This window comes from Azospirillum canadense, assembly GCF_025961225.1.
Lineage (GTDB): Bacteria > Pseudomonadota > Alphaproteobacteria > Azospirillales > Azospirillaceae > Azospirillum > Azospirillum canadense.
Map to the genome: position 1 here is coordinate 1,772,634 of NZ_JAOQNG010000001.1, position 111,823 is coordinate 1,884,456.

The following is a 111,823-nucleotide window of genomic DNA, read 5'->3' on the forward strand; positions in this document are numbered from 1 at the left end:
TCTGGCACGGGCAAGTCGGTGATGCTGAAATGCATCCTCGGCCTGCTGCAACCCGATTCGGGCTCCATCCGGGTGGATGGGGCGGAGACGACGAAGCTTCGCGCCCGCGACCGGGAGAAGCTGCTGCATAAATTCGGCATGCTGTTCCAGGGCGCCGCCCTCTTCGACAGCCTGAAGGTATGGGAGAACGTCGCCTTCGGCCTGATCCAGGGCGAGCATATGCCGCGCGTCAAGGCCAAGGAGATCGCCATCGCCAAGATGGGCGCCGTCGGGCTGGGGCCCGAGGTGGGCGAGTTGTTCCCGTCGGAGCTGTCGGGCGGCATGCAGAAGCGCGTCGGCCTCGCCCGCGCCATCGCCGACGAGCCGGAGATCATCTTCTTCGACGAGCCCACGACCGGCCTCGACCCGATCATGGCCGACGTGATCAACGAACTGATCGTGAAGTGCGTGAAGGACCTGGGCGCCACGGCGGTCACCATCACCCACGACATGGCGTCGGCCCGCAAGATCGCCGACCGGGTCGCGATGATCTACCAGGGCCGCATCATCTGGACCGGGCACGCCCAGGACATCGACCATTCCGGCAACCCCTACGTGGACCAGTTCGTCCACGGCAAGGCCGACGGCCCGATCAAGATGCAGGTGCGGGCACTCTGACGCGGCGGTTTGCCGCCGGTGGAAGCGATTTCTTAATCCTATTGGACAAAAACACTTTGCGCAGTGCGGCTGATTCCGCTGCGAACCGGAGATCATAAATGGCTGAAGTCACCACCAACGGGCTGGCGTTCGCGTCCTTCATGCTGAGCGCCAAGATTCTGGAGACGCTGCAGGCGAAGGGTTTGCTGACCAACGAAGATGTGGTGAAGACCATCCAGGCCGCCCACACGCAGCTGGTCAGCAACGACAACCCGCTGGCGAGCGAGGCCGCCGTCGCCCTGGCGCATTTCTTCGCGCCCGCGCCGAAGGGCTGAGAGGCCGGCGGGGCCGCTGCGTCGCCGGGATTACCCGCGCGACGCCGCCTTCGCCATGGCCTCCCGCAGGTCCGGCAGCAGCACCGCGCCCAGCATGGCGATCATCGGCAGGAGCGCGTAGTCGCCGGCCGCCGCCGCTTCGATCAACTCGGCGCGGGTCAGCCGTTCCAGGCGCATCTCCTCCAGGTCGCCGGAATCCGGCTCCCGGACCTTTCGGGCGTTTCGGGCGTGGAACATGTGGCAGGTGCAGCCCCGCTGGTTGCCCTGCACCACATAGGAACCGAGCGCGGTCCAGTCCGGCGCCTCGTAACCCGTTTCCTCCAGCAGCTCGCGTTTCGCGGCGACCAGCGGATCCTCGCCGGGGGAGATCATGCCGGCCGGGAAGGTCTGGCTGACGCGGCGCGGGCCGTGCTTGTACTGGCGCAGCATCAGGGCGCGGCCCTGTTCGTCCTCGGCGAACATCAGGACGAAGTCATGCTGCTCGATCTGGTAGTAGTTCTCCACCCGGCGCCCGTCCGGAAGCACCACCGTCTGGGCGTGCACGCGCAGGAAATGGCCGGCGTCCAGGAGCGTTCGGCTGTCCAGGACGGTCCAGGGAATCAGGTCGTCGTTCATTCAGACTGGGCTCCATAGGGCGGCTGCGTGTAACCGGCCGGGGACAGGGTGAAGATCTCGCAGCCGGTCTCGGTGATGCCGACCTGGTGCTCGAACTGGGCGGACAGGGAGCGGTCGCGGGTCACCGTGGTCCAGCCGTCGGACAGGATCTTCACGTCGGGCTTGCCGGCGTTGAGCATCGGCTCGATCGTGAAGACCATGCCGGGCTGGAGCAGGACGCCGGTACCCGGCTTGCCGAAATGGTCGACGTGCGGCGCGTCGTGGAAGACGCGGCCGATGCCATGGCCGCCGAAGTCGCGCACCACGCCATAGCGGTGGGATTCGGCCAGCGTTTGGATGGCGTGGCCGATGTCGCCCAGGTGGTTGCCGGGCTTGGCCTGCGCGATGCCGGCCATCATCGCCTTGTGGGTGATGTCGACCAGCTTGCGCGCCTTCACGCCGATCTTGTCGCCGACGAAGAACATGCGGCTGGTGTCGCCGTACCAGCCATCGAGGATCACCGTGACGTCAATGTTCACGATGTCTCCGTCGAGCAGCGCCTTGTCGTCGCTGGGGATGCCGTGGTTGACCACGTGGTTGGGCGAAATGCAGCTCGCCGCCGGGAAGCCGTGATAGCCGAGCGTCGCGGGAATGGCGCCGTTGTCCCGCATGAAGGCCTCGATCAGCCGGTCGAGATGCCCGGTGCTGACGCCCGGCACCACATGCGGCGTGATGTGGTCGAGCGTCGCTGCGGCCAGCCGCCCGGCCTTCCGCAACGCCTCGAACTCCTCCGCCCCGTGCAAGGGAATGCGCCGTCCGTCCTTGTCCGCCACCGCGTCACCTGCCTTCGTCATCGTTATGTCCGTTCAAACCTCGGGGCCAGAACCTACCACCGCAGCCGCCCAAGAAAAGCCCCAGGATTTTTATCGCTTCAGCCATAGGATTTATGACAGCAGCTTGCTATATGTGGGGCGCCGTCGGAACCCGCTGCACCAAAGCCTGTTAGACCCTTGGCCAAGCCCTCCACCCGCTACGCCTGCCAGTCTTGCGGCGCGACCTTCCCGAAATGGGCGGGGCGTTGCGACGCGTGCGGCGAATGGAACACCCTCGTCGAGGAAACGGCTCCGGAAAGCGCGCCGAAGGGTCTGGGCACCGCGCGCGGCCGCCGGCTGGATTTCGTCGGGTTGGCCGGCACGAGCGCCGCCCCGCCCCGCCGCCTGAGCCACATCGAGGAGTTCGACCGCGTCTGCGGCGGCGGCCTCGTCCCCGGATCGGCCATCCTGATCGGCGGCGACCCGGGCATCGGCAAGTCGACCCTGCTGCTTCAAGTGATGGCGCGACTGTCGCAGGAAAACCGCTGCGCCTACGTTTCGGGCGAGGAGGCGGTGGACCAGGTGCGGCTGCGCGCCCTGCGGCTCGGCTGCGCGGCGGCGCCGGTGCAACTCGCCTCGGCGACCAGCGTGCGCGACATCGTGGCCTCGATGGACAGCGCCGACGGGCCGGACGTGATCGTCATCGACTCCATCCAGACCATGTATGTGGACAACCTGGACAGCGCCCCCGGCACGGTGGCGCAGGTTCGGGCGAGCGCGCAGGAGCTGATCCGCGCGGCCAAGCGGCGCGGCGTGGTGGTGCTGCTGGTCGGCCACGTCACCAAGGAAGGCATGATCGCCGGTCCCCGCGTGCTGGAGCACATGGTGGACACGGTGCTGTATTTCGAAGGCGAGCGCGGACACCAGTTCCGCATCCTGCGCGCCGTGAAGAACCGATTCGGCGCCACCGACGAAATCGGCGTCTTTGAGATGACCGACGGCGGCCTGGGCGAGGTCGCGAATCCCTCCGCCCTGTTCCTGGCGGAGCGGCGGGGCGACGTGTCGGGCGCCGCCGTCTTCGCCGGCATGGAGGGCACGCGCCCGGTGCTGGTGGAGGTGCAGGCGCTGGTCGCCCCCTCCCCGCTCGGCACGCCGCGGCGCGCCGTGGTAGGCTGGGATTCGGCGCGGCTCGCCATGGTCTTGGCGGTGCTGGAGGCGCGCTGCGGCGTGCAGATCGGCGCCAACGACGTCTACCTGAACGTGGCCGGCGGCCTGCGGATCACCGAGCCGGCCGCCGACCTCGCGGTCGCCGCGGCGCTGGTGTCCTCCCTGACGGGGGAACCGGTGCCGGCCGACGCGGTGGTGTTCGGCGAGATCGGCCTGTCCGGCGAGGTGCGCGCGGTCGGCCAGAGCGACACGCGGCTGAAGGAAGCCGCGAAGCTGGGATTTTCCACGGCGATCTTTCCGGCGCGCCGGAACGGCCAGAAGGGCGGTCGGGGCGACGGCACTCTGAAAAGCGTCGAATTGCAGCAGCTCAGCGAGTTGATGCCGCTGTTCCAGGCCGGAGGCGGGCGACCGCCGCGCAGTCGGGATTAAGGGGGCGGGATTAAGGGGGCGGGATTGAACGGTGGCGATTAAGACACGGCCGATTAGGGCTCTGTAGAGGATTGGGCCCTACAGATGGTGAGCCCACAGTCGACGCCCGGAACCGGGCTTTTGAGAGAGCACGAGGCGTAGCGGAGTCCATGGATAACTTCCCGATCAACCCGGCGGACCTGGCGGTCATCGTCGTGCTTCTGCTGTCGGCGCTGCTGGCCTTCACCCGCGGCATGGTGGCCGAGGTGCTGTCGGTCGCCGCCTGGGCCGGCGCGGCACTGGTGACGCTGAACGCCCTGCCCTACGCCCTGCCGATCGCCCAGCGCTACATCCATGTTGAGATGGCGGCCTACGCCGCGTCTGCGGTGGCGCTGTTCGTGATCAGCCTTGTGTTTTTCACAATCCTCGGCCGGGCGGCCTCGCGCGGGGTGCAGAACTCGGGCCTTTCGGCGCTCGACCGCTCGCTGGGCTTCGTTTTCGGGCTGCTGAAGGGCGCCATCCTCGCATCCGTCGCATATCTGTTCTTCGCCTGGCTTGTGCCGAACCCGGCCGAGCATCCAGCGTGGCTGCAGACCGCCAAGACGCGGCCCTTGCTGGTGACTGGGGCCGGCATGATCTATGAGGTCATGCCGGAGAACCTCCGCAAGGACGGACTCGGCCAGATGGACGTGGCGCGCGAGCGCGCGCGCCAGGCCATCGAAGCGAAAGAGGCGCTCGACCGCCTGTCGACACCGGTTCCCGGTGCGACCAAGACCGGTGGTGCGTCCCAACCCGATACCGGCTATAAGGACCGCGACCGCGGTGACCTTGAGCGATTGATCCAGAACGCGCGCTGAAAGGCGCCCGTCAAGACGCCCCCGACCGGGCTGAGTGAGACCGACGCCTGTGCATGACGAGGATTCCCCGATGCTGACCACGCATCCGTTCGACGACGACAAGCTGCGCGAAGAGTGCGGCGTGTTCGGCATCCGCAGCCACACCCAAGCGGCGGCCATCACGGCGCTGGGCCTGCACGCGCTGCAGCACCGCGGACAGGAGGCCTGCGGCATCGTCAGCTACGACGGGGACCGCTTCCACCTGCAGCACGCGCTGGGGCTGGTCGGCGACCATTTCTCGTCCGAGTCGGTGATTGCCAAGCTGAAGGGCCTTCAGGCCATCGGCCACGTCCGCTATGCCACCACGGGCGACACCACGATCCGCAACGTCCAGCCGCTCTACGCCGACTTCGAGTTCGGCGGCTTCGCGCTGGCCCACAACGGCAACCTGACCAACGCGCACACGCTGCGCCGCCAGCTGGTCCGCCGCGGCTGCCTGTTCCAGTCGACCACCGACACCGAAACCATCGTACACCTGATGGCCATCGCCCGCGGCGGCTCGCCGGTCGACCGGCTGATCGAGGCGGTGCGGCAGGTCGAGGGCGCCTTCTCGCTGGTGGCGCTGACCCCGAACGAGGTGATCGGCGTACGCGACCCGCTGGGCGTCCGCCCGCTGGTGCTCGGCAAGCTCGGCGACACGCACATCCTGACCAGCGAGACCTGCGCGCTGGACATCGTCGGCGCCGAGTACGTGCGCGACGTCGAGCCGGGCGAGATGATCGTGCTGAACGACCAGGGCGTGCAGAGCCTGCGTCCGTTCCAGCCGCAGGGCCGCCGCTTCTGCATCTTCGAATACATCTACTTCGCGCGGCCGGACAGCGTGATGGAGGGCTCCTCCGTCTACAACGCCCGCCAGCGGATCGGCGCGGAACTGGCCCGCGAATCGGGCATCGAAGCCGACGTGGTCGTGCCGGTGCCGGACAGCGGCGTGCCCGCGGCGCTGGGCTACGCGACGCAGAGCGGCGTGCCGTTCGAGTTGGGCATCATCCGCAACCATTACGTCGGCCGCACCTTTATCGAGCCGACCGACCAGATCCGCCACCTCGGCGTGAAGCTGAAGCACAACGCCAACCGCGCCATGATCGAGGGCAAGCGGGTGGTGCTGGTGGACGACAGCATCGTGCGCGGCACGACGTCGAAGAAGATCGTAGAGATGGTGCGCGCCGCCGGCGCCAAGGAGGTGCACATGCGCATCTCCAGCCCGCCGACCTCGCACCCCTGCTTCTACGGCATCGACACGCCGGAGCAGGGCAAGCTGCTGGCCCACCGCATGTCGGTCGAGGAGATGCGGGACTTCATCCAGGCCGACAGCCTGGCCTTCATCTCGCTGGACGGCCTCTACCGCGCCATGGGCGAAGAGAAGCGCGATTCGAACAATCTGCGCTACTGCGACGCCTGCTTCACCGGCGAGTACCCGATCCCACTGACCGACGCGGTGGACAACCCGCCAGTCGAGGCGAACGTCCGCATCCGCGCGTAACGCCGCAATCGTCCCGCAAGGCCGGCCGCTCCCATCGGGACGGCCGGCCTGTTTCGCATCCACCCTCAGCCTGTCGAGCCGCCCCATGTCCCGTCTGAATGGTCGCATCGCCCTCATCACCGGCGCATCGCGCGGCATCGGCGCCGCCGTCGCCAAGCGCTTCGCCGCCGAGGGGGCCCACGTCATCCTGACCGCCCGCACCGTCGGCGGGCTGGAGGAAACGGACGAGGCGATCTACAAGGCCACGGGGCGCCACGCCACCCTGGCGCCGCTGGACCTGCGGCAGTTCGACAAGATCGACCAGCTGCTGGGCTACTCCATCTTCGAGCGGTTCGGGAAGCTCGACATCCTCGTCGGCAACGCCGGCGTGCTGGAGGCGCTGGGCCCGGTCGCCCATTACGATCCCAAGCTGTGGGAGCGCGTGATGGACGTGAACGTCACGGCCAACTACCGCCTGATCCGCTCCTTCGACCGGCTGCTGCGCGCGTCGGACGCCGGCCGCGCCATCTTCGTGACGTCGGGCGCCGCCTCCGCGCCCTACCCGTACTGGAGCCCCTACGGCGCCAGCAAGGCGGCGCTGGAGATGATGGTGAAGACCTACGCGATGGAAATCGCGTCCTCCAACCTGCGCGTCAACCTGATCGACCCCGGCATCGTCGCGACGAAGCTGCGCATGCAGGCCTTCCCCGGCGAGGACCAGACCAAGCTGACGCAGCCCGACGACGTGGCCGGCCGGTTCGTGGATCTGGCCGAAGCGGGTTGGACGGGGAATGGGGAAGTGGTTTCGGCTTAGTACTACAGCGGGGATTATCCGAAGGTGAGTTTGAGCGGCGCCGACTGTTAAGCGTGGATCAGTAGGGAGGGTCCACGGATGACGACCATTGCTGAAGCGGAACGATGGGCGAGCGCGCTGGAGCATCTGGTGGAGCAGCTTGCGCCCCGCTTTCGTCGCCTGGAGGCGCGTCAGCGGGCACTGACGTATTTGCGCGGTCTTCTGGCCCCTCTGGAGCGCAAGAACGGCTGGCATCTGGCGGAAGCCGCCGGCGATCGCACGCCGGACGCCCTGCACGACTTCCTTGGTCGCGCCCGCTGGGACGCCGAGGCGGTGCGCGATGACCTGCAAGCTTATGTGGTTGAGCACCTGGGGGATGCCGACGCTGTCCTGGTGCTCGACGAGACCGGTTTTCTCAAGAAGGGCACCCGCTCGGTCGGCGTCAAACGCCAGTACTGCGGCACCGCCGGGCGTACCGAGAACTGTCAGGTCGCCGTGTTCCTGAGCTATGCCAGCCGCCGCGGCCGGGCGTTGATTGATCGCGCGCTGTACTTGCCGGAGGAGTGGACGGCGGATGCCGAACGCCGGCGTCTGGCCGGGGTGCCGGAGGAGGTGGGCTTTGCCACCAAACCGAAGCAGGGCCGGGCGATGCTGGAGCGCGCCGTTGCGGCGGGGGTGCCCTGCGCCTGGGTGACGGCCGACAGCGTGTACGGCGGCGACTACGCGCTGCGGCTGTGGTTGGAACGGCAACCGATTGGCTATGTCCTGGCGGTCACCAGCAAACAACGGGCGCCGCTCGGTTTTGATACGGTCAAGGAGCGGGCCGTCGCCCGCGTAGGGGCTTGCGACTGGCAGCGACTGAGCGCCGGCGATGGGGCCAAGGGCCCGCGGCTCTACGACTGGGCGTACAAGAGCTATCCGTCACTGCGCGCGGGCTGGAGCCGTGGCCTGCTGGTGCGCCGCTCGATCGCGGAACCGGACAAGCTGACCTACTATTTGACCTTTGCGCCGGAGGGCACGCCGTTGCTGACACTGGTGCGGATCGCGGGCACACGCTGGACGGTGGAGGCGTGTTTCGAAGCCGCCAAGGGCGAGGTGGGGCTGGACCAGTACGAGGTGCGCACCTGGACGGCGTGGCACCGCCACGTCACGCTGGCCATGTTCGCCTTGGCCTTTCTCACCGTCGCCCGAGCGGCGGCTATCGGGGGGCGAGGAGCGCGTCGATCTGTCGGCCGATTTGCTGCCCCTCACCGTGCCGGAAATCCGCCGCCTGCTTGCATCCTGGATCGGCCTGCCGCGGCCCGAACCCACCGTCGTTATCGCTTGGTCCGTCTGGCGGCGCCAACACCAGCAACGCGCACGCCAGTTCCATTGGAGGCGCCGTACCCAAACCGGTAAATCCCCGCTGTAGTATTAGGGGATGAGTGGTTGCGTTGATGCCCCCACCCCAACCCTCCCCCGCTGGGCGGGGGAGGGAACTGCCGCCGGACTTTAGCTAAGGTCCTGTCTCCCTCCCCCGCCCAGCGGGGGAGGGTCGGGGTGGGGCCCCGACTGGAGCGGCAGCGAAACCCGACACTGGCTTCCATGGCGCGGATGTTGGGTTTCGGCTGCGCCTGCATCCAACCTACGACAGGACATGAAAAAGGGGCGGTGTATGTGCACCGCCCCTTTTTCTTTGATCTCACCCGATCAATCGTCGGCGTACGGGTTCTTCTGCTTGCGCAGCAGCAGGCGCACGGGCACGCCGGGCAGTTCGAACGTCTCGCGCAGGTGCCCGATCAGATAGCGCTGGTAGCTCTCCGGCAAGTCCAGCGGCTTGTTCACGAAAAGCGCCACGGTCGGCGGGCGGGTCTTCACCTGCGTGGCGTAGCGGATCTTCACGCGGCGGCCCTCGACCAGGGGCGGCGGATGGTGCTCCAGCACGCCTTCAATCCAGCGGTTCAGCTGGGCTGTCGGGATGCGGCGGTTCCACTGGGCGTAGGTCGACAGGATCGAGTCGAGCAGCGTGTCCAGCTTCTTGCCCTGAAGGGCGGAGATGGTCACGACCTCCACGCCCTTGATCTGGGCGAGCGTCGCCTGGAGCTTGTCCTCCACCTGGCGCAGTGCCATGGCGCGGTCGTCGACGGCGTCCCACTTGTTCAACGCGATGACCAGGGCGCGGCCTTCCTCCACCACCATGCGGGCGATGGTCAGATCCTGCTTGTCCAGAATCTGGTTGGCATCGACGACCAGCAGCACGACCTGCGCCATGCGGATGACCCGCAGCGCGTCGGCCACCGCCAGCTTTTCGACCTTCGCGTCCACGCGGGCGCGCTTGCGCATGCCGGCCGTGTCCACCAGACGGAACTTGCGGCCGCGCCACTCCCAGTCGACGCTGATGGCGTCGCGGGTCATGCCGGCTTCCGGACCGGTCAGCACGCGCTCCTCACCGATCAGGCTATTCAGCAGAGTCGACTTGCCGACGTTGGGCCGACCGACAATGGCGATCTGGATGGGCTTCGCCAGATCCTCGGCGGGCTCCGGCTGGTCGCCGATGGGAAGCTCGCTGGCTTCTGTCGGAGCGGCCTCGGCGAACTCGTCCTCCTCCTCGTCCTCCTTGGGGGCGAAGGGCAGCAGAGCCTGAACGAGGTCAGCCATGCCCTCGCCATGCTCCGCCGACAGCGGGATCGGCTCGCCGAGGCCAAGCTCGAACGCCTCGTAGAGGCCGGGCATGCCGGCCTTGCCTTCCGCCTTGTTGGCGACCAGCAGGACCGGCGTCTTGCCCTTGCGCAGCAGCGATGCGAAATGCCGATCCAGCGGCGTGATGCCGGCGCGGGCGTCCACGATGAACAGCGCCACGTCGGCGCGGTTCAGCGCGCGTTCGGTCTGGCGGCGCATGCGCGCCTCCAGGCTGTCGTCGGTGACGTCCTCCAGGCCCGCGGTGTCGACCACGGTGAAGGACAGGCCGCCCATACGGGCGGGTGCCGAGCGCCAGTCGCGCGTCACGCCCGGCGTGTCGTCGACCAACGCCAGCTTCTTGCCGGCCAGACGGTTGAACAGGGTCGACTTGCCGACGTTCGGCCGGCCGACGAGAGCCACGGTAAAGGACATCGGGCCGGAGGCCTCACTCACACAGGAAAAAGAAAGGCGGTCAACGGTACGCGACCAGCGTACCGTTGTCGCCCAGAACATATAGGGTGTTGTTCGCGACGATTGGAGGCAAGTAGCTGCCGGACTGGAGCGAATAACGGGTGACGATCTGCCCGTCGCCGGGCGACAGGGCCAGCATCTGGCCGTGCGATCCGGTGACGTACAGCTTGCCGCCGGCCACGACCGGACCGGACCAGGTGATCGGGCCCTTCTTGTCCTCCATGTCCTTGAACCGGTCGAGCGGCGTCACCCAGCGGATGCGCCCGGCCTGCCGGGACATCGCCACCACTTCGGAATCGTTGGTGACGACGTACAGGTAATCGCCGGCCAGCCACGGCGTCTGCGTCCCCCCGATCTCCGCCTCCCAGACCCGGACGCCGATGCGCTCGTCGATCGCCACCGTGCGGCCGGAATGGCCGATGGCGTAGACGATGCCGCGGTCGATGACCGGAAGGCCGCGGATGTCGGCGAGGCTGCTGAGCGCGCCGGCGCGGCGGATGGCCGCCAGGCTCTCCTGCCAGGCGACGCGGCCGTTCTCCGGGCGGAGGCCGTACAGCTCGCCCGAGGAATAGGGGGCCACAACCAGGGTCGACGTCGCCGCCGGGCTGACGGCCCCCAGCAGGCCGGCGGTTTCCAGGATGCCCTGGTGCGTCCACTGGACGGCGCCGTCGGTCGCCGACAGGGCGGCCAGCTGGTTGTCGAGCGTCAGCACATAGACGCGCCCGCCGTCCACCGTCGGCGCGCCGCGGACCGGGCCGGGCACGCGCTTGCGCCAGATGACGTTGCCGTTGGCGGGATCGAGCGCCAGAACCTCGGCGAAGCCCGTCGCGGCGAAGACCCGGCCGTCGGCGTAGGCCACGCCGCCGCCGCTGGCGCCGCCGCGCTCGTTCTCCGGCTTGGTGTCGACGCGCCACAGCTGGCGGCCGCCCTTCTCGTCCAGGGCCGCGACGTGGGAGTCCGCGTCCATGGCGAAGATCTTGCCGTCGGCGACCACCGGGGTGGACAGCAGCATACGCGAGCTGCTGGAGCCCGAGCCGATGTCGCCACGCCACGCCTCGGCCGGGTTCGCCGACAGGGCGAGATGGCCCAGGTTGTGGTCCGGCGTGCCGCCCGCCTGCGCCCAGGCCGCGTTGGCGACGGCCGGCGGCAGGGTCACCGCGGTGTCGGCGATGCGCGGGTCCACTTCCAGCTTGCGCTCGCGGGTCAGCACGGCAACGCGCTGGCCCGGCAAGGGCGGCTCGGGCGTCTTGCCGAACCAATCGTTCATGGTGTCGCAGCCGGCGAGCAGCACGGCGAGCAACGGGGTGGACAGCAGCGCCGCGCGCGTCAGAGCGCGGGCCTTTTCTTTCTTGGCCTTGGGGGTGCGGGTCATCAGGACTTGCCGTAGAGGGTGGCGAGATCCGCGGCGCGCGAGCGGACGCCCGCCGGAGCCTGAGAGTCGTCGGCCAGTTGCTGGAAAAGGGTGCGCGCCTTGTCCTTGTCGCCGGCGCGGCCAGCCAGGATGCCGCTCATCTCCCGCGCGGAGAAGCGCCACGGGCTGGAATCGGCGGTCAGCGGCTGGAGGCGCGCCTGAAGCTGCGCCGGATCGCCGCTGCCCAGCTGGTGCATCACCGACAGCAGGGACGCGAGATCGCGGTAGGCGCCGCTGACGGCGCCGTTGGCGGCCAGCTTGTCGTAGACCTCCACCGCCTCGGCGGTCTTGCCCTCGCGGGTCAGGAGGGCGGCGGCGTTCAGCTGGGCCAGCGCCGCCATGCCCGGATCGGCCTTCCCGGCGAAGGCGGCCAGCGCCTCCACGCCCTTCTCCGGCCCCTGCCCCGTCTGGGACAGCGCCGCGGCCAGCGCCGCCGTCTCCTTTTGGTGCTGCGACTGCTGCCAGCTGCGCCATGCGGTGTAGCCGCCGGTGCCGGCGACGATCACCAGGGCGCCGGCAAGCATGATCCCGCCATAGCGCTTGAACAGGCGCTCCATGCGGTCTCGGCGCAAATCCTCGTCGACTTCGCGGAAAATATCGCTCATGGCCCTACAGCGGCGTCCGACGGCGTGACGGCCGTCCTTGCGTGTGTCGTTGACCCGCACGCGAATGCGGCGGGCAATTCCTTGTGCGTCACAGGGCCGGATAGCATTGGCCGGCGCACGCGGTCAAGGCGCAAGGCTGCCTTTTGGGCAATCTGTCCTCCCCCGTGGGGGAGGACGCCGCTTCCCGTCAGGCCGGGTCGCGCCATTTGATCGAGCAGCCCATGCTGGGGATCTGGTCGGCCGGCCCCTGCCCCGTGTCGGCGATTCGGACCATGGCGTGGTACAGCTCGCGCGGGGTGTCCGGCAGGAGGTGGGTCTTCGAGGCGTCAAGCCGCCCGCGGTATTGCAGGCAGAGGTCGGCGTTGAAGCCGAAGAAATCCGGCGTGCAGACCGCCCCGTAGGCCCGCGCGACCTCTTGGCGGTCGTCGAGCAGATAGGGAAACGGGAAGCCGTTTTCCTGCGCGAAGCGCTTCATGTTGTCGAAGCCGTCCTCGGGATAGCGGTCGGTGTCGTTGGACATGATGGCGACGGCGTTGATCCCGTGCGGTTTCAGCGCGTTGGCCTCGTCGACGATTCGCCCGATCACGGCTTTCACGTAGGGGCAGTGGTTGCAGATGAACATCACCAGCGTCCCCTTCGGGCCGCGCAGGTCGGCGAGGCTGTAGGTCTTGCCGTCGGTTCCCTTGAGGCTGAAGTCCACCGCGTTCCAGCCGAACTCGCACACCGGGGTTTCCGCCATCGTCGATTCCTCTTCCTGGGCTCTGGTTCCTGGGGCTCTGATTCCCGTCACCGCCGGACGGCCGTATAAGAGGTGAGGCGAAAGCCGGAATCGGAAAGGCCGCGGGGGCACGTTCGTCGCACCCTCTCGCGGCCTTCCGCAGTCGTCGTTTCCAACCCCAAACGCTTTAAAAAGGTCCCCGCCGATCCGCTTGCCGCGATCAGGAGGCCATCGCCGCCGCGGCGATCACCGCCTGCGTGCGGTTCTTCACGCCCAGAGACTTGAAGATCGCCGTGACATGGATCTTCACCGTGCCTTCCGACAGGCCCAGCTCGTAGGCGATCTGCTTGTTCGACTTGCCGGCGCGCAGGCAGTCGAGAACCTCGCGCTGGCGTTGGGTCAGGCCGTAGCCCGAGTTGCGGTCCACGCCGTCCATGCTGCGGCGGCGCGGGGACTGCTCGGTCGCCACGGCGGCGGCCAGCGCGTTCGGCGGGACGTAGATGCCGCCGGAGAAGACGAGGTTCAGCGCGCCCATCATCACCTTGACGCTGCTGGACTTCGGGATGTAGCCCGTCGCCCCGTGATCGAGCGCGCCGCGAATGTCGCTCAGCTGCTCCGACGCGGAAATCACCACGACGGGAACGCCCGGCTGCAGCGCCTGCACGTCGCGCAGGCCGTCGAAGCCCGGCCAGCTCGGCATATGCAGATCCATCAGGACGATATCAAAGCTGCCGCCGGTGCGGCACTGTTCCACCACCTCGTTGAAGGTGCCGGCCTCGATGAAGGTGGCGTCCGTGTGAAGCTGCTCCAGCAGTCGACGCAGGCCTTCACGAAAAAGGAGATGGTCATCACCAATCAGAATTCTCATGGTCCCCGTCCACCCTGTTTTGCTGCCGAATTCTTTTGGAGCCGCTTGCCCCTCCTGTCCGGGTCACCCCCACGGTGACCGGACCATTCCCCACCTAGATGGCTTACATGACAGCTACCACATTCGGGCGAGTACCAACATACCGACAACGGCCATAGGTCATTTGCGGTTGTGAAACGACCTTCGACACGGGTCGGCATCCGGAACAAAGGAGGAACTACGCTAAAGGTCATAGAACCCAGCCGGAAAGTAATGCCGTGGCGTTCGACAGCGGCGGGTCAACCCGGGAACCCAGGGACCGGCGGCCTGTTTCCGGATGTGCGAAGCGCACGACCCGATTGCAGCCTAAAATAGTTAAGATTGTCCAAACGGGAAAAATTGGCGCCAACGGGGTTCATCCGGTCGGGGCCTAGACCACAACCCCGCCGAACAACGGCCTCATGCCCTTTTTAGCGAGCTCGTCACGAAAGTATTATCGCTCCGAGGGGCCAGGTCGCCATTCAGATGTGCTTGACGATCTTGAGTGATCGTCTATCGTTTGATTTACGCAGCACAGACCTAATTTATAAAATCATAGATACAGTGTCAAGTTTTTTTCCAGCTTTGAAAGACATATCCAAGATATTCGATGCAGTGTTTAACCGAAGTCGTTCGTGTTTCAACCAACCTCAACAGGCGGCGACAATGCCCGTTAAGGGCCTGCCGTGGATGCCTCCTCCAAACAGAGCTGACCCATGCACATGAACCATGAGTACGCCCAAGAGAAAGCATCGCACTCGACCCGCAACGCGGTGACCCCCATGCACGTCTGCCTGATCCTCGACAATAATTCCCTGACCGATACCGTCGTGCAGGCACTGGACAAGGCAGGCCGTCATCGCGTGACCGTCTTCCACGACATCACGGAACTGACGCAGAGCACGCTGACCCCCGACGCGATCCTGATCGGGCTTCAGCAATTCACCGCCCTGCGCGAGAACGAACCGATGGTGTACCTGCGCCTGTCGCGCCGGTCACGGATCGTCGTGGTGCTGTCGTCGCGGGAACTGCTCGATGCCGCCCACATCCTCGCCTTCGCTGACGCCTGGGTGTTCGAGGACATCAACGTCGACCGCATCAACGAGCTTCTGGACCTTGGACTGGAGGGGCATTGCCTGATGCCCAAGCAGTTCCTGTCCCGGCTCGGCGTCGACGAGATCAGGCTGACGCTCCTGCCGCGCCTGTCGGAACCGGAGTTCGAAACCTTGCGCCTTCTCGGCCAGGGCCTGAACAACCGGACGATCGCGAACCAGCTCGACTTGTCCGAGGCGGTGATCAAGTCGATGGTGCGCAGCGTGCTGTCCAAGCTGCACTTCCGCAACAGAACGGAAGCCGGCGTCTTCGCCGCGCGCCAGCAAAGCGCGCTCCAGTCCGCGCGCGAAGGCATGGTGCCGCACCACATGCACGCCGCCCAGGCCCATCGTCCCGGTGCCTGATCTCCCGACGGCCCCTGCCCTTCTCTCTGCATCCCGGCCACCGCGCCGGGATATTCTTGCTTCATCGCCCGCCCGGCGGAGCGGCCCCGGCCGTTCCACGGTCCATGCACAACGAAGCGGCCCACCGCGCAGCGCGTCCTGTGGAAGAACCACGTTGGACGCGCTGCGCGGTGGGCCGCTTCGTCGTCATGCTTTACGCGTGCGGGAGGCTGGTGGAAACGGCCACCGACCGGCTGCGCGCTGGCACAGCCGGTCCGGTTGGCCCCGAGCTGCTGCCCGAGGTTACTGGTTCGCGGCCGCCGCGACGGCCCCGGCGCCGGCCAATTCGCCGCCGATGCCGTTGTTGAGCGCCCAGATGGCCGCCTGCGTGCGGTTCGACGCGTTGATCTTGCGGAGCAGGCTCTTCAAGTGAACCTTCACCGTCGCCTCGGTGATGTTCAGGTGGTTGGCGATCATCTTGTTGCTGTCGCCATTCAGCAGGCAGCGCAGGATCTGCACCTCGCGCTGCGACAGGCCCTTGCGCGACACCGGCATGTCGGTGCCGTTGCCGTTGACGCGGCCGGAGATGAGCAGAGCCGCCAGGTGCGTCGGGAACACCTTCTCGCCCATCATCACGAGACGCAGGGACTGGGCCAGCGCGTCGGACGACAGATCCTTCATCAAGTAACCGTCGGCCCCGGCTTCGAGCGCGTTGGCGAGGCGCCGGGTGCACAGGTCGCTGGTCAGGATGACCATGCGCGCGTCCGGAAGCTGCGCCCGCAGGCGGCGCATGCCTTCCGCTTCCTCTTCGCCGCCGTTCACGAGGTCGAGCAGAATCAGCTGGGGACGCAATCCGTTCTCGACCGTGTTCAGCGCTTCACGCAGGTTGCCGGCCTCGGCGACGATCTGGAACGGTGAGTCGTCCAAAAGCCGCTTCAAGCCCTCGCGGAACAGCTTGTTGGAGTCGATCAGAAAAGCACGCACTGGTTCCATTGGTCAGCTCCCGCGAATTTTGGAAAGTTGCTCAGACTCCTTGGGCAATCTTGTAGGCTACCAGTTACCCAGGGTTTCCTCACTCCGTGCCCCCTGATGGCATCGACGTGCCGATATTTTGGATGACCTTACCCCTGTGTCGTGCAGAACGGTACCACTCTGTGGTGTTAAAAGAAGAACGCATTAGGCATATGCGCAAAGCTACTTTCGAATCATGGGTGACACGTTCACTTTAAAAGTAACCGACCTATCTGTTCGAAAGTATATTTTTAGCGATCTCTACTACTATTTTGCGGAGGTACGCGCGTCGGGGAAGAGCGCATCGATTTTTGTGTGCAAATCAGTTGCGCACCCGTTTGCGCGGACAGTGAAGGATTGGCTTTGCCGGGGGTGTTCCTCGCCCGTAACCCGGACGGTGGGTACCAACCAACGGTGAGGGTTTAGCCCCAAGGTCATAGGACCCTGCTTCAGGGCCTTGACGCCGCCCGCCCGGCGGTGGCCGTCTGCACCGGACGAACGCGCGGCGCTGGGCCGGTGCGACAGGGCACGGGTCGGCCGGGTGCATGACGAAGTGGCACATGATCGAGGCGGTGGTCGCCGGCTACCTGCTTCTGCTGGCGCGCAGCGCCTGGAAGCAGGGCGAGTTCCGGCAGTTCCTGCGCAGCCTGCTGATCGTCGCCGTCCTGTGCGCGGCCATCGCCGGCGCGGTAATGCTCGCCGTGGCGCTCGATTCGTAGGCGGAGCCCAAAACGGTAAAGGGCCCTTCCCGCTGCTCGCGGGAAAGGCCCTTCCGTCCCCCTGGAGAGGAGTTGACGCTTAGATCTGGCCGCGCTCGTGCGCCTGACGCATCAGGACATACTGGCGCATCATCTGGTTCCGGAACCGGTAGCGTGTCCAGCCCGGCTCGACGACCGGGGCCAGGATCCCGCCGTAGTCCTCGCGGCACAGCCGCTCCAGGATCTCCAGGGCTTCTTTCGACGGCTCGGCGCCGTTCGGACCGGCGAGGTCCTTCGGATCGAAGGTCCCGTAGGAGTCGGCCTGGCACAGCGCGCAGCCCAGCAGCACGTCCTCCAGCTCGGCGCGCCGCTCCGCCGCCAACGCGCGGGCGTAGGAGTCGACGATGCCGCGTTCGGCCTCCTGCAGGCAGCGGGTGACCGCGTAGGCCAGGTCCTCGCGCTCCACCTGCGTCAACCCGCGGCTGACCGCGCTGCGGGCCGCGTGAAGGCCGAGCAGCTGGGCGTAGTAGGGAAGCCCGCGGACGAACTCGCAGACGCGGTCCACCACGTCCGGCGCGAAGGTGATGCCGGCGTTCTCGGCGCCGGCGTTGATCAGCCGGCTGATCTCCACGTCGGTCATCAGCGGCAGATGCACCGGCACCAGCGAACGCTGGATGGAAGGATGCTTGCCGAGCAGCTGGTCCAGGTTCTCAGCCACGCCGACCACCAGCAGCGTCACGGGGATCGAGCTGTCGGTCAGGTTCTTGAACAGTTCCGCCAGCTTGTTCCGGAAATCCTCGTCGGTGACGCGGTCGTACTCGTCGAGGATCAGGAGGACGTGCGTCGCGTGGATGCCCGACAGCACCTCGTTCAGCTCCGTCACGCTGAAGCCGCCCTCCGGCAGCAACTCGTTGAAGCTGGTGAAGCTGCGCCGCGAGGCGAATGGATTGTCGATGCCCGAGCGGTAGTAGGTCGAGGGGATTTTCTTCAGGAAGTGCCGGAAGATGTCCTCGAAGCTGAGTTCCGCGCTGCAGGTCAGCTTCAGCGACAGATAGCCCGCCTGGCCGGCGATCTTCTCGATCGCGTTGGCGACGGAGGTCTTGCCGCGGCCGCGGTCGCCGAACAGGATGACGTGCGCCCGCTCCTCCTCGATGGCGGAGATGATGCGCTTCAGCGTGTCGGTGCGGCCGATGAACAGCGAGTTCAGCTGCTGCTTGGGCCGCGTCGGCGTGAAGGCTTCGCGCAGGAGTCCGTTCAGTTCGGGCGTCAGCCCCTTCAGCATGGCCGGCGAGCCGACCGCGCCGGGAGCCCGCAGCCCGCCGTTCACCGTCATGGTGAAGCGCGGGAGTTCTGGGTCGCCCGGCGACGCGGCCGGGCTCGGCCGGTGACTGCCCAGCGGCGCGTAAGCCTGCCCGCTGGGTGGCTGGTACGGGCGTCCGCGCGGGTCGCCGCCGGGATCGCCCCGGAACGCGTCCGGGCCCCGCATGCCGTCACCCGGAGCACCCACCGGCCGCAGGTGCGAGGCCGGACGGGCCATTTGCGGCGTCATGGAAGGCGCTTGCCCCGGATTGCCACCCGTGCCGCCCGGTCCGGTTGGTCCACCGCCCGTGATGCCGCCACCCATGGACACCCGGTCATCCGCATTGGCGATCGCCCGCCGCTTCCGAAAGAAGTTCCGCATCCGTCCCGATTCCCGAACAGTCCGCGTTGTCATCACCGGCCGGCCCCCCGGCCGGTGTCGTCGCGCCGCGGTCAACCGGCCGGCGACGCGTTTCTCGTGCGCCGTCCCGACCCCGCCGAGGTGGACGGATGCGGGACACGCTCTCCGGATGTAGGTGATGCAGTGCGAAGAGAGGCTTGGGATTTCGGGTTATATACCGAGGAGAACCAACCCTTTCGGCGACTCCCTTCGGTGACGGGACGCGCCGGCGGCGATCGTTACGGGGCGCCGCACCCCGACCGACAGCGGATTCAGAAGCCCAGGACACGCCCCACGACGGTCCAGACGAAGAGAGACCCGAACAGGGCCGACAGACCGGCAAGCTCACGCAGGAAAACCAGGATCGACATGGCCTTTTCCCTCCTGTTTCGAACGGCCTCGGCTGATGCCGTGCTTGATGCCTTCATTGATGAAGAGAGGGATACAGGAACAAAGGCCGAACATCAAGCGCCAAGTTCACGCTTCGTTCCGGAGCGGAGAATTCCCATCTGTGCAGTGACGGTTCCGCCAGTCTCCAGTCCGGTTGTCCGGGCCGGTTGGCCGGTCCGGTTTTCCGGGCTGGCTTCCCCCTGCGGAATGCCACGGAATTTCGATCGAATGCGTCGGGTTTGCCTGAAGCGCGGCGCGGAACGTATGATGCAATGGGAGCGTTCGCCGACAGGCGGGCGCTTTCCGCCGCGGCCAGTTCGATAAACTCGGTTCGACTCACTGTGTCGCGGAACGTCCCAGGGAATGAACGGATAGCAGATGGACAGCGCCAACCAGCAGACCGGCACGGGAAGCACGGAGACGGGCAGCATAGGCTCCGGCAACGGACCGGCCTGCGACGTCGAGCCCCCGCGTTCGTCGCACCGCATGCCGGCGCTGGTGCTCGGCGCGCTCGGTGTGGTGTACGGGGACATCGGCACCAGCCCGCTCTACACTCTGCGCGAGGCCTTCACCCACACCGGCCTGCCGCTCGACGAGCCGACGATTCTCGGCATCCTGTCGCTGGCCTTCTGGGCGCTGGTGATCGTCGTGACGCTGAAATACGTCATGCTGGTGATGCGCGCGGACAACCGCGGCGAAGGCGGCGTGATGGCGCTCGGCACGCTGGCCCACCGCGGGCTGGGCTCCACCCTTGGGAGCCGGGCGGTGGTCGCCCTGGCCATTCTCGGCATGGCCCTGTTCTACGGCGACAGCCTGATCACGCCGGCCATATCGGTGCTCAGCGCGGTCGAAGGGCTGAAGGTGGTGACCCCGGCGCTGGAATCCTTCGTGGTGCCGATCACGCTGGTCGTGCTGATCGTGCTGTTCGTGTTCCAGCGGCAGGGGACCGGGCGAGTCGGCATCTTCTTCGGCCCGGTCATGGCCGTGTGGTTCGCGACGCTGGGGGTGCTCGGCGCCATCCAGCTGGTCCAGGCGCCGGACGTGCTGCGCGCGCTCAACCCGCTGCACGGGGTCGAGCTGTTCTTCCTGCACGGCTGGGTGGCTTTCGTCACGCTGGGTGCGGTCGTCCTGGCGGTCACCGGGGCGGAGGCGCTGTACGCCGACATGGGGCATTTCGGGCGCGCGCCGATTCGGCTCGCCTGGCTCTATTTCGTGCTGCCGGCCCTGCTGCTGAACTACTTCGGGCAGGGCGCTATGCTGCTGCACCATCCGGAGACGCTGGAGAACCCCTTCTTTCACCTGGCCCCGGAGTGGGCCCAGTTGCCGCTGGTCGTGCTGTCCACCGCGGCGACCGTCATCGCCAGCCAAGCGGTGATCTCCGGCGCCTTCTCCCTGACGCGGCAGGCGGTGCAGCTGGGCTACCTGCCCCGCCGCGAGATCCGCCACACATCGGAGCATGAGGTCGGGCAGGTCTACATACCGCGCAACAACTGGCTGCTGCTGGTCGGCGTGGTGATCCTGGTGGTCGGCTTCGGGTCGAGCAGCAACCTCGCCGCCGCCTACGGCGTGTCGGTGACCGGGGCGATGGCGATCGACACGATCCTCGCCGCGGTGGTGGCGTGGCGCCTGTGGCGCTGGAACCCGGTGGTGGTGGTGGTGGCCTTCTCTGCCTTCCTCGTCATCGACCTCGGGCTGTTCGGGGCGACGCTGCTGAAGGTTCCGGAAGGCGGCTGGTTCCCGCTGGTCATCGCGGCGGCGGTCTATCTGCTGATGACCACGTGGCGCCGCGGCCGCGCCATCCTGGCCGACCGGCTGTACGCCGACGCGCTTCCCATGGACCTGTTCCTGCAGCGCGTCTCGCCGCAGTCGCCGCAGCGGGTCGCCGGCACGGCCGTCTTCATGACCGGCAACCCCGACGTCGTTCCCCACGCGCTTCTGCACAACATCAAGCACAACAAGGTGCTGCACGAGCGCGTGGTGGTCCTGACCGTGATCATCGAGGAGCTGCCCCGCGTCAGCCCGCAGAAGGCCGTGTATGTGGAGAAGCTGGGCAAGGGCTTCTTCCGGGTCATCCTGCGCTACGGCTACCTGGAGCAGCCGCACATCCCCCGCGCGTTGGAGCTTTGCCGACGCTATGGGCTGCATCTGGACATGATGGAGACATCCTTCTTCCTCGGCCGGGAGACCCTGATCCCATCCAAGACCGCCGGCCTGCCCTCCTGGCGGGAGCCGTTCTTCATCCTGCTGTCGAAGACCGCCCTGTCGGCGACGGAGTTCTTCTGCATCCCGCCGGGCCGCGTGGTCGAGCTGGGCACCCAGGTGGAGATCTAAGACACTCCCGCTGCGGGAAAATGCCAGCCGATCGTTAACCACCGATTGACGAACGGTGGAATAGAACCCCTCAAGCGTTTCGCGCTACACTCGAAGACAACCGCAAACCTTGGGGGAGGGCGAGCGCCCATGTCCGATCCCATCACCGCCCTGGTCATCGACGACGAGGAACTGAGCCGGGCCATCGTGGCCGGATACCTGTCGCGCATGGGCTACCGGACGCTGGGCGTCGGCACGGCGGAGGAGGCTTGGCGGCTGCTCGCCGACCTGCGGGAGGTGGTGCATGTCGTGCTGCTCGACCGGCAGCTGCCGGGCATGGGCGGGATGGACCTGTTCGCGCGGATGAAGGCCGATCCGGACCTGTCCGCGATCCCGGTCATCATGCAGACCATTTCCGATCGCAGCGCGGAGATCGCGGAGGCCATCCAGGCCGGTGTCTTCTACTATCTGGTGAAGCCCTACCCCGGCGAGCTGCTGCAATCGGTCGCCGCCGCCGCCGTGGACCAACTGACCCGGCTGAAGCGGCTCCAGGGCGACGTGCGGTCGCGCACCGACGCCATGGCGTTGATGCGCGACCGCACCTTCCGCTTCCGCACGCCGCAGGAGGCCCACAACCTCGCCATTGCCGTCGCCTCCATGGTGCCGAACGCGCGCGGTCTGGCCTTCGGGCTGGTCGAGCTTCTGCTGAACGCCGTCGAGCACGGCAACCTCGCGATCGGCTATGCGGCGAAGGGCGAACTGAAGCTGGGCAACATGCTGGCCCGCGAGATCGAGGAGCGGCTGGCCCACCCCGAGCACGCCGGCAAGGCGGCCACCCTGCGCGTCCAGCGGGACGAGCGGAAGGCCGTCTTCACCGTGTCCGACGAAGGGCGGGGCTTCGACTGGTCCCGGTACCTGGCCATCGACGCCCTCCAGTCGACGGCGACCCACGGACGCGGCATCGCGCTCGCGCGCATGGTCGCCTTCCATGAGCTGTCCTACGTCGGCTGCGGGAACACCGTGGTCGCCACAGTCGACCTCGCGCGGCTACCCTGACCCCAGTAACGCCGTGGGGGGCGGTGTGCCCCGCGTCAACCACAGGGCGGTGAGATCGTCGGCCAGCGGGCGGGGCATGACGGCGAAGTAGCGGTCCAGCAGACCCGCGAGTGCGCCCGCCCCCGGTGCGCCGTTGCCCTGCGGGCCGCACTGCCGGACAAGGTCGAGGATGCCGGGATAGCCGAACGGGCGGCCTTCCCAGTCGCGCGCTTCGAACAGGGCATCGCTGAACAGGAAAAGGAAGGCCCCCGGCGGAAACTCGACGCTGCGGTTCCGGTAGCTGGCCTTCATCGAGACGCCGAGCGGCAGCCCCACACTCTCGCCCACCCGCAGCGGGCAATCGGGAACGCCGATGATCGGCTTCGGCGCGCCGGCCGTCGCGTAGGTCAGCCGGTCGGCGGCGGTGTCCACCACGGCGTAGAGCATGGCGGCGAACTGCGATTCCGGCAGAAGGCCGACCAGCAGCCGGTTGATGGCGCCCAGCATCTCGGCCGGGTCGTCGCCCGGCAGGTCGATCTTCTCCAAGAGCGCGTGCAGGCGGAAGGTGTTCAGCGCCGCCGCGACCCCATGCCCGGTGAAGTCGCAGAGGAACACCGCAAACCGGTCGTCGTCCAACGGCCGGGCGCCCCAGATGTCACCGCCCAGCTCCGAGCTGGATTCGAAATGGCTGTCGAGCCGCACGCCGTAGCGCCGCTCGATGCCCGTCCGCAGCCCGTCGTCGGGCAGCAGGCCGAGTTGCATGTCACGGGCGAGTTGCATGCGCTGCACCGCCCCGGTGTGGAAGGTCTGCAGGCTGCGGATCACCTCCTGCAGAGAGCGGTTGAGCAGGCGGTTCTCTAGGTGTCCGCGCAGCCGCGCCGCCAGCTCGGCGCCGGTCAGCGGGCGGATGATCAGGTCCGTGGCGCCGGCCGCCATCAGCGCCCGCCGCTCCGCCATCGACGCGAAGCGCCCCAGGACGAGGACAGGAAGCTCGTTCCGCCCGACCACCGCCCGCAGGGTTTCGATCAGCCCGCTATCGGCGCGCAGCAGGGCGCGGTCGATGATCACGAGGTCGGGCGGCTCCGCCTCCACCGCGGCCAGCAGGCCGCCCGCGTCCGCCGCGACGTCCACGTAGCGCACGCCCATGCCCGCCAGGACGCGGCGCACCGCCGCGCCGATCCCGCGCCGCGGGTGCCCGACCAGGACGCGCTGCCCACCGCCGGCCCGCGATGCGGCCGGCAGGGGATGGGCCAGGGAATCCATGGTGCCGTCCGCCACCGGGCGATCAGAAGTCGCAGTGGATGATCGTGTGGAACTCCGATATCTCGATCATCTCCCGGACCTGGCCGCGCGGGTGCTTCAGCGTCAGCCGCACGTTGGCGCGGTTGGCCGTGTTGTTGGCCAGGACCAGCAGCCCCAGCCCCGCCGAGTCGATGAAGTCCAGGCTGTCCAGGCCCAGCACGCAGGCGGTGATGCCGTCCTTCTCGATGCCGTCGATGATCTTGCGGAAATCGTCGTTGGCTTCGAAGGTCAACTGGCCCCGCAGGTCGATCTCCCGGACGCCGCCCAGGTTGCGGACGGTGTAGTTCATGTCCCACCCATCGGTTTGGCTGTCGCCGTTTCAGATGTTTCCGAATGCGCCGCCCCGGCGGGCGGTTCTCTTCTTGGTCTTTAATCGGGGGCCGTCAGGCGGACCGCACGCCGTTCAGAAGGGCGTCCACCTCGGCGCGCAGGGCCTGCGCCGGCTCGCGCAGGTCCTTGGCCGCCCACAGCACCTGGAAGGCGGAACCGTAGGAGGCCGCGCTGGCCTGCGTCAGGGAGACGACGCTGCGCGCGGCGGTCGTCGTGTCCTCGCTGACCGAACTGGCGTTGCGCGAGATCTCCTCCGTCGCAGCGCGCTGCTGCTCCACCGCGGTGGCGATGGTGCCGGACACCGCGCGCATGCGCTCGATGATGCCGCCGATCGATTCGATGACGCTGACGGCCGACCCGGTGGCGCCCTGGACCGCACCAATCTGCTCGACGATGTCCTCGGTCGCCTTGGCGGTCTGGCTGGCCAGGTTCTTCACCTCGTTGGCGACCACCGCAAACCCCTTCCCCGCTTCGCCCGCCCGCGCCGCCTCAATGGTGGCGTTCAGCGCCAGCAGGTTGGTCTGGCTGGCGATGGCGGTGATCAGCTTCACCACCTCCCCGATCCGCTCCGCGGCGCTGGCGAGCCCCTGCACCATGCCGTTGGCGCGCTGCGCCTCGCTCACCGCCTCCGCCGCGATGGAGGAGGAGCTGACCACCTGCTCCCCGATCTCGCGGATCGAGCTGGACAGCTGCTGCGCCGCCGTGGCGACCTGCTGGATGTTGTTGCGGGACCGCTCCGATGAGTGGGCGACCTCCAGCGTCCGACGGGAGGTGCGGTTGACGCCCTTGCCCATGTCCTCCGCCGTGTTCTGGATCTTGTCGGCACCGGCCATCACGGCGGCCAGCGTCTGCTCCGCCGTGCTCTCGAAGGATTGCAGCAGCGCCTCGATGCGCTGGGCGCGTTCGATCTGGGCGTGGGTGGCCGCCTCCTGCTCCGCCTTCAGGCGCGCGGACTGCTGCAGGCTGTCCTTGAAGGCGACGACGGCGCGCGCGATGGCGCCGATTTCGTCGGCCCGGCCGGTGGCCGGCACCTCCACCGCGTAGTCGTGGTCCGCAAGCCGGCCGAGCACCCCGTTCAGACGGGCCACCGGCGACAGCAGCCGCCGCACCAGGACGATGGAGGCCAGGCAGACCAGCAGGGCCACGCCGCCCGCGGTCACCGCAATGGCGCCGACCAGCGGGTTCACCATGGCGAAGAAGTCGCTTTTCTTCAGGCCGACGACGAGAACGCCGATGACCTCCCCCTTGGCGTTGCGGATCGGGTCGTAGGCGGTGAAGTAGGGTTCTCCCAGCACCTCATTCTCGCCGCGGTAGGGCCTGCCGTCGCGCAGGACCGAGTCGAAAACCGGCCCTGGCCCCAGCCGGCTGCCGACGGCGCGGCCCCCGTCTGCCTTCCGCACGTTCGTCGCGACGCGCGTGTCGCCCATCAGGATGGAGGCCACGCCCCCACCGCCGATCCGGGCGATGGTGTCCACCGGCGCGAAATTGTCGTTCAGGACCGTGGACCCCGCGTACAGCTTGCCGTCCTGGACGCGGAAGTCCGTCCCCAGATGGCCCAGCACCTCCCAGGCGATGGCCATGTTGGCCTCCTGCCGCCGGGACGCCTGGTCGACCATCTCGGACTGGATGAGGTGGAGCGACACGACGACGGTGCAGCCGGCCAGCAGCAGCAGCCCGCCGAGACTCAGCGCGACCACCTTGGCTGTAATCGACATGCGGGCAATCAGGCCGTTCATTCGTGTACTCCACTATACCGCTGGCAAGCAGTCTATCAGAGCGCACGAAATGTGATCAATTATACACGCGTCCGGACATATAGCCGCAGGCTACGGGTCACAAACAACCAAATCACGGCCCGATTCGCGTCAATGAAGACCGCGGGTCCGGCCCGTCACGGATTTGCGCCGCACACGCGCGCTACGAAGTTGTCGATGTCGCCGTTGAGCGTCACCGCCCGCCGCGCCAGTTCCCCGGCCGACGACAGGACCTGACTGGCCGCCGCGCTGGCGTCCTGCGCGCCGGTCGACACCTGCGTCACCGCGCTGGCTACGGTGCGCACGCCCGCCGATGCCTCGCGGATGGCGCGGCTGATCTCGCCGATGGCGGCGCTCTGCTCCTCGGCGGCGCCGGCGATTCCCACCGCGATCTCGTCGATGTCGTGGATCATGCCGCCGACATGCTGGATCACGTCGGCGGTGTCGCGCGTGACCGACTGCACCTGGGTGATCTGGGCGGTGATCTCCTCGGTCGCCTTGGCCGTCTGGTTGGCGAGGTTCTTCACCTCGGTCGCGACCACGGCGAAGCCCTTCCCCGCCTCCCCGGCCCGCGCGGCCTCGATGGTGGCGTTCAGCGCCAGCAGGTTGGTCTGGCTGGCGATCTCCGTAATCAGGTTGACCACGGCGCCGATCTGGTCCGCCGCGGCGAGGAGGGAGCGGATCGTCGCGTCGGCCTCCTTCACCTTGTCAACGGAGTTGCGCGCCAGCTCCGCCGTACGGGCGACACCCTGGGCGACCTCGCCGATGGCGCCGGAGACCTCTCCGGTGGCCGCCGCCACGCCGTCCACGTTGGACGACACCTGCCCGGCGGCCGACGCCGCGGAGAAAGACTGCTCGCTGGTCGCCGCCGCAACGTCGGTCATGGAGGTGGACGCGGCCTCAAGCTCGGCGGCGCTGGCCGACAGGCTCTGCGCCACCTCCTTGATGTTGGCGCCGATGCGCGTCGCGCTTTCCATGAACTCCCGGCTCTTGCGGTCCATGGCCTCCAGCCCGTCGTTGATCTGACGGGAATAGGCGCCGAACTCCCCGACCATGCCGGTCATGACGATGCGCCTGTAATACTGCCCCTCCGCCGCGTGTTGCATCGCGGCGTTCGCCTCCTTGCCGAAGGATTCCACCCGGTCGAGCAGGCGGTTGATGGTCCGCAGCATGTCGGCGACCGGGCTTTGCCCATAGACGTGGAGGATGCGCGGCTGCAGGTCGCCCCGCTCCGCCGCGGCCAGCACAGCGCAGGCCTTGTGGATCGACCGGTTGGTCTGGGTGAGCCAGCGGAACGCCGCCGCGCAAGGGACCAGCGCCAGCGCGCCCAGAACCGTCACGGCGCCGCCGCCCGTGGCGACCCCCGCCAGGATCTGCCCCACGGACAGCAGCGCGACCAGGGCGACGGCGATCCGCGCCTTAGAGACTGAGGACAAATTCGTCATAGGTCGTGCCTTTGTCGCGCAGGATGGAACCCAGCAGGGAGGCCGCGGCCGCAATGCCCGCGGTGCGGTCGGCGTGCTTGGCCTCCTCCGCCCGGAGAAGGCCGTACAGCCCGTCCGCCGCCTGCACCGCGGACCGCGGGGGAAGGCGCCGGCTGGAATGGAAACCCGCGATGCGCTGCCCGGCGTCGAACACCGGCGTCACATGCGCGAAGACCCAGTAATGGTCGCCGTTCTTCGAACGGTTGATGACGTAGGCGAATATTTCCCCGCCGCTTTGGATCCGGTCCCACAGCAGCTTGTAGACGCAGCGCGGCATGTCCGGATGGCGCACGATGTTGTGCGGCCGGCCCAGCAGTTCCGCCTCCGCATACCCGCTGATCCGAAGAAATACGTCGTTGGCGTATGTGATGACGCCCTTCAGGTCTGTCTTGGAGACGATGATCTCGTCCTGGTGGAACGTGCGTTCCCGACCGCTCAACGAAACACCGGTGGTCGCCATCACCGCCTGCCTTTCCGAAGCCGAGGATATGGCATGGGGCGCCATGCGCTTGGTACTACCTGTCGCTCGGATCACACATAGCGTAGGTCGTAGACTAATTGTCTCGAATTCAGACGATTTGCCTCTGCGACAAAGTGTTCCACACGTTTCACGCGTGTGACGCACATGCGCTTCGGCCGCCGGGCTTACAACGTAAGATTCAAACGTACACGATTTTTTACGGAACTTGATGGGTTCGCCACCCGTTCTGCCGCTGAACAAAGAAGCGGTGGAGGTCGTCCGATGACACACAGAGTGCTGATTACCGGGGGTGCCGGCTTCATCGGGTCCCATCTGGCCGATGAGCTGCTGGCCCTGGGGCACCGTGTCCGTGTGTTGGATTCCCTTGAAGAACAGGTCCATGGCGAACAGGGGCGCCGCCCAGACTACCTCTCCCCCGACGTCGAGCTGATGGTCGGCGATGTGCGCGACCACGACGCGGTCGCCGCCTCCCTGAAGGGCGTGGACTCCGTTGTGCACTTGGCCGCGCGCGTCGGCGTCGGGCAGAGCATGTACCAGGTCGGTGACTATGTCGGCGTCAACGACCTCGGCACGGCCATCCTGCTTCAGGCGCTGATCGAGAAGCCGGTCGAACGCCTCGTGGTCGCCTCCAGCATGAGCATCTACGGTGAAGGCCTCTACCTGGACGCCCAGGGGCGCCCGGTCGACGTCAGCGCCCGCTCCGTGGAACAGCTGAAGGCCGGCCGGTGGGAACCGGACGCCCCGAACGGTGGCGCCCTCATCCCGGTCGCGACCCCAGAGACGCACCGCCCGGGCCTCGCCTCCGTGTACGCACTGAACAAGTACATGCAGGAGCGCCTCTGCCTGATCATCGGCGAGGCGTACAACATCCCGGCCACCGCGCTGCGCTTCTGGAACGCGTACGGCACGCGGCAGGCGCTGTCGAACCCCTACACCGGTGTCCTGGCGATCTTCGCGTCGCGCCTGCTGAACGGCAAGGCGCCGATGATCTTCGAGGACGGCCTGCAACGCCGCGACTTCGTCCATGTGGACGACGTGGTGCAGTCGATCCGCCTCGGCCTCTCGCACGAGAAGGCGCCGGGCAAGGTCTTCAACGTCGGCAGCGGCGTCGCCCGGTCCGTGCAGGACGTGGCGGCGGCGCTGGCCGTCGCGGTCGGCCGGCCGGACATCCAGCCGGAGATCACCGGCCGCTGCCGCGTCGGCGACATCCGCCACTGCTTCCCCGACATCTCCCTGATCCGCGACACGCTGGGCTTCGAGCCGCGGGTCGAGCTGGCCGACGGCCTCGCCGAACTGGCGGAGTGGCTGAGCCGGCAGGTCGCCGAGGACCGCGTGGAGCAGGCAAGCCGCGAACTGGCCTGCCGGGGGCTCTCGGCATGACGGCGGCGCATAGGACGAAGCGGGGATCATCGAGAGGCGACTGCGTCCTGATCACCGGCGGCGCCGGCTTCATCGGCTGCAATCTCGCGCACCGGCTGGCGTCGGACGGGCACAAGGTGCTGATCCTCGACAACCTGTCGCGGGCGGGGGTGGAACAGAACCTCGCCTGGCTCCAGGCCACGCACGGCGACCGCGTCGAGGCGATCGTCGCCGACATCCGCCACAAGGAGACGGTGGAGACCGCCGTGGCCCGCGCCCGGCAGGTCTATCACCTTGCCGCCCAGGTCGCGGTGACCACCAGCCTGGTCGAGCCGGTGCACGACTTCACCGTCAACGCCGCCGGCACGCTGAACCTGCTGGAGGCTGTGCGGGCGCAGGCCGAGCCGCCGTCGCTGGTCTTCACCTCCACCAACAAGGTCTATGGCAAGCTGGCCGGCGTGAACTTCGCCGCCCACGGCGACCGCTATGGTCCGAAGGAGGCTCTGCTGGCCGGCCGCGGCGTGGGGGAGGAGCAGCCGCTGGACTTCGCCAGCCCCTACGGCTGCTCCAAGGGGGCGGCCGACCAGTATGTGCTGGACTACGCCCGCACCTTCGGCCTGCCCATGGCCGTGTTCCGGATGAGCTGCATCTACGGCCCGCACCAGTTTGGGACGGAGGACCAGGGCTGGGTCGCGCACTTCATCAAGCGCGCGCTGGCGGGCGAGACGATCACGCTCTACGGCGACGGGCGGCAGGTGCGCGACATCCTGTTCGTCGACGACCTCGTGGAGGCGCTGATCCTGGCGCAGGACCGCATCGGGTCGTTGCAGGGCGACGCCTTCAACATCGGCGGCGGCACGGAAAACACGGTCAGCCTGTTGGAACTGCTGGACCGCTTCCCATCCCTGGTCGGGGTGAAGGCGGACGTGCAGTTCGACGACTGGCGGCCGGGCGACCAGCCCTGGTACGTGTCCAACACCGGGCGCTATTTCGCGCGCACCGGCTGGCGGCCGCGGGTCGGCGTCGATGAAGGCCTGATGCGGTTGGCCCGTTGGCTCGGCGATGCCCGCGCGGTTCCGGCGGACCGCCAGCGCGTGGCCTCGTGAGGAGCCGCATATGACCCCAGCCCGCAAGCAAGTTGCACCCAAGAAAATTGCCTTGGTCAACCCGCCCTGGAGCTTCGATGGCAGCGTCTATTTCGGCTGCCGCGAACCCCACCTGCCGCTGGAGCTTGGCTACGCAAAGGCCCTGCTGGAACGCGCCGGGCACGAGGCGGTGATCATCGACGGTCAGCTGTTCGGGCTGACGTTGGAGCAGGTGCGGGAGCGGGTCGGGGCCTTCGCCCCCGACCTTACCGTCGTGACGACCGCACCCAGCTATCTGTTCTGGCGCTGCGCCCCGCCGGAGCTGCGCGTGCCCATGCAGACCGTCGCGGCGCTGAAGGACGTCGGCGGGCGCATGGTCGGCGTCGGCCCGCACGGCTCCACCACGCCCAAAGCGGCGCTGCGCAAGCTGGGCACCGAGGCGGTCGTGATGGGCGAGTGCGAGGAGGTCCTGGTCCGCCTTGCCGACTCCGAGGACTGGAGCACCATCCCGCACGTCGCGCTCTGGGCAAATGGCGACATCCGCGGCGACATCCGTGTGAACGGGGGGCCTGCGGCGGCGACCTTCACCGACCTGCCGGCGCTGGTCTGGCCGGAGGAGTGGGTGAAGCGCCACCACCACCACCATCACCGCTTCGACGGCGCCCCGACCGGGCCGGGCGCGGAGATGGAGACCTCGCGCGGCTGCCCCTACTCCTGCACCTTCTGCGCGAAGGAGAATTTCCGCGACGGCTACCGCAAGCGCCCCGTCCCGGTGGTGATGGAGGAGCTGGACCGGCTGATCGCCCAGGGCGCCGAGTACGTCTACTTCATCGACGAGATCTTCCTGCCGAACCAGCCGCTGCTGGAGGCGCTGGCCGAGCGGCCGATCAAGTTCGGCATCCAAACCCGGCTCGACCTGTGGAAGCCACCGATGATCGAACTGCTGGGTCGCGCCGGCTGCGTGTCGATCGAGGCGGGCGTGGAAAGCCTGACGGTGGAAGGGCGCGCCGCGCTCGACAAGAAATGCCGCATGGGCACGGACGAGCTGTCGGAACGCCTGATCCTGGCCAAGACGGTCGTGCCCTTCGTTCAGGCCAACCTGATCCTGTCCGAAGGCGACGACCCGGCGATGATCGCGGAATGGCGCGACCACATGCGGGCCAACGGCGTGTGGGCGAACGACCCGGTGCCGCTGTTCCCCTACCCCGGCTCCCCCGACTACCGGCTGCGCTGGGGCCTGCCCGACGATCAGGCGTGGGAGCGGGCGGTGGACTTCTACCTGACCCACCACGGCCGCTTCTGCGACATCCAGGACCAGACGCCGAAGCGCCTGCCGGAGTTGGAACGCATCGGCCCGCTTCCCCTCAAGGCGGCGGAGTAGCGCCATGGGTCACGGGTCCCTTCCGGTCCGGCCATCCCGGGTGCTGATGACCGCCGACGCGGTCGGCGGGGTCTGGGACTACGCGCTGGAACTGGCGCGCGGCTTCGCACGCCTGGGCATCGCCACCGACCTCGCCGTCATGGGGCCGGCACCGGACGAGGGACGGACGGCCGCCGCGGCGCGCATCCCGACCCTGACCCTGCACCACCAGCCCTTCAAGCTGGAATGGATGGCGGACCCGGAGGAGGACCTGCACAAGGCCGGCGGCTGGCTGCTGGCCCTGGAGAAACGGCTGTCGCCCGACATCATCCACGTCAACGGCTACGCCGCAGCCAGCCTGCCCTTCCGCGCGCCGGTTTTGTGCGTCGGCCATTCCTGCGTGTTGTCCTGGTGGCGCGCGGTGCATGGGGAGGACGCGCCGCCGGACTGGCTCGGCTACGCCGGCCGGGTGGCCGACGGGCTGCGGCTGGCCGACATGGTGGCCGCCCCGACCCAGGCCATGCTGGACGCGCTGCTGTGGCACTACGGCCCGCTGCCGCGCACCCGCGTCATCCCCAACGGGCGCGATCCGCAGCAGTATCGCCCCCTGCCGAAACGGCCGATCATCCTCGCCGCCGGGCGGGTCTGGGACAAGGCCAAGAACATCGCGATGCTCGACACCGTGGCCGGGCGCCTGCCCTGGTCGGTGTTCGTCGCCGGCACCACCGACGGGCCGGACGGCCAACCCAAGCCTTTGCACCACGCGCGCGCGCTCGGCCAGCTGCCCGCCGACCAGCTGGCGCGCTGGTTCGGTCGCGCCTCCGTCTTCGCCCACCCCGCGCGCTACGAGCCCTTCGGGCTGGCGCCGCTGGAGGCCGGGCTGTCCGGTTGCGCGCTCGTGCTGGGCGACATCCCGACCCTGCGGGAGCTGTGGGACGGGGCCGCGCTGTTCGTGACCCCCGACAACCGCACCGCGCTCGCCCGCGTGCTGACGACGCTGGCCGACAACCCGGCGCGGGTGAAGGCGCTGGGCGCCGCCGCGCGCAAGCGGGCGCACGAGTTCACCGCCGTGCGCATGGTGCGCGGCACGCTGGACGCTTACGCCGACCTGCTCGGGAAGGCGGCGTTGAAGGCCGCCGCGAGCGCCGTTCCCTGATCATCATCACAAGCTGGGGGGCATAGAGCCACGACCGCTGACCTAGGACATCCTACCCACAGAGCGTTCCCCATCGCCAAGGATGTAGGCGCGCAAGAGTACTGCTTTTCCGGGACTTCGCAGCCGCACCAAAGGCGGGAAAAGTGTCCGGCCGCGGCGCATCCCGCCGCCAACAAAGACCAGCCGTCACACAAGAACAGCCGCCACCTCGAACAGCTGATAAGCGGGAGCCGATGCGCTTCGTCATCTTCTGCCATTCCCTCGTGTCCTGTTGGAACCATGGCAACGCGCATTTCCTGCGCGGCGTCGTACGCGAGCTTCAGGCGCAACACCACGACGTCCGCGTGCTGGAGCCCGCCGACGGCTGGAGCCGCGCGAACTTGCTCGCCGAGCCGACGGGACCGGACACGCTCGCCGCCTTTCCCCGCACCTTTCCCGGCCTGAGATCGGAGCTGTACGACCCGGCGACGCTCGACCTGGACGAGGCGCTGGACGGGGCCGACGTGGTGCTGGTGCATGAATGGACCGACCCGTCGCTGGTCGCCGCCATCGGCGCAAAGCGCGCGGCCGGCGGGCGCTTCCGCCTGCTGTTCCACGACACCCACCACCGCGTCGTGTCCAAGCCGGAGGAGATGCGGGCGCTGGACCTCTCCGCCTACGACGGCGTGCTGGCCTTTGGCGAGGTGCTGCGGGAACGCTATCTGGAGCTTGGGTGGGCCGGCCGCGCCTGGACTTGGCACGAGGCGGCGGACACGGCGCTGTTCCACCCCATGCCCGGCCAGCCGGCCGAAGGCGATCTGGTCTGGGTCGGCAACTGGGGCGACGACGAACGCACCGCCGAGCTTCACGAATTCCTGCTGGAGCCGGTCCGTCGACTCGGCTTGAAGGGGCGGATCCACGGCGTCCGCTACCCGGACAGCGCCCTATCGGCCCTGTCGGACGCGGGCTTCGCCTATGGCGGCTGGGTGCCCAACCACAAGGCGCCGGCGCTGTTCGCCCGGCACCGCGTAACCGTCCATGTGCCGCGCCGGCCCTACGTGAGGGTCCTGCCCGGCATCCCGACCATCCGCGTCTTCGAGGCGCTGGCCAGCGGCATCCCGCTGATCTGCGCGCCCTGGCACGACGCGGAGGGTCTGTTCCGCCCCGGCGCCGACTATCTGGTCGCGCGCGACGGCGATGCCATGGAAAAGCTTCTGCGCGTCGTGCTGAACGACCGCGACATCGCGGCCAGCCTCATCCGCAGCGGCTTGGACACCATCCGCCGCCGGCACACCTGCGCCCACCGCGTGGACGAGCTGCTGGCCGTCTGTCAGGCGATCGGCGCGCCGGCCGCGGGGCACACCCCTATTCCGAACACCGTGGAGACCGTAAAGGAGGGCATCGCCTGATGGCCGGCCTCGACATCGCGTTCTATGGATCGAGTCTCGTCTCCGCCTATTGGAACGGGGCGGCCACCTACTACCGCGGCATCATCCGGGCCCTGGCGGCGCGCGGCCACCGCGTGACCTTCTACGAGCCCGACGCCTACGACCGGCAGAAGCACCGCGACATCGCCGACCCGCCCTGGGCCAAGGTCGTCGTCTATCCGGCCACGCCGGACGGGCTGCACCGCGCGCTGGAGGCCGGGCGCGGCGCCGATGTGGTGGTGAAGGCGAGCGGGGTCGGCGTCTTCGACGACGAGTTGGCCGAGGGCGTGCTGTCGATCCGCCGCCCGGACGGGCTGGCGATCTACTGGGACGTCGATGCCCCCGCCACGCTGGCGGAGCTGAAAGAGAAGCCGGAGGCGGTGCTGAACCGGCTGGTGCCGGACTACGACATGGTGCTGACCTACGGCGGCGGCCCGCCGGTGATCGCGGCCTTCGCGACGCTGGGGGCGCGGCGCTGCGTGCCGGTCTACAACGCGCTGGATCCGGACACGCACCACCCCGTGCCGTACGACGCGCGCTTCGACACCGACCTGACCTTCCTCGGCAACCGTCTGCCCGACCGCGAGGCGCGGGTGGAGCAATTCTTCCTGGACGCCGCGGCGCGGCTGCCGGACCGCCGCTTCCTGCTGGCCGGCAACGGCTGGCACGACAAGCCGGTGCCGTCGAACGTGCGGGCGATCGGCCACGTCTACACCGCCGACCACAATGCGCTGAACTGCTCCGGCCTCGCCGTGCTGAACATCAGCCGGCAGAGCATGGCGGAGATGGGCTATTCCCCGGCCACCCGCGTGTTCGAGGCCGCCGGCGCCGCCGCCTGCCTGATCACCGACGCCTGGGTCGGAATCGAGGAGTTCCTGGAGCCGGGCACCGAGGTGCTGGTCGCCCGCGACGGGGCGGAGGTGGCGGAGCATGTGGCCGCGCTGACCAAGGACCGCGCGCAGGCCATCGGGCAGGCGGCGCTGCGCCGCGTGCTGGCGGAGCACACCTACGACAACCGCGCGGTCCTTGTGGAGCAACTGCTGACCGGTGCGGAGACCGGCGTTCGGGAGGGTGTGTGATGGGGCGCAAGCTCAACGTCGTCGTTCTGGGCCTGACCATCACCTCCTCCTGGGGCAACGGCCACGCCACGACCTTCCGCGCCCTGCTGAAGGGCATGGCGGCGCGCGGCCACCGTGTGCAGTTCCTGGAGCGCGACAAGCCCTGGTACGCCGACAACCGCGACATGCCCTCGCCGGACTTCTGCACCGTCGCGCTCTACGACAGCGTCGACGAGCTGGCCGAGCGCCATGCGGCGGCGGTGCGCGATGCCGACCTGGTCGTAGTCGGCTCCTACGTGCCGGAGGGCGTGGCCGTTTCCCGCTGGGTGCAGGAGACTGCGCAGGGCGTCACCGCCTTCTACGACATCGACACGCCGGTCACCGTGGCGCGGCTGGAGCGCGGCGACACGGAGTATGTCTCCACCGAGGTTATTCCCGGCTTCGACCTCTACCTGTCCTTCACCGGCGGGCCCATGCTCGACCGGCTGGAGCGGGAGTTCGGGGCGCAGCGGGCGCGGGCGCTCTACTGCTCGGTCGACCCGGACCTCTACTATCCGGAGCTGGGCCCGGTTCGCTGGGACCTCGGCTATCTCGGCACCTACAGCGACGACCGGCAGCCGACGCTGAACCGCCTGCTGGTCGAACCGGCGCGCGCGTGGGAGCGCGGGTCCTTCATCGTCGCCGGCCCGCAGTATCCGGACGACAAGATCGGCTGGCCCGCCAACGTCGCCCGCATCGACCACCTCCCGCCGGCCGAGCACCGCCGCTTCTACAACGCCCAGCGCTTCACCCTGAACGTGACGCGCGCCGACATGGTCGCGGCGGGCTGGTCGCCGTCGGTGCGCCTGTTCGAGGCGGCGGCTTGCGGCACACCGATCATCAGCGACCCTTGGCCCGGCCTGGAGACCCTGTTCAATCCGGACGAGGAGATCCTGATCGTCGGCGGCAGCGAGGGCGACAGCGAGCAGGTGATGCGCTGGCTGCGCGACACGCCCAGCGACACGGCCCGCCGCCTGGGCCGCGCCGCCCGCCGCCGGGTTCTCGCCTCCCACACCGGCATCCGCCGCGCCGCGGAGCTTGAGAATTACGTCGCGGAGGTCAACGCCACCCCGATGGTCCGGGCGCTGTAAAGGAACCGGTCCCTGCGCTTCCTGTTGGCCGGAGTCCATTCCGATCAACAGGGAGCGTTTCATGGCACACGCTGCGGGCGGCCAATCCCCCATCAACGTCACCCACGTTCTGAAAGGCATCGACTTCCCGGCCAGCAAGCAGGACCTCGTCAAGCACGCGCAAAGCCACAAGGCCGACGATGAGGTCCTGGACACGCTGAAGAAGATGCCGGACCAGGAATACGGCACCATGGCCGACGTCATGAAAGGCTACGGCCAGGCGCACTGACCCACAGACTTCTTCCGGCGCGAAAAAGCCCCTCGCTCCTTGGGGGAGAGGGGCTTTTGCTATGGTATCAAACGCTTGCCACCCACGCGAAATGTGGACATTGGATCATCTCCCCCCTGGGATAATGGCGGCTACGCCGTCACCGGACGCACGCTGCGGTCCACGGCGGCGCCGAGTTCGCGCGGGGTGACCGGCTTGTGGATCACCGTCAGGCCGTGCTCCGTGGCGTCGCGGATGCAGTCGGGGCCGGTCTCGCCGGTCAGGATCACGCCGGGGACGTCGGCTCCGAAGCGTTCGCGCACGCGCAGGATCACCTCGGTGCCCACCCGGCCCTCGCGCAGGCGGTAGTCGGCGATCACGATGTCCGGGCTGCGGCTCTGCTGCCCCAGACGCTCCATCGCCTGGTCGGCGCTGCCCGCCGACAGGACTTCGTAGCCCCATTCGGTCAGGATCATCTGCAGGCCCATCAGCACGATGGCGTCGTCGTCCACCAGCACGGCCATCCGGCCGCCCCCCTTGGACGTCGTGGCGCCGGCCAGCGCCGCCGGCTCCTCCGCGGTGGCCTCGGCAAGCGGCACCAGCACGCGGAAGGCGGAGCCCCGCCCCTCGACCGAGCGCACCTCCACCGGATGGTCGAGCAGGCGCGATAGGCGGCGCACGATGGCGAGGCCGAGGCCGAGGCCCTGGGTGCGGTCGCGCTCCGGATTGCCGACCTGGTGGAACTCCTCGAAAATGCGCTCCAGATGGTCGGCGGGGATGCCGATCCCGGTATCCTGCACGACAACGGCGACCTGCCGTCCCTCCACCCGGCACTGCACCCGGACCAGCCCGCTTTCCGTGTAGCGCAGCGCATTCTCGACGAGGTTGCGCAGCATGCGGCCGAGCAGCGTGCGGTCGCTGCGGATGCGCGCCGGGACCACCTCCACCCGCCAGTCGAGCTTCTTCTGCGCGGCGAGCGGTGCGTAAGCGGTGCGCACGGACTCCAGCACCTCCGCGACGTCAAAGTCCTCCAGTTCCGGCGTCACCACACCGGCGTCGAGGCGGGAGACGTCGAGCAGGCTGTCCAGCAGCCCCTTCAACGCGTCGAGCCCCTGTTCCAGGTGCCGCAGGACATTGATGCCCGCGCTGTTCTCCACATAGCCGCCCAGCGCCGCGGCGAAGAAGAACAGCGATTGCAGCGGCTGGCGCAGGTCGTGGCTGGCCGCCGCCAGGAACTTCGACTTGGCAAGGTTGGCGCGTTCCGCCTCGTCCTTGGTGCTGCGAAGCTGCTCCTCCATGGCCTTGCGCTCGGTGATGTCCTCCACGATGGAGATGCGGTAGGCCATCTCCATGCCGGTGATGCGGGCCAGCGAGGAGGTTACGCGCACCCAGACTGACCCGCCGTCCTTGCGCCGGTACCGCTTCTCGATGGCGTAGCTGGGAATGTCGCCGCCCAGCAGCCGGTCGAGCAGCGCGTCCTCGGCCGCCAGATCCTCCGGCTCCGTGACGTCACGGAAGCTGCGCTCCAGCAGTTCCTCGCGACGATAGCCGAGGATGGAGCAGGTCTTGGCGTTCACGTCCAGGAAGCGCCCTTCCAGCGACACGCGCTCGATCCCCACCGCGGCCAGTTCGAAGACGGAGCGGAAGCGCTCCTCGCTCTGGTGGCGGGCGGCCTCAGCCCAGCGCAGGTCGGTCACCTCCATGACCACTATTCCGACGGCGGCCACGTCGGGCCCGTTGTGGACCGGGAAATAGGCGGTCAGCCAGTGGCGGCGCACGCCGAACTGGGCAGGCGTCTCCCCGACGATCTCCTGGTAGGGGATCGCCTCCCCGGTGCGGAAGACGCGGTCGATCATCGGGGCGACGCTGGTCGCGGTCGCCGGCAGCATCTCCATCAGCGTCCGGCCGATGTGGCTATCGGCGGGGAAGCCGTTGATCTCCGCCAGGCGGTCGTTGATGCGCAGATAGCGGTGCCCGCGGTCGAAGAACGCAAAGCCGAGCGGCGCGTTCTCCAGCAGGCTGTCGAGTTGGGCGAGCAGGGCGCTTTTCTCCCGGTTGGCGAAGGCCAGCGCCTCCTCCCCGCGCTTGCGGGCGGTGATGTCCTGGAAGAAGATGGCAAGCCCGTCGCGGGACGGAAAGGCGCGAACCGCATACCAGGCGTCGAGGGGCGGATAAAGCCCTTCGAATTCCACAGGCTCCTGCTCGTCCAGGGCGCGCCGGTAATGTTCGTTGAAGATGCTGCCGACCGCCTGGGGAAAGGCGTCCCACAGGCAGCGCCCGACGAGGTCCCGCCCGTTGGCCAGCAGCATCCGCGCGCGGCCGTTCATGTAGGTGATGGACCAGTGGCGGTCGACCTCGAACACCCCATCGGTGGTGCTGGACAGCACGGCGGCCATCTTGTGGGCCAGCGCGTTGGCCTCCTCCCGCGCCAGATCGCGCCGCTGCAATTCCTCCGCCATGCCGTCGAAGGCCCGTGCGAGCGTGCCGATCTCCGAGCGGTCGGCGGTGATCCCGCTGCGCGCGTGCAGCGCGCCGCCGCTCCAGCTCTCGGCGGCGGCGACCAGGGCGGCCGTGGGCCGGCGCAGGAAGCGGTTGCCGCCCCACCATGCCACGAGCAAGCTCACGCCGAGCACCGCCGCGAAGCCGCCCAGCCCGCGCCGCAGGGCGTCGTCGATGGGGCTGAGCATCGTCTCCTTGTCCATCGCGACGATCACGCCGAGACCGTCCAGCCCGAACGCGACCGGGCGGAAGGCGATGATCCGGGGCCGTCCGTCGATGCCCGGCATCTCGGCCACCTGCGGCTTGTCCCCTGCCATCAGGTTGGAAAACCGCTCCGGCAAAGGATTGCCGACCCGACCCGGCAATGGCGGAACCTGGCCGATGACACGCGACCGGCGATCCACCAGGGTGAGCCGCGCGTTCGGGGGCAAGGGCTTGTCCGACAGGAACTCCTCAAGCCACGCCGTGTCGATCAGCGCGGTGACCGTGCCGGCGATGCGCCCGTAGTCGTCCCGGAACGATAACGCGACCGGCAGGGCCAGCCGGTCCTGCGCCCAGGGTCGGACCTGCGCGCCGAGCGTCGCTTCGCCGGGTTTGCCGGACTGGCCGCCGTACCCTTCCGCGACGGCTCCATCCCCGGTGGCGCCTTCCCCTATGGACGGCTTCCCCACCGCGTTCGGGTCGGTGGCGCAACGGATCGTGCCGTCGCGGTCGGTCACGAGCAGGTGCAGATAGGCCGGATAGGTGGCCCGCAACGAATCCATTAGCGTTTGGCAGGCCGGGCCATCCGGCGTGCGCACGGCGTCTGTGTGCACCAGCGCCTGCAGCAGCCGGCGCAGGCCTTCCACCATGCGGTCCTGCTCCGCCTCGAACAGCGCGGCCAGGCGCAGGGCTCCCTGGCTCACCTCCGCCTCGCGGGCCTCGCGCAGGGAGATCTGGTTCTTCACCTCGATCACGGCGGCCGGTACGAGCGCCAGCAGGACCAGCAGCAGCAATCGGTGAAGCAGGCTCATGACGGGCGGCCTTCGGCAGGGGTAAGCGACCATTAGACTTGAAGTGCCCTCGCGTCGAGGGGCGACCGTCAGGGCGTCACCGCGGACGCGTCGCCTTCCAGAGCCCGGAGCGCTCGGCCCCGGCCGCAATCCGGCGATCCGCAATTTCAGCTTCGTCCACTTCGGCGATCCCGGCAAGCTTCAGCGCCCGCAGCAGGACGCTGCGCACCGTGGTGCCCTCCTCCTCGGCCTTGCGCCGGACGGCGCGCTTCACGCTCTGCGGCACCATGGCGGCGAGCTGGACGTCAGGCTCCCGCCTGTCGGAAGACGCGTTGGCGCCGTTCGACGGCACGGCGTGGAGGGGGAAAAGTCGGTCGTCGCGCATGAATCCGCCGTTTTTATGATTCGAACGTCCGAGTCCTCGCACGTTATGGTTAATTTCTAATTAACCATGATTCGCAGGAGTGGCGGCGTGCACCGATGCCGGATTGCGGCGGTCCTCCCACCTTGGTGCCGGTACCCGCTACGCCGGAAGAGAGATTGACCTTCCACCCGCCGGACCATTTGCATGCTTCGGGTGTGTCCCGCTGCCCGGATGCCCCTGGGCCGATTATTGGAGGCCCGATCATTGGCGGGCCGGTCATTGGAAGGGAGCGACGAACTTGGCATCACGTCCATCGAAGCGCCGCATTGCCATCATCGGGGCCGGCTTCACCGGCAGCGTCCTTGCCGCCCACCTTCTGCGGACCGCCGAAGAGCCGACCAGCGTCCACCTGATCGAACGCGCGCCAAGCGTCGGGACGGGGCTCGCCTACTCCACGCCGAACAGCGCCCATGTGCTGAACGTGCGCGCCTACAACATGAGCGCTTTCCCCGACGACCCGCGCCACTTCCTGCGCTGGCTGTGGGCCCAGGACGATGTTGGGTCGGACGATGGCGGTCTCGTGCCGCCGAGCGGTCACGCCTTCGTGTCGCGGGCGCGCTACGGCGCCTACATCCAGGACGTGCTGCGCAACGCGCAGGCCGCAGCACCGCCCCACGTGTCGCTGACCGTGACGCGGGCGGAGGTGGTCGACCTTGCCCAGGACATGAATGACGGCGATGGCGGAATCCGCCTTCGGCTCGGCACCGGGCCCAGCCTGAACGTCGATTTGGCAGCGCTGTGCGTCGGCAACTTCTCCCCCTCCCCGCCTTCGGTCGCGGAGCCGGAGGTGCTGGCGTCCGACCGCTTCGTCGCGGCCCCGTGGGACTGGCAGGCGCTGGCCGCCATCGACGCCGACGCGCCCGTGCTGATCCTGGGCACCGGCCTGACCATGGTGGACACGGTGCTGGCGCTGGAAGACCAGGGGCACCGCGGCCCGGTCGTCGCGCTGTCGCGGCGCGGCCTGCTGCCCGTGGTGCACGAGGAAACCCGTCCCTTCAAGAGCTTCGTCCACCCGCAGGTGATGCCGCACACGGTGCTGGATGTGCTGATCGCGTTGAAGGCCGACGTCCGGCGCGCGCGCGCCGCGGGGCTGGACTGGCGGTCGGCCTTCGACGCGTTGCGGCCCTACCACCACCTGCTCTGGAAGAACCTGCCGATGGAGGAGCGGCGGCGCTTCCTGCGCCACGCCCGGCCCTATTGGGAAATCCTGCGCCACCGCATGGCGCCGGAGGTCGCGGCCAGGATCGACTCCCTGGTGGCGAACGGCCGCCTGACGATCCGCGCGGGCCGGCTGCGCGCGCTTCGGCTGCTTCCCGACGGCGTCCAGGCGACGGTGCGGGCGCGCGGGGCGGAGGGCGGCATTTGGACCCGCCGCATCGGCGCGGTGATCAACGCCACGGGCACCGAATGCGACTTCGGCCGGATCGACCATCCGCTGGTGCGGTCGCTTCTGGAACGCGGGCTGGCCCGGCCGGACCCGTTGCGGCTCGGCCTCGACGTCACGGAGGACGGTGCCCTGATCGGCGAGGACGGGGCCGTCTCGCGCCGCCTGTTCGCGCTCGGCCCGGTCAGCCGCCCGCCCTTCTGGGAGATGACCGCCGTGCCGGAGCTGCGCAACCAGTGCACCGCCGCCGCCCGCCACCTGATCGGCCTGCCGTTGGGGATTTCCCCACTCCCACCCCTGCGGATGCCGCGCACCCGCGTCAGCCAGTAAAGAAGCCCTGTGCCATCAGGCGCGCGCGGTGATGACGTGCGCCTGCAGGCGGCCTTCGATCGGCCCGCGGCCGAAGCGGCGGGCGACCTCCCCGGTCACCAAACCGGTGATCTCGTCCAGTCGGCCGGCGTCGCGCCCTTCGATCTCGTGGCGCAAGGGGCAGCCCTGGCAGAAGCCGATGGCCGGATCGGCGGCGGACGGGGCGCGCCCGCGGATGGTCACGGTTTCGATTGCGACATGCTCGAATCCGGCCGCGCGCAGATCCTCCCGGATGCGCGCGGCGTCGTGGTAGCCGTGCGGGGCGCGGGCCAGGAAGCTCGGCGGATCGTCCGGGAAGAGGTCCGCCACCGCCTCGTGCACGGCGGCGGTGATCTCGTTCTCCTCCAGCCGGTCCCACACGCTGAACAGGAAGCGCCCACCCGGCCGCAGGACGCGCCGCGCCTCCCGGTACCCGGCGACCTTGTCGGGAAAGAACATGGCACCGAACTGGCACACCACCACGTCGACATCGCCGTCCTCGAACGGCAGGCGCAGCGCGTCGGCCTGCCGCCAGGACAGCCGCGGCGCGACCAACTGCTGCGCGGCGTGGTCCAGCATCGGCTGGTTCAGGTCGGTCGCGGTGACCGTCGCGTCGGGTGCCACCGCCTCCACGAGCGCGCGGGTGAGCACCCCCGTCCCCGCCGCGGTCTCCACGATGCGCCCGCCGGTGCCGGCCATCCGGCCGGCGAGGTCGCGCGCGTAGGGTTCGAAAATCAGGGGTCCAAGATGCCGGTCGTAAATCTCCGGAATTGAACCCGCGAACAGCTTGTCCGCCTCGGCCATGCCGAACACCTTGCCTGCGGGATGCGGGAAAAACGGTCCAGCTTAGCGCCGGCCCGCCACCACCGGCGATCACCATTCCGGAGAGGGCAATTCCGGAAGAAGCGGATGACGGGGGACCATTGTGAAAGGAACGCGCTCCCCAAATGCGATGGTCCCGGATTCGCGCTGTTTCCCTCTTGATCCTCCAGCGGCTGGAGGATTTACGCTGCATCGGTACGGCGGCCACACGCACGGCCGCCGGCTTTTGACAACGCGGGGGACGGCGATCGTGCCGCACGATCATTCACATGGCCAGTCACAAGGCCATTCACATGGCCATACACACGACGAATGCCAAAGCCACGGCTATTCCCATGGGCACGGCCATTCCCATGGGCATGGCCACTCCCACGGCTTGGGCGGCCACCACCACGCGCCGGCCCATTACGACCGCGCCTTCGCCATCGGCACCGCGCTGAACCTCGGCTTCGTCGCGGTCGAGGCCGTCTACGGCGTCCTCGCCAACTCCGTGGCGCTGCTGGCCGACGCCGGCCACAACCTGTCCGACGTGCTGGGCCTTCTGCTGGCCTGGGGGGCCGCTTGGCTGACCCGGCGCCGGCCGACGACCCGCCACACCTACGGCTTCGGCAGCTCCAGCATCCTCGCGTCGCTGTTGAACGCGGCGGTTCTGCTGATCGCCGTGGGCGCCATCGCCTGGGAGGCGTTCGGGCGCCTCGTCCACCCGCAGCCGGTGGAGGGCGGAACGGTGATGTGGGTCGCCGCCGTCGGCATCGCGGTCAACGCCGGCACGGCCTGGCTGTTCATGGGCGGCAAGGACACCGACCTGAACATCCGCGGGGCCTACCTGCACATGGCCGCGGACGCCGGCGTGTCGCTCGGCGTCGTGATCGCGGCGCTGCTGATCGGCTGGACGGGCTGGCTGTGGCTCGACCCGCTGGTCAGCCTGGGCATCGTCGTGGTCATCGTGATCGGCACCTGGGGCCTGCTGCGGGAGTCGGCCAACCTCGCCATGGCCGCCGTGCCGGAGGGGATCGACCGCGCCGCGGTGGAGGGCTATCTCGCCGCCCTACCGGGCGTCACCGCGGTGCACGACCTGCACATCTGGGGCCTGAGCACGACCAATACGGCGCTGACCGCGCACATCGTCCGCCCCGGCTGCGGAACGGACGACGATCTGCTGAAGCGCGTCGCGCAGGAACTGAAGGACCGCTTCGGCATCGGCCACGCGACGATCCAGGTGGAGCACGACGGCCAGGACTGCGGCCTCGCCCCGGCGGACGTGGTGTGATCGCAGTCCCGCGGGGCGCCTTCAGGCGGCCGGGCGCATCCCGCCGGCACCAAGCCCGCTGCCGTTGTGGGTTGCGTCCCGCACCACGCGCACCAGCAGATGGCGCAGCTCGTCGATGCTGCTCGCGACGTCCTTGGATAGCAGGCTGACGCGGGACGCCTGCTCGCCGGTGGTCTCGGCCTCCTGCGACACCTCGGCGATGCGGGCGGACACGTCCTGGGCCGCCTCCGACGTCTGGGTGACGTTCTGCGCGATCATGCCGGTGGCGGTGCCCTGCCCTTCGATCGCGTTCCCGATCAGGGACGACACGCCTTCCACCTTGCGGATGGAATCCGCGATGGCGCGCACCGCGGACACGGCGCTGTTGGTGGTGCTCTGGATCCGGCCGATCTGGGCGCCGATCTCCTCCGTGGCCTTGGCCGTCTGGCTGGCGAGGTTCTTCACCTCGCTGGCGACCACCGCGAAGCCCTTCCCCGCCTCCCCCGCCCGCGCCGCCTCGATGGTGGCGTTGAGCGCCAGCAGGTTGGTCTGTCCGGCGATGCTGTTGATCAGCTGGCTGACCTCCCCGATGCGGTTCACCGCGTCGGACAGGTGCAGGATCGTTTCCTCCGCGTGGGAGGAGGCACGCACCGCGTCGCCGGTCACCTCGACCGAGGCGCGAACCTGGGTGGTGATCTCGCGGATGGAGGCGCTCAGTTCCTCCGACGCGGCCGCCACCGTCTGGGCGTTGGCCAGCGCCTGGGAGGCGGCGACCGCGACACCCTGGCTGTCCTGGCTGACCGACACCGCCGAATTCGCCATGCGCGACGCGCTTTCCGACATCAGGCTGGTCTGGGCGGCGATGCTGTCCACGGCTTTCTGCGTCTCGCGCTCCACCGTCTCGGCCATGCGCAGCAGGGCTTCCTGCTTTTCGCGGTCGGCGCGCTCGCGCGCTTCCTCGCCCCGCCGCCGCAGCTGCTGGGTTTCCCGCGCGTTGTCGCGGAAGACGGCCAGGGACCGCGCCATGGCGCCGACCTCGTCGCGGCGGTGGGCGCCCGGAATGGGAACCTCCAGGTTGCCGCCGGACAGCTCCGTCATGGCGTCGGTCATGCGGACGACCGGGCGGATCACGCCCCGGATCATCGCGACGATTCCCAGCACGATCAGGCCCAGGACGCCGGCCGTGACGCTCCAGGCGATGGTCATGAACTGTGACTCGCGCGCGGCGGCGTACTCCTCGGTCTGGCTGTTCAGCACGGTCGCCTTGGCGACCACGTCGTCGATGTAGGCGCGGTGCGCGTTGTAGGCGGTGCCGATGACCGCGTAGGCCTTGCGCGCGCGATCATTGTCGCCGGCCGCCAGCGCCGGCAGCAGCCCGTTGTCGATGGCGTCCCAGACCTTCATCGCCTCGTCGTGCGCGCCGCGCAGGAAGGCGTCGCGGATGGACGGGTCGAGCGTCTGCTCCAGCCAATAGGCGTGGCGCTCGTCGTAGTCCTTGCGCAGGACCGCCAGCCGTTCGCGCCGCTGCGCTAGGGACGCCGGGTCGTTGTAGACCAGGGTGGCTTCCAGATACGCCTCGATCACGTATTCCGGCGGCGGTAGAATGTCGGCAATCAAGTCCTTCCCAAGAACAACCTTTTGGTAGATTGGGCCGTTAACCTTCAACTCGCGGATGGCGAATGCCCCGGTGGCGGCAACGGTGATGAAACCGAGCGTGACCAGGACGCCAAACCAATTTGTCAGGTTCGTAATCTTCGCGTTCATTTCGTCCTTCCACGACCGGATGCACGTATCCTCCTATATCAATAAACCATGATACCCGCCATTCGGAATGATCGGATGGACGGATAGTCGAAAAGTCGCAGTTATGACACCCATGATCCCGTGGGTGACCTTCGCACCCCCAAGGAGGTGACGGCGGCCGCCTTGTTGAGCGCCGCGCCGCCCCCACCTACGCGTCGACCGCGATGATAAGGGGGAGAACAGACATGCGCCCGGCCCGAACCGCCACCCGGACGATCGCCTTTGCCTTGACCGCCTCCGCCCTGGGCGCCTGCCTGGGCGTCACAGACGCGGGCGCGCTCGACAAGACTTATGCGACGGAGAAGGCCAGGGTCGCGGTGAAGACGGTCGCGAGCGGGCTGAAGCACCCCTGGGGCCTGGCCTTCCTGCCGGACGGGCGAATGCTGGTGACCGAGAAGGAGGGCAACCTGCGGATCGTAACCGCCAACGGAATGCTCTCCGCGCCGCTGAAAGGCGTGCCGACGGTCGACGACCGCGACCAGGGCGGCTTGCTGGACGTGGCGCTCGATCCCGGATTCGCGCAGAACCGCCTCGTCTACCTCAGCTTTTCCGAACCCGGGCCGAACGGCACCACCTCCACCGCCGTGGCGCGCGCAGCCTTGAGCGCCGACGGCGGAACGCTCACCGGCACCCGAATCATCTTCTCCCAGAAGCCGAAGGTGCAGAGCCGCAAGCATTACGGCTCGCGGCTGGTGTTCGACCGCCAGGGCCATCTCTACGTGACCCTGGGTGAACGGTCGGAGGAACAGTTCCGGACGCAGGCCCAGGGCCTCGACTCGCACCTGGGCAAGGTGGTGCGCATCAACGCGGACGGCTCCGTCCCACCGGACAATCCTTATGTGAACAAACCAGGCGCATTGCCGGAGATCTGGTCCTACGGCCACCGCAACGTCCAGGGCGCGGCCCTGCACCCGCAGACCGGTGCGTTGTGGATCAACGAGCATGGCCCGCGCGGCGGCGACGAGGTCAACGTGCCGCAGCCGGGCAAGAATTATGGCTGGCCGGTGGTGTCCTACGGCGTGAACTACAACGGCACGCCGGTGGGCACCGGCAAGTCGAGCGCGCCGGGCATGGAGGAGCCGATCCACCATTGGACCCCGGTCATCGGTTCTTCCGGCATGACCTTCTACACGGCGGACGCCATCCCCGGCTGGAAGGGCAGCCTGTTCAACGGCGGGCTTGCCACGCGGGAGGTCGTCCGCCTCGAACTCGACGGCACCAAGGTCACCCACGAGGAGCGGATGTTCCGCGATCTCGGCAAGCGCATCCGCCAGGTGATCCAGGGGCCGGACGGCGCGCTCTACCTGCTGACCGACCAGAGTGATGGCGAAATCCTGCGCGTCGCCCCCGCCAACCGCTGACGCAGCGGCGTCGCTTTGATCCGGCCGGTCAGGTGATCGATCCGGCCGGTCATTCAATGGCGGGCGCTTGCGTGACACCTTTTGTCCATCGAACGGGCCACCGAACAAACCGACGGACGGCCCCAACCACACGATGGAGAGCGTGTCATGATGATGGATTGGAACGCCTACCGGCAGCAGGTCTTCGCGGGCGTCGGCCAGATCGGCAAGCTGAGCCCCGACACGATCAAGGGCTACGTGGCGCTGAGCACCGCCGGCGAGAAGACCGGACAGTTGGACGCCAAGACCCGCGAACTGATCGCGCTGGCCGTCGCCGTCTCCCTGCGTTGCGACGGCTGTATCACGGTGCACACCGACGCGGCGATCAAGCACGGCGCCACCCGTGAGGAGATTGCCGAGGCGCTGGGCGTCGCCGTGGCGATCAACGCCGGTGCGGCGATCGTCTACTCGACCCGCGTGCTCGACGCCCACGCCAACCACCCGCAGATCGCGGGTTGACCGCTGCCCGGACCGTGCTGGGCTCGCGTCCCACCGCTCACCGCGGCACTGCCACATGGAACTGACGCGCGGACAAAGAAAAAGCCCCGAAATCCTAGGACTTCGAGGCTTTTCTCCGTTTCCGGAACAATGGTCGGAGCGACAGGATTTGAACCTGCGACCCCCAGACCCCCAGTCTGATGCGCTACCAGGCTGCGCTACGCTCCGTCAAGCGGACCGCCCTTCGTTCCGGAAGGGAGCGGGACTATAGCCGCGCCCTGCGGCCAAGGCAACCGTTACTGTTCACTTTTTTTCGCAAAAATTATTCGGCCGAATCCACCGCTTTCGCGAGCATGGAGCGGATGCTCTTCAACTCCCCAAGGACGCTTTCGATCTCCCGTCGCGCCGCTTCGGGAAGCGTCGCGGACAACGCATCCTGCACGCCGGACGTCGGGACGACATCCTCGGCCTCGGCCTGGGTCTCGGCCGTGGGTTCAGGCGGGGTGGCAACGTACGACGGATCGATGTCGGGTTCAGGCTCATCGATTCCCGAGGTCTCGATCGTGTCCAGCGGCTCGGCGGGGTCCGCGGGTCCATCCTTCAGCAGGCGCTGGACGCCCTTGATCGTGTAGCCCTCAAGGTAGAGCAGGCTCTGGATCCGCCGAAGCAGCTCCACGTCTTCCGGCCGGTAATAGCGCCGCCCCCCGCCGCGCTTCAGCGGGCGGAGCTGCGGGAAGCGCGATTCCCAGAACCGCAGCACATGCTGCGGCACGTCCAGGTCGGTGGAGACCTCGCTGATGGTGCGGAACGCCGTCGCCGATTTCACGGCGGAGCGGTGCGTTCTCATGATGGGGATGCCTTACGACGGGCGGCGGATTACGAAGCCGCCTTGACGCGGGACGCCTCGGCGTCGGCTTCCGCGTCGTTGATCCGGTTCTTCAGGACATGGCTAGCGCGGAAGACGAGCACACGCCGCGGCAGGATCGGCACTTCCTCGCCGGTCTTGGGGTTGCGGCCGACGCGCTGCCCCTTCTGCCTGATCTGGAAGCTGCCGAAGGACGAGATTTTCACCATCTCGCCCCGGGCCAGCGCGTCGGAGATTTCCTCCAACACGCTTTCGACGAGATCGGCGGATTCGTTGCGCGACAGCCCGACTTCCTGGTAGACGGCTTCGCTGAGCTGAGCGCGTGTAACGGTGTTCTGGGTCATGGTTCGCCTCCCCCCGCAACCATTGGGGAAAACCGTAATCCGGCGAAAGAACCCCGTCAATTCAAAAGCTTGGAACGGCGCGTTGAACTGGACGCAGCCGGTTCAGCTTACCAGCGAACCAGCGCTGCACCCCAGCTGAGCCCGCCGCCGATGGCTTCCATCAGGACGACGTCGCCGCGCTTGATGCGGCCGTCGTGCACCGCCTCGGCAAGCGCCAGCGGAATCGACGCGGCCGAGGTGTTGCCGTGGCGGTCGACGGTCAGCACTACCTTGTCGGTGGACAGCTTCAGCTTGCGGGCAATGCCGTCGATGATTCGCTGGTTGGCCTGGTGCGGCACCAGCCAGTCCACGGCCGACGGCTCCATCCCGTTGGCGGCCAGCGCCTCCTCCACCACCGACGACAGCTTGCTGACGGCGTGACGGAACACGTCCTGGCCGTTCATGCGGACATGGCCGGTCGTGCCGGTTGTGGACGGACCGCCGTCCACATAGAGCAGGTCGTAGGTCGAGCCGTCGGAATGCAGGTGCGTGGACAGCAGGCCACGGTCGGCCGACGTGCCGGCGGCGTCATAGCCCTCCAGCACCACGGCCCCGGCGCCGTCGCCGAACAGCACGCAGGTGGTGCGGTCCTTCCAGTCCAGCAGGCGGGAGAAGGTCTCCGCCCCGATGACCAGGGCGCGGGTGGCCTGTCCGGCGCGGATGAAGTTGTCGGCGATCGACAGGGCGTAGACGAAGCCGGCGCACACCGCCTGGATGTCCAGCGCAAAGCCCTTGGTGCCCAGCGCCGCCTGCACCTTGGTCGCGGTGGCCGGGAAGGTGTTGTCCGGCGTGGTGGTGGCCAGCACGATGCAGTCGATGCTGCCCGCGTCCACGCCCGCATGCTCCAGCGCGCGGGTCGCCGCGGCGACGGCGAGGTCGGAGGTCAATTCCCCCTCCGCCGCGATGTGGCGCGCCTTGATGCCGGTGCGCTGGACGATCCACTCGTCGGTGGTGTCCACGCGCGACTCCAGATCGCGATTCGTCACGACGTTGGCCGGCAGGTACGAACCGCAGCCGAGAATCCGGGAACGCTTGACCATGTTTTTAAACCGCCGCCGCCTTGGTGTCGGGAAGAGGGTTGGAGCCGCCGAGCCGCTGCATCTCTTCCTTGATCCGGTCGTTGAAACCGTTTGCCGCGAGGTTGTAGGCCACGCCGATGGCGTTGGCAAAGCCGATCGCGTCGGTCCCGCCGTGACTTTTAACGCAGACCCCACGCAAGCCCAGGAACATGGCGCCGTTGTAGCGGCGCGGGTCGATGCGTTGCTTCAGCCGCTTGAAGGCGCCGCGCGCCAACAGATAGCCGAGTTGCGCCGCCCAGGAGGACTGGAAGGACCGGCGCAGGAATTCGGTGAACAGCTTGGCCGTGCCTTCCGCAGTCTTCAGGGCGACGTTGCCCGTAAAGCCGTCGGTGACGATCACGTCCACCATGCCGCCGGGGATGTCGTTGCCCTCCACGAAGCCGTGGAACCGGCCGGGCAGAGGCATCTCGCGCAGGCGCGCCGCGGCGGCGCGGACCACCTCGTTCCCCTTCACCTCTTCCGACCCGATGTTCAGCACGCCGATGGTCGGCTCGCTCAGCGCCAGCACGGTACGCGCGAAGACGGCGCCCATGACGGCGAATTGCACGAGGTTCTCGGGCTGGCATTCGGTGTTGGCGCCGAGGTCGAGCATGATGCTCTCCCCGCGCAAGGTCGGGAAGAAGGACGCGATCGCCGGACGGTCGATGCCCGGCAGCGTCTTCAGCACGAACTTGGCCATGGCCATCAGCGCGCCGGTGTTGCCGGCGGAGACCACGCAGGCCGCCTCCCCCGCCGCCACCGAATCGATGGCGAGCCGCATGCTGGACTGGCGCCCGGCCCGCAGCGCGATGGACGGCTTGGCGTCGCCGGCCACCGAATCCGGGGTGTGGCGCACCTCGACCAGAGCCTTCAAGGCCGGCCGCTGGGCCAGCAACGGCTCGATGCGGGCGGCGTCACCGAACAGCAGGTAATGCACGTTCGGATGGCGCTCGCGGGCGATGTCCGCCCCGGCAACCACCATATCGGGTGCATGGTCGCCGCCCATGGCATCAAGGGCAATCGTCAGGCGCTGGCTCACCGCGGGTAGGCTCCCTCACTGGGGCGGGAAGCGGCCAACCGGACCGACATCAGGCCGCCGGAGCGCTCTGAACCACTTCGCGCTGGTCGTAGTGACCGCAAGAGCCGCAGACGTGGTGCGGGCGCTTCAGCTCGCCGCAGTTCGGGCACTCGTTGTAGGCCGCCGTCGGCAGGGCGTGGTGCGAGCGACGCATGTTGCGGCGCGACTTGGAGGTCTTCTTCTTCGGAACAGCCATGGCCGTAAACTCTCTTCATTGGAAAAGGCGGCCCGTAGGGGGGCCGCCTGACGCGAGCGGCATTCAATACGGCAATTGCCTGCGGAGGGCAAGCCCGTTCCACCGCTAATTCCGACGCTTCAACCGTTCCAGCGCGGCAAAAGGGTTCGGCTTGTCCGGGTCGGCCGCTTGCACGGGGCTTTCCGCGTCTTCGCCAGCCTCTTCCTCGTCTTCCTCGCCGTCGCCGTAGCCTTCGAAGGCGATGCCTTCGGCCCGAGGATAGGGGTCGAGCGCCAGCGACAGGTGCTGCGCGGTCAGTTCGCCCAGGTCGATCTTCCCGTTTTCGATCGCCTCCGGGATGTCCTCCTCGGCGACGTTGGGGTCGATGAAGATCTCGTCCTCCTCCTTGGGCACCATCGACTCCGGCGCGAACAGCGCGCCAAAGCGGTCGGAGACATGGGCCGGCACCGGCTCCAGCGTCACGACGCACGTCTGCACGACGTCGGCCTCCAGGTCGCCGGACACGCGCACCATCTGGCCGCCGCGCACGGAGCGCAGGCGCAGCGTGGCGGTCAGGCGGTCGATGGCCTCCAGTTCGAATCGCAGGGCGAGCGCGCGGCGCTCGGCCTCGGTCGCCTCGATGGTCTGGACCACCTCGCCGTCGCGGTGGATGGCATCGGCCCGGACGATTCGCGAAAATTCCGGGGCGGATTCAGCGGCGTGCTGCATGGTGGGCTGTTCCTCGTCGCGGCGCCCTCCCGCCGGCCGCCGCGTGTTCGCGGGGCGGTCCTTGCGGTGGGCGCTCCTCGTCTCTCTGTGTCAGATGAAACCGTGGACGCTGGAAGGCAAGCCCGCCGGCGTCCCATGATAATAAGGAGTGACGCTACTCCATCCTTGCGTCCGGCGCCCCGTCGAAATGATCCCCGTCACCATGAACCGGGCTGAAATGGATCTGGCCGGCGAGCAGCGACTCCAGCGGCTGTTCAGCCAGTCCGGCGACCTGTCGGCGGACATAGGCGGTCATGGCGGCGAGATGCGCCCGGTCGGCGTCCGGCGCGGTGCCGTAGACGTTGTTGTCCAGCGCCACCTCCAGCAGGCCCCCGTCCAGCGGATCCCTTTCGGCGCCGGGGGCAAGCGCGCGGTCGTAGGCCTGGATTCGCCCGGCCATGCCGCGGGCCATAGTCTTGACCCGGCGGCTGATGCCGCTGTCGCCCACGCCCTGCTCCATCAGCGACTTCTCGAAATTGTCGATCATCGTCTCGTAGAGCTGGCGGGACCAATCGGCCGCGGCGGCGCCCTGCCCCTTCAGGCGGTGCATCACCAGGAACACATGCAGCACGACCATGTCGAAACGGCCGTCCAGCGTGTCGGGGACGCCGAGGTCGCGGTAGAAGACCGGGTCACGGGCTTGCCCCACGATCTTCACAAAGAATTCGGTGGCGGCGCGGGTGTCGCGGCGGCGCCGGAACAGGCGGTCGAGCACGGTTTCTCTCGCGATCGGAGTTTCGTTGACAGGACAAACCGCCCGGTGCGATTGTCCCGCCATAGTGGGCTGAGCGCGGCTTTGGCAAATCCACCGCCGCCTGCCCGTGCCATCATAGCCTGAGCACCATGACGAGATCGATTCCTTCGGCGCTGTGCGCCTTCGCCTTCCTGGGCCTCGCCGTTTCCGCGTGCTCGCCCACCGTGGCGACCCGCGGCAACCTGACGGATCCCGATCGCCTTGCGGAAATCAAGGCCGGCCAGTCCCGGCGGGAGGACGTCGCCGGCGTTCTCGGCACCCCGACCTCGGCCGGAACCTTCGACCCGAACGTCTGGTACTACATCGGTCAGAAGACGGAGAAGGTCGCGTTCTTCCGGCCCGAGGTGGTGGAGCGCCGCGTGGTGATCGTCCATTTCGACGACGCCGGCGTGGTGCAGGAGATCAAGCAGCTCGACGCCAATGACGGCCAGGACATCGAAATGGTCGACCGCACCACCCCGACCGCCGGCCGCGAGCTGGGCTTCCTGGAACAGATGCTCGGCAACGTCGGCCGCTTCTCCGCCAAGGACGGCAAGAACCGCGGCCCGGGCCGGTAACGTCGAAGCGCTTCGGACAGGAAAAAGCCCCGCGTGAGCGGGGCTTTTTTGTTTTGGGGTGACGTGGTTTCGCTGGGCCCCACCCTAGCCCTCCCCCATCTTCGACGGGGGAGGGAACTCCGCCGCGCTTTCCTGAAAGCCCTCCCCCGCGAAGTGGGGGAGGGTTGGGTGGGGGCCCGGCGCGACGCTCACACACCCCACTCTCAAATCACATCAGCTCAGCTGCGCCAGGATCGCCAGCAGCAGGATCGCCACGATGTTGGTGATCTTGATCATCGGGTTGACCGCCGGGCCGGCGGTGTCCTTGTACGGGTCGCCGACGGTGTCGCCGGTCACCGCCGCCTTGTGCGCGTCGGAGCCCTTGCCGCCGTGGTTGCCCTCCTCGATGAACTTCTTGGCGTTGTCCCAGGCGCCGCCGCCGGACGTCATGGAGATCGCGACGAAGATGCCCGTGACGATGGTGCCCAGCAGCATGGCGCCCAGCGCGGCGAAGGCCTGAGCCTGACCGGCGATGGCGGCGATGATGACGTACAGAACCACCGGCGCCAGCACCGGCAGCAGCGAGGGGATGATCATCTCCTTGATTGCGGCGCGGGTCAGCATGTCGACCGCGCGGCCGTAGTCGGGCTTGGCCGTGCCCTCCATGATGCCGGGGATCTCGCGGAACTGGCGGCGCACCTCCACCACCACCGACCCGGCGGCGCGGCCGACCGCCGTCATACCCATCGCCCCGAACAGGTAGGGCAGCAGGCCGCCGATCAGCAGGCCGACCACCACATAGGGGTCGTCCAACTTGAACTCGACGGTGACGTTCGGGAAATAGTGCTTCAGGTCCTGGACGTAGGCCGCGAACAGCACCAGCGCCGCGAGGCCGGCGGAGCCGATGGCGTAGCCCTTGGTCACGGCCTTCGTCGTGTTGCCCACGGCGTCCAGCGCGTCGGTCGTGACGCGGATGTCCTTGGGCATCTCCGACATCTCGGCGATGCCGCCGGCGTTGTCGGTCACCGGGCCGTAGGCGTCGAGCGCCACCACCATGCCGGCCAGCGCCAGCATCGTCGTTGCCGCGATGCCGATGCCGAACACGCCGGCCTGCCCATAGGCGATGATGATGCCGATGCAGATCACCAGCACCGGCAGCGCCGTCGCCTCCATCGACACGGCGAGGCCCTGGATGACGTTGGTGCCGTGCCCGGTTTCCGACGCGCGGGCGACGCTGCGCACCGGGCGGAAGGCTGTGGAGGTGTAGTATTCGGTGATCCACACCAGGAACCCGGTCACGCCGAGCCCGACCAGCGAGGATATGAACAGGTTCAGCCCCGTGACATAGCCGCCGCCGTTCAGCGTGATCGGGCGGGAGAAGCCGAACATGATCGCCGTGACGATCAGGATCAGGACCAGCGAGATGCCGGCCGTCGCGGCGAGCCCCTTGTACAGGGCGTTCATGATGTTGTTGTCGGAACCGAGTTTCACGAAGAAGGTGCCGGCGACCGAGGCCGCGATGCACACCGCGCCGATGACCAGGGGATAGATCAGCAGCAGGCGGATGACCTCGCCCGAAAAGAAAATCGCCGCCAGCAGCATGGTGGCGACGATCGTGACGGCGTAGGTTTCGAAAAGGTCGGCGGCCATACCGGCGCAGTCGCCGACATTGTCGCCGACATTGTCGGCGATGACCGCGGGGTTGCGGGGATCGTCCTCCGGGATGCCGGCCTCCACCTTGCCGACCAGGTCGGCGCCGACGTCCGCGCCCTTGGTGAAGATGCCGCCGCCGAGTCGCGCGAAGATGGAGATCAGCGACGCGCCGAAGCTCAGCGCCACCAGCGCCTCCAGCACGGAGCGGACCTCCACCGGGTCGGTGACGCGGTAGACCATCGTCAGGATGCCGTAATAGACGCCCACGCCCAACAGGCCGAGCCCGACCACCAGCATGCCGGTGATGGCGCCGGCCTTGAAGGCGATGTCGAGCGCCGGGGCCAGCCCCTGGGTCGCGGCCTGGGCGGTGCGCACGTTGGCGCGCACCGACACGTTCATGCCGACATAGCCGGCCGCCCCCGACAGCACCGAACCGATCAGGAAGCCGAAGGCCACATGCAGGCCAAGAAAGGCGCCGAGGATGACGAGAAGCACGACGCCAGCGATGGCGATCGTCGTGTACTGGCGGTTGAGGTAGGCGCGGGCGCCCTCCTGGACGGCCGCAGCGATCTCCTGCATGCGGTCGGAACCGGCGGAGGCCGCCATGACCTGTCTGCCGGCATAGTAACCGTACGCCAGCGCCAAAAGCCCGCTGGCTATGATGATGACGAACGCTGCTGCCATCGGTTCCCCCAAGTTTCTGTTATTGGGTCCCGAGTACCGCTCTACGCGCCACAACGCCCACTCGCGCAAAAAAGCGGATGACGGGCAATTAGTTCGTGAAAAGGATGCCGAAGGGACAGCAGCAATGCAACAGCCGCCTCGCCCGGCCGGGCGCGGCGAAATGGCCAGGGAGCTCTCCGCCTTTCGGGGTAAGGTCGATGACGAAGGTGCTAAAGGTTGCGCTGCGTCACGACCTGGATCAGGACATCCAGCACCACGCCCTCGCCGACGACCTTGGCCGCCGCCTTGGTCAGTTTTTCTTTTACGACAGGGATATTGACCAAGTTCCCGGTCAGGACCGACTTGTCGTCGACGGCGCCGTACAGGGTGGTCAGCAGCGTGTCGAACACCTTGGGCTGGAATGCCTGAACCAGCGGGACCTTGTCGACCACCACCTCCAGCGTCACCACCACGGTGACGAATTGCTCCACCCGCTGTGTCCCAATGGCCGGCACCATCAGCGGGGCCATGCGGACGAAGGCGGTGGGCGGCTTGGGCGGCGGCTCCTCCTTCTTCGGCGCCTCGCCCTCGTGCGGCACGAAATAGATGTTGTAGAGCATCCACCCGCCGTAACCGGCGCCGCCCAGCAGCGCGATGCCCACGACAAGCAGCAGGACGGCCTTGATCATGCGCGCGGTATCCTTGGATGATCGATCCTGGAAGGGATCGGCGCGCAGCCTAGGCCCGGCCTGCTTTCCATAGGGTTAAGCGCGAGCGGTGCTCAGAAATGCTGCCAGCCGCGCGCCGGCAGGGCCAGGGGAGCCCCGCCCAAACCGACCACCCGCACGTCGCCGGCGGCCCCCTCCTCCAGCCGGCCGATCGCGGTAATCGGCACGCCCGTCTCCGCGGCGAGCGCCGCCAGATCCGGCCGCGCCTCGTCCGGGGCGGTGAACAGAAGCTCGTAGTCGTCGCCGCCAGTCAGCGCCAGGGCCAGCCGGGCCGGATCGGATCCGACCACAGCGAGGGCCGCGTCCGACAGGGGGACGGCGGTCGAATCCAGAACCGCCGCGCAGCCGGATTCGTCGCACAGATGGCCCAGGTCGGCGACCAGCCCGTCGGACACGTCCAGGCAGGCGGTCGCCAGCCCGACCAGCCGCGGCCCGACCGTGGTGCGCGGGTCCGGCCGGCGCAGCCGCGCCAGCAGGCGGCCGCGCGCCGCCACATCCGCCACCGCGATCTTGCCGAACGCGACCTGAAGCCCCAGCGCGGCATCGCCGACGCTGCCCGTAACGAAGACCTTGTCGCCCGGCCGGCCGCCCCAGCGGGGCAGCGCCCTGCCCTTCGGCACCAGCCCAAAGGCGGTGACCGACAGGGTGATCGGCCCGCTGGTCGACACCGAGTCGCCACCCGCCAGACCGATGCCGAAGCGCGCCTGGTCCTCGCCCAGCCCCGCCGCGAAGGCGGCGAGCCAGTCCTCGCCCACGGTCCGGGGCAACGCCGTCACCAGCGTGTAGGCGTATGGGGCCGCCCCCATCGCCGCGAGGTCGGACAGGTTGGTGCGCAGCAGCTTGGCGGCGATATCGCCCGGGGCGTCGTCGGGGAAGAAGTGGACGCCGGCCACCATGGCGTCCGTGGTCACAACCAACTCCTGGTCCGGCGGAACGCCGAACACGGCCGCGTCGTCGGCCAAACCGCGGGCGCCGGGAAACCCGGCCGCCAGCGGTTTGAAGTAACGGTCGATCCGGCCGAACTCCCCCAGTGCGCGGGAGTTGTCCGGCTCAGGCGTCCCTGGACGGCTCACGGCTCGGGTCCGGCTTGGCCAGCTCGTCCGGCCGCAGGGCGCGGGCCACATGGTCCAGCACGCCGTTCACCATGCCCGGCTCGCGCCCGGCGAAGAAGGCGTGCGCCACGTCCACATACTCGCTGATGAGGATGCGCGGGTGCGTGTCGTTGTGCACGAACAGCTCGTAGGCGCCGGCGCGCAGGATGGCGCGGAGCAGCAGCTCCAGCCGGTCCAGCGAGAATCGCGGCTCCAGCGCGGAGGACAGCATGCCGTCCACCTCCGCCCGGCGGTGCGCCGCACCACGGACGATGTCAGCGAACAGCTGCGGGTCGGCGGCGACGAACTTGGCGCCGTCGATCTCCTCGCCCAGCCGGTGGTTGACGAACTCGCCGACCACGGATTCGACGGCGACGCCGGTCGGTTCGATCTGGTTCAGGTCGATCTGGTAGAGGGCCTGCACGGCGGCAAGGCGGGCCGCCTTGCGCCGGGCCTTTGCCGACCCGCCGCCGGTCCGGTTCCGGGATCCGCGCTTCGGTTTCGCGCGGCCGGCCGCGTCGTCGTTGCTCATGATGCTCATACTGTCAGGGCGTAGAACGGGACTATGCCGCGGGGTTAACGCGGATAGAGGCGGAATTGGCGTTTCAGTTCGATCATGTCAAGGCAGGCGCGGGCGGCGAAACCGCCCTTGTTCTTGGCCGCGACAGAGGCCCGCGCCCAGGCCTGCTCGCGGTTCTCCACCGTCAGCACGCCGTTGCCGATGGCCAACGCGTAGCGCAGGGCCAGATCCTGCAGGCCGCGGGCGCTCTCGTTGCAGACGATGTCGTAGTGCGTCGTCTCGCCGCGGATCACGCATCCCAGCGCCACATAGCCGTCGAAGCGCTTGCGCGCCGTGAAGAAGTCCATGGAGCGCAGGGCGTAGAGGATCGCAGCGGGGATTTCCAGGCAGCCCGGGACGGCGACGCGCTGGTAGGTGGCGCCGTCCTTCTCGATCTCCGCGATGGCGCCGCGGACCAGTTCGTCGGCGATGTCCTCGTAGAAGCGGGCTTCCACGATCATCAGATGGGGCTTCTCGGTCATCTCTCGCTGCTCGGCCAAACCATCACCGGACCATCACTGATCGTGAAGGGGAATCGGGCGATGGCCGACGACCGTCAGCCCGTAGCCTTCCAACCCGATGATGGACTTCTTGCGGTTCGACAGCAGAACCATGTTCCGCACGCCCAGGTCCAGAAGGATCTGCGCGCCCACGCCGTAATCGCGCAGCGTCGGGGTCGGGTTTTCGTGCCCTTCCAGGCGCGCCTTCAGCGTCGCGGTCAGCCCGTTCGCCATCGGCTCGCGCAGCAGGACGATCACGCCGCGGCCCTCCTCGGCGATCATCTCCATGGAGGCCTGAAGCTCACCGTCGCGCGCGGCGCTCTTGTCGCCCAGCACGTCGTCCAGCACGGACAGGGCGTGCATGCGCACCAGCACCGGCTCGTCGCCGGAGATGTCGCCGCGGACCAGCGCGATGTGCTCCGCGTACGCCACCTTGTTGACGTAGACGTACATCTGGAAGCGGCCGCCGAAGCGGCTGTCCAGCGCGCCGGCCAGCCGCTGCTCGACGATCGTCTCGGTGCGGCGGCGGTAGGCGATCAGGTCGGCGATGGTGCCCACCTTCAGCCCGTGGAACTGCGCGAACTTCACCAGGTCCGGCAGGCGGGCCATGGTGCCGTCGTCGTTCATGATCTCGCAGATCACGCCGGCCGGGGTCATGCCGGCCATGCGGGCGATGTCCACCGACGCCTCGGTGTGGCCGGCGCGGACCAGCACGCCGCCGTCACGGGCGAGCAGTGGGAAGACGTGGCCCGGCGTGACGATGTCATCCGGGCTCGCGGTAGGGTCGATCGCGACCTGGATGGTGCGGGCCCGGTCGGCGGCGGAGATGCCGGTGGTGACGCCCTCGCGCGCCTCGATGGATACGGTGAAGGCGGTCTGGTGGCGGGTGCCGTTCTGCTGCGCCATCAGCGGCAGGCGCAGCCGCTCGATGTGGTGCTGGTCCATGGCAAGGCAGATCAGGCCGCGACCGTGCTTCGCCATGAAATTGACGGCCTCGGGCGTCGCGCACTGCGCGGGGATGACGAGGTCGCCCTCGTTCTCCCGGTCCTCGTCGTCGACCAGGATGAACATCCGGCCCTGGCGCGCCTCCTCCAGGATCTCCTCGGGGCGCGACAGATAGGCGTGGAACTCCGACGTCATTCCTGACCTGCCAGCCGCGCCACGTACCGCGCGAGCATGTCGATTTCCAGATTGACCCGGTCGCCGGCCTTCAACCCACCGAAGGTGGTGGCGTCCTGCGTGTGCGGGATGATGTTCACGCCGAAGCGCGCGCCGTTGACCTCGTTCACCGTCAGCGATACGCCGTCCAGCGCCACCGAGCCCTTGGAGGCGATGTACTTGGCCAGTTCTGCCGGAACCTCGAAGGTGAAGCGCTTGGACTCGCCGTCCGCGCGCACGTCCGCCACGGTGGCGACGCCGTCGACGTGGCCCGACACGATGTGCCCGCCCAGCTCGTCGCCGACCTTCAGCGCGCGCTCCAGGTTGACGCGCGTGCCCTCGGCCCAGCCGCCCAGCGTGGTTTTCGACAGCGTCTCCGCCGAAGCCTGGACGGCGAACCAACCCGGCCCCTTCTCCACGACGGTCAGGCAGACGCCGTTGTTGGCGATGGACGCGCCGATGGGAACCGTCTCCATATCGAAGGCGGTCTCGACGGTGAACCGGGTGTCGCCCTGCCGCTCCACGGCCCGAACGCGCCCCACATCGGTGATGATTCCAGTGAACATGGGCCGGCAATCTAGCAGGTTTTCACCGGCGCGAAAGGTTCATCCGTATGGCGTAGGACGCAACGGACTGTTGCGTGGAAAGAGGTATGGTGGGACGCCGCAGCACAACGCTGTCCAGACCGCTATCCGCGCCGCACGTAGCTCTCCGCCAAGTCCTCGCCCGCCCGGCGCACGGCCACCCGGCGGAACAGCGCCATCTGGTCCAATCCGTCCACGCCGAAACCGTGCACCGCCGGCAGGCCGTCACCGCCCATCACCGACGCGGCGCGGAACCATTCCAGACGGTCCACAAGCCCGGCGCGCAGCAGCGAGGCGCTGAGCGTCGCCCCGCCCTCCACCAGCACGCGGGTCAGGCCGCGCCGGGCCAGCGCGGCGCTCGCCTCGACCAGGTCCGGCAGGCCGGCGGAATCGGCGCCGGCGCGAATCACCGACAGGCCGCAGTCCTCGAAGGCCGCGAGCCGGGGACCGTCGACGTCCTCGCGGGCGATCACCCAGGTCGGCACGGCCCGCGCGCTGGCCGCGAGCTTTCCGGTCAACGGCAGGCGCAGCCGGCTGTCCACAACGATCCGCACGGGGGAACGGTGGGTCAGGCCCGGCAGGCGGCAGGTCAGTTCCGGGTCGTCGGCCAGCGCAGTGCGAATGCCGACCATGATCGCGTCGTGCGTGGCGCGCAGCCGGTGCCCCCAGGCCCGCGCCGTGGGGCCGGTGATCCATTGCGACAGGCCGCCATGCGTGGCGATCCGCCCGTCCAGCGTCGTCGCGGCTTTCAGCGTGTAGAGCGGCCGGTCGTCCTGGATGCGCCGGAAGAAGCCCTCGTTGAGCGCCCAGGCCTCGTCATCCAAAACCCCGGTGGTCACGGCGATGCCGGCGGCGCGCAGCCGCTCCAGCCCGCCGCCGGCCACCCGCGGGTCCGGATCGCCGCAGGCGACGACCACGCGGGCGACTCCGGCCTCGACCAGAGCGAGGGCGCAGGGCGGCGTCTTTCCGTAATGGTTGCAGGGTTCCAACGTGACGTAGGCGGTGGCGCCGCGCGCCGCAGCACCCGCGCGGGCCAGGGCTTCGGTCTCCGCGTGCGGGCGCCCGCCGGGCTGGGTCCAGCCGCGCCCGACCACCACGCCGTCGCGAACGATGACGCAGCCCACCGCCGGATTCGGCCAAGTGTTCCCCAGCCCGCGGGTAGCCAGCGCCAGCGCGGCGCGCATGTGGCGAAGGTCGTCGGGATGATAAGACATGGCCACGGCTCCGCCCCTAGCAACCAAATCCCCTCTCCCCTCTGGGGAGAGGGTTAGGGTGAGGGGGCCCGGCATCGTTGGTACGTTCGGCAAAAGCGCATCCCCCTCACCCCGCCCCTCTCCCCAGAGGGGAGAGGGAGAAGAAGGATGCGTGGAACGATCACCCGTTCTGGGGCTCCGGGGCGAGCTGCTCGACGAACTCGTTGAAGTCCGACGCCTCGCGGAAGTCCTTGTAGACCGAGGCGTAGCGGATGTAGGCGACCGGGTCGAGCGCCTGGAGCGCCGCCATGATCATCTCGCCGATCTGCTTCGACGGGATCTCGCTCTCGCCCGACGATTCGAGCTGGCGCACCAGGCTGTTCACCACCCGGTCGATGCGGTCGGCGTCGATCGGGCGCTTGCGCAGCGCGATGCGCATGGAGCGCAGCAGCTTCTCGCGGTCGAAGGGCTCGCGTTGCCCGCCGCTCTTCACCACCGTCAGCTCGCGCAGTTGCACGCGCTCGAAGGTGGTGAAGCGCGCCCCGCAGCCCGGGCAGAAGCGCCGTCGGCGAATCGCCGAGTTGTCCTCGGTCGGCCGCGAGTCCTTGACCTGGGTGTCCTCGTGTCCGCAGAACGGGCAGCGCATGTCCGGCCTTTCCCTTTGCTTGGGTGCTTTTTACAGAGTCGGGTAGATCGGGAAGCGGCGGCACAGCTCGCGCACCTCTTCCCGCACCTTCGCCTCGACCGCGGCGTTGTCGCCGGAGTTGCTGGCGGCCAGCCCGTCCAGCGTCTCCACGATCATGCGGCCGACCTGCTCGAACTCCGCGACGCCGAAGCCGCGGGTCGTGGCGGCCGGGCTGCCCAGGCGGACGCCGGAGGTGACCATCGGCTTCTGCGGGTCGAACGGCACGCCGTTCTTGTTGCAGGTCATGCCGGCGTGCTCCAGGCTCGCCTCGGCCGCCTTGCCAGTCAGGTTCTTCGGGCGCAGGTCGACCAGGACGATGTGGCTGTCCGTGCCGCCCGACACGATGTCCAGACCGCCGTCGATCAACACCTTCGACAGGGCGCGGGCGTTGTCCAGCACAGCCTGGGCGTAGGTCTTGAATTCGGGGCGCAGCGCCTCGGCGAAGGCCACCGCCTTGGCGGCGATGACGTGCATCAGCGGGCCGCCCTGCAGGCCGGGGAAGACCGCCGAGTTGATCTTCTTGGCGATCTCCTCGCTGTTGGTCAGCACCATGCCGCCGCGCGGGCCGCGCAGCGTCTTGTGGGTGGTGGTGGTGACCACGTCGGCGTAGGGGAACGGGTTCGGATAGACGCCGCCGGCGATCAGGCCGGCGTAGTGGGCGATGTCCACCATGAAGTAGGCCCCGACCTCGTCCGCGATGGCGCGGAAGCGCTCATAGTCCAGGACGCGCGGGTAGGCGGAGCCGCCGGCGATGATCAGCTTCGGCTTGTGCTCGCGGGCCAGCGCCTCGACCTGGTCGAAGTCGATCAGGTGGTCATCCTTGCGCACGCCGTACTGCACGGCCTTGAACCACTTGCCGGACAGGTTCGGGGCGGCGCCGTGGGTCAGGTGGCCGCCGGCGGCCAGCGACATGCCGAGGATGCAGTCGCCCGGCTGCAGCAGCGCCAGGTTCACCGCTTGGTTGGCCTGGGAGCCGGAGTTCGGCTGGACGTTGGCGAAGTTGCAGCCGAACAGCTTGCAGGCGCGCTCGATCGCCAGCGTCTCGGCGACGTCCACATACTCGCAGCCGCCGTAGTAGCGCTTGCCCGGATAGCCTTCCGCGTACTTGTTGGTCATGACCGAGCCCTGCGCCTCCAGCACCGCCTGGGAGACGATGTTCTCGGACGCGATCAGCTCGATCTGCTCCTGCTGGCGGACCAGTTCGTCGCGCACCGCACGCGCGAGTTCGGGATCCGTCTCGGCAAGCGAGGCGGCGAAGAAGCGGCCGATCTCGGCGCGGGGGTCGGCGTTGGTCACGGTCATGGCAGGGCAGGTCCTTGGTTCTTAGTGGCGGTCTCGGTCCGCCGTGTCGGTCCGCCGCTGTGCGCGGAAGGGTCGGCGGCAGGAAAACGGTCAGACGAATAAGGAAAGAATAAGGGTCAACCCATCTTTGCGATGCGGCGGCTGTGCCGCTCGCCGCCTTCGAAAGCGGTCTTCAGGAACACGTCCACGCAGTCCCGGGCGATCTCCGGCCCGATGATGCGGGCGCCCAGCGCCACCACGTTGGCGTCGTTGTGCTCGCGCGACAGGCGCGAGGTGGTCACGTCGTGCACCAGTGCCGCGCGGATGCCCGGGTGACGATTCGCCGCGATGCTGATGCCGATGCCGCTGCCGCAAATCAGCACGCCCCGCTCTGCCCGCCCGTCGGCGATGGCGCCGGCCACGGCGGCCGCGAAATCGGGATAGTCGACCGACTGCGGGCCGTCGCAGCCGAGGTCGATCACCTCGTAGCCGGCGTCGCGAAGCCAGGAGCCGATTTGGGCCTTCAGTTCGAAGCCGGCGTGGTCGGATGCGAGTGCGATGTTGCGGGCGGTCATGGAACTGGAACTCCGTGCACGAAGACAGGCGGCGCCACCCGGAGCGGGAGGCCGGCGCGGGTCGCACGCTACCAGATGTCGGTGCGATTCGCCAGATGGACACAAAGCACAGCGCCTACGCCTCGGGCAAGGGCGCCCTGCGTGGAACACAGGGGCTTATCGCTGCGAATCATTATCGACTTTCGCTGCGAATCGTTATCGCCTTTTTGCTGCGAATCGTTATCATCAGACATTGCTCCCAGCCGCCGCGAAACAATCTTCCTCTACTTGGCGGCGGAGCGGGGCGTTGACGGAGTAAGCAGCCCGTCCGATGCGTGACCGGCACACGAATCGGCCAATTGCTGTGCCCAAGTCTCGTGGTTTCGCGCAGCTTCGCGCTACTAGACGGTGCCTAATGGCCGGGCAGAGGCACCGGCGCCTCGCCGTTTTCAGCGTTAACTGATTTAACGGCCGCTCTTAACTTCTGGACGTCCTAAATAACTTAATTCCCGCTTGCCGAAATTATATTGACACCAAAATCACGGTATGCAACTTGGTGTTAGGGACCAAATGAAAATTCAGGACAACAGGCAATGAGTGACCAGCTTCGCGCCGACGCGCCCGACAATGCGCTGCTGCGCATGACGGCGGAGATCGTTTCCGCGTATGTCAGCAAGAACGTTCTGCCGGCGCAGCAGATTCCCGAGGTCATCAACACGGTCTATTCGTCGCTGACCGGATTGAACTCGCAGCCGCGCGAGTTGCCGACGGAACCGCTCAAGCCTGCGGTTCCGATTCGCAAGTCGGTCACGCCCGAATACATCGTTTGTCTCGAGGACGGCAAAAAGCTGAAGATGCTGAAGCGGCACCTTCGCTCGACCTACAACATGTCGCCCGACGAATACCGCGCCCGTTGGGGCCTTCCGCCGGATTACCCGATGGTTGCGCCGAACTACGCCGCCCAGCGGTCGGAGTTCGCCAAGCGAATCGGCCTTGGCCGCAGCTCCGGGCGCCAGACGCGCCGCCGCGCCGGCTGATCGCGCGCTCCGTCCTGAAAGAAAGGGCCGGCCCTGGTTATGGGGCCGGCCCTTTCTTTTTCACAGGTTATGGGGCCGGCCCTTTCTTTTTCACAATGCCGCGCCGACAATGCCGAACTCATGATCTTCGGTTGATGGACTTGGGCCAGTGCTCAGCCGCAAGTCTTTCCACCGGCCAGACGGCAGTTGAAGCGCTCCACGTTCCGGGTCAACTCCTGCCCGGTGTTGGTGTTCTCCTCGTTGAGGCACTTCAGGTAGTCCATCGTCCGGTCCACATACTCCTTCACCTCGAACTGGCAGGCGGACATCTTGTCGGCGCTGACGAAGGTGGTGGTGTCGTCCATGCAGACGGGAACGCCGGGCTTGGTGCAGCCGTTGACGGTTGCGGCCAGGGCCTGGGATAGGCCGGCCCCCGTGATCGCCCCCGTGATCGCCATGGTGATCGCCACGGCCATCGCGGCCGCTCCCAGCACGAACTTGGCGCAACGCATGTATTCGTCTCCCTCCGGACTTGCCGTGTCGGCGTCTGTTCTGGGCCAAGCTCCACCATCCGCCGGCTGAGTTCAAGCGCGCGAAGCGTCGGCCCATTCGTTCGTCGATGCGGTTTCTACAGGCGTTACGACCGATGCACCAGTGCCGACGGGGATGCATAGGACTAGAGTTGTGGCCGAGCAGTTCGCCCCAGGACCGGCCCCGCAGGTCCGGCTCCGGGATGTCAGTGCTCACCATCAGCAGAAGCCAAGACTAGAACCGCGCCCCCGGACCCGTCCGGTGGGCGCGTTCCTTGTGGGGCACCCGCCAGCGAAGGATCAGCGCCCCGGCGCCTTGGCGGCGGCGGCACGGTTCAGCACGAACTGCAGCTTGTTAACCGCGGTGCGCTTCAGCAGCTCCGTGCTGCCGGTGGCCGGCCCGGCGACCGACACCTCGGTCCCCGTGGCGGGGTCGATGGCGATGACCTTCATGTAGCTGCCGACGCGCTGGAACTCGAACAGCACCTCGCCACCGCCCCTGTTCCCGCCCTGGGCCCCGCCCTGGCCGCCCCCTGCCCTGCCCGTCATCGTCCTCTCCTTCGCGTCGGAACCCCGGCCACCAAGCCCTGTTGATGGCGCACACACATCCCCACAACGTGAGGTACTTGCGCCATGGCAACCAAGACCATGCAGGATCTGCTGATCGAGGAACTGCGCGACATCTATCACGCGGAGAAGCAGATCACCAAGGCGCTGCCGAAGCTGGCCAAGGCGGCCCATTCCGAACAGCTGCGCCAAGCGTTCGAGCTGCACCTCGAACAGACCCGCGGCCAGGTCGAGCGTCTCGAACAGGTCTTCGAGGAATTGGACACCCGCAGCCGCGGCAAGCATTGCGAAGCCATGGAAGGGCTGATCAACGAGGCCCGCGAGATCCTGGAAATGGGCCTCGCGCCTGAGGTGCAGGACGCCGCCCTGATCGCGGCCGCCCAGAAGGTGGAGCATTACGAGATCGCCAGCTACGGCACCGTCCACGCCTACGCCACAGCCTGCGGCCTGACCAAGGTCGCGCAGCTACTGGAGGAGACGCTGAACGAAGAAAAAGACACCGACAAGAAGCTCAACACTCTGGCGATCAACGACGTGAACAAAAAGGCCATCCAGGCCAGTGGCAAGAAGGCCGCCTAACCCGCACCGGTTGCACTGGCTCTCATTCCCTGAAGTCTACTCACCGACATCGGGCGCCGTTTCACCGGCGCGCGCCACGCGGGCTCCGCATGGGTGCCCGCGTGTTTTGTCTCACCCCCGGCACCCCCGGCGCCGTTGAAGGGGGTACCCCACCGGGGTACACTCGGCCCCGCTCCGAACGACGAAACCGGTGCCGGCGCCATGCGCAGGGTCCTCGCCTCCTTCCGATCCGGTCTGCTGGGCGCCGCATTGCTCGGCGCCGTGCTGGGATTCGCCCCCCGGACCGCCGCGTTGGCCGCTGAAGGCCCGCCGGCCCTGCCGCCGTCGGTGCGCATCAAGCCCGTGATGGTCCCGGTCGTCACCCGCGGGCAGGTGGAGCGCTACACGCAGATCGAGGTGATGCTGGAGGTGGCGAACGCCACCAAGCTGGGCGACGTCCAACTGGCCATCCCGCGCCTGCACGACGCGACCCTGCGCGCCGTCTACAAGGGGATCGCGGAAGGCTGGATCGTGCGCGGCAACATCGCCAACATGCCGGCACTGCGCCGCACCATCAACGACGAGAGCGTCCGCTTGTTCGGCAAGGACGTGATCAGCCGCATCCTGATCACCCCGCTGTCCCGGCAATCAAGCTTTCCATAAACCGGCACGTTTCCTGCCAGCCCGCCGCTTTCCACGGTTGCCACTCCCCGCCCGTCGCGGCAGCATGGCCCCGGCATTGGGGAGGAAAAACACTATGGCCGTGGTCTATGTGGCGCGCAGCGCCGCGCTGACGAAATGGGCGTCCGACGTCGGACAGGGCAAGCACACCTTCAAGCTGGGCGTGGCCGCGGACCAGGACGCGGCGAAGGCCGCGGTCGAAGCCGGCTGGGCCGGGGAGACCGACTGGCGCACGGTGCACAGCCAGGACATCGCCGATATTGACGAAGACTCGGTGCTAGAACGGCTGATGCGCAAGGAAAAGGTCATCGACCCGACCTACTACCCCAAATTGAAGGGTGCGACTGGAGTGTTCCGCATTACGCTCACCAACGTGCAGAACAGCCTGCTCGTCGCCAAGGCGATGTCCGCCGACGAGCCGCTCGTTGACATCAAGGTGAAGCCCAAGGACATCGCCGACTACATGATCCGCAACGCTCTTCCCACGGCCCCCTCAGCCTCATGACGGCCAGCCCGATGACCGCCCCGACCCTTTTCACCATCGGCTACGAGCGTGCGTCGCAGGGCGACCTGCTGGCGACGCTGAAGGCGCGCGGGGTCGGCGTCCTGCTGGACGTGCGCGACCTGCCGCTGTCCCGCCGCGCCGGCTTTTCCAAGCGCCCCCTGTCCGCCGGGCTGGAGGAGGTCGGCATCGGCTACGTCCACCTGAAGGGGCTGGGCACGCCGAAGGAAGGGCGCGTCGCCGCCCACCAAGGCGACATGGACCGCTTCTGGTCCATCGTGGAAGAGAAGATGCAGACGCCGGAGGCGGAGCACGACCTGTCCCGCGCCGCGGCCCTGGCGCAGGAGCGCCCGGCCTGCCTGCTCTGCTTCGAGGCCTCGCCCCACGTCTGCCATCGCCGCCGCGTGGCGGAACTGCTGCACGACCGCTTCGGCTTCACGGTCGAACACCTGTCCGCCACGGACCCGTCCTTTTAGGAACCCGCCCATGCAATCCCGCTGGTCCCGCTTCGACGAGCTGCCGCTTGCCGACTTCTACGCCATGCTGCATCTGCGCCAGAGCGTGCTGATCGTCGAGCAGGCCTCCCCCTACCCCGACCTTGACGGCCGCGACCCGGAAGCCCTGCACCTCGCGCTCTACGACGGCGAGACCACGGCGCCCGTCGGCTACGCGCGCATCTTCGGGCCGGATCCGGCGACCGGGACGACCTCCTTCGGCCGCCTCGCCGTGGCGCCGGCGTGGCGCGGCAAGGCGCTGGGCCGTCGGCTGGTGGCCGAATGCCTGGGCCGCCTCGCCCGCGAATGGCCGGAGCACGATGTGCTGATCAGCGCGCAGCTGTACCTGGAAGATTTCTACGGCAGCTTCGGCCTGCACCGCGTCAGCGACATCTACGACGATGTAGGCATCGACCACATCGACATGCGTCTGAAGCGCGGGTGAGAGAATTAACCACCAAGGCACCAAGACACCAAGTGAGAAGCCCCGGCCGACACGCAAACCGGAGCCGATGCCATAGCAAGTTTGATCTTGGTGCCTTGGTGTCTTGGTGGTGAATAACCCCGCCCGAAGAAGGTGTCACGGGGTAACGACGCAGTTTAGGCAAGAGCCTTGCGCTGGAGCGAAATGCCGGGAAGCCGGTGCATTTCTGGCCGGGCCTCATCGTTGCCATGGAGATGGGCAAACAGGGCCATACGGCGGTTCACCATGGCCTTGCTCTTGGAGACGATGATCGACTTGCGGCGGCAGGTTCCGACCCAATGCCGCTGGCGGCCATTGTTGCGCTCCAGGGCGACACTCTGGTCCTTGCCCTGATAATGCCGCCCGATCGGGAGAACCGTGTCGTAGACGGCGAACTGATCGGTGCAAAACAGGCGTGCGCCCCAGCGTTGCAGACGCTCGTACAGACGCCGGAAGGTGGCTTCGTCGCGCTTGCCGCATTCCCAGTCGATCAGGCGTCCTCTGTCGCGGTCGTACGCCTTCCAGATCCAGAGTTTCTGCGCCTTGCAGCCGAGATAATGCCACATCTCGTCGATCTCGATGACGTTGGCCGGCTCCGGAATCGGCTTGGAGCAATGCCGGTCCACATACTGGCAGACCCAACGCAGCACGGACTGGCCGGTCGTGCCGAGCAACTTGCCGACGGCGCGCAACGACAGCCCATGCCCGTACAGCGTCACCGCCGCTTGCTTCGTCGGCTCCGGCACCGTCGTGTCCGGCAGGCGCGTGAACTGGAAGCCGCACCTGCGGCACAACCAACGTTGTTTGCCCAGCACGTGGCCGGATTTCACCACCCGCACGCTGCCGCAGCGCGGGCACCACGGTCGTTCACCCAAATCGACCCTTCCTCGTAGAATGAGCCGATTACATGGGATGCGTCGTTATCCCGTGACACCCTCCCGCCCGAAAAACGCCCAAACCTACACCACCACCATCTTCTGCAAGGTCTCCAGCCGATCGGCCTCGCCCGCGGGCTTGTCCCAGCGGATGCGGTGGACGCGGGGGAAGCGCATGGCCAGCCCGCTCTTGTGCCGGGTCGACGGGTGCACGCTGTCGAAGGCGACCTCCAGGACGAGGCCCGGTTCGACCTCCCGCACCGGGCCGTACTTGCGCACCGTCTTGTTGCGCACCCAGCGGTCCAGCTCCACCAGCTCCGCGTCGGTGAAGCCGAAATAGGCCTTGCCCACCGGCACCAGCTCGTCGCCGCGCCAGACCCCGAAGGTGAAGTCGGAGTAATAGCTCGACCGCTTGCCGTGCCCGCGCTGCGCGTACATCAGCACGGTGTCCAGCGTCAGCGCGCCGCGCTTCCACTTGAACCAGGGGCCCTTCGGCCGCCCGGCGGTGTAGACGCTGTCGCGCCGCTTCAGCATCAGCCCTTCGATGCTGTTCTCCCGCGCGTTGTCGCGCAGGGACTCCAACTCCGCCCAGCCGGCGAAGGGCACCAGCGGCGACAGGTCCATGCGCCGGGGCTGGACCTCGCCGTACCAGCGCTCCAGCCGCGCGCGCCGTTCCAGGAAGGACAGGCCGCGCAGGTCCTCGTCACCGTCGAACAGGATGTCGTAGAGCCGCACCCAGGCCGGGAACTCCTGCAGCATCTTGGCGGTCACCGCCTTGCGGTTCAGCCGCTGCTGCAGGTCGTTGAAGGACGCCACCTCGCCCTCGCGGCGCGCCACCAGAAGCTCCCCGTCCAGGACGGCGTCGAAGCTCATGTGGTCCACGATGTCGGGGAAGGCGCCGGACACGTCGTCGCCGGTGCGGCTGTAGATGCGCCGCTCCCCGCCCTTCGACACCAGCTGCACGCGAATGCCGTCCCACTTCCATTCCGCGCTGTAGTCCACGGGGTCCAGGGAGGCCCGGTCCTCCTCCTCCAGCGGGTGCGACAGCATCAGCGGTCGGAAGCCGGCGCCATGCCCCGCGGCCGGGCGCTCGGACCGCCCCTCCAGCCAGGCGAACAGGTCCAGGTAAGGCGGGGTCAGCCCGTGCCAGCATTCCTCCAACTCGCCGATGTCAACCTTGCCCAACTCCGCCAGCGCCGTCTTGGCGAGCCGCGCCGACACGCCGACCCGCAAGCTGCCGGTGATCAGCTTCAGCAGCGCAAAGCGGCCGGAGCTGTCCAACGTGTCCAGCCAGCCCTCCACCAGATCCATCACTTGGCTGCGCTTGGCCGCGCGCAGCGTGTCCACCACCTCCGGCAGGGAGGGCGGCAGGCTGTTGGCGCGGTCGTGCCGCTCCGGCCAGATCAGCGCCACCGTCTCCGCAAGGTCGCCGACGTAGTCGTAGGACAGCGCGAACAGCTCCGGATCGGTGCGCGCGGCGACCAGCTGGCGGATGGCCGCGGGCTTGGCCTCGTTGAAGGTCAGCGCCTCGGTCAGCGCGGCCAGCGCCCAGCCGCGGTCGGGATCGGGCGTCGTGGAGAAGAAGTCCGCCAGCAGCCGGATCTTCCCATTGCGCGACGGCATGAAGACCAGCGCGTCGATCAGCGTGGCGAAGCGGTTCACGCCCCCTCCTCCTCGAACCCCACCAGGGCCAGCGCCCGCGCGCGGATTCCCCGCTGCGTCGCGTGGTGCACCAGCGCTTCCTCCCGCCCGTGGGTCACCCAGACCTCCGGCGCGCCGACGTCGTCCAAGGTCTGCGTCAGCTCGTCCCAGTCCGCGTGGTCGGAGATGACCAGCGGCAGTTCCACGCCGCGCTGCCGCGCCCGTTGCCGCACGCGCATCCAGCCCGACGCCATCGCCACCACCGGGTCGGTCAACCGACGCGCCCAGCGGTCAGCCACCGCGGCAGGCGGGGCGAGCACCAGGGCGCCCTTCAGCTCCTCCTTCGCCGCGACCGTCGCCGGCCGCAGTTCTCCCAGCGCGATCCCGAACCCCTCGTACAGCGTGCAGATCGGTTCCAGCGCGCCGTGCAGGTAGATCGGCCGGTCGTAGCCCGCCGCGCGCAGCAGCGTGATCAGCCGCTGGCACTTGCCGAGCGCGTAGACGCCGACGACGTGCGTCCGCTCCGGAAAAATTTCCAGCGAGTGGATCAGCTTGCGCACCTCGCCCAGGTCCGGCGGGTGGCGGAAGACCGGCAGGCCGAAGGTCGCCTCGGTGATGAAGACGTCGCAGGGCACCGGCTCGAAGGGCGCGCAGGTGCGGTCGAAGGTCCGCTTGTAGTCGCCGGAGACGACCACCCGGCTGCCGGCGTGTTCAAGAATGACCTGCGCGCTGCCCAGCACATGGCCGGCCGGGGCGAGCCGCACCGTGACCTCACCGATGCGGATCGCCTCGCCATATTCCAGCGCCTGCTGGAAGCCGCCCGCCCCCTCGCCCAGCCGCTGCCGCATGATCGCGAGCGTGCCGGGCGTGGCGAGCACCTTGGCATGGCCCGGCCGGGCGTGGTCGGAATGGCCGTGCGTGATCACCGCGCGCTCCACCGGGCGCAGCGGATCGACGTAGAATCCGCCCGGCTCCACATAGAGCCCTTCGGGGCAGACCTTCATCCAGCGTTCAGGGTGGGGAGGATTGTTCGGGGACATGGAGGGCATGCCCCCAATATAGTCCGTCCTGCCGAAAGGACAAAATTCCGTCACCGCCGGTTGCGCGGGGCGCCCCCGCGGCGCAGGATGGGCTGCAAACAGGGGAGAATCGAGACCATGCACGACCGCCTGTCCCTGACGCCCGAAGTCGCCGACGCCCTGGCGAACGGGCAGCCCGTGGTGGCGCTGGAATCCACAGTCATCGCCCACGGCATGCCCTACCCGAAGAACCTGAACACCGCCCGCTCGCTCGAAGCGCTGATTCGCACCGAGGGGGCTGTCCCGGCGACGATCGCCGTGCTGGACGGGAAAATCCGCGTCGGGCTGGACGACGAGGCTCTGGAACGGCTCGCGTCCGGCGAAAGGGCCGGCGGCAAGGCGGTCATGAAGCTCAGCCGCCGCGACCTGCCCGTGGCGCTGGCGACCGGGGCACCCGGGGCGACCACGGTGGCCGCCACAATGATCGCCGCACGGCTGGCCGGCATCGCCGTCTTCGCGACCGGCGGGCTGGGCGGCGTGCACCGCAGGGCGGAGACCAGCTTCGACGTGTCCGCCGACCTGGACGAGCTGGCGCGCACCAGCGTCTGCGTGGTCTGCGCCGGGGCCAAGTCGATTCTCGACCTATCCAAGACGCTGGAGGTTCTGGAAACTCGCGGAGTCCCGGTCCTGGGTCTCGGCACCGACGAGTTTCCGGCCTTCTACAGCCGCAACTCCGGTCTGCCCATCTCGCATCGCTGTGACAACGTCACCGAGGTCGCGGCCATCCTGCGGGCCAAATGGGACCTGGGGTTGGAGGGCGGCGTGGTCCTGGCCAACCCCATTCCGGAGGCCGACGCCCTGGACGGTGCCGCCATGGAGGAGGCCATCGCGCAGGCCCTGGACCATGCGGAAGCTCATGGAATCACGGGGAAATCCGTCACGCCGCACCTGCTGGCGGCGCTGGAGCGCATCACCGCCGGGCGCAGCCTGACGGCGAACATGGCTTTGATCCGTCACAACGCGGTTGTGGCCGCCCGGCTGGCGGTGGCCTTTTCCGCCCTTCCGGCTAGGACCTGCTAGAACTTTGCGCATAGGGGGTAAGCCCTCTGCGACCTACGGACTTAAGACCCCGTTAACCCCCGCTGGGCGAATCTGGGCTCGTTCTTCAGCGGAGGTTTCTATGCGTGCGCCCAGCCCGTCGAACCTGGTTTCCCGGATGATCGCCATGGCCGCCCAGCCGGACGAGGCCATTGGTGACGTCGATGCCCGCCCCGCCGCGCGCGTGAAGCGGATCGTGTGGTCGTCCCAGGCGGCCAAGCTGCGCGGCTCCCTCTCCTCGCGCCTCGTGCACGAGATCGAATGCGCGGTGTCCGCCGACCTGGACAGCATGGAACTGCCGGAGGTGTTCTTCACCTCGGTCGAGTTTGCCGGCCGCGTCGTCACCTGCGACCTGGACGCCTCGGGCACGGCCTCCATCTTCGGCCTGATCGACGTCAACGAGTATGACGAGCTGGTCGAGGAAGCCGGCGACGACGCCCTGTTCGGCGTCGATTGGGACGGCGTCTACGTCACCCCCGCGCGCACGCGACACTAAGCCGCACCCCGCTGGAGAGAGCCGGCTGAAATCGGGGGTGCCGAGGCACCCCCGAAGCATGATCAGCCCAGAACGCGGGCGACGATCACGCCCAGCTTCTTCACCAGTTCCGGGTCGCGCTTGTCCGGCGCGGTCATCAGGGCATTGTCGAGCGCCGTGTGGCACCCCTGCTCGCACATCCCCTCGCGCACCACCAGCTTCGGCGCCAGTTGCTTCACCAGAGAGCGTGCCTTGTCGGCGTTGGCAACCACCACCTTGATCACCGCGTCCACCGTCACATGGTCATGGTCCGGGTGCCAGCAGTCGAAGTCGGTCACCATGGCGACGGTCGCGTAGCACATCTCCGCCTCGCGGGCGAGCTTGGCCTCCGGCATGTTGGTCATGCCGATGACGTCGCACCCCCAGCTTCGGTACAACTCGGACTCGGCCTTGGTGGAAAACTGCGGGCCTTCCATGACCATGTAGGTGCCGCGGCGTTGGTGCGGGATGCGCAGTTCGACCAGCGCCTCCTCGATCAGGTCGCCGAGCCGGCCGCAGACCGGGTGCCCCAGCGCCACATGCGCCACCATCCCCGTGCCGAAGAAGGTCTTGGCGCGGGCAAAGGTGCGGTCGATGAACTGGTCAATGACCACGAAGGTGCCCGGCGGCAGATGCTCCTTCAGGGAGCCGACGGCCGACACCGACAGGATCTCCGTCACGCCCAGCGCCTTCAGCGCGTAGATGTTGGCGCGGAAGTTCAGCTCCGACGGGGGAATGCGGTGGCCGCGGCCGTGGCGCGGCAGGAAGACCAGCGTCTGCCCGTTCAGTTCGCCGGTCAGCAGCTCGTCCGACGGGTCGCCGAAGGGGGTCTCGACCTTCACCCAGCGCTTGTTCTCCAGCCCGTCGATGTCGTAGACGCCGCTGCCGCCGATCACGCCGAGCACCGGCGCGGTCCCGGATTCCGCCATAACCCAAAGCCTCCATCAATGAGAGGCCGCAGTATCCGGGCGAAAGCCCCCAAAGGCAACGCTCACAGCGTGCGCAGCAGAACCACCACGATCGTCAGGTAGACCGCCGCCTTGGCCGCCGTCGCCAGCCGCGCCGTGCCCCACACCTCCACCCCCGGCCGGCGCAGCAGGGTCACCAGCGCCATCCCCGCCGCGAATCCGCCGAGATGCGCCGCCCACGCCACGTCCGCCAGCCCCGAATCCGGCGCCGGCGGCATCAGCGTCATCGCCACGTTCACCCCCAGGAACCCGCCGACCACCAGCGAGGCCGGCACCCGCGGCCCCGGCGACAGGCCCAGCACCGCCTGCGGGTGCAGCAGCAGATAGGCGCCCATGACGCCGCAGATGGCGCCGCTCGCCCCGACCAGCGGGGCCATGGTGTCGGCGGCCAGCGCCCCCTCCACCAGAGCCCCTGCCACAGCGCACAGAAGAAAGAACAGCAGGTACCGCCAGGAGCCCAGCGCCGTCTCCACCGCGTCGCCGAAGGCCCACAGCGCCAGCATGTTGCTGACCAGATGCACGACGTCGCCGTGGATCAGCACATGGCCAAACAGCCCGCGCCACACCGCCCAGGTCGGCAGTGGCCCGGCCAGTTCCACGGTTCCGTAGAAATAGGCGGGGACGAAGGCGAAGGGCTCCGGCGGCAGGCCCAGCACGAAGGCCAGCGTGCAGGCCATGATGATGCCCCGGTTCACGAACGCCACGCGCATCCTTCTCCCCCGGGCAATCCGCCCCCTCCCGATATGGGGACTTTGCCGGCCACGACCAGCACCCCGATCGCCCGGAACGGCGCAGCCGATATACACCCCTCGGCCGCATTGGTCGGTCGCCCTGCGGGTGACACAGTTCCTCCACAGCAAAAATCACCGGACAGGGGAGAAACGACCATGCCCGACCATCATCCAGGCCACTTCGACGTGGTGCGCCAGGGCCGCGTTCTCGTGCTGACCATGAACGACCCGGCGACCCGCAACGCGCTGAGCAACGGCATGATGGCCCGCGGGCGGGAGGCGCTGGAGGAGGCCGCGCACGACGACGGCATCGGCGCCGTGGTGCTGACCGGCGCGGGGGGCGCCTTCAGCTCCGGCGGGCACCTGACGCGGCTGTACGACCACGCCGGCAAGTCGCGGTCGGAAAACCGCGATTCCATCGAGCGTTTCCACGGCTGGGTCCGCATCATGCGCGAATGCCCCAAGCCCATCGTCGCCGCGGTGGAGGGCCCGGCGGCGGGCGCCGGCTTCTCCCTGGCGCTGGCCTGCGACCTGATCGTCGCGGCGGAGGACGCGCGTTTCCTGACCGCCTACGTGAAGGTTGGCCTGAACGCCGACGGCGGCGCGTCGGCCTCGCTCGCCCGCGCCCTGCCCCTGCAGCTCTGCGCAGAGTTGATGCTGGACGGCGGCCCGGTCGAGCCGGCGCGGCTGCACGCGCTCGGCGTCGTCAACCGCCTCACCGCCCCCGGCCAGGCCCTGCCCGAGGCCCTGGCCTGGGCCGCCAAGCTCGCCGAGGGCCCCTCCGCCGCCATGGGCCGCGCCAAGCGCCTGATGGAACTGGCCTACGGCAACTTCGCCACCCAGCTCGCCCGCGAAAGCGACCTGTTCGTCGAAGCCCTGCACCACCCGGAAGCCAAGGAAGGCATCACCGCCTTCTTCGAAAAACGCGCCCCGAAATTCCCCGGCCGCTGAACAGCGGTACGGCCTCAGGCGGCACGGATGCCGGTCAGGAACCGTTCCACCTCCACGCGCAGGGCGTCGGCCTGATGGCTCAGTTCGCCGGCGGCCGACAGCACCTGCGTCGCCGCACCGCCGGTTTCGCCGGCGGCCAGCGTGACCTTCTCGATGGTGCTGGACACCTCCCGAGTGCCCAAGGCCGCGTCCTGAGCGTTCCGGCTGATCTCCGCGGTGGCGGCGTTCTGCTCCTCCACCGCCGCGGCGATGGTCGTGCAGATCTCGTTGATGGCGGTGATGGTGCCCGTGACGGAACGGGTGGCCGCGACGGCGTCCTCGGTGGCGCCCTGGATCGCTGCAACCTGGGCAGCGATATCCTCCGTCGCCCGGGCGGTCTGGTTGGCGAGGCTTTTCACCTCCGAGGCGACGACGGCGAAGCCTTTGCCGGCCTCGCCCGCCCGCGCCGCCTCGATGGTGGCGTTGAGCGCCAGAAGGTTGGTCTGGCTGGCGATATCCTGGATCAGTTGGACCACCGTGCCGATGCGGTCGGCCGTATCGGCCAGCGCCGCCACGGTTCGTGCGGTGCGTTCCACGTCGTCGACGGCACCGGTGGCGATCCGGGTGGAGGCGGCGACCTGCCGCGCGATTTCCGAGGTGGTGCTGTTCATCTGCTCCGTCGCCGCGGCGACCGCCTGAACGTTGGCTGCGGTCTGCCCCGCCGCCGCGGCGGAGCCGCTGGCCCGCGCCTGGGTGGCTTCAGCGGTGAGCGTCATGCCCTGGGCGGTGGCGTCCAACTGCTTGGCGGCGCTGCCGACGGAATGAAGGATGCCCGCCACCGCCTGATCGAAGCGGCCGATCAGCCGCTCCACTCCGGCGGCCCGACGCTCCTTGGCGTCCTGTTCCGCGGCCTGAAGGGCGGCCATCCGGTCGGCCTCGATGGCGTTGCGCTTGAACACCTCGACCGCCTGCGCCATGGCGCCGATCTCGTCGCCGCGGCCGGCACCTTCCACGATCACCGCGTGGTCGCCGCGTGCCAAGCGCAGCATCAGGCCGGTCATGCGGGCCATCGGCCCGACGAAGCGCCGCCGCACCAGCAACACGGCCCCCGCCGTGGCCGCCATGGTCACGCCGAGTACGCCGAGCGCCATCAGCAGTGTCCAGCCCGAATGGCCGGCGATGGTGTCGAGCGTCCGGTCGAGTTCGCCATTGGCGGCGCGCTGGAAATCCAGGATGGAGTCGATGCCCTTGGTCGACGCCGCGATCCACCCGTCCGCGGAGACCGGATAGGCACGCCGCTGGAGGGATGCCGCCAGCACCTGGGTCCGTACGTCCTGGAACTCGCCCAGAAAGCGAGCGTGGACGGAGGCCAGCGCGGGACGCAGCCCCTCGCTCCGCGCGGCCAGGGTGGACAGGCTTTCCCAAGCGAATTCGACGCGCCCGCGGTTCGTCGCCAGAAGGGCGATTTGCTCCGGAGTCAGCGGCTCGCCCGCCGCGATGGCCGCACCGACCATGGCGCGCTCCCGCCCGGCATACTCGCTCATCACCCAGGCAAAGTGCCGAATCTCGTCGAGTTCCGCAGCCGAGACGTCTGTCTTCTGACTGGACAATGAAATGGCAAGGCGCAGGCGTTGCGACGTCTCAATCAGCGCGGTGATAGTCGGCACCCAGCTCTTCACCAGCGCCGGATCGCGTTTCGCCTGCGGCAGGGCCAAAGCGGTGTCGACCGCGGCGCGAACGCGGTTCAACGCCGTGCGCGTCTCCTGCACGGCGGCCAACTCCGCATCATGCCCCCACAGCCCCGCCACCGAGCCGATACCCCGCAGCGCGCCGTCCAGTGCGGCGTCGGCCGCCCGCCGCCGTTCGGCGATTGCACGCAGCGCCTCGGCCCCCGCCGGATCGGCCGCGGCAAGCGCCGTGTTGGTGCGGCCTCGCTCGACCGCGAAATGCCCGGCGGCGTCAAGCAGCGCCGACACAACGGGGTTCGCCGAGCGCTCCGCCTCCGTCGCCTGCCGCATTGTCCAGGCTTCGACCGCATCACGCCCGGTGGACTGGAGCGAGAGCACCGACAGAACCACCACGACGGAATAGACCAGAACTTTGATGGAAACGAAGTTACGGACCATCGCCTCGATCCTTGCCCACTATGGTTCGCACGGAAATGCGCGTTTATAGACGAACCATAGCAAGGACATCGCTGCATCTCTTGATCATAGTCAATGTCCGGACCGGATTGGGGATTTGTCACGGCTTGGCAAAGATTTCAAGACCACGAAACTGTTATGGTTATGTATTCGTTGATCTACGAGAACAGTCCAAGCAGCCGCACAATCATGGGGGCCAAGGAATCATCCAAACGCGCCAGAGCCAGGGCGTACGAGCCCTGCGGCGGATTGCCGCCAAGGCGGAGCGGCACCCTCGCCATGCGACTTTCGCGTTGACCCGCACAATGCATGCGTTTGGATGCTGGCGTCGGCTGGGGCTTCTCCCGACCGACAAACCGAAGGGAGGTGACGCGCTTGAAAAGGTTCCTGAAGTGGGTTCGCCGCTTCTGGTTCCGGGTGGAGTTGGAATTCGAGGCCGGCTTCAACACGGACCACGATCGGTAAGACCCAAAAGGCGGGGCTGGGAAACCGGCCTCGCCACCAGGGAACGAAAAGGCGCGTCACCTCCTTATCCTCAGATTACCATGGCACGCGTGGACTTCAAGCATCCCGACCGGCACGCGCGTTCTTGAAGTGTTCCAAGCGCTCCGCTATTCTTTCGACGCATGAAACGGCAGCAAGGCCCCGGCCCAAGCGGAATGAAACACCACAGCAAAAAACGTCTCACAGCGTTTCATTCCGCTCCATACGGCTCCGGGCAACCGCCTCACCCCACCCGCGCGCCCGCCCATGCCTGACCTCCCCTCCCCCCTCATCCCGGCCCCCCTCATCCCGGCAAACGTCGCGGGGTGGTTCCGGTCGCGTGGGTGGGCGCCGCACCCGCACCAGATCGCCATGGTGGAGGCGGCGGAGGCTGGGGACAGCGCTCTGCTGATCGCGCCGACCGGCGGTGGCAAGACGCTCGCCGGGTTCCTGCCCTCGCTGATCGAGTTGGCGGAACGGCCGCGGGAGGGGCTGCACACGCTCTACATCTCGCCGCTGAAGGCGCTCGCGGTGGACATCCAGCGCAACCTGGAGGAGCCCATCGCGGAGATGCGGCTGCCCATCCGCACGGAGACCCGCACCGGCGACACGCCGGAGGCCAAGCGGCGGCGGCAGCGGGCGCACCCGCCGCAGATCCTGATGACCACGCCGGAAAGCCTCGCGCTGCTGCTGTCCTACGCCGACTCCGCTGCTATCTTCCGGCATCTGCGCTGCGTCATCGTGGACGAGCTGCACGCGCTGGCCGGGACCAAGCGCGGCGACCTGCTGGCGCTGGGGCTGGCGCGGCTGGCGCGGCTCGCCCCCGCGGCGCGGCGGGTCGGGCTGTCGGCCACGGTGGCGGAGCCGGACCAGCTGCTCGCCTGGCTGTCCAGGACCGGCCGCGCCGAAAACGGTCCCAATGGATGTGGCGTCCGTCTGGTCACCGGGCGCGCCGGGGCCTCGGCGGAGGTGGAGATCCTGACGACGCGGGAACGGCTGCCCTGGGCCGGCCACATGGCGACGCACGCTCTAGGGGAGGTCTACCAGCGCATCCGCGCCCACCGCACCACGCTGGTCTTCGTCAACACCCGCGCCCAGGCGGAGATCGTCTTCCAGGAACTCTGGCGCATCAACGACGACAACCTGCCCATCGCGCTCCACCACGGCTCGCTGGCGGCGGAGCAGCGCCGCAAGGTGGAGGCCGCCATGGCGGCGGGGAAGCTGCGGGCGGTGGTGGCGACCTCCTCGCTCGACCTCGGCATCGACTGGGCGGCGGTGGACCTCGTGGTGCAGATCGGCGCGCCGAAGGGGGCGAGCCGGCTGGTGCAGCGCATCGGCCGCGCCAACCACCGGCTGGACGAGCCCAGCCGCGCCCTGCTCGTCCCCGCCAACCGATTCGAGGTGCTGGAATGCCGCGCCGCCGTGGACGCCGTTGCCTCCATGAGCCTGGACGGCGAGCGGCCCCGCCCCGGCGGGCTGGACGTGCTGGCCCAGCACATGCTGGGCATGGCCTGCGCCGACCCATTCCGGCCCGACGACCTCTACGACGAGGTCGTTTGCGCCGCCCCCTACGCCGGGCTGGCGCGCGACGAGTTCGACGACGTGCTGGACTTCGTGGCGACCGGCGGCTACGCGCTCGGCAACTACGAACGCTTCCACCGGCTGGTGATGCGGGAAGATGAGCGCATGGCCGTGGCCGCCCCCGCCGTGGCGCGGCAGTACCGCATGAATGTCGGGACCATCACGCAGGAGGCCATGCTGCGCGTGCGCCTGAACCGCGGCCCGGTGCTGGGCGAGGTGGAGGAGTATTTCATCCAGGGCCTCACCCCCGGCGACACCTTCCTGTTCGCCGGCCAGCTGCTGAAATTCCTCGGCGTGCGGGAGATGGAGGCGCAGGTCGCCAAGGGGGGCACGGGCGATCCGAAGGTGCCGGCCTACGCCGGCGGACGGTTGCCGCTGACCTCCGCGCTGGCCGACCGCGTGCGCGCCATGCTGGCCGACCCGGCGCAGTGGCCAAACCTGCCCGACGACGTGCAGGAATGGCTGCGGCTCCAGCGCTGGCGTTCCGTCCTGCCGGCGCGCGACGGGCTGCTGGTGGAAAGCTTTCCGAAGGCCGGCAAGCGCTTCCTCGTGGTGTATGCGTTCGAGGGGCGAAACGCGCACCAGACGCTGGGCATGCTGCTGACCCGCCGCATGGAGCGGATGGGCTGCGGCCCGCTGGGCTTCGTCGCCACCGACTATGTGCTGGCGGTGTGGTCGCTGCGCACACCCAAGAACATGGACGTCCTGTTCGACCAGGACATGCTGGGCGACGACCTGGAGGCGTGGATGGACGAGTCCTCCATGCTGCGGCGGACCTTCCGCAACGTGGCGCTGATCACCGGCGTCATCGACCGCCGCCATCCCGGCCAGGAGAAGTCCGGTCGGCAGGTGACCTTCAGCTCCGACCTCATTTACGACGTGCTGAGGAAGCATGACCCCGGCCATGTGCTGCTGCGCGCGACGCGGGCCGACGCCGCCGGGGGCTTGACCGACATCCGGCGCCTGTCGGACTTCCTGACACGGGTGAAGGGCCGCATCACCCACAAGGACCTGGACCGCATCTCCCCGCTGGCTGTGCCGGTGATCCTGGAGATCGGGCGGGAGCGGGTCGACGGCTCCGCCACCGACGAACTGCTGGAGCAGGCTGCCTCCGACCTGGTCGCCGAGGCGATGCCGGAGTTGGGCTCCGAGGGCAATGATCAGGGCCGGCTGGCGTTGTGATGGTCATGGACACGACCATAGCCCTGAAAGGGGCCGCCCTCGCCCCCGACCCCTCCGGCGCGCTGGTCTGGCCGGCGGAGCGGACGCTCGTCGTCGCCGACCTGCATTTGGAGAAAGGCTCCGCCTTCGCGGCGCGCGGGCGGATGCTGCCGCCCTACGACACGCGGGCGACTCTGGACCGGCTGGCCGGGCTGGTCGAGCGGCTGGCGCCGGCGCGCGTGGTCTGCCTGGGCGACAGCTTCCACGACCGCCGCGCCGCCTCCCGCATGGACGCCGCCGATGTGGAGCGGCTGCAGGCCCTGACGCTGCGGGCGGAGGACTGGGTGTGGGTCACCGGCAACCACGACCCGGAGCCGCCGGAGGGCTTCGGCGGGCGCATCGTCGATGAACTGGCGCTCGGCCCCCTGACCTTCCGGCACGAGGCGGTACCGGGTGCCGTGGGGGAACTGTCCGGGCACCTGCACCCGGCCGCCGCCGTCCTGGTGCCGGGGCGGCGGGTGCGGGACCGCTGCTTCGCCTTCGACGGAGCGAAACTGATCCTGCCGGCCTTCGGCGCCTTCACCGGTGGGCTGAACGTGCTGGACCCGGCGATTTCCGGGTTGTTGGGGAGGCCGTTCGAGGTGCATCTGCTGGCCCGCGGCAAGGTCCACCGATTCCCCGCCGGCCGCCTGTCCCCTGATTCCGGACCAAGCTACACCCGATGAAAGAAAACCCGGAGAGCCGAGCTTAGCTCTCCGGGCCAGGAGCCCTGCCGGATCGGCGGTGTGATCGGCAGGAGGGACCAAGCCACACCCCGCGCGGCCAACCAGCTTGGCCTCTCGCCGGGCGCGGCATGATGGGGGAATACGAGGGCAATCCCCCTCTGGATCTCCCGGATCCGCAGATTTTTCCCGCCTTTCATCGCCACCGGAATCCGGTATCGTCCGGCCTCATGACCGCCGCGCCCCGCCCCGTCCTCGTCTGGTTCCGCCACGACCTGCGCCTCGCCGACAACCCCGCCCTCGCCGCCGCCGCGGAGCGTGGAGCCCCGGTGATCCCCGTGTATATCCGGGAGGAGGATCCGGACGACCGCTGGCTTCCGGGCGCGGCGTCCCGCTGGTGGCTGCACGGCAGCCTGGACCGGCTGGGCGCCGCGCTGGCGAAGCTCGGCTCCCCCCTCGTCCTGCGGAGCGGCCGGCCGGAGGCGGTGCTGGCCGATCTGGCCGCCGCGACGGGCGCCGCCGAGGTCCACTGGAACCGGCGCCACGGCCCCGCCGCCGCGGCCCGCGACCGTCGGGTGGAGGAAGCGCTGGTGACCCGCGGCGTCACGGCGCAGACCCACAACGCCGCCCTGCTGGCCGAGCCGGAAAGCCTGCACACCAAGACCGGCACCCCCTACAAGGTCTTCACGCCCTTCTGGCGCGCTCTGCTCGCCCTTCCGGAACCGCCCCGCCCGGTTCGCGCGCCGGACCGGCTGGCCGCCCCGGCCAAGCCGGTGCGGAGCGAGCGGCTGGCCGATTGGGGCCTGTTGCCGGGCAAACCCGACTGGGCCGCCGGCCTGCGTGAGATCTGGGAACCGGGGGAGGACGCCGCGCGGGAGCGGCTGGCCGACCTTCTGGACGGGCCGATCACCGAATACCCGACCCTGCGCGACCGGCCGGACACCGACGGCACCTCTCGCCTCTCGCCCCACCTCGCCTTCGGGGAGATCGGCCCGCGGCAGGTCTGGCACGCCGCCCGCCACGCCGCCGACGCCCACCCGGAGCGCGCCGCCGGGGTTGAAGCCTTCCTGCGCGAGCTGGGCTGGCGGGAGTTCAACCACCACCTGCTCCATCACTTTCCGGTCCTGCCCGAGGATTCGCTGGACCAGCGCTTCGCCCGCTTCCCCTGGCGGACGGGCGATGCGCATCTGACCGCGTGGAAGCGCGGCCTCACCGGCTACCCAATCGTCGACGCCGGCCTGCGCCAGCTCTGGCAAACCGGCTGGATGCACAACCGGGTGAGGATGATCGTCGGCTCCTTCCTGATCAAGGACCTGCTGCTGCCCTGGCAGACCGGGCAGGCGTGGTTCTGGGACACGCTGGTCGACGCCGACCTCGCCAACAACGCCGCCAACTGGCAGTGGGTGGCCGGCTGCGGAGCCGACGCCTCGCCCTTCTTCCGCGTCTTCAACCCAATCCTGCAAGGCGCCAAGTTCGATCCCAAAGGCGACTATGTCCGCCGCTTCGTGCCTGAGCTGGCGCGCCTGCCGGCCAAGTGGATCCACAAGCCCTGGCAGTCTCCGGACAGCGTGCTGAAGGACGCCGGGGTGCGGCTCGGCCGCGAGTACCCCCATCCGGTCGTCGAGCACGACGACGCCCGCGACCGCGCGCTCGCCGCCTTCGCCATGGTGCGCCGGAAGGACGGCGGAGAGAGCGATCCCTGACCGGTCCGCGGGTGCCTTCACCCCTTTTCTTTGCGTCCGGGCCGCCTACGTTATAAAATAACATCATGCCAGCCGCGACGAACCCCACCAACCACGACCACGCCCATTGCATCGCCGACGCGCTGACGCGCGCCGATGCGCTCTGCGCTGAACGCGGCGCGCGGCTGACCGCGCTGCGCCGCCAGGTGCTGGAACTGGTCTGGACCAGCCACCGCCCCCGCGGCGCCTACGCCATCCTGGAAGACCTCAGCCAGCGCGAGGGCAAGTCGGCCGCCCCGCTGACCGTGTATCGCGCGCTGGAGTTCCTGGTGGAACAAGGGCTGGTCCACCGCCTTGAATCGCTGAACGCCTACATCGGCTGCGCCGCGCCCGGGGCTGTCCATTCCGGCCAGTTCCTGGTCTGCGAGGCCTGCGGCAACGCCGTCGAGATCGACGACCCGCGCATCCGCGCGGCCATCGACACCATCGCCGCCGAACGCGGTTTCCAGGTGGACCGCCCCACCGTCGAGGTGCGGGGCCGGTGCACCGACTGCCAGGAGAAGACACCGTGAACGCCCCCGCCAGCCCCCAAGCCGGGGTTTCGCCCCGCCTGCCCGTCTCGGTGCTGACCGGCTTCCTCGGCAGCGGCAAGACCACGCTGCTGCAGAAGCTGCTGCACCATCCGGGCATGGCGCGGACCGCCGTGGTGATCAACGAATTCGGCGAGGTCGGGCTCGACCACCTGCTGGTCGCCAAGGCGTCGGAAAACATGGTGCTGATGGACAGCGGCTGCCTGTGCTGCACCATCCGCGGCGACCTCGTCGACACGCTGCGCGACCTGTTCCTGAAGCGCGTGCGCGGCGACATCCCGGAGTTCGACCGGGTGGTGGTGGAAACCACCGGCCTCGCCGACCCGGCCCCGATCATCCACACGCTGATGAGCGACCCGCTGCTGGCCGCCCGCTTCCGCCTGGATGGGGTGATCACCACGGTGGACGCGGCGCACGGCGCGAACCAGCTGGACCGCCAGCCGGAGAGCGTGAAGCAGGCGGCCGTCGCCGACCGCATCGTGCTGACCAAGACCGACGTGGCGACGCCCGCCACGACGGCGGCGCTGATGCAGCGGCTCGCCGCCATCAACCCGGCCGCGCCGGTCATCCCGGCCGCCCACGGCGACGTGGACCCGAAGACCCTGTTCGACGCCGGCCTCTACAACCCTGAGACCAAGAGCCCCGACGTCGCCCGCTGGCTGAAGGAAGAGGCCTACCGGGACGATCATCACGGGCATGAGCACGGGCACGACCACCACGATCACGACCATGGCGACGCCTGCGGCCCAGACTGCGGGCATGACCACGGCCACGGCCACCACCACGACGCCAACCGGCACGACGACCACATCCGCGCCTTCTGCATGGTGGTGGACGAGCCGATTCCGTGGAACAGCTTCATCGACTTCATGGAAGCCCTGATCGCCGTCGGCGGGGAGAACCTGCTGCGGATCAAGGGCCTGCTGAACGTCAAGGAGAGCGAGCTGCCGGTCGTGGTGCACGGCGTCCAGCACATGTTCCACCCGCCCGTCCGGCTGGAGGAATGGCCGAGCGACGATCACCGCTCCAAGATCGTCTTCATCACCCGCGACATCGGCGAGGCCGTCATCCAGCCGATGTTCGACCAGTTCGTGCGCGGCGCGACGGAGACGGCGTAAAACCCCTCTCCCTGCGGAGCAGGGAGAGGGTTCCCTTCACGCCCGCAACAGGTCCACGAAGCGGCGGCAGGCGTTGATGTCGGCGCGGAGCGCGGCGCGGCGCTTCGTCGCCTCCGGATCCTCGCCCCAGGCCTCGATCTGGAAGGTTTCGTCGAGCTGCGACACGGCGAAGGCCTCTTCCGCGTCGATCCGGCCCTCGACCAGTGCCAGCGCGACGATCAGCGAGCCGCAGGAACCGGTGGCGGTTTGCAGGGCCGACAGGGTCCAGTCGTCGTAGGCCTCCACCGCGTGGCGCAGCGCGCGCAGCGCGTCCGGCGGCTGCGGCTTCGGCATCAGCCCGGCATTGACGTGCAGCGGCGCGTCGTAACGCAGCGCCGCCCAATCGAGCAGGGGCTGCCACGCCTGGGCCTGTCGCTCGACCAGCGCCTGCGGGTGCTCGGCGCGGTAACACAGCAGGTCGGTCTCGGCGTAGGCGGCGACGCCGTCCACGATGGCCTGGCGGCCCTTGCCGATCAGGTCCACCGCTGTGCTGGCCAGCTGCATCAGCGGCATGGCGTTGGGGTCGATGTCCTCGGCCTGCGCCTCCCACTCCGCGGCGACCGCCTGGGCGAGCGGCCAGCTCTTGAAGACGAGCGGCGCCTTGGCCGGGCTGCGGATGGGACGGTTGTCGAGCCGCACCTCGAAGCCGCCGGCCTCCGCGGGCGCGGGCTCGACGGAGGTGGTCTTGTAAAAGCGCTTCATCACGATCCTTCGGCTTCGTTCGTTAGGTCCAGCAGGGCCAGCACCGCCTCCGCCACCGCGGCCCCGCGATGCACGATTCGGCTCGCCCCGGCGGCCTCCAGCTCGGCCACCGCGTGGTAGCCCCAGGAGACGCCGACGGACGCCACCCGCGCGTTGCGGGCCATCTGAATGTCGTAGGTGGTGTCGCCGATCACAACCGTGCGCGCGGCCTCCACCCCCGTCTCCGCCAGCGCGCGGTGGACCATGTCCGGGTGCGGCTTGCCGGGGCCGATGTCGCTGGTCTGCAAGGTGACGAAACGCTCGGTCAGCCCATGGTGCGCCAGCACGGCGTCGAGCCCCCGGCGCGACTTGCCCGTCGCCACGCCCAGCAGCACGCCCCGCGCCTCCAGCGCGTCCAGCGCCTCCCGGATGCCGGGGAACAGAGGCTCGTGAAGGTCGCCGCGGCGGCGCAGCGCCTGGAAGGCCTCCTTGTAGCTCTCCGCGATGGCGGCATGCTGGTCGTCGTCGCGGTCGGGCAGCAGCAGCGCCACCGCCTGCACCAGCGGCAGTCCGACCATCCGCCGCACCTCGGCCGGGTCCGGCTCGCCCAGCCCATGCGCGGCCCAGGCGCTGGACATCGCATCGAAGATGGCGAACTGGCTGTCCACCAGCGTGCCGTCACAGTCGAACAGGGCAAGGCGCAGGGGACCGCTCAAGGGAACACCTCCGGGAAAACGGGCGCGTCGCCCCGGACTTATGCAGCCCGCACCGGGAAAGCGCAACCGCTCAAGAGCGCCGTAAGGGCCGACTCATTCGGCCGGGCGCAGCACCGCGGGACGGTGGTGGAGCAGGTGCATGGCCCCGCCCAGCAGCAGGCCCCAGAAGGCGGAGCCGACGCCCCCGAAGGACAGGCCCGACGCCGTCACCAGCAGGGTGACCAGCGCGGCGGTCCGCTTGTCCTCCTCCTGCACCGCGCCCATCAGCGCGCCGCCGAAGGCGCCGACCAGCGCCAGACCGGCCACCGCCTCGATCAGCACGGGCGGGGATCGGGTGACCATCGTCGCGGTCACCCCGGCCAGCGCGGTGAAGAGGACGTAGCCCATCCCGCCGACGAAGGCCGCCTGCCAGCGCCGTGCCGGGTTCGGGTCGGCGTCGGGGCTGGCGCAGAGTGCCGCGGTGATGGCGGCGAGGTTGACGGTCGGCGCCCCGGCCATCGCCGCGACGGCGGAGGCCGCACCGGTCGCCAGGAAGATCGGCCGGGTCGGCGGCCTGTAATTGTAGGTCGCCAGCACGGCGAGGCCCGGAATGTTCTGCGACGCCATGGTTACGACAAACAGCGGCAGCGCGATGCCGCCCATCGCCTCCCAGGTGAAGACCGGCTGAACAAAGGTCACCGTCGGCCAGACCATGCCCGACAGCGCGCCGCCGCCCGGCGTCTCCAGCAGCATGGCGCCGAGCGCCACCGCCACGGCCGCCGGCACGGCGTAGAGCCGCGCGATCCGTCCCACCACCGCCCAGGTCGCCAGCACCAGCAGCGCCACCCCCGGCGCCTGGCTCACCGCCAGGAACGGGGCGAGGCAGAGCTTCAGCAGGATCCCGGCCAACATCGCGTTGGCGAGCGGCTTTGGGATTGCCCCGACCCACCGGCCGAGCGGAGACCACAACCCGACCACGACGATCAGCAGGCCGGTGACGACGAAGGCGCCCACCGCGGCGGAGAATCCACCCTCCACCGGCCCGGTTGCCGCGAGCAGCGCCATGCCCGGCGTCCTCCAGGCGATGCTGATCGGCTTGCGCCGGTGCAGGCTCAGCCCCATGGCGACCAGCCCCATCGCGAGGCCGACCAGGACGAGGCCGGAGATCACCTGTTCCATACCCGCCCCGACCGCGGTCAGCCCGTGGATGACCACCGCGACCGAACTGGCGTAGCCAACCAGCGCGGTCAGCAGGCCGGCGGCGACCGCCTTGGCCGAGATGCCCGTAGCGGGGGTGGATTCGAGGTGGGGCATGCCGCGGCTCCGTTATCCGGCGTGCAAGGGACGAGGCGCAGTGTTAGATTGGATACAATATCCTGGCAAGGGGAGAGTCCGCATGTCCGCCAACGCCGAGCTGGCGCGCCTCGTCGCGCGGGCGCAGCCGCGTTTCCGCACCACGGCGGAGTTCGTGGAGGCGACCCTGCGCGAGGCCATCCTGACCGGCGCCATCGCCCCCGGCACGCCGCTGCGGCAGGAAGAACTGGCGGAAACCTTCGGGGTCAGCCGCATGCCGGTGCGCGAGGCTCTGCGCCAACTCGAAGCGCGCGCGCTGGCGGAGTTCCACCCGCACCGCGGCGCCGTGGTCGCGGAGATCTCGGCCACGGACGCCGCGGACATCGGGGCGATCCGCATGGCGCTGGAGCCCATGGCCCTGCGCCTGTCCCTGCCAAGCCTGACCACGGACGACCTCGCCCAGGCGGATGAGCTGATCGCGGAGATGGACGGCGAAGCCGACCCGGGCCGCATGGGGGAGTTGAACCGGCGCTTCCACATGACGCTCTACGGCCGTGCCGGGCATCCGCGCCTGCTGGCGCTGGTGGAGCAGCATCTGCTGGCCGCCGACCGCTATTTGCGCTTCCAGTTCGCGGCGCTCGGCTACCATCCACGCTCCCAGGACGAGCACCGCGCCCTGCTGGCCGCCTGCCGCGCGGGGGACGGGGCGGCCGCCGAACGGCTCGTGATGGAGCATGTCGGCGAGGCGGCGGAGCAGCTTACGGCGTTCCTCAAGGAGCGGGAGGCGGGGTAAGCGCTCAGTCCGTCTCGACAGCCGCCCTCGACAGGTGCCGCGCGAAGCCTTATTGCGTACAGCCCATCCCGGACACAGCCACGGCCGACATGTCCACGCCCAAAGCCCCGCTCCCGAACGTCGACGAGACCGAAACCCGGATCCGCTTAGCCGACGGCTCCCTCTTCGCGAAGGTCTGGACGCCGGAATCCTCGGACGACCCACCGCCCGCACCGATTATCCTGTTCCACGATTCCCTCGGCAGCGTCGAGCTGTGGCGCGGCTTTCCCCAGCGGCTCGCCGCCACGACAGGGCGGCGCGTCGTCGCCTACGACCGGCTCGGCTTCGGACGCTCCGATTCCTATCCGGGGAAGCTGGACGCCGGGTTCGTCGCCGCGGAAGGGCAGTGCGTCGTCCCCTCCCTGTGCGACCAACTCGGCATTGACGACTTCGTGGCCTGCGGGCACAGCGTCGGCGGCGGTATGGCCGTGGAGACGGCCGCCCGGCTCCCGGCGCGCTGCCGGGCGCTCGTGACCATTGCCGCCCAGGCCTTCGTCGAGGACAAGACGCTCGCGGGGATCCGCGTCGCCCAACGTGGCTTCGAGGATCCCGCCAGCCTCGCGAAACTGGCGAAGTACCACGGCGACAAGGCCGCCTGGGTGGCCGACGCCTGGATCAACACGTGGCTGTCGCCGGAATTCGCGGACTGGACGCTGGAGCCTGCCCTGGCCGGCGTCCGATGCCCGGTGCTGGCTATCCACGGCGAGCGGGACGAGTACGGCTCCGCCGAGCACCCCACACGCATCGCCGCCGGGCGCGGCACCGCGCGCATCCTCCCCGAGACCGGGCATGTCCCCCACCGGGAGAGCGAGGCGCTCTTGGTGGAGGTGATCGAGGGTTTTCTCAGGGGGATTTAACTAGCGGGGTTGAGCGAGAGGTGGTTGCGTTGGGCCCCCACCCTAACCCTCCCCCACCTTCGGCGAGGGAGGGGATTACTCCTCCCCCCGTCGAAGATGGGGGGAGGCTGGGAGGGGGGCCCAGCGCGACCACTCCCCATCTCCCTCAATCCACGTCTTCGAACGGGTCGCCCTTCAGGTTCGGGCTGAAGCCCAGGTATTTCCAAGTCGTCACCATGTGGTCCGGCAGCGGGGCCGTCACGTCGATCACCCGATTGCCGCCGCGCGGGTGCGGCAGGATCAGGCGGCGGGCGTGCAGGTGCAGCTTCTTCGGCACCTCGGCACCGGCCAGATAGGCGCCCTGCCCGGCATACTTGCCGTCACCCAGGATCGGCGTGCCGACGGCGTTCATGTGGACGCGCAGCTGGTGGGTGCGGCCGGTGCGCGGCCACATGGCAACGAAGGCCGCCTGCTTCCCGGCGTTTTCCAGCACCGTGTAATAGGTGATGGCGCGCTTGCCGTCGTCATCGTCGCCGGCCACACGCTCGCCTTGCGGCCCGCCTTCCTTCGCCAGCGCCAAGTCGATCTTGCCCTGGTAGGGCTTCGGCACGCCCACCGTGGCCGCCCAGTAGATCTTGCGCACGTCGCGGCCGCGGAACATCTCCGTCAGCTTGGACGCCGCGAACGTGTTGCGCGCCAGCAGCAGGACGCCCGAGGTGTCCTTGTCCAGCCGGTGCACCAGCTTCGGCCGCTCGTTCGCGTCGAAGCGCAGCGCGTCGAGCATGGCGTCCAGGTGCTTGGCGGTGTTGGTGCCGCCCTGCACGGCGAGGCCCGCCGGCTTGTTCAGCGCGATCACGTCGCCGTCCTTGAACAGCACCAGCGCGCGCAGCGCGGCGATGTCCTTCTCCGACATCGCCGGCTTCTTCGGCGCGGGCTGGGCGGGAGCGCCCTCCGGCTTGGCCCAGTCGGCCAGCGGCGGGATGCGGATGGCCTGCCCGGCGCCCAGCCGGGTCGAGGTCTCCGCCCGCTTGCCATCGACGCGGATCTGGCCGGTGCGCAGCAGCTTCTGAAGGTAGCTGTGCCCCACGTCGGGAAAATGGCGTTTGAACCAGCGGTCGAGGCGGATGTCGGCCTCGTCGGCCGTCACCGTCCGGGTCTCCACATTGCCGGCCTTTTGGGTGCCGTTCGGGGCGGGGGCTTTCGTTTCACTCATCACAAGGGTACCGACACAAGAGAACGCACGACCGCGAGGCCGGCAAAAAAGCCCGCGATGGTCAGCACCATCGAGGCCAGCACATACCCCGCCGCCGACAGGAAGGCGTCGCGGGAAACCAGAAGCCCCACGTCCAGCGTGAAGGAAGAAAAGGTCGTGAATCCGCCCAGCACGCCCACCATCACCAGCGCTCGCAGCTCCGGCGAGGGCGACCACACCAGCGCCGCCAACTCCGCCAGCACGCCCATGGTGAAACAGCCGATGGCGTTGACCGTCAGCGTTCCATAGGGGAATTGCGTGCCGAGCCACTGTCCGACCGCTGTCATCAGCAGGTAGCGCGCCACCGACCCGGTGGCGCCACCAATGGCGACCGCGACAAGAGAGGCGGGGGATGCGAGCACGTGCCCTCCGACGGCGATGGGGGATCGGGTTGGGGTGTGGGAGTTCCGGGCGGATTAGAGCCAGAAATCCGGCGATTTGTCACGCGTTGGGGGCGCATGGCCGCGTGTCGGTACGGCTTTCCCCGCCCTCCCCCGCTCGACACCCGTCAGGCCGGCAGGCGGAAGGACCCGTCCGGCTCCCCCAGGTCGTCGCCGTTGCGCTCCGCGCGGAAGCGGGCCGACATTTCGTAGGCGTGGCGGCGCATCCGCATGATGGAGCCGAGCGGTCGGTGCGCGGCAAGCCCGTGCCAGGGGCTGAAGGACAGCCGATCGTCCCCCGCCTTCGACCGCTCCGGACTCCAGGCCGTCTGCGGCTCCACGGTGATGCGGGCGACGGTGACGTAGGGGCTCTTCTCCTCCGGCCACTCCACCGCGGCGTTTTCGATGGGCATGGTCTCCAGGTCGGTGCAGAGCTGCACCCGCAACTCCCACGTTCCGCCGGTCCGGCCGAAGAAGTCCACCACCGCCTCGCGCAGGCCGTCCGGCTTGCCGTTGACGTTCAAGGGCGCGCCGCTCAGCGCCATCAGTTCGTCCGACACCGGCACGACGCTGACCTTGGCCATGTATTCGCCGTAGCGGATCGGCACCTGGCTGTAGAAGCGCTCGCCCAGGATGTGCCGTTCCGGTTCGCCGCCCATCGTCTTCAGCGTCACGCTCTGCCCGCCGAAGGCCTCCACCACCGCCTCCGCCCCGCGCAGCCCGGCGGACACCACCTTCTTCGCCGTCGGCGCGCGGTCGGTGGTCGCGGCCAGCAGCTTCAGGTTCCCCAGGAACGTCTTGCCGTCGGGCACCGCGAAGACCGGGCCGTTGACCAGCACGAAGTCCTGCGTCGTCTGCCTCTCCGATCCCGGCAGCCGCTCGCCCGGCACGCCCATCACCTTGATGGCGAAACCGCGCGGAGTCGACACGCTGTCGGGCAGGATGTCGCCTGGCGTGGTGGACAGGCGCATGACCACCGGATAGCGGTCCGCCCGCGCGAACATTCCCTGGGCCAGGACCGGCGGCAGCCCGTCCAGCACCTCCAGCTGCCCGACGAGCAATCCGTGGCTCTTCGCATGGACGCTGCGCAGGCCATGCCCGCCGTCCTTGTAGGTCGTCTTGCTGATCGACAGCAGGGTGTCCGCCAGCGCCGCGGCGGTTTCCGCCTCATCCGCCTCGGGTGTTTCGACGGAGGGGTCGTAGCGCAGCGGGTTGGATGGTGGAGTGCTGGGATGGCTGTTGGACACACTGCTGGACACAGGGACATCTCCGGATAAGCAAAGCCGGGCCAACAGGCGGCACGCTACCGGTGTTCCAACCGCTCAAGCGTTCGTGAGCGATCCGCCCCGCTCCCCCACGCCGAAGATCCACCCCTCCTGCCGGCGGGCGCGGGCGTCCATCGCGGGCGGGGTCCACACCTCCGGCCGGTCCGCCAGCCAGCGCATCCCGGCCGCGGAGACCAGCGCGTCGGCGTCATGGTCGGTGACCGGACCGGAAAGCCGGGCCGGCGCCGATCCGAGAAAGGCGAGTGCCGCGTCCACGTCCTGGGCATCGCGGATCTTGCGCAGGCCGAAGCCGGCGCGCTTCAGGAACAGGCGCGGGTAGATCTCGCAGAAGACCATCTGGCTGGGCCGCAAGTCGTCGAAGGGCCAGACGGCAACCTGGTCCGGGGCGCGCCGCTTCAGGGCGCGCAGCATCCGCATGCCAGCCAAGGCCCCCTTTCCCACCTGCTTGGAGCCGATCAGCTTGTAGGGGCTCTGCGGGCTGCCGTAGCCATCGGCGCGGCACATCCGCTCCGTCAGGCGGTGCGGATCCCGGTACCAGTCCGGCTGGAGGCCGGACCGCCAGAAGTCCGCGCCATAGTCCGGATGCTCCGCGAAGGCGCCCCCGGCGAAATCCGGCTCGCTGGCGGCCACCGCCTCGACACGGTCCCACAGGTCGAAGACCGTCGCGGCGTCCGGGTCCGGGAAGTAACGCGCGGCGATGTCGAAGGGCAGCGAGAAGGCGCAATCGATGCCGACCAGGGCCGGACCGCGCTCCAGTTCCCCCACCAGCCACGCGAAGATTTCGCTGCGCGACCACCAGCCGGCGGTTGGCTCGACGAGTCGCGGCGGGGCGTCGTCGGCCGGGCACTCCGCCACCGCGATTCCGGCATAGCGCCGTCCGCGCGCACCGGACCAGTCGATGGCGATAAAGCGGGGGAAGGCAGGAACCTGTTCGCTCGTTTCGGCCAAGGAATGTCTCACCGGTCAAAGGTCTGTTGGGGAATCGCGGGAATTTCCGCGCGTCGACAAAATGACCCTGGAGGCATGGGCGTCCCTGCGCAACACTGATCGGCCGTTGTCCGTCCCTCACGACCTGTCCTGCCATGCCGAATTCCTCCCTCGCCAATCGCGTCGCGAGCGCCTACACCGTCGCCGGCACGGCTTGGATTCTGGTGAGCGGAGAGGCCGTGAACCGGATTTTCGGGGCGGACCTCTCGACCCACAGCCTGTTTAAGATCGGCAAGGGCCTGCTGTTCGTCGCCGTCACCGCCGTCGCGCTGCGCTGGCTGCTGGTCCGCGAACTGAAGCGCCGGAGCGAGGCTGACGAGGCCAGGGTCAAGGCCACCGATCGTCTCGTCCTGTTGCTCCAGCAATCGGTGGAAGCCCTGTCGCACACGCTGAGCCAGCGCGATCCCTACACGGCCGGCCATCAGGCGCGCGTGTCTGCGTTATCGGTGGCAATCGCGGAGCGGATGGGCCTGCCGGCGGACAGGGTTGACGCGATCCGCACCGGCGCCCTGCTCCACGACGTCGGCAAGATCGCCATCCCCGCGGAGATCCTCTCCAAGCCGGGCCGGCTCAGCCCGGACGAGTTCAACCTCGTCAAGGGGCACGCCCGGATCGGCACGACCATCGTCGCCAAGATCGACTTTGATGCCGCCGTCCATGCGATCGTCGGCCAGCACCATGAACGGCTGGACGGCAGCGGCTATCCGCAGGGCCTGCGCGGCGACGCGATTCCGCTGGAGGCGCGCATCGTGGCGGTCGCCGACATCGTGGAGGCCATGACCTCCCACCGCCCCTACCGTCCCGCCCTGGGCATCGCGGCGGCGGAGGGGGAAATCCGCGCGCTCCGCGGGCACAAGCTCGACGCCGGGGCGGTGGACACCTGCCTTGCGGTCATCGCCGACGGGCTGGAGAAGGTCTGGCCGGACCACGGCGCGGTGCCGACGGATTTCCGGCCGATGTCGGTCATGAGTGCTGCTCCGTAACCGGCCATCTCCTGTTGGCGTCACCCCTCGCCGGTCTTCCTCTCCCGCAGCTTCGCCCAGTAGTCCTGGCGCTTCTTGATCTCGCGCTCGAATCCGCGCTCCACCGGCTGGTAGAAGTCGCGTCGCGCCATGCCGTCTGGGAAGTAGTTCTGGCCGGAGAATCCATCGGCCGTGTCGTGGTCGTAAGCGTAGCCCTGCCCGTAGCCAATCTGCTTCATCAGCTTGGTCGGCGCGTTCAAGATGTGCTTGGGCGGCATCAGGCTGCCCGTCTCCTTGGCGGCGCGCACGGCACTCTTGTAAGCGGTGTAGCCGGCGTTCGACTTGGGCGCGGTGCCGAGATAGATGACCAGCTGCGCGATGGCCAACTCGCCCTCCGGGCTGCCCAGCCGCTCGTAGGCGTCCCAGGCGGCGATGGCTTGGGTCAGGGCGTTGGGATCGGCCATCCCGATGTCCTCCACCGCGAAGCGGGTCAGGCGGCGGGCGATGTAGCGCGGGTCCTCCCCGCCTTCCAACATGCGCGTGTACCAATAGAGCGCCGCGTCCGTGTCTGATCCCCGCAGCGACTTGTGCAGCGCGCTGATCAGGTTGTAATGCCCCTCCTGCGCCTTGTCGTAGAGCGGCGCGCGGCGCTGGATGGTGGTGGCGAGGCCGTTGTTGTCCAAAACCGTGCCTTCAGGCAGCGCGAACAGCTCCTCGCACAGGTTCAGGCAGAAGCGGCCGTCGCCGTCGGCCATCGCCTTCAGCGCGGCGCGCGCGTCCGGCTCCAGCGGCAGGGGGCGGCCCATCTCCGCCTCGGCGCGCGACAGCAGCTTTTCCAGCGCCGTGTCGTCCAGCCGGTTCAGCACGAAAACCTGGGCGCGGGACAGCAAGGCGGCGTTCAGCTCGAAAGACGGGTTTTCCGTCGTTGCACCCACCAGCGTGATGGTGCCGTCCTCGACATAGGGCAGGAATCCGTCCTGCTGCGACCGGTTGAAGCGGTGGATCTCGTCGATGAACAGCAGTGTGCCCTGACCCGCAACGCGGCGCGCCTTGGCCGCGTCGAAGACCTTGCGCAGGTCGGCGACTCCGGAGAAGACCGCGGACAGCGGTTCGAAATGCAGGTCGGTGGACTGGGCGAGCAGGCGCGCGATGGTCGTCTTGCCGCAACCGGGCGGCCCCCACAGGATCATGGAGGCCAGCCGCCGCGCCGCGACCATCCGGCCGAGCGGCCCGTCAGGCTTCAGCAGATGCTCCTGCCCGACGACCTCGCCGAGGTTGCGCGGGCGCAGCCGGTCGGCCAGCGGGCGCGGGGCGCCCGCTTCGAACAGACCGCCGGTGCCACCGTTGTCGGCGCGCTTGCTCATCGCGAACCCAGGCTCACGACCTCAGCGGGTCGCCGCGCCGCAGCGCTGGTAGCACTGCCGCAGCTGGTACTGGCAATTGTCGCTCGGGGTGAAGGGCTCCATCCGGTCAGGGCGCTCCGCGCCGCTCTGCGCGCGGGCGGCGACCGAGTCCATGCAGGAGTTGTTGCTGCGCTCGCACTGCACGCGGCACGAGTCGCCGCTGCCGTCGCCCGTGCCGCCCAGGCGCAACGACTGGTCGTCCGTCCCCGGACGCGTCGCGGGCAGCGACCGCTGCGGGGCGGAGGTGCCGGGCGACGCGGTGGAGGCGGTCGGCGCCGGGCCACCGGCGGCGGGGCTGGATCGCCGCGTCGGGCCATCCGAACAGGCAGACAGCGCGACGAGGGCTAAGGCCAGCACCGGCCCAAGGATGGTGATCGGACGGAACATCGCGGCTACGGCTCCCATTGTTCTTGCACGGCCCCTGTGGTTGGCGGATGGTCCGGAATGGACCGGCCGCGGGCTCGGCGCCCACTATGCCGGGAAGGCAAGCAATAAGGGAATGACTCAAATGGGCCCCACCAGCGGAGGTCAGCCTCCACGCCGGCGCAGTTCGATCACCGTCTTCGTGGCCCTGCTCGCCATCGGCCTTGTGATGCTGGTCGGGCGCATGTTGGCACGGCCGGACGTCAGCGTCGGCGAACTCATCGTGCCGGTGCTGGGCGGCGCGGCGATGGCCGCCGCCATCGGCTTCATCGTGCTGCGCGACCGCCGCGAGCGTGCGGCCATGCCCCCGTCCCGGCGCGACTCGCAGGACCAGGGCGTGCCGGACTGACGGTGCGGCGCCCCTCCACCCGGAGGGGCCACCGCTCTACACAAACTTGAAGCTGAGCAGGCCGCCGATGACGATCACCAGCAGCACGGTGGTCACCAGCATCAGCCGCTTCTCGATGATGTCGCGCACCTGCGGCCCGTAGAAGTGCAGCAGGATGGCGATCATGTAGAATCGCGAGAATCGCGCCACGATCGAGCACAGGATGAACACCGTCAGATCGAGGTGCGCGAATCCGGCGGTGATCGTCAGCAGCTTGTAGGGAATCGGCGTAACGCCCTTCAGGATCAGGAACCAGGGGCCGAACTCGGCGAACATGTCCTGGAAGCGCTGGAACGAGTCCTGGGCGTTGTAGAAATCGATGATCAGGCGGCCGATGCTCTCGAACAGGTAGAAGCCGACGGCGTAGCCGAACAGCCCTCCGATCAGCGAGGCGAGCGCGCAGATGTTCGTGTAGCGCCAGAGCTTCTTCGGTTCCGACAGGCACATCGGAACCAGCATCACGTCCGGCGGCAGCGGGAAGAAGGAGCTTTCCGCGAAGGAGATGCCGGCCATCCACCAGACGGCGTCCTTGCGTGCGGAGAGCTGCAAGATGCGATTGTAGAGAGGTTTCAGCATACCGCGCGCGCGGCGCTCTCCCGTCCGTAGCGGAACCCAGACACCGGAAACCCTCCCACCGGGAATGAACCCGGAGGGAGGGCCGGTCGATCACCCATATCGGTTGCCGAAGCCGCAGGGGCAATGGCAACGACAGGATTTCATCGGGTCTCTGAGACTCAGGCCGCGGCCTCGGTCTCCTCGGCGATCTCCACCGGGCCGGAGTCCTGGCCCTTGGCATCGACGTCGCGGTCGACCAGCTCGATCACGCCCATGGCGGCGGCGTCGCCGTAGCGGAAGCCGGCCTTCAGAACGCGGGAGTAGCCGCCCTGGCGGTCCTTGTAGCGGTCGGCCAGCACGGTGAACAGCTTGGTCACCATCGCGTCGTCGCGCAGCTGCGCGAAGGCGAGACGGCGGTTGGCGAGGCCGCCCTTCTTGCCGAGCGTGATCAGGCGCTCGACGATCGGGCGCAGATCCTTGGCCTTCGGCAGGGTGGTCTTGATCTGCTCGTGCTTGATCAGCGCGTTCGCCATGTTCGAGAACATGGCCTTGCGGTGGCTGCTGGTCTTGCTGAACTTACGTCCGGAAACGCCGTGACGCATGACGGTCCTCCTTCATGGCGTGGCCCCCCTCGGGGAGCCGGTGGTGAACCCCGCCGCCCATGCCGATCGGTTGTGGCCGATGCGGCTGGTACGGCGCGGGGCGGGCCAGGTGCGGCCCTGGGAACTCATGGCCCCCTCCCCGACCCTCCCCCGCTTTCGCGTGAGAGGGATAGGGCGGTGGCAAAAACGACGAGACTTAGTACGGCTCTTCCAGACGCTTGGCCAGCTCTTCGATGTTCTCCGGCGGCCAATTCGGGATTTCCATACCCAGGTGCAGACCCATCTGGGCCAGCACTTCCTTGATCTCGTTCAGCGACTTGCGGCCGAAGTTCGGGGTGCGGAGCATTTCCGCCTCGGTCTTCTGCACCAAGTCACCGATGTAGACGATGTTGTCGTTTTTCAGGCAGTTGGCCGAACGGACCGACAGTTCCAGCTCGTCCACCTTGCGGAGCAGGTTCTTGTTGAACGGAACCTCCTCGTGCTTCTCCTCGGCGACCGCGTGGGTCGGCTCCTCGAAGTTGATGAACAGCTGCAGCTGGTCCTGGAGGATGCGGGCGGCCAGAGCCACCGCGTCGTCCGGCTTCACAGCGCCGTTGGTCTCCACGACCATCGACAGGCGGTCATAGTCGGTGACCTGCCCGACGCGGGCGTTGTCGACCTTGTAGGACACCTTGCGGACCGGCGAGAACAGGGCGTCGACCGGGATCAGGCCGATCGGCGCGTCTTCCGGACGGTTCTGGCTGGCCGGGACGTAGCCCTTGCCGGTCTCGACCGTCAGTTCCATGTTCAGGCGGGCGCCGGCGTCCAGCGTGCAGATGACCAGATCCGGGTCCATCACCTGGATGTCCGCGCCGGTTTCGATCATGCCGGCCTTCACCTCGCCGGGGCCCTCGGCGCGCAGGCGCATGCGCTTCGGGCCGTCACCGCCCATGCGCAGGCCCATCGACTTGATGTTGAGGACGATGTCGGTCACGTCCTCGCGCACGCCGGGGATGGAGGAGAACTCGTGCAGCACGCCGTCGATGTGGATCGCCGTCACGGCGGCACCCTGCAGCGAGGAGAGCAGAACGCGGCGCAGCGCGTTGCCGAGCGTCAGGCCGAAGCCGCGCTCCAGCGGCTCAGCCACGACGGTGGCCGCGCGGTCGGCGTCGTCGCCGGGCTGGATGTCCAGCTTGTTCGGCTTGATCAGTTCCTGCCAGTTCTTCTGGAGAGCCACAGTCATAACCTCTTGCCATCTGTTGGACGCAGAACCGCGGGGACCGACCGTTCCCATCCGATGGCGCCGCGATGGCTGCGGCGCCTGTCCCGGAACGGTGGGTCCCCGCGGGTGCGGAGTTGAAACGATGCTTAGACGCGACGCTTCTTCGGCGGACGGACGCCGTTGTGCGGGATCGGCGTGACGTCGCGGATCGAGGTGATCTGGAAGCCGATCGACTGCAGGGCGCGCAGCGCCGACTCACGGCCCGAACCCGGACCCTTCACCTCGACCTCGAGGGTCTTCATGCCGTGCTCCTGGGCCTTGCGGCCGGCGTCCTCGGCAGCCACCTGGGCGGCGTAGGGCGTCGACTTGCGCGAGCCCTTGAAGCCCATCGTGCCCGACGACGACCAGGCGATGGTGTTGCCCTGCGCGTCGGTGATGGTGATCATCGTGTTGTTGAAGGAGGCGTTCACGTGGGCGACGCCGGCGGTGATGTTCTTGCGCTCACGACGGCGAAGACGCTGCGAAGCGGCTGAGGGCTTGGCCATGGTCGGTTCGTCCTCTTACTTCTTCTTGCCGGCGATCGGCTTGGCCGGACCCTTGCGGGTACGGGCGTTCGTGTGGGTGCGCTGGCCGTGGACCGGCAGGCCCTTGCGGTGACGCAGGCCGCGGTAGCAGGCCATGTCCATCAGACGCTTGATGTTCATCGCGACCGAACGGCGCAGGTCGCCTTCGACCTGGTATTCGGCGTCGATGGTCTCGCGGATCTTCAGGATCTCGTCGTCGGTCAGCTGGTTCACGCGGCGCTCGGCCGGGATGCTCAGCTTCGTGCAGATTTCCTTGGCCTTGAACGGGCCAATGCCATGGATGTAGGTCAACCCGATCTCCACACGCTTCTGCGCGGGGATGTTGACGCCAGCGATACGCGCCACGCCTGCTCTCCTCGATATCTCAACGGCAACCCTTGTGGGCTGCCTACACACCGATTGTTTCCCAAAAATCGGGGGACCCGACTTCGGGACGCAAAAGATACCCGCCGGCCCGTCTGGGCGGCAGGGAGGGTGCGAATATAGAAAAAGTCGAAATCTTGTCAAGGCGATTCCGCAACGACCGGCGCCGTTCGATCGTACAATTCGCGACGCCCGCGCAACGCCTGCGGCTTTCCCGCCGTTGACAAGCATCGCCCCAGCTTCTGAGATGCGCAAGCGCGATGGGCAAACCCGCGCGGCAACCACCCCTCCGCAGGCACGATCCCGAAGGCACGACCGATGAACCGCACAGGCAGCCCCGTCCGACGCTTCCGCTTGACCAAGGTCGTGGCCACGCTGGGGCCGGCCTCCTCCTCGCCGGAGATGATCCGCAGCCTGTTCGAGGCCGGCGTGGACGTGTTCCGGCTGAACTTCAGCCACGGCACGCACGAGGACCACGGCCGGCGCCTCGCCGCCATCCGCGCGCTGGAGGCGGAGCTGGACCACCCCATCGCGGTCATGGCCGACCTCCAGGGGCCGAAGTTGCGGCTGGGCACCTTCGCCGCCGGCCCGGTGACCGTCGGCGCCGGCCACCGGATCCGTCTGGACCTGTCGACGACGCCCGGCGACGCGACCCGCGTGGGCCTGCCCCACCCGGAAATCTTCGCGGCGTTGGAGCCCGAATCCGAGCTTCTGGTCGACGACGGCAAGGTGCGGCTGCGCGTGCTCGACTGCAGCCCGGACCACGCGGACTGCGTCGTGGTTTCCGGCACGCGGCTGTCCGACCGCAAGGGCGTGAACGTGCCGGGCGTCGTGCTGCCGCTGTCGCCCCTGACCGCGAAGGACCATGAGGATCTGGCCTTCGCGCTCGACCAGGGGGTTGACTGGGTGGCGCTCTCCTTCGTGCAGCGGCCGGACGACGTGGCGGAGGCGCGCAAGCTGATCGCCGGACGCGCCGCCCTGATGTCGAAGATGGAGAAGCCGCAGGCCATCCAGCACCTCGACCAGATCATCGAATTGTCGGACGGCGTGATGGTCGCCCGCGGCGACCTGGGCGTGGAGCTGCCGGCGGAGGACGTGCCCTCCATCCAGAAGCGCATCGTCCGCGAGTCGCGCCGCGCCGGCAAGCCGGTGATCGTGGCGACGCAGATGCTGGAGTCGATGATCGGCGCCCCCGCCCCGACCCGCGCGGAGGCGTCGGACGTGGCCACCGCGGTCTACGACGGGGCGGATGCGGTGATGCTGTCGGCGGAAACGGCGTCCGGCAGCTATCCCATCGAAGCGGTGTCGATGATGGACCGCATCGCCCGGCGCGTGGAGCACGACCCGCTCTACCGCACCATCATGGACGCCCAGCACCCGGACCCGCAGCACACCGCCGCCGATGCCATCACCGCGGCGGCGCGGCAGGTCGCCCACACCATCCAGGCGGCCGCCATCGTCACCTACACGACCAGCGGCTCCACCACGCTGCGCGCGGCGCGCGAACGACCGGAAGTGCCGATCATGTGCCTGACCTCCAGCCTGGAGACGGCGCGCCGCCTGCAGCTGGCCTACGGCGTCCACAGCGTCCATTCGGCGGACGTCGCCAATTTCAACGAGATGGTCCAGAAGGCGGCCCGCTGCGCCCACGAAGACGGGCTGGCGGTGGAAGGCCAGCGGCTGGTCATCACCGCCGGTGTGCCCTTCGGGACGCCCGGCAACACCAACATCCTGCGGATCGCCTGGGTGGGGGCGGATTGACGCCCCCTTACGCGACCACTCTCCTCACGCCACCACCAGCTCCGCGGGGGCCACTCGGGGAAAGCGCAGGGTGAAGGTGGCACCCTGGCCGGGGGCGCTGTCCAGGGCGATCCGCCCCCGCAGCGTCCGGGTTGCGATGTTGTAGACGATGTTGAGGCCGAGCCCGCTGCCCCCCGACCCGCGGTTGGTCGTGAAGAAGGGGTCGAAGATGCGCCCGTGCAGGTCCGGCGGGATGCCGCGGCCGTCGTCGGCGTAGACCAGTTCCACGTCATCCTCGCCGACGCAGCGCACGCTGACGCGCAGAGTTCCGTGTTGGCCCGGTGCGAAGCCGTGGATGATCGAGTTCATCACGAAGTTGGTCAGCACTTGGCTGAGCGCTCCGGGATAGCCGTCGATCAGCAGGTCGTCCGGGCAATCGACGATCACCGTGTGCGCCGCGCGCTTGATGCGGACCCCAAGGCTGCGCAGCACCTCCTGGATGTAGTCGCGCAGGTCGAAAACCCGCCGCTCCTCGCTCGCCTGGTCCACGGCGATCTGCTTGAAGCTCTGGATCAGCTGTGCGGCCCGGTCGATGTTCAGCAGCATCAGCTGCGTCGCCTCGCTCGCCGTGTCCAGGAAATCCGCGAAGTCGGGCTTGCGGATCTGCCCGGCCTCGAAATCCCGCCGGATCAGCCGGATTCGTTCCGACAGCAGGGAGGCGCCGGTCAGCGCGATGCCCACGGGCGTGTTGATCTCATGCGCGACGCCGGCGACCAGCGAGCCGAGCGCCGCCATCTTTTCCGACTGGACCAGATGGGCCTGCGCCTCCTTCAGGTTGCGCAACGCCGATTCCGCCTCTTCCCGCGCGGTGTGGGCCTGCTCCTCCGCACGGACACGCTCCGTGACGTCGGTGTGGGAGCCGACGATTCGGAAGGCCCGGCCGTCCGATCCCACCACGCGGATCGCGCGGGTGAAGAGATGGACGATGTGCCCGTCCTTGTGCCGGTACCGTTGCAGGAGCTGGCATTCCTCCCGCGTACCGGCCGCGAACTCACCCACAAGGCGGAGCATCGCCTCGCGGTCCTCCGGCAGGATCAGCTCGGCCCAGCGGGCGAGCGTGTTGGACATCTCCTCCTCGCCATAGCCGAGCAGGCCCCACCATTGCGGCGAGAACCACAGGTCGTTCGTGCGCAGGTCCCACTGGGAAATGCCCTCCCGCGCCGCGCGGATCGCCAGTTCGAACAGTTCCCGGCTGGCGGCAAGCTCCTGCTCCGCCTGCTTGCGCTCCGTCACGTCGGTGTAGGTGGTGACGATGCCGCCGTCGGGCAGCGGCGTCGTCAGGCTTTCGACGACGAGGCCGTCGGCGCGGACACGCTCCTCCCGCAACTCGCCACCAGCCTCGCGCAGCCCCGCCACGCGTCCCTCCACCAGCGCGTCCAGGCCGCCCTTGCCGTACCCGCCGCGCTCCGCCACATGGCGGGCGATCTCCGCGAAGGGCCGGTGGAAGCGGGCGAAGGCGGCGTCCACCGACAGCAGTTCCAGCGCCCGCTGGTTCCAGGCGACCAACCGCAGGTCGCGGTCGAAGGCCATGACGCCCTGGCTCAGCCCGTTCAGGACGGCGCTGGCCTGCGTCCACTGCGCCTCCAGCGCCTGCTCCGCTCGCTTACGCGCGGTGATGTCGGTGACGCAGGCGAGCATGGCGGTCTCGCCCTGGTAGCGGAACAGGCGCGCGGAGGCGATCACCCACATCTCGCTCCCGTTGGCCCGGCGCATCCGTGTCTCGAAGGCGTCGACGCGGCCGCCACCGGCCCGCAGGGCTTCCAGGAGCCGTTCGCGCTCCACTGGATCGCTGTAGTGGTCGTAGGCGCGGGCGCGCCCCACCGCCTGCTCCACGGGCACACCGAACAGCTCGGCCGCCGGGCGGTTGCCGGCCAGCACGACGCCGTCGGCCACGCGCGTCACCACCAGCGGGAACGCGATGGTCTGCATGATCTGGCCCTGCGCCTCCTCCGCGCGGGCGCGCTCGGTGACGTCCGTGAAGACGCGCAGGAAACCGCCGCCGGGCAACGGCGAATGGCGCACGTCAAGGATCATCCCGTCGGTGCGATTCAGGCGGTAGGACAGAGGATTTGTCGGCTGGCACAGTTCCAGCCGCTCCGCGACGATGCGCTGGAGGTCGGCATCTTCGACAACGGCCGGCTGGTATTCCCCGCGCCGCGCGGTGTAGCGGATCAGTTCCGCCATGGGGCAGCCCGGCACCGCCAAGCCGGGCGGCAGCTGGAACAGCTCCTCGTACCGGCGGTTCCAGACCACCAGCCGCATCTGGGCGTCGAAGGCGCAGACCGCGTCGGACATGGCGTCGAAGACGGTTTGGAAGGTCGCGCGGTTGGCCGACAGGTTCGGCGGGGCTTCCGGGCTTGCCTCGGCCTCGACCAGGGTGAGGAGCGTCTCCCCCTCCTCCCCCTCTGCGGCGGCGAGCGTCAGCCGGCGGCCGGCGGCGGCGGCGATCGCGACCGTTCCGCCGGACGCCAGCCGCTCGACCGCGTCCGGGCACGCCACGCCGGAGAGCGACGCGCGCAGGCTTGCCCCCGAATCCCAGGGAAGGGCGGCACGAAAGGCCGGGTTCGCCCAGACCAGACATCCGTCGGCATCGAAGCGGGCCAGACCGGCACCCGCCATACGCATCCTCCCCGCATCGCGACCCAGCCCGCGCGAAACACGCCGGGCACGGGCTGGTTGCGGGAACAATACACCAATTCCACGGACGCGCCCATGCTCGACCGAACGGATATGCGCATCCTCGTGGATCAGGAACGGCCTCCCCATGTTCTAACGCTCGCGTCCGCCGCAACGGGATAAGGCAGGCATCCGCCGATGACCGACATCGCCGCCTATGGCGGTCTGTTCATGACCGCTTTCCTCGCCGCGACGATCTTCCCGGCCCAGTCGGAGCTTCTTCTCGCGGGCATGCACGCGTCGGGCGCCTACGACCATCTGATCCTGTTGCTGGTGGCGACGGTAGGGAACGTGCTGGGGTCCGTGGTCAATTGGGCGGTCGGCCGCTACCTGATGCACTTCCAGGACCGGCGCTGGTTTCCCATCAAGCCGGCGATGGTCGACCGCGCGACCCACTGGTACCAGCGTTTCGGCGTCTGGTCGCTGCTGCTGGCCTGGATGCCGGTGATCGGGGATCCCCTGACGCTGGTCGCGGGCATCCTGCGCGTGGACTTCCGGCTGTTCCTGCTTCTGGTGACGCTGGGCAAGGGCGCGCGCTACGCGGCGTTGGTTGCCGCCGTGTAAACGGCGTGTCGGCTTTTTTGCACTGCGAAAACGACCTTGAGCCCGGCCTCCAGGCGAAGTATTACCTTCGCCCAATTCGGGCGGGCAGCCGCGCCGCGGAAAAGACCTTAAAACCAAAAGGGATTTCCTCCCCGCCACCTCTTCCTGGGCACGGATGGATTGACCGTGATCAAGGTGTGGCGGAACCGCGTCGCCTATTGTGCCGTCCTGCGATCCCATTCGGAGCCAAGGCGCGCGATATGCCCGACGGAAGCCTAGTCTCGACGGCGAAAGTCAAGCTGTACGAAGACCACAAGACGATCCATCCCAAGGCCGTCTCCGGCCGCTACCGGCGGCTGAAGACGATCGCGATCTGGGTTCTTCTGGCGATCTTCTTCATCGCGCCGTGGATTCGCTGGGAACGCGGCCCCGACGCCCCGGCCCAGGCGGTTTTGCTTGACCTGACGGCCCCGCGCTTCTTCGTCTTCTGGGTGGAGATCTGGCCGCAGGAAATCTACTACCTGACCGGCATCCTGATCATCGCGTCGCTGGGCCTGTTCCTGGCAACCTCGCTGGCCGGGCGCGTGTGGTGCGGCTTCGCCTGCCCACAGACGGTGTGGACCGATCTATTCGTGCAGATCGAGCGCTTCTTCGAAGGCGACCGGGCGGAGCGCATCCGCATGGACAAGGCGCCCTGGACCACCCGCAAGATCCTGCGCAAGGCTGGCAAGCACGCTGGCTGGCTGGCGCTGAGCGCGGTCACCGGTTTCGGCTTCGTCGCCTACTTCACCGACGCGCCGCGTCTGGCGGTGGACCTGCTGACCTTCGACGCCACCTATGAAGCGGCGGGCTTCTTCCTGCTGTTCGCCGGCATGACCTACGTGATGGCCGGCTGGACGCGCGAGCAGATGTGCTACTACATGTGCCCGTGGCCGCGCATCCAGACCGCCATGCTGGACGAGCACAGCCTCGTCGTCACCTACGACATGATGCGCGGCGACCGTCGCGGCCCGAAGCGCAAGTCGCAGAGCTGGGACGAGCGCCGGGGCCAGGGCTTCGGCGACTGCATCGACTGCGGCCAGTGCGTGCAGGTCTGCCCCGTCGGCGTGGACATCCGCACGGGTGAGCAGGCGGACTGCATCAACTGCGGCCTGTGCGCCGACGCCTGCGACGGCATCATGGTGAGCCAGAGCCTGCCGACGGGCCTGATCCGCTTCGACAGCCTCGCCGCCCAGGAGAGCCGCGCACAGGGCAAGCCCTACATCTGGCGCTTCCTGCGCCCGCGCACCATCGTCTACAGCCTGCTGATGCTGGTCATCGCTGGCGCCATGGGCTGGACCTACGCCTTGCGTCCGCGGCTGGACATCGCCGTACAGCGCGACCGCGCGCCGCTGTTCGTGACGCTGCAGGACGGCGCGATCCGCAACGCCTACACCTTCAAGGTCGCCAACAAGACTCGCCAGAACCGCGCCTACGCGCTGGTCGCCGACGGCATCCCCGGCGCGGACGTGAAGGTGGTGGGTGAGAATGAGGCCGAAACGGGCGAACACGCCAGCCACATCTCCGCGGCGCCGGACAGCGTGGCCACCTACCGGGTCTACGTCACCGCCCCCCGCGCCTCCGTCACCGCCGCTTCCACCCCGCTGACCTTCCAGCTGACCGACACCGCCAACGGGGACAAGGACGCCTACAAGTCGGTGTTCCTCGGCCCGGCCAACTAGAATTTTTCACCACCAAGGCACCAAGACACCAAGGCCCGATGCGCCGGCCAACCCCGCAGACCGGAGCCGATGCGACCGCAAGATGGAACGTCTTGGTGCCTTGGTGTCTTGGTGGTGAATCTCCAACGCAGGACAGACCCCCATGACCACCCCCGGCAAAAGCCGCCCGCTGCGCATCGGCATCGTCACCGTGTCCGACCGGGCGAGCCGGGGGATCTATGAGGACAAGGGCGGCCCGGCGATCCGCGCGGAGCTTGAGCGCATCGTCGCCTCGGCGTGGGAGCCGGTGGTCCGCGTGATCCCCGACGATCTGGACGGCATCAAGGACGCCCTGGCGGAACTGGCCGACCGCGAGGGCTGCGACCTGATCGTCACCACCGGAGGCACCGGCCCGGCGCCGCGCGACGTGACGCCGGAGGCGACCGAAGCCGTCTGCCAGAAGATGATGCCGGGGTTCGGCGAACTGATGCGCTCGGTCAGCCTCACCGTCGTGCCGACGGCCATCCTGTCCCGCCAGACCGCGGGCATCCGCGGCACCAGCCTGATCGTGAACCTGCCCGGCAAGCCTTCGGCCATTCACGATTGCCTGAAAGCCGTCTTCCCGGCCATTCCCTACTGTCTGGACCTGATCGGCGGCGCCTGGATCGACACCGACCCGGCGGTCTGCCAAGCCTTCCGGCCGAAAGCCTGACGGTTCGCCTATAGCCTTTTCGCGCAAGCGCAAAAGAGGATCGTACGCATGGCCATGTTGCCATGCGGGAACAGAGGCTCACCTTTCTCGTTCGTGAGGAGCGGGGATCTCCGGATCAAGGTGAGGCAGCCATGCTGTTCGACTTCGAGCCCTCGGGCATCAACGACACCTATCTGCGCCTGACCCGGCGCGGAGTTTCGTGCATCGTCGCCCCGGCCGGCGCGTGGAACGGCCTTCTGCGGGTCAACTACATCGTCGCCGGCACGCCGGGCGGGGTTGACCCGCACATGATCTATCGCTGCCTGGACATCGGCTGGGACGACGGCCGCTTCTGCTGGAAGGGTCGTGCGGCGCCGGTGATGACCACCTCCGCCATGGTGGAGATCCTGCTGGAGCGCGGTCTGGTCACAGACGGCGAGGCGGAGCGGCTGCTGTTCGGCATCAACGGCCCGGCATCCGGCGTCTCCACCGACGAGGCCCTGATGCTGCGCGCCATGCTGATGGGCTGCACCTTCTCCCCCATCTACGGGGACGAGCCGCTGTCCTCCGGCCCGCCGCGCGTGGCCGGCTTTGCCATGCGCACGCTGGCCGATCCCGGCTCCTTCGTGCTGGAGGCCCGCGACGGCGTCCCGGTGCTGGACGGCCCGGCCCGCGACGCGCTGAAGCGGCTTCTCGCCGCGGCCTGAGGGGTTTGACCGGAACGGGTTGACGTCGGTCAAGGTGGACGGGGCCGCCCGGACGCAGAGTTGGGCATGTCCGATGCCCCTCAACGCGCGGGTCGCCCCATGCTCAACTCCGCCAATCCCCAATCCGTCACCGGCGAGGCCGAACGTCGTCCGACGCCGCTGATCTTCGCCTACGGCTTCCGCCCCTTCTTCCTGCTGTCCGGCGCAGCGGCGGCCGCCTTGCTGACGGGGTGGATCGCCATCCTGACGACCGGCACCTGGCCGGACACCCCCGTCGGGGCGAGCGCGTGGCACGCGCACGAGATGCTGTTCGGCTTCGTCTCCGCCGCCATCGCCGGCTTTCTGCTGACCGCGGTGCCCAGTTGGACCGGGACCACGGCCCTGTCGGGCCGGCCGCTGGCCCTGCTGGTCGGGCTGTGGCTGGCCGGGCGCGTCGCGGTGCTGCCCTTCACCGGCCTGCCCTTGGCCGTCGCCGCCGCCATCGACCTCGCCTTCTACCCGGCGCTCGGCGTTGCGCTCGCCCGGCCGCTGGTGGCCGCGGGCAAGCTGCGCAACACCGCCTTCCTGGCGCTGCTCGCCCTGCTGACCCTTGCCAACCTGTGCTTTCACCTGGACTGGCTGGGCGTGGTCGAGGACGGCGTCGGCCATGGCGAGTCGCTGGCCATCGGCGTCGTGCTGATGATGATCGCGGTGATCGGCGGGCGCATCGTTCCGGCCTTCACCCGCAACGCGCTGGTCGCCCGCGGACGGACCGCCCCGGCGAACCCGCTCCCCTGGCTGGAGAAGGCGACGCTGCTGTCGACCTTGCTGATGATCCCGGCCGACCTGGCGCTGCCGGAATCGGTGGTGGCCGGCCTGCTGGCCCTGATTGCGGCGGCGGCGCACGGAACGCGGCTGGCGCGCTGGCAGCCGCTGAAGACGCTCGACCAGCCGATTCTGTGGGTCCTGCACCTCGGCTATGCCTGGATTCCCGTGGCGCTGGCGCTGAAGGCCGGCCACGCGCTGGGCGGCGTCGTTCCGGAGTCGGCCTGGATCCACGCCATGACCGCCGGCGCCTTCAGCACGATGATCGTGGCGGTGATGACCCGGGCCTCGCTGGGCCACACCGGGCGCCCCCTGCTGGTCAGCCGCGCGACGGTCGCCGCCTATGTGCTGCTGACCGCGGCGGCCCTGCTCCGCGTCCTGGCGCCGGAGCTTCCGGGCCAACTGCATTGGAACGCCCTCCAGGGCGCCGGCACGGCCTGGATCGCCGCCTTCGCGCTGTATCTGGTGGCCTACGTGCCCATCCTGCTCGGCCCGCGCGCCGACGGCCGGCCGGGCTGAGCCCCCAGCGTCTTCGGGCTGTGCCGGCCGATGAGGCTTGAGGCGAAGCGGCGTTGGAGGTCTTCCGGATCGCGGTAGATCTCCGCGCAGCCGGCGCGGCGCAGGTCCTGCTCCGCGAAGCCACCGCACAGGACGCCCAGGACCGGCAGCCCGGCGCGGGTTGCCGCCTTGGCATCCCAGGGACTGTCGCCGACCACCACCGCCTCGTCGGGCTGGAGCCCCAGCTTTTCGAGCGCGGCCTGGAAAATGTCGGGATGGGGCTTGGACTTGTCGGCGTCGTCGGAGGAGGTCTCGACGTCCACCAGGTCCTCGATCTCCGCGGCCTGCTTGTAGTGTTCCAGTTCGTCCCCCTTGGCGGAGGACGCGAGCGCGATGCGCAGCCCGTCGGCGTGCAGGTGCTGGAACAGCCCGCGCACGCGGCGGAAGCCCTTCACCTTCGGCATGTATTTGCGGGCGAACAGGTCGTGCCGGAAATGGTCCATCGCGTCCTGGATGCGGTCCAGGTCTTTTTGGGGCACGAAGATCGGCATGATCTGGTCGCCGCCCTTGCCGATCTGGGAGCGCACCTCGTCGAAATCGGCGTGATAGCCGAAGTGGCGGATCGCCTCCACCCAGGCGTGGGCGTGCAGGTCGACCGAGTCGACGAGTGTTCCGTCCACGTCGAAGATGACGGCCCTTATGATGCCGGTCATCACCACCTCCTCACCCTCTGATTCTTGGCTTTGTTCCTTTCGAACAGGCGGCGGGAAGCCCTGTTCCAGGGCGAATTCGCGGCGTGATAGAAAGTGTCACATGAACCCGGCATTGCTGTTGTCCGTTCACAGCCTGACGGACTCAACGACCGGGATGAACGGACATGCGCACCGCGTTCAAGAGCTACACCGCCCTCCTCGGCCGCGCGCGCAGCGCCGTGCACGACCTGCGCCGCCGCAACCGGCCCCGCACGAAGATGGAGTTCCTGGACCTGGAGCTGTTCCAGGTGGACATCCGGCTGTAAAGCCCGTTTGGCCCGGCTGGAATTCACCACCAAGACACCAAGGCACCAAGAGTCCTCGACTTGGGCACGTCGCGACTCCTTGGTGTCTTGGTGCCTTGGTGGTGAAGCCCCTCAGGGCTCAGTGAATCTCGTCCGCCGCTCCCATGGCGCGGGCCAGCGCCTCGGCGTTGAAGCCGGGCTGGCGGGCGGCTTCCAGGATCACCGCCTCGCGGCGCGCCACGGCGGCCGCAGCCTCCGTCACCTGCCGGGCGACGGAGTGCGGGATCACCACCGCGCCGTGGCGGTCGGCGTGGATCAGGTCACCGGGATGGACGGTCATGCCGTGCACGGTGACGGTCAGGTTCATCGCCT

General features: G+C 68.6%; 110 protein-coding genes and 1 tRNA gene (2 of these 111 only partly in view). 49 read left to right on the forward strand and 62 right to left on the reverse strand.

What is annotated here, in order from left to right:
• Together M2351_RS08440 and M2351_RS08445 are read left to right on the forward strand one after the other, a co-directional pair.
• On the forward strand, positions 1-657 hold the 3' portion of the coding sequence (locus tag M2351_RS08440) for an ABC transporter ATP-binding protein (protein ID WP_264655651.1). Its footprint begins 147 nt before the window's first position; only the last 657 of its 804 coding nucleotides appear in the window; its start codon lies off the left edge, out of view; the stop codon is at positions 655-657.
• Positions 658-755: 98 nt separating this feature from the next.
• Positions 756-971, forward strand: a complete 216-nt coding sequence (locus M2351_RS08445; protein ID WP_264655652.1) for a hypothetical protein — start codon at positions 756-758, stop codon at positions 969-971.
• Positions 972-1,001: 30 nt separating this feature from the next.
• On the opposite strand, the gene M2351_RS08450 is transcribed toward M2351_RS08445, so the two are convergent.
• Together M2351_RS08450 and map are read right to left on the reverse strand one after the other, a co-directional pair.
• Positions 1,002-1,586 (reverse strand): NUDIX hydrolase, encoded by a 585-nt coding sequence (locus tag M2351_RS08450; protein WP_264655653.1) that lies wholly within the window; start codon positions 1,584-1,586, stop codon positions 1,002-1,004.
• On the reverse strand, positions 1,583-2,419 hold the full coding sequence (gene map / locus M2351_RS08455) for a type I methionyl aminopeptidase (protein ID WP_264655654.1): 837 nt from the start codon (positions 2,417-2,419) through the stop codon (positions 1,583-1,585). Before map ends, M2351_RS08450 begins: the two co-directional genes overlap by 4 nt.
• A 156-nt stretch (positions 2,420-2,575) precedes the next feature.
• On the opposite strand from map, the gene radA reads away from it, so the two are divergent.
• The 5 genes from radA to M2351_RS08480 all read left to right on the forward strand — a co-directional run bounded on the left by radA (position 2,576) and on the right by M2351_RS08480 (position 8,498).
• Entirely contained in the window at positions 2,576-3,973 is a 1,398-nt protein-coding gene (radA, locus tag M2351_RS08460; protein WP_264655655.1) for a DNA repair protein RadA, read from the forward strand.
• 149 nt (positions 3,974-4,122) lie between these two features.
• A complete protein-coding gene (locus M2351_RS08465) occupies positions 4,123-4,809 on the forward strand; it encodes a CvpA family protein (RefSeq protein WP_264655656.1) in 687 nt (228 codons plus the stop codon).
• A gap of 70 nt (positions 4,810-4,879) precedes the next feature.
• The gene (gene purF / locus M2351_RS08470; protein WP_264655657.1) at positions 4,880-6,328 is read left to right on the forward strand and encodes an amidophosphoribosyltransferase; all 1,449 of its coding nucleotides are present in this window, start codon (positions 4,880-4,882) and stop codon (positions 6,326-6,328) included.
• Positions 6,329-6,413: 85 nt separating this feature from the next.
• Positions 6,414-7,121 (forward strand): SDR family NAD(P)-dependent oxidoreductase, encoded by a 708-nt coding sequence (locus M2351_RS08475; protein ID WP_264655658.1) that lies wholly within the window; start codon positions 6,414-6,416, stop codon positions 7,119-7,121.
• Between the two features lie 78 nt (positions 7,122-7,199).
• Positions 7,200-8,498, forward strand: a complete 1,299-nt coding sequence (locus tag M2351_RS08480) for an IS701 family transposase (RefSeq protein ID WP_264655659.1) — start codon at positions 7,200-7,202, stop codon at positions 8,496-8,498.
• 291 nt (positions 8,499-8,789) lie between these two features.
• Here the strand turns inward: M2351_RS08480 and der are convergent, their stop codons facing one another.
• The 5 genes from der to M2351_RS08505 form a co-directional block, all read right to left on the reverse strand.
• Positions 8,790-10,190, reverse strand: coding sequence for a ribosome biogenesis GTPase Der (der, locus tag M2351_RS08485; protein ID WP_264655660.1), 1,401 nt, complete (start codon positions 10,188-10,190; stop codon positions 8,790-8,792).
• Between the two features lie 40 nt (positions 10,191-10,230).
• A complete protein-coding gene (locus M2351_RS08490) occupies positions 10,231-11,601 on the reverse strand; it encodes a PQQ-like beta-propeller repeat protein (RefSeq protein ID WP_264655661.1) in 1,371 nt (456 codons plus the stop codon).
• Positions 11,601-12,245 (reverse strand): tetratricopeptide repeat protein, encoded by a 645-nt coding sequence (locus M2351_RS08495; protein ID WP_264655662.1) that lies wholly within the window; start codon positions 12,243-12,245, stop codon positions 11,601-11,603. Before M2351_RS08495 ends, M2351_RS08490 begins: the two co-directional genes overlap by 1 nt.
• Before the next feature lie 187 nt (positions 12,246-12,432).
• Complete coding sequence (locus M2351_RS08500; protein ID WP_264655663.1) at positions 12,433-12,984, reverse strand: thioredoxin family protein; 552 nt, start codon at positions 12,982-12,984, stop codon at positions 12,433-12,435.
• Between the two features lie 199 nt (positions 12,985-13,183).
• Positions 13,184-13,831 (reverse strand): response regulator transcription factor, encoded by a 648-nt coding sequence (locus M2351_RS08505; protein WP_264655664.1) that lies wholly within the window; start codon positions 13,829-13,831, stop codon positions 13,184-13,186.
• A gap of 734 nt (positions 13,832-14,565) precedes the next feature.
• Between M2351_RS08505 and M2351_RS08510 the strand changes: the two genes are divergently transcribed.
• The gene (locus M2351_RS08510; protein ID WP_264655665.1) at positions 14,566-15,306 is read left to right on the forward strand and encodes a response regulator transcription factor; all 741 of its coding nucleotides are present in this window, start codon (positions 14,566-14,568) and stop codon (positions 15,304-15,306) included.
• A gap of 282 nt (positions 15,307-15,588) precedes the next feature.
• On the opposite strand, the gene M2351_RS08515 is transcribed toward M2351_RS08510, so the two are convergent.
• Positions 15,589-16,278 carry a LuxR C-terminal-related transcriptional regulator gene (locus tag M2351_RS08515; protein WP_264655666.1) on the reverse strand — a complete coding sequence of 230 codons (690 nt, stop codon included), beginning with the start codon at positions 16,276-16,278 and terminating at the stop codon, positions 15,589-15,591.
• A 563-nt stretch (positions 16,279-16,841) separates the two neighbouring features.
• Here M2351_RS08515 and M2351_RS08520 point away from each other — a divergent pair.
• Positions 16,842-17,015: a hypothetical protein gene (locus M2351_RS08520; protein WP_264655667.1), complete on the forward strand. Its 174-nt coding sequence runs from the start codon at positions 16,842-16,844 to the stop codon at positions 17,013-17,015.
• A 79-nt stretch (positions 17,016-17,094) separates the two neighbouring features.
• Here the strand turns inward: M2351_RS08520 and M2351_RS08525 are convergent, their stop codons facing one another.
• Entirely contained in the window at positions 17,095-18,543 is a 1,449-nt protein-coding gene (locus tag M2351_RS08525) for an ATP-binding protein (RefSeq protein ID WP_264655668.1), read from the reverse strand.
• Between the two features lie 1,026 nt (positions 18,544-19,569).
• On the opposite strand from M2351_RS08525, the gene M2351_RS08530 reads away from it, so the two are divergent.
• Both M2351_RS08530 and M2351_RS08535 read left to right on the forward strand, forming a co-directional pair.
• Positions 19,570-21,414: a potassium transporter Kup gene (locus M2351_RS08530; protein ID WP_406567392.1), complete on the forward strand. Its 1,845-nt coding sequence runs from the start codon at positions 19,570-19,572 to the stop codon at positions 21,412-21,414.
• Between the two features lie 129 nt (positions 21,415-21,543).
• Complete coding sequence (locus M2351_RS08535; protein ID WP_264655670.1) at positions 21,544-22,449, forward strand: ATP-binding response regulator; 906 nt, start codon at positions 21,544-21,546, stop codon at positions 22,447-22,449.
• Here the strand turns inward: M2351_RS08535 and M2351_RS08540 are convergent.
• The 5 genes from M2351_RS08540 to M2351_RS08560 form a co-directional block, all read right to left on the reverse strand.
• Complete coding sequence (locus tag M2351_RS08540) at positions 22,441-23,691, reverse strand: PP2C family protein-serine/threonine phosphatase (protein WP_264655671.1); 1,251 nt, start codon at positions 23,689-23,691, stop codon at positions 22,441-22,443. The genes M2351_RS08535 and M2351_RS08540 overlap by 9 nt on opposite strands.
• A gap of 22 nt (positions 23,692-23,713) precedes the next feature.
• Positions 23,714-24,019, reverse strand: coding sequence for an STAS domain-containing protein (locus tag M2351_RS08545; protein ID WP_264655672.1), 306 nt, complete (start codon positions 24,017-24,019; stop codon positions 23,714-23,716).
• Between the two features lie 94 nt (positions 24,020-24,113).
• Positions 24,114-25,796: a methyl-accepting chemotaxis protein gene (locus tag M2351_RS08550; protein WP_264655673.1), complete on the reverse strand. Its 1,683-nt coding sequence runs from the start codon at positions 25,794-25,796 to the stop codon at positions 24,114-24,116.
• 155 nt (positions 25,797-25,951) lie between these two features.
• Positions 25,952-27,259 (reverse strand): methyl-accepting chemotaxis protein, encoded by a 1,308-nt coding sequence (locus M2351_RS08555; protein ID WP_264655674.1) that lies wholly within the window; start codon positions 27,257-27,259, stop codon positions 25,952-25,954.
• Positions 27,234-27,758 carry a PAS domain-containing protein gene (locus M2351_RS08560; RefSeq protein ID WP_264655675.1) on the reverse strand — a complete coding sequence of 175 codons (525 nt, stop codon included), beginning with the start codon at positions 27,756-27,758 and terminating at the stop codon, positions 27,234-27,236. The genes M2351_RS08555 and M2351_RS08560 overlap by 26 nt, the downstream gene beginning before the upstream one ends.
• Before the next feature lie 282 nt (positions 27,759-28,040).
• Between M2351_RS08560 and M2351_RS08565 the strand changes: the two genes are divergently transcribed.
• The 8 genes from M2351_RS08565 (at position 28,041) to M2351_RS08600 (ending at position 36,601) form a co-directional block, all read left to right on the forward strand.
• Positions 28,041-29,159, forward strand: a complete 1,119-nt coding sequence (locus M2351_RS08565; protein WP_264655676.1) for an NAD-dependent epimerase/dehydratase family protein — start codon at positions 28,041-28,043, stop codon at positions 29,157-29,159.
• On the forward strand, positions 29,156-30,244 hold the full coding sequence (locus M2351_RS08570) for an SDR family NAD(P)-dependent oxidoreductase (RefSeq protein ID WP_264655677.1): 1,089 nt from the start codon (positions 29,156-29,158) through the stop codon (positions 30,242-30,244). Before M2351_RS08565 ends, M2351_RS08570 begins: the two co-directional genes overlap by 4 nt.
• A gap of 10 nt (positions 30,245-30,254) precedes the next feature.
• A complete protein-coding gene (locus M2351_RS08575; protein ID WP_264655678.1) occupies positions 30,255-31,604 on the forward strand; it encodes a TIGR04295 family B12-binding domain-containing radical SAM protein in 1,350 nt (449 codons plus the stop codon).
• Between the two features lie 4 nt (positions 31,605-31,608).
• On the forward strand, positions 31,609-32,739 hold the full coding sequence (locus M2351_RS08580; protein ID WP_264655679.1) for a glycosyltransferase family 4 protein: 1,131 nt from the start codon (positions 31,609-31,611) through the stop codon (positions 32,737-32,739).
• A gap of 233 nt (positions 32,740-32,972) precedes the next feature.
• Positions 32,973-34,127: a CgeB family protein gene (locus M2351_RS08585; protein ID WP_264655680.1), complete on the forward strand. Its 1,155-nt coding sequence runs from the start codon at positions 32,973-32,975 to the stop codon at positions 34,125-34,127.
• The gene (locus M2351_RS08590) at positions 34,127-35,224 is read left to right on the forward strand and encodes a CgeB family protein (protein WP_264655681.1); all 1,098 of its coding nucleotides are present in this window, start codon (positions 34,127-34,129) and stop codon (positions 35,222-35,224) included. Before M2351_RS08585 ends, M2351_RS08590 begins: the two co-directional genes overlap by 1 nt.
• Positions 35,224-36,333: a CgeB family protein gene (locus M2351_RS08595; protein ID WP_264655682.1), complete on the forward strand. Its 1,110-nt coding sequence runs from the start codon at positions 35,224-35,226 to the stop codon at positions 36,331-36,333. The genes M2351_RS08590 and M2351_RS08595 overlap by 1 nt, the downstream gene beginning before the upstream one ends.
• Before the next feature lie 61 nt (positions 36,334-36,394).
• Positions 36,395-36,601: a DUF2795 domain-containing protein gene (locus M2351_RS08600; RefSeq protein WP_264655683.1), complete on the forward strand. Its 207-nt coding sequence runs from the start codon at positions 36,395-36,397 to the stop codon at positions 36,599-36,601.
• Between the two features lie 131 nt (positions 36,602-36,732).
• Here the strand turns inward: M2351_RS08600 and M2351_RS08605 are convergent, their stop codons facing one another.
• Both M2351_RS08605 and M2351_RS08610 read right to left on the reverse strand, forming a co-directional pair.
• Complete coding sequence (locus M2351_RS08605) at positions 36,733-40,092, reverse strand: PAS domain S-box protein (protein ID WP_264655684.1); 3,360 nt, start codon at positions 40,090-40,092, stop codon at positions 36,733-36,735.
• 76 nt (positions 40,093-40,168) lie between these two features.
• Positions 40,169-40,456: a hypothetical protein gene (locus tag M2351_RS08610; RefSeq protein ID WP_264655685.1), complete on the reverse strand. Its 288-nt coding sequence runs from the start codon at positions 40,454-40,456 to the stop codon at positions 40,169-40,171.
• A 277-nt stretch (positions 40,457-40,733) separates the two neighbouring features.
• On the opposite strand from M2351_RS08610, the gene M2351_RS08615 reads away from it, so the two are divergent.
• Positions 40,734-42,209: an FAD/NAD(P)-binding protein gene (locus tag M2351_RS08615; RefSeq protein WP_264655686.1), complete on the forward strand. Its 1,476-nt coding sequence runs from the start codon at positions 40,734-40,736 to the stop codon at positions 42,207-42,209.
• A 15-nt stretch (positions 42,210-42,224) separates the two neighbouring features.
• Here the strand turns inward: M2351_RS08615 and M2351_RS08620 are convergent, their stop codons facing one another.
• A complete protein-coding gene (locus tag M2351_RS08620; protein ID WP_264655687.1) occupies positions 42,225-43,031 on the reverse strand; it encodes a class I SAM-dependent methyltransferase in 807 nt (268 codons plus the stop codon).
• A gap of 394 nt (positions 43,032-43,425) precedes the next feature.
• On the opposite strand from M2351_RS08620, the gene M2351_RS08625 reads away from it, so the two are divergent.
• Positions 43,426-44,319, forward strand: a complete 894-nt coding sequence (locus M2351_RS08625; protein WP_264655688.1) for a cation diffusion facilitator family transporter — start codon at positions 43,426-43,428, stop codon at positions 44,317-44,319.
• Between the two features lie 21 nt (positions 44,320-44,340).
• On the opposite strand, the gene M2351_RS08630 is transcribed toward M2351_RS08625, so the two are convergent.
• A complete protein-coding gene (locus tag M2351_RS08630; RefSeq protein ID WP_264655689.1) occupies positions 44,341-46,062 on the reverse strand; it encodes a methyl-accepting chemotaxis protein in 1,722 nt (573 codons plus the stop codon).
• Between the two features lie 224 nt (positions 46,063-46,286).
• Here M2351_RS08630 and M2351_RS08635 point away from each other — a divergent pair, with 224 nt between their 5' ends.
• Positions 46,287-47,462 (forward strand): PQQ-dependent sugar dehydrogenase, encoded by a 1,176-nt coding sequence (locus M2351_RS08635; RefSeq protein WP_264655690.1) that lies wholly within the window; start codon positions 46,287-46,289, stop codon positions 47,460-47,462.
• A 147-nt stretch (positions 47,463-47,609) separates the two neighbouring features.
• Entirely contained in the window at positions 47,610-47,960 is a 351-nt protein-coding gene (locus M2351_RS08640) for a carboxymuconolactone decarboxylase family protein (RefSeq protein WP_454464581.1), read from the forward strand.
• 130 nt (positions 47,961-48,090) lie between these two features.
• Here M2351_RS08640 and M2351_RS08645 read toward each other — a convergent pair.
• The 8 genes from M2351_RS08645 to M2351_RS08680 all read right to left on the reverse strand — a co-directional run bounded on the left by M2351_RS08645 (position 48,091) and on the right by M2351_RS08680 (position 52,981).
• Positions 48,091-48,167: transfer RNA gene (locus M2351_RS08645), tRNA-Pro, on the reverse strand.
• 94 nt (positions 48,168-48,261) lie between these two features.
• The gene (locus tag M2351_RS08650; protein WP_454464582.1) at positions 48,262-48,765 is read right to left on the reverse strand and encodes a MerR family transcriptional regulator; all 504 of its coding nucleotides are present in this window, start codon (positions 48,763-48,765) and stop codon (positions 48,262-48,264) included.
• Between the two features lie 50 nt (positions 48,766-48,815).
• Complete coding sequence (locus M2351_RS08655) at positions 48,816-49,148, reverse strand: integration host factor subunit alpha (protein WP_264655692.1); 333 nt, start codon at positions 49,146-49,148, stop codon at positions 48,816-48,818.
• Between the two features lie 107 nt (positions 49,149-49,255).
• The gene (locus tag M2351_RS08660; protein ID WP_264655693.1) at positions 49,256-50,227 is read right to left on the reverse strand and encodes a beta-ketoacyl-ACP synthase III; all 972 of its coding nucleotides are present in this window, start codon (positions 50,225-50,227) and stop codon (positions 49,256-49,258) included.
• 4 nt (positions 50,228-50,231) lie between these two features.
• Complete coding sequence (gene plsX, locus M2351_RS08665; RefSeq protein WP_264655694.1) at positions 50,232-51,284, reverse strand: phosphate acyltransferase PlsX; 1,053 nt, start codon at positions 51,282-51,284, stop codon at positions 50,232-50,234.
• Positions 51,285-51,333: 49 nt separating this feature from the next.
• On the reverse strand, positions 51,334-51,519 hold the full coding sequence (gene rpmF / locus M2351_RS08670; protein ID WP_209768857.1) for a 50S ribosomal protein L32: 186 nt from the start codon (positions 51,517-51,519) through the stop codon (positions 51,334-51,336).
• Positions 51,520-51,624: 105 nt separating this feature from the next.
• Positions 51,625-52,227 carry a YceD family protein gene (locus M2351_RS08675; RefSeq protein WP_264655695.1) on the reverse strand — a complete coding sequence of 201 codons (603 nt, stop codon included), beginning with the start codon at positions 52,225-52,227 and terminating at the stop codon, positions 51,625-51,627.
• A gap of 154 nt (positions 52,228-52,381) precedes the next feature.
• Entirely contained in the window at positions 52,382-52,981 is a 600-nt protein-coding gene (locus M2351_RS08680; RefSeq protein ID WP_264655696.1) for a ubiquinol-cytochrome C chaperone family protein, read from the reverse strand.
• Positions 52,982-53,109: 128 nt separating this feature from the next.
• Between M2351_RS08680 and M2351_RS08685 the strand changes: the two genes are divergently transcribed.
• A complete protein-coding gene (locus tag M2351_RS08685) occupies positions 53,110-53,577 on the forward strand; it encodes an outer membrane protein assembly factor BamE (RefSeq protein ID WP_209768851.1) in 468 nt (155 codons plus the stop codon).
• Positions 53,578-53,790: 213 nt separating this feature from the next.
• Here the strand turns inward: M2351_RS08685 and M2351_RS08690 are convergent, their stop codons facing one another.
• From M2351_RS08690 to rpiB, 11 genes are all read right to left on the reverse strand, one after another.
• Complete coding sequence (locus tag M2351_RS08690) at positions 53,791-55,893, reverse strand: sodium-translocating pyrophosphatase (RefSeq protein WP_264655697.1); 2,103 nt, start codon at positions 55,891-55,893, stop codon at positions 53,791-53,793.
• A 209-nt stretch (positions 55,894-56,102) separates the two neighbouring features.
• The gene (locus M2351_RS08695; protein WP_264655698.1) at positions 56,103-56,561 is read right to left on the reverse strand and encodes a hypothetical protein; all 459 of its coding nucleotides are present in this window, start codon (positions 56,559-56,561) and stop codon (positions 56,103-56,105) included.
• 92 nt (positions 56,562-56,653) lie between these two features.
• The gene (gene thiL / locus M2351_RS08700) at positions 56,654-57,673 is read right to left on the reverse strand and encodes a thiamine-phosphate kinase (protein ID WP_264655699.1); all 1,020 of its coding nucleotides are present in this window, start codon (positions 57,671-57,673) and stop codon (positions 56,654-56,656) included.
• Positions 57,651-58,223, reverse strand: coding sequence for a transcription antitermination factor NusB (gene nusB / locus M2351_RS08705; RefSeq protein ID WP_264655700.1), 573 nt, complete (start codon positions 58,221-58,223; stop codon positions 57,651-57,653). The genes thiL and nusB overlap by 23 nt, the downstream gene beginning before the upstream one ends.
• Positions 58,224-58,267: 44 nt before the next feature.
• The gene (locus tag M2351_RS08710; RefSeq protein WP_264655701.1) at positions 58,268-58,732 is read right to left on the reverse strand and encodes a 6,7-dimethyl-8-ribityllumazine synthase; all 465 of its coding nucleotides are present in this window, start codon (positions 58,730-58,732) and stop codon (positions 58,268-58,270) included.
• 33 nt (positions 58,733-58,765) lie between these two features.
• On the reverse strand, positions 58,766-59,890 hold the full coding sequence (gene ribB / locus M2351_RS08715; protein WP_264655702.1) for a 3,4-dihydroxy-2-butanone-4-phosphate synthase: 1,125 nt from the start codon (positions 59,888-59,890) through the stop codon (positions 58,766-58,768).
• Positions 59,887-60,474: a riboflavin synthase gene (locus tag M2351_RS08720; protein ID WP_264655703.1), complete on the reverse strand. Its 588-nt coding sequence runs from the start codon at positions 60,472-60,474 to the stop codon at positions 59,887-59,889. The genes ribB and M2351_RS08720 overlap by 4 nt, the downstream gene beginning before the upstream one ends.
• A 122-nt stretch (positions 60,475-60,596) precedes the next feature.
• The gene (ribD, locus tag M2351_RS08725) at positions 60,597-61,706 is read right to left on the reverse strand and encodes a bifunctional diaminohydroxyphosphoribosylaminopyrimidine deaminase/5-amino-6-(5-phosphoribosylamino)uracil reductase RibD (RefSeq protein ID WP_264655704.1); all 1,110 of its coding nucleotides are present in this window, start codon (positions 61,704-61,706) and stop codon (positions 60,597-60,599) included.
• A 160-nt stretch (positions 61,707-61,866) separates the two neighbouring features.
• Entirely contained in the window at positions 61,867-62,331 is a 465-nt protein-coding gene (gene nrdR / locus M2351_RS08730; RefSeq protein WP_209768836.1) for a transcriptional regulator NrdR, read from the reverse strand.
• 30 nt (positions 62,332-62,361) lie between these two features.
• Positions 62,362-63,672 carry a serine hydroxymethyltransferase gene (glyA, locus tag M2351_RS08735; RefSeq protein WP_264655705.1) on the reverse strand — a complete coding sequence of 437 codons (1,311 nt, stop codon included), beginning with the start codon at positions 63,670-63,672 and terminating at the stop codon, positions 62,362-62,364.
• A gap of 116 nt (positions 63,673-63,788) precedes the next feature.
• Positions 63,789-64,226 (reverse strand): ribose 5-phosphate isomerase B, encoded by a 438-nt coding sequence (gene rpiB / locus M2351_RS08740; RefSeq protein WP_264655706.1) that lies wholly within the window; start codon positions 64,224-64,226, stop codon positions 63,789-63,791.
• A gap of 572 nt (positions 64,227-64,798) precedes the next feature.
• Between rpiB and M2351_RS08745 the strand changes: the two genes are divergently transcribed.
• Positions 64,799-65,242 carry a MucR family transcriptional regulator gene (locus M2351_RS08745; protein WP_264655707.1) on the forward strand — a complete coding sequence of 148 codons (444 nt, stop codon included), beginning with the start codon at positions 64,799-64,801 and terminating at the stop codon, positions 65,240-65,242.
• Between the two features lie 152 nt (positions 65,243-65,394).
• Here the strand turns inward: M2351_RS08745 and M2351_RS08750 are convergent, their stop codons facing one another.
• Entirely contained in the window at positions 65,395-65,733 is a 339-nt protein-coding gene (locus M2351_RS08750) for a hypothetical protein (protein ID WP_264655708.1), read from the reverse strand.
• A 318-nt stretch (positions 65,734-66,051) separates the two neighbouring features.
• Positions 66,052-66,300: a DUF6898 family protein gene (locus tag M2351_RS08755; protein WP_264655709.1), complete on the reverse strand. Its 249-nt coding sequence runs from the start codon at positions 66,298-66,300 to the stop codon at positions 66,052-66,054.
• An 84-nt stretch (positions 66,301-66,384) separates the two neighbouring features.
• Between M2351_RS08755 and M2351_RS08760 the strand changes: the two genes are divergently transcribed.
• The 5 genes from M2351_RS08760 (at position 66,385) to M2351_RS08780 (ending at position 68,998) form a co-directional block, all read left to right on the forward strand.
• Entirely contained in the window at positions 66,385-66,897 is a 513-nt protein-coding gene (locus M2351_RS08760; RefSeq protein WP_264655710.1) for a YciE/YciF ferroxidase family protein, read from the forward strand.
• 201 nt (positions 66,898-67,098) lie between these two features.
• Positions 67,099-67,539 (forward strand): hypothetical protein, encoded by a 441-nt coding sequence (locus M2351_RS08765; RefSeq protein WP_264655711.1) that lies wholly within the window; start codon positions 67,099-67,101, stop codon positions 67,537-67,539.
• Between the two features lie 94 nt (positions 67,540-67,633).
• On the forward strand, positions 67,634-68,062 hold the full coding sequence (locus M2351_RS08770; RefSeq protein ID WP_264655712.1) for a hypothetical protein: 429 nt from the start codon (positions 67,634-67,636) through the stop codon (positions 68,060-68,062).
• 11 nt (positions 68,063-68,073) lie between these two features.
• Positions 68,074-68,535: a DUF488 domain-containing protein gene (locus tag M2351_RS08775; RefSeq protein WP_264655713.1), complete on the forward strand. Its 462-nt coding sequence runs from the start codon at positions 68,074-68,076 to the stop codon at positions 68,533-68,535.
• Between the two features lie 10 nt (positions 68,536-68,545).
• Positions 68,546-68,998: a GNAT family N-acetyltransferase gene (locus M2351_RS08780; RefSeq protein ID WP_264655714.1), complete on the forward strand. Its 453-nt coding sequence runs from the start codon at positions 68,546-68,548 to the stop codon at positions 68,996-68,998.
• A 155-nt stretch (positions 68,999-69,153) separates the two neighbouring features.
• Here M2351_RS08780 and M2351_RS08785 read toward each other — a convergent pair whose 3' ends face one another.
• The 3 genes from M2351_RS08785 to M2351_RS08795 all read right to left on the reverse strand — a co-directional run bounded on the left by M2351_RS08785 (position 69,154) and on the right by M2351_RS08795 (position 72,581).
• Positions 69,154-69,891, reverse strand: a complete 738-nt coding sequence (locus M2351_RS08785) for an IS1 family transposase (protein WP_264654917.1) — start codon at positions 69,889-69,891, stop codon at positions 69,154-69,156.
• A gap of 84 nt (positions 69,892-69,975) precedes the next feature.
• Complete coding sequence (locus M2351_RS08790) at positions 69,976-71,553, reverse strand: cisplatin damage response ATP-dependent DNA ligase (RefSeq protein WP_264655715.1); 1,578 nt, start codon at positions 71,551-71,553, stop codon at positions 69,976-69,978.
• Positions 71,550-72,581: a ligase-associated DNA damage response exonuclease gene (locus tag M2351_RS08795; RefSeq protein ID WP_406567370.1), complete on the reverse strand. Its 1,032-nt coding sequence runs from the start codon at positions 72,579-72,581 to the stop codon at positions 71,550-71,552. The genes M2351_RS08790 and M2351_RS08795 overlap by 4 nt, the downstream gene beginning before the upstream one ends.
• A gap of 108 nt (positions 72,582-72,689) precedes the next feature.
• Here M2351_RS08795 and M2351_RS08800 point away from each other — a divergent pair, with 108 nt between their 5' ends.
• Together M2351_RS08800 and M2351_RS08805 are read left to right on the forward strand one after the other, a co-directional pair.
• Positions 72,690-73,631: a pseudouridine-5'-phosphate glycosidase gene (locus M2351_RS08800; RefSeq protein WP_264655716.1), complete on the forward strand. Its 942-nt coding sequence runs from the start codon at positions 72,690-72,692 to the stop codon at positions 73,629-73,631.
• Between the two features lie 100 nt (positions 73,632-73,731).
• Positions 73,732-74,145, forward strand: a complete 414-nt coding sequence (locus tag M2351_RS08805) for a hypothetical protein (RefSeq protein ID WP_264655717.1) — start codon at positions 73,732-73,734, stop codon at positions 74,143-74,145.
• A 62-nt stretch (positions 74,146-74,207) separates the two neighbouring features.
• Here M2351_RS08805 and M2351_RS08810 read toward each other — a convergent pair whose 3' ends face one another.
• Positions 74,208-75,092, reverse strand: coding sequence for an S-methyl-5'-thioadenosine phosphorylase (locus M2351_RS08810; protein ID WP_264655718.1), 885 nt, complete (start codon positions 75,090-75,092; stop codon positions 74,208-74,210).
• 62 nt (positions 75,093-75,154) lie between these two features.
• On the reverse strand, positions 75,155-75,841 hold the full coding sequence (locus M2351_RS08815; protein WP_264655719.1) for a rhomboid family intramembrane serine protease: 687 nt from the start codon (positions 75,839-75,841) through the stop codon (positions 75,155-75,157).
• Positions 75,842-76,018: 177 nt separating this feature from the next.
• Between M2351_RS08815 and M2351_RS08820 the strand changes: the two genes are divergently transcribed.
• The gene (locus M2351_RS08820; RefSeq protein WP_264655720.1) at positions 76,019-76,813 is read left to right on the forward strand and encodes an oxepin-CoA hydrolase, alternative type; all 795 of its coding nucleotides are present in this window, start codon (positions 76,019-76,021) and stop codon (positions 76,811-76,813) included.
• Positions 76,814-76,827: 14 nt separating this feature from the next.
• Here the strand turns inward: M2351_RS08820 and M2351_RS08825 are convergent, their stop codons facing one another.
• Positions 76,828-78,918 (reverse strand): methyl-accepting chemotaxis protein, encoded by a 2,091-nt coding sequence (locus tag M2351_RS08825; protein WP_264655721.1) that lies wholly within the window; start codon positions 78,916-78,918, stop codon positions 76,828-76,830.
• Positions 78,919-79,686: 768 nt separating this feature from the next.
• Here M2351_RS08825 and M2351_RS08830 point away from each other — a divergent pair.
• The 5 genes from M2351_RS08830 to M2351_RS08850 all read left to right on the forward strand — a co-directional run bounded on the left by M2351_RS08830 (position 79,687) and on the right by M2351_RS08850 (position 86,273).
• Entirely contained in the window at positions 79,687-82,182 is a 2,496-nt protein-coding gene (locus tag M2351_RS08830) for a ligase-associated DNA damage response DEXH box helicase (RefSeq protein ID WP_264655722.1), read from the forward strand.
• 5 nt (positions 82,183-82,187) lie between these two features.
• On the forward strand, positions 82,188-82,886 hold the full coding sequence (gene pdeM / locus M2351_RS08835) for a ligase-associated DNA damage response endonuclease PdeM (protein WP_454464583.1): 699 nt from the start codon (positions 82,188-82,190) through the stop codon (positions 82,884-82,886).
• 227 nt (positions 82,887-83,113) lie between these two features.
• On the forward strand, positions 83,114-84,586 hold the full coding sequence (locus M2351_RS08840; protein WP_264655724.1) for a cryptochrome/photolyase family protein: 1,473 nt from the start codon (positions 83,114-83,116) through the stop codon (positions 84,584-84,586).
• 65 nt (positions 84,587-84,651) lie between these two features.
• Positions 84,652-85,137, forward strand: coding sequence for a Fur family transcriptional regulator (locus M2351_RS08845; protein ID WP_264655725.1), 486 nt, complete (start codon positions 84,652-84,654; stop codon positions 85,135-85,137).
• Entirely contained in the window at positions 85,134-86,273 is a 1,140-nt protein-coding gene (locus M2351_RS08850) for a CobW family GTP-binding protein (protein WP_264655726.1), read from the forward strand. The genes M2351_RS08845 and M2351_RS08850 overlap by 4 nt, the downstream gene beginning before the upstream one ends.
• Before the next feature lie 36 nt (positions 86,274-86,309).
• Here M2351_RS08850 and M2351_RS08855 read toward each other — a convergent pair whose 3' ends face one another.
• The 3 genes from M2351_RS08855 to M2351_RS08865 all read right to left on the reverse strand — a co-directional run bounded on the left by M2351_RS08855 (position 86,310) and on the right by M2351_RS08865 (position 89,002).
• Positions 86,310-87,014, reverse strand: coding sequence for an ATP12 family chaperone protein (locus M2351_RS08855; RefSeq protein WP_264655727.1), 705 nt, complete (start codon positions 87,012-87,014; stop codon positions 86,310-86,312).
• Positions 87,014-87,709 carry an HAD-IA family hydrolase gene (locus tag M2351_RS08860; RefSeq protein ID WP_264655728.1) on the reverse strand — a complete coding sequence of 232 codons (696 nt, stop codon included), beginning with the start codon at positions 87,707-87,709 and terminating at the stop codon, positions 87,014-87,016. Before M2351_RS08860 ends, M2351_RS08855 begins: the two co-directional genes overlap by 1 nt.
• Positions 87,710-87,802: 93 nt before the next feature.
• Positions 87,803-89,002, reverse strand: coding sequence for a benzoate/H(+) symporter BenE family transporter (locus M2351_RS08865; RefSeq protein ID WP_264655729.1), 1,200 nt, complete (start codon positions 89,000-89,002; stop codon positions 87,803-87,805).
• Positions 89,003-89,084: 82 nt separating this feature from the next.
• Here M2351_RS08865 and M2351_RS08870 point away from each other — a divergent pair, with 82 nt between their 5' ends.
• Together M2351_RS08870 and M2351_RS08875 are read left to right on the forward strand one after the other, a co-directional pair.
• Complete coding sequence (locus M2351_RS08870) at positions 89,085-89,774, forward strand: GntR family transcriptional regulator (RefSeq protein ID WP_264655730.1); 690 nt, start codon at positions 89,085-89,087, stop codon at positions 89,772-89,774.
• 89 nt (positions 89,775-89,863) lie between these two features.
• Complete coding sequence (locus tag M2351_RS08875) at positions 89,864-90,670, forward strand: alpha/beta fold hydrolase (protein ID WP_264655731.1); 807 nt, start codon at positions 89,864-89,866, stop codon at positions 90,668-90,670.
• Between the two features lie 145 nt (positions 90,671-90,815).
• On the opposite strand, the gene M2351_RS08880 is transcribed toward M2351_RS08875, so the two are convergent.
• The 4 genes from M2351_RS08880 to M2351_RS08895 all read right to left on the reverse strand — a co-directional run bounded on the left by M2351_RS08880 (position 90,816) and on the right by M2351_RS08895 (position 94,515).
• Complete coding sequence (locus tag M2351_RS08880; RefSeq protein WP_264655732.1) at positions 90,816-91,862, reverse strand: RluA family pseudouridine synthase; 1,047 nt, start codon at positions 91,860-91,862, stop codon at positions 90,816-90,818.
• Positions 91,862-92,263: a fluoride efflux transporter CrcB gene (gene crcB, locus M2351_RS08885; protein WP_264655733.1), complete on the reverse strand. Its 402-nt coding sequence runs from the start codon at positions 92,261-92,263 to the stop codon at positions 91,862-91,864. Before crcB ends, M2351_RS08880 begins: the two co-directional genes overlap by 1 nt.
• Before the next feature lie 146 nt (positions 92,264-92,409).
• Positions 92,410-93,540, reverse strand: a complete 1,131-nt coding sequence (locus M2351_RS08890) for a catalase family protein (RefSeq protein ID WP_264655734.1) — start codon at positions 93,538-93,540, stop codon at positions 92,410-92,412.
• A gap of 63 nt (positions 93,541-93,603) precedes the next feature.
• The gene (locus M2351_RS08895) at positions 93,604-94,515 is read right to left on the reverse strand and encodes a hypothetical protein (RefSeq protein ID WP_264655735.1); all 912 of its coding nucleotides are present in this window, start codon (positions 94,513-94,515) and stop codon (positions 93,604-93,606) included.
• 134 nt (positions 94,516-94,649) lie between these two features.
• Between M2351_RS08895 and M2351_RS08900 the strand changes: the two genes are divergently transcribed.
• Positions 94,650-95,537 carry an HD-GYP domain-containing protein gene (locus tag M2351_RS08900; protein WP_264655736.1) on the forward strand — a complete coding sequence of 296 codons (888 nt, stop codon included), beginning with the start codon at positions 94,650-94,652 and terminating at the stop codon, positions 95,535-95,537.
• Between the two features lie 20 nt (positions 95,538-95,557).
• On the opposite strand, the gene M2351_RS08905 is transcribed toward M2351_RS08900, so the two are convergent.
• Together M2351_RS08905 and M2351_RS08910 are read right to left on the reverse strand one after the other, a co-directional pair.
• Entirely contained in the window at positions 95,558-96,880 is a 1,323-nt protein-coding gene (locus M2351_RS08905; RefSeq protein WP_264655737.1) for a replication-associated recombination protein A, read from the reverse strand.
• A 21-nt stretch (positions 96,881-96,901) separates the two neighbouring features.
• A complete protein-coding gene (locus M2351_RS08910; protein ID WP_264655738.1) occupies positions 96,902-97,306 on the reverse strand; it encodes a hypothetical protein in 405 nt (134 codons plus the stop codon).
• A gap of 121 nt (positions 97,307-97,427) precedes the next feature.
• Here M2351_RS08910 and M2351_RS08915 point away from each other — a divergent pair, with 121 nt between their 5' ends.
• Positions 97,428-97,691 carry a hypothetical protein gene (locus M2351_RS08915; protein WP_264655739.1) on the forward strand — a complete coding sequence of 88 codons (264 nt, stop codon included), beginning with the start codon at positions 97,428-97,430 and terminating at the stop codon, positions 97,689-97,691.
• A 36-nt stretch (positions 97,692-97,727) separates the two neighbouring features.
• Here the strand turns inward: M2351_RS08915 and M2351_RS08920 are convergent, their stop codons facing one another.
• From M2351_RS08920 to rpsM, 5 genes are all read right to left on the reverse strand, one after another.
• Positions 97,728-98,306 (reverse strand): YqaA family protein, encoded by a 579-nt coding sequence (locus tag M2351_RS08920; protein ID WP_264655740.1) that lies wholly within the window; start codon positions 98,304-98,306, stop codon positions 97,728-97,730.
• Between the two features lie 158 nt (positions 98,307-98,464).
• Positions 98,465-98,887, reverse strand: a complete 423-nt coding sequence (rplQ, locus tag M2351_RS08925; protein WP_264655741.1) for a 50S ribosomal protein L17 — start codon at positions 98,885-98,887, stop codon at positions 98,465-98,467.
• Between the two features lie 196 nt (positions 98,888-99,083).
• Positions 99,084-100,109, reverse strand: coding sequence for a DNA-directed RNA polymerase subunit alpha (locus M2351_RS08930; protein ID WP_264655742.1), 1,026 nt, complete (start codon positions 100,107-100,109; stop codon positions 99,084-99,086).
• Positions 100,110-100,234: 125 nt separating this feature from the next.
• Positions 100,235-100,633 carry a 30S ribosomal protein S11 gene (gene rpsK, locus M2351_RS08935; RefSeq protein WP_012974490.1) on the reverse strand — a complete coding sequence of 133 codons (399 nt, stop codon included), beginning with the start codon at positions 100,631-100,633 and terminating at the stop codon, positions 100,235-100,237.
• A 15-nt stretch (positions 100,634-100,648) separates the two neighbouring features.
• Positions 100,649-101,017, reverse strand: a complete 369-nt coding sequence (gene rpsM, locus M2351_RS08940) for a 30S ribosomal protein S13 (RefSeq protein ID WP_209772863.1) — start codon at positions 101,015-101,017, stop codon at positions 100,649-100,651.
• Positions 101,018-101,353: 336 nt separating this feature from the next.
• Between rpsM and pyk the strand changes: the two genes are divergently transcribed.
• Entirely contained in the window at positions 101,354-102,796 is a 1,443-nt protein-coding gene (pyk, locus tag M2351_RS08945) for a pyruvate kinase (RefSeq protein ID WP_264655743.1), read from the forward strand.
• Between the two features lie 24 nt (positions 102,797-102,820).
• Here pyk and M2351_RS08950 read toward each other — a convergent pair whose 3' ends face one another.
• On the reverse strand, positions 102,821-105,454 hold the full coding sequence (locus tag M2351_RS08950; RefSeq protein WP_264655744.1) for a PAS-domain containing protein: 2,634 nt from the start codon (positions 105,452-105,454) through the stop codon (positions 102,821-102,823).
• Between the two features lie 195 nt (positions 105,455-105,649).
• On the opposite strand from M2351_RS08950, the gene M2351_RS08955 reads away from it, so the two are divergent.
• The 5 genes from M2351_RS08955 (at position 105,650) to M2351_RS08975 (ending at position 110,475) form a co-directional block, all read left to right on the forward strand.
• Positions 105,650-106,075 (forward strand): YqaA family protein, encoded by a 426-nt coding sequence (locus M2351_RS08955; RefSeq protein ID WP_264655745.1) that lies wholly within the window; start codon positions 105,650-105,652, stop codon positions 106,073-106,075.
• 239 nt (positions 106,076-106,314) lie between these two features.
• Positions 106,315-107,775, forward strand: coding sequence for a cytochrome c oxidase accessory protein CcoG (ccoG, locus tag M2351_RS08960; protein ID WP_264655746.1), 1,461 nt, complete (start codon positions 106,315-106,317; stop codon positions 107,773-107,775).
• A 142-nt stretch (positions 107,776-107,917) separates the two neighbouring features.
• Positions 107,918-108,466 carry a molybdopterin adenylyltransferase gene (mog, locus tag M2351_RS08965; protein WP_264655747.1) on the forward strand — a complete coding sequence of 183 codons (549 nt, stop codon included), beginning with the start codon at positions 107,918-107,920 and terminating at the stop codon, positions 108,464-108,466.
• A 131-nt stretch (positions 108,467-108,597) separates the two neighbouring features.
• A complete protein-coding gene (locus M2351_RS08970; RefSeq protein ID WP_264655748.1) occupies positions 108,598-109,152 on the forward strand; it encodes a hypothetical protein in 555 nt (184 codons plus the stop codon).
• A 99-nt stretch (positions 109,153-109,251) separates the two neighbouring features.
• Positions 109,252-110,475, forward strand: coding sequence for an NnrS family protein (locus tag M2351_RS08975; protein ID WP_264655749.1), 1,224 nt, complete (start codon positions 109,252-109,254; stop codon positions 110,473-110,475).
• Here the strand turns inward: M2351_RS08975 and M2351_RS08980 are convergent.
• Positions 110,427-111,167: an HAD family hydrolase gene (locus M2351_RS08980; RefSeq protein WP_264655750.1), complete on the reverse strand. Its 741-nt coding sequence runs from the start codon at positions 111,165-111,167 to the stop codon at positions 110,427-110,429. The genes M2351_RS08975 and M2351_RS08980 overlap by 49 nt on opposite strands.
• A gap of 164 nt (positions 111,168-111,331) precedes the next feature.
• Between M2351_RS08980 and M2351_RS08985 the strand changes: the two genes are divergently transcribed.
• Positions 111,332-111,472, forward strand: coding sequence for a hypothetical protein (locus M2351_RS08985; protein ID WP_264655751.1), 141 nt, complete (start codon positions 111,332-111,334; stop codon positions 111,470-111,472).
• 118 nt (positions 111,473-111,590) lie between these two features.
• Here the strand turns inward: M2351_RS08985 and M2351_RS08990 are convergent, their stop codons facing one another.
• A protein-coding gene (locus tag M2351_RS08990) for an RraA family protein (RefSeq protein ID WP_264655752.1) crosses the window boundary here: on the reverse strand, positions 111,591-111,823 show its 3' portion. Its footprint extends 487 nt past the window's final position; only the last 233 of its 720 coding nucleotides appear in the window; its start codon lies beyond the right edge, outside the window; it ends in the stop codon at positions 111,591-111,593.

Bases quoted from the DNA above. Each gene is read 5' to 3' on its own strand.
- M2351_RS08445 (WP_264655652.1), top strand. From the start codon at position 756: ATGGCTGAAGTCACCACCAACGGGCTGGCGTTCGCGTCCTTCATGCTG.
- M2351_RS08450 (WP_264655653.1), bottom strand. From the start codon at position 1,586: ATGAACGACGACCTGATTCCCTGGACCGTCCTGGACAGCCGAACGCTC.
- map (WP_264655654.1), bottom strand. From the start codon at position 2,419: ATGACGAAGGCAGGTGACGCGGTGGCGGACAAGGACGGACGGCGCATT.
- M2351_RS08465 (WP_264655656.1), top strand. From the start codon at position 4,123: ATGGATAACTTCCCGATCAACCCGGCGGACCTGGCGGTCATCGTCGTG.
- purF (WP_264655657.1), top strand. From the start codon at position 4,880: ATGCTGACCACGCATCCGTTCGACGACGACAAGCTGCGCGAAGAGTGC.
- M2351_RS08475 (WP_264655658.1), top strand. From the start codon at position 6,414: ATGTCCCGTCTGAATGGTCGCATCGCCCTCATCACCGGCGCATCGCGC.
- M2351_RS08480 (WP_264655659.1), top strand. From the start codon at position 7,200: ATGACGACCATTGCTGAAGCGGAACGATGGGCGAGCGCGCTGGAGCAT.
- der (WP_264655660.1), bottom strand. From the start codon at position 10,190: ATGTCCTTTACCGTGGCTCTCGTCGGCCGGCCGAACGTCGGCAAGTCG.
- M2351_RS08490 (WP_264655661.1), bottom strand. From the start codon at position 11,601: ATGACCCGCACCCCCAAGGCCAAGAAAGAAAAGGCCCGCGCTCTGACG.
- M2351_RS08495 (WP_264655662.1), bottom strand. From the start codon at position 12,245: ATGAGCGATATTTTCCGCGAAGTCGACGAGGATTTGCGCCGAGACCGC.
- M2351_RS08500 (WP_264655663.1), bottom strand. From the start codon at position 12,984: ATGGCGGAAACCCCGGTGTGCGAGTTCGGCTGGAACGCGGTGGACTTC.
- M2351_RS08505 (WP_264655664.1), bottom strand. From the start codon at position 13,831: ATGAGAATTCTGATTGGTGATGACCATCTCCTTTTTCGTGAAGGCCTG.
- M2351_RS08510 (WP_264655665.1), top strand. From the start codon at position 14,566: ATGCACATGAACCATGAGTACGCCCAAGAGAAAGCATCGCACTCGACC.
- M2351_RS08515 (WP_264655666.1), bottom strand. From the start codon at position 16,278: ATGGAACCAGTGCGTGCTTTTCTGATCGACTCCAACAAGCTGTTCCGC.
- M2351_RS08520 (WP_264655667.1), top strand. From the start codon at position 16,842: ATGACGAAGTGGCACATGATCGAGGCGGTGGTCGCCGGCTACCTGCTT.
- M2351_RS08525 (WP_264655668.1), bottom strand. From the start codon at position 18,543: ATGACGCCGCAAATGGCCCGTCCGGCCTCGCACCTGCGGCCGGTGGGT.
- M2351_RS08530 (WP_406567392.1), top strand. From the start codon at position 19,570: ATGCCGGCGCTGGTGCTCGGCGCGCTCGGTGTGGTGTACGGGGACATC.
- M2351_RS08535 (WP_264655670.1), top strand. From the start codon at position 21,544: ATGTCCGATCCCATCACCGCCCTGGTCATCGACGACGAGGAACTGAGC.
- M2351_RS08540 (WP_264655671.1), bottom strand. From the start codon at position 23,691: ATGGATTCCCTGGCCCATCCCCTGCCGGCCGCATCGCGGGCCGGCGGT.
- M2351_RS08545 (WP_264655672.1), bottom strand. From the start codon at position 24,019: ATGAACTACACCGTCCGCAACCTGGGCGGCGTCCGGGAGATCGACCTG.
- M2351_RS08550 (WP_264655673.1), bottom strand. From the start codon at position 25,796: ATGAACGGCCTGATTGCCCGCATGTCGATTACAGCCAAGGTGGTCGCG.
- M2351_RS08555 (WP_264655674.1), bottom strand. From the start codon at position 27,259: ATGACGAATTTGTCCTCAGTCTCTAAGGCGCGGATCGCCGTCGCCCTG.
- M2351_RS08560 (WP_264655675.1), bottom strand. From the start codon at position 27,758: ATGGCGACCACCGGTGTTTCGTTGAGCGGTCGGGAACGCACGTTCCAC.
- M2351_RS08565 (WP_264655676.1), top strand. From the start codon at position 28,041: ATGACACACAGAGTGCTGATTACCGGGGGTGCCGGCTTCATCGGGTCC.
- M2351_RS08570 (WP_264655677.1), top strand. From the start codon at position 29,156: ATGACGGCGGCGCATAGGACGAAGCGGGGATCATCGAGAGGCGACTGC.
- M2351_RS08575 (WP_264655678.1), top strand. From the start codon at position 30,255: ATGACCCCAGCCCGCAAGCAAGTTGCACCCAAGAAAATTGCCTTGGTC.
- M2351_RS08580 (WP_264655679.1), top strand. From the start codon at position 31,609: ATGGGTCACGGGTCCCTTCCGGTCCGGCCATCCCGGGTGCTGATGACC.
- M2351_RS08585 (WP_264655680.1), top strand. From the start codon at position 32,973: ATGCGCTTCGTCATCTTCTGCCATTCCCTCGTGTCCTGTTGGAACCAT.
- M2351_RS08590 (WP_264655681.1), top strand. From the start codon at position 34,127: ATGGCCGGCCTCGACATCGCGTTCTATGGATCGAGTCTCGTCTCCGCC.
- M2351_RS08595 (WP_264655682.1), top strand. From the start codon at position 35,224: ATGGGGCGCAAGCTCAACGTCGTCGTTCTGGGCCTGACCATCACCTCC.
- M2351_RS08600 (WP_264655683.1), top strand. From the start codon at position 36,395: ATGGCACACGCTGCGGGCGGCCAATCCCCCATCAACGTCACCCACGTT.
- M2351_RS08605 (WP_264655684.1), bottom strand. From the start codon at position 40,092: ATGAGCCTGCTTCACCGATTGCTGCTGCTGGTCCTGCTGGCGCTCGTA.
- M2351_RS08610 (WP_264655685.1), bottom strand. From the start codon at position 40,456: ATGCGCGACGACCGACTTTTCCCCCTCCACGCCGTGCCGTCGAACGGC.
- M2351_RS08620 (WP_264655687.1), bottom strand. From the start codon at position 43,031: ATGGCCGAGGCGGACAAGCTGTTCGCGGGTTCAATTCCGGAGATTTAC.
- M2351_RS08630 (WP_264655689.1), bottom strand. From the start codon at position 46,062: ATGAACGCGAAGATTACGAACCTGACAAATTGGTTTGGCGTCCTGGTC.
- M2351_RS08635 (WP_264655690.1), top strand. From the start codon at position 46,287: ATGCGCCCGGCCCGAACCGCCACCCGGACGATCGCCTTTGCCTTGACC.
- M2351_RS08640 (WP_454464581.1), top strand. From the start codon at position 47,610: ATGATGATGGATTGGAACGCCTACCGGCAGCAGGTCTTCGCGGGCGTC.
- M2351_RS08655 (WP_264655692.1), bottom strand. From the start codon at position 49,148: ATGACCCAGAACACCGTTACACGCGCTCAGCTCAGCGAAGCCGTCTAC.
- M2351_RS08660 (WP_264655693.1), bottom strand. From the start codon at position 50,227: ATGGTCAAGCGTTCCCGGATTCTCGGCTGCGGTTCGTACCTGCCGGCC.
- rpmF (WP_209768857.1), bottom strand. From the start codon at position 51,519: ATGGCTGTTCCGAAGAAGAAGACCTCCAAGTCGCGCCGCAACATGCGT.
- M2351_RS08675 (WP_264655695.1), bottom strand. From the start codon at position 52,227: ATGCAGCACGCCGCTGAATCCGCCCCGGAATTTTCGCGAATCGTCCGG.
- M2351_RS08685 (WP_209768851.1), top strand. From the start codon at position 53,110: ATGACGAGATCGATTCCTTCGGCGCTGTGCGCCTTCGCCTTCCTGGGC.
- M2351_RS08690 (WP_264655697.1), bottom strand. From the start codon at position 55,893: ATGGCAGCAGCGTTCGTCATCATCATAGCCAGCGGGCTTTTGGCGCTG.
- M2351_RS08695 (WP_264655698.1), bottom strand. From the start codon at position 56,561: ATGATCAAGGCCGTCCTGCTGCTTGTCGTGGGCATCGCGCTGCTGGGC.
- nusB (WP_264655700.1), bottom strand. From the start codon at position 58,223: ATGAGCAACGACGACGCGGCCGGCCGCGCGAAACCGAAGCGCGGATCC.
- M2351_RS08710 (WP_264655701.1), bottom strand. From the start codon at position 58,732: ATGACCGAGAAGCCCCATCTGATGATCGTGGAAGCCCGCTTCTACGAG.
- ribB (WP_264655702.1), bottom strand. From the start codon at position 59,890: ATGACGTCGGAGTTCCACGCCTATCTGTCGCGCCCCGAGGAGATCCTG.
- M2351_RS08720 (WP_264655703.1), bottom strand. From the start codon at position 60,474: ATGTTCACTGGAATCATCACCGATGTGGGGCGCGTTCGGGCCGTGGAG.
- ribD (WP_264655704.1), bottom strand. From the start codon at position 61,706: ATGTCTTATCATCCCGACGACCTTCGCCACATGCGCGCCGCGCTGGCG.
- nrdR (WP_209768836.1), bottom strand. From the start codon at position 62,331: ATGCGCTGCCCGTTCTGCGGACACGAGGACACCCAGGTCAAGGACTCG.
- glyA (WP_264655705.1), bottom strand. From the start codon at position 63,672: ATGACCGTGACCAACGCCGACCCCCGCGCCGAGATCGGCCGCTTCTTC.
- rpiB (WP_264655706.1), bottom strand. From the start codon at position 64,226: ATGACCGCCCGCAACATCGCACTCGCATCCGACCACGCCGGCTTCGAA.
- M2351_RS08745 (WP_264655707.1), top strand. From the start codon at position 64,799: ATGAGTGACCAGCTTCGCGCCGACGCGCCCGACAATGCGCTGCTGCGC.
- M2351_RS08750 (WP_264655708.1), bottom strand. From the start codon at position 65,733: ATGCGTTGCGCCAAGTTCGTGCTGGGAGCGGCCGCGATGGCCGTGGCG.
- M2351_RS08755 (WP_264655709.1), bottom strand. From the start codon at position 66,300: ATGACGGGCAGGGCAGGGGGCGGCCAGGGCGGGGCCCAGGGCGGGAAC.
- M2351_RS08760 (WP_264655710.1), top strand. From the start codon at position 66,385: ATGGCAACCAAGACCATGCAGGATCTGCTGATCGAGGAACTGCGCGAC.
- M2351_RS08765 (WP_264655711.1), top strand. From the start codon at position 67,099: ATGCGCAGGGTCCTCGCCTCCTTCCGATCCGGTCTGCTGGGCGCCGCA.
- M2351_RS08770 (WP_264655712.1), top strand. From the start codon at position 67,634: ATGGCCGTGGTCTATGTGGCGCGCAGCGCCGCGCTGACGAAATGGGCG.
- M2351_RS08775 (WP_264655713.1), top strand. From the start codon at position 68,074: ATGACCGCCCCGACCCTTTTCACCATCGGCTACGAGCGTGCGTCGCAG.
- M2351_RS08780 (WP_264655714.1), top strand. From the start codon at position 68,546: ATGCAATCCCGCTGGTCCCGCTTCGACGAGCTGCCGCTTGCCGACTTC.
- M2351_RS08795 (WP_406567370.1), bottom strand. From the start codon at position 72,581: ATGCCCTCCATGTCCCCGAACAATCCTCCCCACCCTGAACGCTGGATG.
- M2351_RS08800 (WP_264655716.1), top strand. From the start codon at position 72,690: ATGCACGACCGCCTGTCCCTGACGCCCGAAGTCGCCGACGCCCTGGCG.
- M2351_RS08805 (WP_264655717.1), top strand. From the start codon at position 73,732: ATGCGTGCGCCCAGCCCGTCGAACCTGGTTTCCCGGATGATCGCCATG.
- M2351_RS08810 (WP_264655718.1), bottom strand. From the start codon at position 75,092: ATGGCGGAATCCGGGACCGCGCCGGTGCTCGGCGTGATCGGCGGCAGC.
- M2351_RS08815 (WP_264655719.1), bottom strand. From the start codon at position 75,841: ATGCGCGTGGCGTTCGTGAACCGGGGCATCATCATGGCCTGCACGCTG.
- M2351_RS08820 (WP_264655720.1), top strand. From the start codon at position 76,019: ATGCCCGACCATCATCCAGGCCACTTCGACGTGGTGCGCCAGGGCCGC.
- M2351_RS08825 (WP_264655721.1), bottom strand. From the start codon at position 78,918: ATGGTCCGTAACTTCGTTTCCATCAAAGTTCTGGTCTATTCCGTCGTG.
- M2351_RS08830 (WP_264655722.1), top strand. From the start codon at position 79,687: ATGCCTGACCTCCCCTCCCCCCTCATCCCGGCCCCCCTCATCCCGGCA.
- pdeM (WP_454464583.1), top strand. From the start codon at position 82,188: ATGGACACGACCATAGCCCTGAAAGGGGCCGCCCTCGCCCCCGACCCC.
- M2351_RS08840 (WP_264655724.1), top strand. From the start codon at position 83,114: ATGACCGCCGCGCCCCGCCCCGTCCTCGTCTGGTTCCGCCACGACCTG.
- M2351_RS08845 (WP_264655725.1), top strand. From the start codon at position 84,652: ATGCCAGCCGCGACGAACCCCACCAACCACGACCACGCCCATTGCATC.
- M2351_RS08855 (WP_264655727.1), bottom strand. From the start codon at position 87,014: ATGAAGCGCTTTTACAAGACCACCTCCGTCGAGCCCGCGCCCGCGGAG.
- M2351_RS08865 (WP_264655729.1), bottom strand. From the start codon at position 89,002: ATGCCCCACCTCGAATCCACCCCCGCTACGGGCATCTCGGCCAAGGCG.
- M2351_RS08870 (WP_264655730.1), top strand. From the start codon at position 89,085: ATGTCCGCCAACGCCGAGCTGGCGCGCCTCGTCGCGCGGGCGCAGCCG.
- M2351_RS08875 (WP_264655731.1), top strand. From the start codon at position 89,864: ATGTCCACGCCCAAAGCCCCGCTCCCGAACGTCGACGAGACCGAAACC.
- M2351_RS08880 (WP_264655732.1), bottom strand. From the start codon at position 91,862: ATGAGTGAAACGAAAGCCCCCGCCCCGAACGGCACCCAAAAGGCCGGC.
- M2351_RS08900 (WP_264655736.1), top strand. From the start codon at position 94,650: ATGCCGAATTCCTCCCTCGCCAATCGCGTCGCGAGCGCCTACACCGTC.
- M2351_RS08905 (WP_264655737.1), bottom strand. From the start codon at position 96,880: ATGAGCAAGCGCGCCGACAACGGTGGCACCGGCGGTCTGTTCGAAGCG.
- M2351_RS08910 (WP_264655738.1), bottom strand. From the start codon at position 97,306: ATGTTCCGTCCGATCACCATCCTTGGGCCGGTGCTGGCCTTAGCCCTC.
- M2351_RS08915 (WP_264655739.1), top strand. From the start codon at position 97,428: ATGGGCCCCACCAGCGGAGGTCAGCCTCCACGCCGGCGCAGTTCGATC.
- M2351_RS08920 (WP_264655740.1), bottom strand. From the start codon at position 98,306: ATGCTGAAACCTCTCTACAATCGCATCTTGCAGCTCTCCGCACGCAAG.
- rplQ (WP_264655741.1), bottom strand. From the start codon at position 98,887: ATGCGTCACGGCGTTTCCGGACGTAAGTTCAGCAAGACCAGCAGCCAC.
- M2351_RS08930 (WP_264655742.1), bottom strand. From the start codon at position 100,109: ATGACTGTGGCTCTCCAGAAGAACTGGCAGGAACTGATCAAGCCGAAC.
- rpsK (WP_012974490.1), bottom strand. From the start codon at position 100,633: ATGGCCAAGCCCTCAGCCGCTTCGCAGCGTCTTCGCCGTCGTGAGCGC.
- pyk (WP_264655743.1), top strand. From the start codon at position 101,354: ATGAACCGCACAGGCAGCCCCGTCCGACGCTTCCGCTTGACCAAGGTC.
- M2351_RS08950 (WP_264655744.1), bottom strand. From the start codon at position 105,454: ATGGCGGGTGCCGGTCTGGCCCGCTTCGATGCCGACGGATGTCTGGTC.
- M2351_RS08955 (WP_264655745.1), top strand. From the start codon at position 105,650: ATGACCGACATCGCCGCCTATGGCGGTCTGTTCATGACCGCTTTCCTC.
- ccoG (WP_264655746.1), top strand. From the start codon at position 106,315: ATGCCCGACGGAAGCCTAGTCTCGACGGCGAAAGTCAAGCTGTACGAA.
- mog (WP_264655747.1), top strand. From the start codon at position 107,918: ATGACCACCCCCGGCAAAAGCCGCCCGCTGCGCATCGGCATCGTCACC.
- M2351_RS08970 (WP_264655748.1), top strand. From the start codon at position 108,598: ATGCTGTTCGACTTCGAGCCCTCGGGCATCAACGACACCTATCTGCGC.
- M2351_RS08975 (WP_264655749.1), top strand. From the start codon at position 109,252: ATGCTCAACTCCGCCAATCCCCAATCCGTCACCGGCGAGGCCGAACGT.
- M2351_RS08980 (WP_264655750.1), bottom strand. From the start codon at position 111,167: ATGACCGGCATCATAAGGGCCGTCATCTTCGACGTGGACGGAACACTC.
- M2351_RS08985 (WP_264655751.1), top strand. From the start codon at position 111,332: ATGCGCACCGCGTTCAAGAGCTACACCGCCCTCCTCGGCCGCGCGCGC.